The organism is Pseudomonas sp. MPC6 (assembly GCF_006094435.1).
Taxonomy (GTDB): domain Bacteria; phylum Pseudomonadota; class Gammaproteobacteria; order Pseudomonadales; family Pseudomonadaceae; genus Aquipseudomonas.
The window spans coordinates 849,765-962,864 of record NZ_CP034783.1; the positions used below are offsets into that span (position 1 = coordinate 849,765).

At 60.1% G+C, this 113,100-nt stretch carries 106 protein-coding genes, 4 tRNA genes and 1 pseudogene (2 of these 111 running past the window's edge); 63 read left to right on the plus strand and 48 right to left on the minus strand.

Features of this window, described 5'->3' with window-relative positions:
- Positions 1–290 carry the final stretch of a 3'-5' exonuclease gene (locus ELQ88_RS05840; RefSeq protein WP_128874427.1) on the plus strand. The gene continues 322 nt to the left of window position 1, outside the view, so 290 of the gene's 612 nt are visible here — the last part of the coding sequence; its start codon lies off the left edge, out of view; it ends in the stop codon at positions 288–290.
- 124 nt (positions 291–414) lie between these two features.
- Here the strand turns inward: ELQ88_RS05840 and ELQ88_RS05845 are convergent, their stop codons facing one another.
- Entirely contained in the window at positions 415–870 is a 456-nt protein-coding gene (locus ELQ88_RS05845; protein ID WP_138964132.1) for an Lrp/AsnC family transcriptional regulator, read from the minus strand.
- Positions 871–1,033: 163 nt separating this feature from the next.
- Between ELQ88_RS05845 and yedA the strand changes: the two genes are divergently transcribed.
- Both yedA and ELQ88_RS05855 read left to right on the plus strand, forming a co-directional pair.
- Entirely contained in the window at positions 1,034–1,960 is a 927-nt protein-coding gene (gene yedA / locus ELQ88_RS05850; protein ID WP_138964134.1) for a drug/metabolite exporter YedA, read from the plus strand.
- A gap of 65 nt (positions 1,961–2,025) precedes the next feature.
- The gene (locus tag ELQ88_RS05855) at positions 2,026–3,360 is read left to right on the plus strand and encodes a DEAD/DEAH box helicase (protein ID WP_128874430.1); all 1,335 of its coding nucleotides are present in this window, start codon (positions 2,026–2,028) and stop codon (positions 3,358–3,360) included.
- A 66-nt stretch (positions 3,361–3,426) separates the two neighbouring features.
- Here the strand turns inward: ELQ88_RS05855 and ELQ88_RS05860 are convergent, their stop codons facing one another.
- A complete protein-coding gene (locus ELQ88_RS05860) occupies positions 3,427–4,668 on the minus strand; it encodes a TIGR03862 family flavoprotein (protein ID WP_138964136.1) in 1,242 nt (413 codons plus the stop codon).
- 336 nt (positions 4,669–5,004) lie between these two features.
- Here ELQ88_RS05860 and ELQ88_RS05870 point away from each other — a divergent pair, with 336 nt between their 5' ends.
- Positions 5,005–5,967 carry an IS110 family transposase gene (locus tag ELQ88_RS05870; protein WP_138963519.1) on the plus strand — a complete coding sequence of 321 codons (963 nt, stop codon included), beginning with the start codon at positions 5,005–5,007 and terminating at the stop codon, positions 5,965–5,967.
- 149 nt (positions 5,968–6,116) lie between these two features.
- On the opposite strand, the gene ELQ88_RS05875 is transcribed toward ELQ88_RS05870, so the two are convergent.
- Positions 6,117–7,037: a histone deacetylase gene (locus ELQ88_RS05875; RefSeq protein ID WP_128874432.1), complete on the minus strand. Its 921-nt coding sequence runs from the start codon at positions 7,035–7,037 to the stop codon at positions 6,117–6,119.
- Positions 7,038–7,123: 86 nt separating this feature from the next.
- Between ELQ88_RS05875 and ELQ88_RS05880 the strand changes: the two genes are divergently transcribed.
- The 3 genes from ELQ88_RS05880 to ELQ88_RS05890 all read left to right on the plus strand — a co-directional run bounded on the left by ELQ88_RS05880 (position 7,124) and on the right by ELQ88_RS05890 (position 9,257).
- Positions 7,124–7,693, plus strand: a complete 570-nt coding sequence (locus tag ELQ88_RS05880) for a GNAT family N-acetyltransferase (RefSeq protein ID WP_128874433.1) — start codon at positions 7,124–7,126, stop codon at positions 7,691–7,693.
- Between the two features lie 104 nt (positions 7,694–7,797).
- The gene (gene tesB / locus ELQ88_RS05885; RefSeq protein WP_128874434.1) at positions 7,798–8,667 is read left to right on the plus strand and encodes an acyl-CoA thioesterase II; all 870 of its coding nucleotides are present in this window, start codon (positions 7,798–7,800) and stop codon (positions 8,665–8,667) included.
- Positions 8,664–9,257, plus strand: a complete 594-nt coding sequence (locus ELQ88_RS05890; protein WP_138964140.1) for an HAD family hydrolase — start codon at positions 8,664–8,666, stop codon at positions 9,255–9,257. The genes tesB and ELQ88_RS05890 overlap by 4 nt, the downstream gene beginning before the upstream one ends.
- An 85-nt stretch (positions 9,258–9,342) precedes the next feature.
- Here the strand turns inward: ELQ88_RS05890 and ELQ88_RS05895 are convergent, their stop codons facing one another.
- From ELQ88_RS05895 to ELQ88_RS05910, 4 genes are all read right to left on the minus strand, one after another.
- Complete coding sequence (locus tag ELQ88_RS05895) at positions 9,343–10,302, minus strand: alpha/beta hydrolase (RefSeq protein WP_138964142.1); 960 nt, start codon at positions 10,300–10,302, stop codon at positions 9,343–9,345.
- A complete protein-coding gene (locus ELQ88_RS05900) occupies positions 10,302–11,192 on the minus strand; it encodes a neutral zinc metallopeptidase (RefSeq protein ID WP_128874437.1) in 891 nt (296 codons plus the stop codon). The genes ELQ88_RS05895 and ELQ88_RS05900 overlap by 1 nt, the downstream gene beginning before the upstream one ends.
- Before the next feature lie 149 nt (positions 11,193–11,341).
- On the minus strand, positions 11,342–12,208 hold the full coding sequence (locus ELQ88_RS05905; protein ID WP_138964144.1) for a neutral zinc metallopeptidase: 867 nt from the start codon (positions 12,206–12,208) through the stop codon (positions 11,342–11,344).
- 93 nt (positions 12,209–12,301) lie between these two features.
- Positions 12,302–14,050, minus strand: coding sequence for an FAD-dependent oxidoreductase (locus tag ELQ88_RS05910; RefSeq protein ID WP_138964146.1), 1,749 nt, complete (start codon positions 14,048–14,050; stop codon positions 12,302–12,304).
- A gap of 166 nt (positions 14,051–14,216) precedes the next feature.
- Between ELQ88_RS05910 and ELQ88_RS05915 the strand changes: the two genes are divergently transcribed.
- From ELQ88_RS05915 to ELQ88_RS05925, 3 genes are all read left to right on the plus strand, one after another.
- Positions 14,217–14,993, plus strand: coding sequence for an IclR family transcriptional regulator (locus tag ELQ88_RS05915; protein ID WP_138964148.1), 777 nt, complete (start codon positions 14,217–14,219; stop codon positions 14,991–14,993).
- A gap of 297 nt (positions 14,994–15,290) precedes the next feature.
- On the plus strand, positions 15,291–16,106 hold the full coding sequence (locus ELQ88_RS05920; RefSeq protein WP_138964150.1) for a sugar phosphate isomerase/epimerase: 816 nt from the start codon (positions 15,291–15,293) through the stop codon (positions 16,104–16,106).
- A 105-nt stretch (positions 16,107–16,211) separates the two neighbouring features.
- Entirely contained in the window at positions 16,212–17,090 is an 879-nt protein-coding gene (locus ELQ88_RS05925) for a DMT family transporter (protein WP_128874442.1), read from the plus strand.
- A gap of 132 nt (positions 17,091–17,222) precedes the next feature.
- On the opposite strand, the gene ELQ88_RS05935 is transcribed toward ELQ88_RS05925, so the two are convergent.
- Positions 17,223–18,557 (minus strand): MFS transporter, encoded by a 1,335-nt coding sequence (locus ELQ88_RS05935; RefSeq protein ID WP_138964152.1) that lies wholly within the window; start codon positions 18,555–18,557, stop codon positions 17,223–17,225.
- A 571-nt stretch (positions 18,558–19,128) separates the two neighbouring features.
- Here ELQ88_RS05935 and quiC point away from each other — a divergent pair.
- The gene (gene quiC / locus ELQ88_RS05940; protein WP_138964154.1) at positions 19,129–21,030 is read left to right on the plus strand and encodes a 3-dehydroshikimate dehydratase QuiC; all 1,902 of its coding nucleotides are present in this window, start codon (positions 19,129–19,131) and stop codon (positions 21,028–21,030) included.
- Positions 21,031–21,132: 102 nt separating this feature from the next.
- Positions 21,133–21,810 (plus strand): TetR family transcriptional regulator, encoded by a 678-nt coding sequence (locus ELQ88_RS05945; protein WP_128874445.1) that lies wholly within the window; start codon positions 21,133–21,135, stop codon positions 21,808–21,810.
- A gap of 90 nt (positions 21,811–21,900) precedes the next feature.
- Here ELQ88_RS05945 and ELQ88_RS05950 read toward each other — a convergent pair whose 3' ends face one another.
- The 5 genes from ELQ88_RS05950 to ELQ88_RS05970 all read right to left on the minus strand — a co-directional run bounded on the left by ELQ88_RS05950 (position 21,901) and on the right by ELQ88_RS05970 (position 26,961).
- A complete protein-coding gene (locus ELQ88_RS05950) occupies positions 21,901–22,755 on the minus strand; it encodes a shikimate dehydrogenase (RefSeq protein WP_128874446.1) in 855 nt (284 codons plus the stop codon).
- Between the two features lie 5 nt (positions 22,756–22,760).
- Entirely contained in the window at positions 22,761–23,201 is a 441-nt protein-coding gene (gene aroQ, locus ELQ88_RS05955; RefSeq protein WP_064675777.1) for a type II 3-dehydroquinate dehydratase, read from the minus strand.
- A 309-nt stretch (positions 23,202–23,510) separates the two neighbouring features.
- Entirely contained in the window at positions 23,511–24,422 is a 912-nt protein-coding gene (locus ELQ88_RS05960) for a LysR family transcriptional regulator (RefSeq protein ID WP_128874447.1), read from the minus strand.
- A gap of 167 nt (positions 24,423–24,589) precedes the next feature.
- Positions 24,590–25,669 carry a tRNA (uridine(54)-C5)-methyltransferase TrmA gene (gene trmA / locus ELQ88_RS05965; RefSeq protein WP_138964156.1) on the minus strand — a complete coding sequence of 360 codons (1,080 nt, stop codon included), beginning with the start codon at positions 25,667–25,669 and terminating at the stop codon, positions 24,590–24,592.
- Positions 25,666–26,961, minus strand: coding sequence for an NCS2 family permease (locus tag ELQ88_RS05970; protein ID WP_128874449.1), 1,296 nt, complete (start codon positions 26,959–26,961; stop codon positions 25,666–25,668). The genes trmA and ELQ88_RS05970 overlap by 4 nt, the downstream gene beginning before the upstream one ends.
- Positions 26,962–27,182: 221 nt before the next feature.
- Here ELQ88_RS05970 and ELQ88_RS05975 point away from each other — a divergent pair, with 221 nt between their 5' ends.
- Both ELQ88_RS05975 and ELQ88_RS05980 read left to right on the plus strand, forming a co-directional pair.
- Complete coding sequence (locus ELQ88_RS05975) at positions 27,183–27,629, plus strand: DUF4879 domain-containing protein (protein ID WP_128874450.1); 447 nt, start codon at positions 27,183–27,185, stop codon at positions 27,627–27,629.
- A 66-nt stretch (positions 27,630–27,695) separates the two neighbouring features.
- Complete coding sequence (locus tag ELQ88_RS05980; RefSeq protein ID WP_128874451.1) at positions 27,696–28,247, plus strand: DJ-1 family glyoxalase III; 552 nt, start codon at positions 27,696–27,698, stop codon at positions 28,245–28,247.
- 6 nt (positions 28,248–28,253) lie between these two features.
- Here ELQ88_RS05980 and ELQ88_RS05985 read toward each other — a convergent pair whose 3' ends face one another.
- Together ELQ88_RS05985 and ELQ88_RS05990 are read right to left on the minus strand one after the other, a co-directional pair.
- Positions 28,254–28,541 carry a HigA family addiction module antitoxin gene (locus tag ELQ88_RS05985; protein ID WP_128874452.1) on the minus strand — a complete coding sequence of 96 codons (288 nt, stop codon included), beginning with the start codon at positions 28,539–28,541 and terminating at the stop codon, positions 28,254–28,256.
- Between the two features lie 13 nt (positions 28,542–28,554).
- A complete protein-coding gene (locus ELQ88_RS05990; RefSeq protein WP_138969484.1) occupies positions 28,555–28,812 on the minus strand; it encodes a type II toxin-antitoxin system RelE/ParE family toxin in 258 nt (85 codons plus the stop codon).
- A gap of 138 nt (positions 28,813–28,950) precedes the next feature.
- Here ELQ88_RS05990 and ELQ88_RS05995 point away from each other — a divergent pair, with 138 nt between their 5' ends.
- From ELQ88_RS05995 to ELQ88_RS06005, 3 genes are read left to right on the plus strand one after another with little or no spacing between them, the layout of a single operon-like run.
- Entirely contained in the window at positions 28,951–29,484 is a 534-nt protein-coding gene (locus ELQ88_RS05995) for a (2Fe-2S)-binding protein (protein WP_128874453.1), read from the plus strand.
- A complete protein-coding gene (locus ELQ88_RS06000; RefSeq protein WP_128874454.1) occupies positions 29,481–30,473 on the plus strand; it encodes a xanthine dehydrogenase family protein subunit M in 993 nt (330 codons plus the stop codon). Before ELQ88_RS05995 ends, ELQ88_RS06000 begins: the two co-directional genes overlap by 4 nt.
- Positions 30,466–32,667, plus strand: a complete 2,202-nt coding sequence (locus ELQ88_RS06005) for a xanthine dehydrogenase family protein molybdopterin-binding subunit (protein WP_138964158.1) — start codon at positions 30,466–30,468, stop codon at positions 32,665–32,667. Before ELQ88_RS06000 ends, ELQ88_RS06005 begins: the two co-directional genes overlap by 8 nt.
- Here ELQ88_RS06005 and ELQ88_RS06010 read toward each other — a convergent pair.
- Positions 32,664–33,902 (minus strand): MFS transporter, encoded by a 1,239-nt coding sequence (locus ELQ88_RS06010; RefSeq protein WP_128874456.1) that lies wholly within the window; start codon positions 33,900–33,902, stop codon positions 32,664–32,666. The genes ELQ88_RS06005 and ELQ88_RS06010 overlap by 4 nt on opposite strands.
- 410 nt (positions 33,903–34,312) lie before the next feature.
- On the opposite strand from ELQ88_RS06010, the gene ELQ88_RS06015 reads away from it, so the two are divergent.
- Genes ELQ88_RS06015 through ELQ88_RS06025 form a run of 3 tightly spaced genes read left to right on the plus strand, consistent with a single transcriptional unit; the run spans position 34,313 to position 36,989 of the window.
- Complete coding sequence (locus ELQ88_RS06015; RefSeq protein WP_128874457.1) at positions 34,313–35,752, plus strand: cytochrome ubiquinol oxidase subunit I; 1,440 nt, start codon at positions 34,313–34,315, stop codon at positions 35,750–35,752.
- Positions 35,753–35,755: 3 nt separating this feature from the next.
- Positions 35,756–36,763, plus strand: a complete 1,008-nt coding sequence (gene cydB / locus ELQ88_RS06020; protein WP_128874458.1) for a cytochrome d ubiquinol oxidase subunit II — start codon at positions 35,756–35,758, stop codon at positions 36,761–36,763.
- Positions 36,764–36,821: 58 nt separating this feature from the next.
- Positions 36,822–36,989, plus strand: a complete 168-nt coding sequence (locus ELQ88_RS06025; RefSeq protein ID WP_064680606.1) for a DUF2474 domain-containing protein — start codon at positions 36,822–36,824, stop codon at positions 36,987–36,989.
- A gap of 74 nt (positions 36,990–37,063) precedes the next feature.
- Here the strand turns inward: ELQ88_RS06025 and ELQ88_RS06030 are convergent, their stop codons facing one another.
- Positions 37,064–38,188, minus strand: a complete 1,125-nt coding sequence (locus tag ELQ88_RS06030) for a class I SAM-dependent methyltransferase (protein ID WP_138964160.1) — start codon at positions 38,186–38,188, stop codon at positions 37,064–37,066.
- Between the two features lie 179 nt (positions 38,189–38,367).
- A complete protein-coding gene (locus ELQ88_RS06035; protein ID WP_138964162.1) occupies positions 38,368–39,099 on the minus strand; it encodes an autoinducer binding domain-containing protein in 732 nt (243 codons plus the stop codon).
- Between the two features lie 309 nt (positions 39,100–39,408).
- On the opposite strand from ELQ88_RS06035, the gene ELQ88_RS06040 reads away from it, so the two are divergent.
- Complete coding sequence (locus ELQ88_RS06040; protein WP_128874461.1) at positions 39,409–40,185, plus strand: ferredoxin--NADP reductase; 777 nt, start codon at positions 39,409–39,411, stop codon at positions 40,183–40,185.
- A gap of 40 nt (positions 40,186–40,225) precedes the next feature.
- Here the strand turns inward: ELQ88_RS06040 and mscL are convergent, their stop codons facing one another.
- Positions 40,226–40,642 (minus strand): large-conductance mechanosensitive channel protein MscL, encoded by a 417-nt coding sequence (mscL, locus tag ELQ88_RS06045; protein WP_128874462.1) that lies wholly within the window; start codon positions 40,640–40,642, stop codon positions 40,226–40,228.
- A 643-nt stretch (positions 40,643–41,285) separates the two neighbouring features.
- On the opposite strand from mscL, the gene radA reads away from it, so the two are divergent.
- A complete protein-coding gene (gene radA, locus ELQ88_RS06050) occupies positions 41,286–42,653 on the plus strand; it encodes a DNA repair protein RadA (protein WP_064675792.1) in 1,368 nt (455 codons plus the stop codon).
- Positions 42,654–42,783: 130 nt separating this feature from the next.
- Here radA and ELQ88_RS06060 read toward each other — a convergent pair whose 3' ends face one another.
- Positions 42,784–43,149 (minus strand): PilZ domain-containing protein, encoded by a 366-nt coding sequence (locus ELQ88_RS06060; protein WP_128874463.1) that lies wholly within the window; start codon positions 43,147–43,149, stop codon positions 42,784–42,786.
- A 158-nt stretch (positions 43,150–43,307) separates the two neighbouring features.
- Between ELQ88_RS06060 and ELQ88_RS06065 the strand changes: the two genes are divergently transcribed.
- From ELQ88_RS06065 to yjiA, 3 genes are all read left to right on the plus strand, one after another.
- Positions 43,308–45,374: a carbon starvation CstA family protein gene (locus tag ELQ88_RS06065; RefSeq protein ID WP_128874464.1), complete on the plus strand. Its 2,067-nt coding sequence runs from the start codon at positions 43,308–43,310 to the stop codon at positions 45,372–45,374.
- Between the two features lie 15 nt (positions 45,375–45,389).
- Positions 45,390–45,587 (plus strand): YbdD/YjiX family protein, encoded by a 198-nt coding sequence (locus ELQ88_RS06070; RefSeq protein ID WP_054616680.1) that lies wholly within the window; start codon positions 45,390–45,392, stop codon positions 45,585–45,587.
- Positions 45,588–45,707: 120 nt separating this feature from the next.
- Positions 45,708–46,679, plus strand: a complete 972-nt coding sequence (gene yjiA, locus ELQ88_RS06075; protein WP_138964164.1) for a GTPase — start codon at positions 45,708–45,710, stop codon at positions 46,677–46,679.
- Positions 46,680–46,778: 99 nt separating this feature from the next.
- Here the strand turns inward: yjiA and ELQ88_RS06080 are convergent, their stop codons facing one another.
- The 5 genes from ELQ88_RS06080 to ELQ88_RS06105 all read right to left on the minus strand — a co-directional run bounded on the left by ELQ88_RS06080 (position 46,779) and on the right by ELQ88_RS06105 (position 55,104).
- Complete coding sequence (locus ELQ88_RS06080) at positions 46,779–47,489, minus strand: GntR family transcriptional regulator (RefSeq protein ID WP_138964166.1); 711 nt, start codon at positions 47,487–47,489, stop codon at positions 46,779–46,781.
- Between the two features lie 26 nt (positions 47,490–47,515).
- Entirely contained in the window at positions 47,516–48,220 is a 705-nt protein-coding gene (locus ELQ88_RS06085) for a FadR/GntR family transcriptional regulator (RefSeq protein WP_128874466.1), read from the minus strand.
- 67 nt (positions 48,221–48,287) lie between these two features.
- A complete protein-coding gene (locus tag ELQ88_RS06090; protein WP_138964168.1) occupies positions 48,288–49,601 on the minus strand; it encodes a C4-dicarboxylate transporter DctA in 1,314 nt (437 codons plus the stop codon).
- Between the two features lie 258 nt (positions 49,602–49,859).
- Positions 49,860–51,113 (minus strand): serine hydroxymethyltransferase, encoded by a 1,254-nt coding sequence (gene glyA, locus ELQ88_RS06100; protein ID WP_138964170.1) that lies wholly within the window; start codon positions 51,111–51,113, stop codon positions 49,860–49,862.
- Positions 51,114–51,255: 142 nt separating this feature from the next.
- Positions 51,256–55,104, minus strand: coding sequence for a bifunctional diguanylate cyclase/phosphodiesterase (locus tag ELQ88_RS06105; RefSeq protein WP_138964172.1), 3,849 nt, complete (start codon positions 55,102–55,104; stop codon positions 51,256–51,258).
- A 285-nt stretch (positions 55,105–55,389) separates the two neighbouring features.
- Here ELQ88_RS06105 and ettA point away from each other — a divergent pair, with 285 nt between their 5' ends.
- Both ettA and gdhA read left to right on the plus strand, forming a co-directional pair.
- Positions 55,390–57,054, plus strand: coding sequence for an energy-dependent translational throttle protein EttA (gene ettA / locus ELQ88_RS06110; protein WP_128874469.1), 1,665 nt, complete (start codon positions 55,390–55,392; stop codon positions 57,052–57,054).
- Between the two features lie 299 nt (positions 57,055–57,353).
- Positions 57,354–58,691 (plus strand): NADP-specific glutamate dehydrogenase, encoded by a 1,338-nt coding sequence (gdhA, locus tag ELQ88_RS06115; protein ID WP_128874470.1) that lies wholly within the window; start codon positions 57,354–57,356, stop codon positions 58,689–58,691.
- Here gdhA and ELQ88_RS06120 read toward each other — a convergent pair.
- From ELQ88_RS06120 to ELQ88_RS06135, 4 genes are all read right to left on the minus strand, one after another.
- Positions 58,688–59,182, minus strand: coding sequence for a GreA/GreB family elongation factor (locus ELQ88_RS06120; RefSeq protein ID WP_138964174.1), 495 nt, complete (start codon positions 59,180–59,182; stop codon positions 58,688–58,690). The two genes, gdhA and ELQ88_RS06120, sit on opposite strands and share 4 nt — an antisense overlap.
- A 70-nt stretch (positions 59,183–59,252) precedes the next feature.
- On the minus strand, positions 59,253–59,609 hold the full coding sequence (locus ELQ88_RS06125) for a hypothetical protein (protein ID WP_128874472.1): 357 nt from the start codon (positions 59,607–59,609) through the stop codon (positions 59,253–59,255).
- Between the two features lie 192 nt (positions 59,610–59,801).
- Positions 59,802–61,655, minus strand: a complete 1,854-nt coding sequence (locus tag ELQ88_RS06130) for a DUF4105 domain-containing protein (RefSeq protein ID WP_138964176.1) — start codon at positions 61,653–61,655, stop codon at positions 59,802–59,804.
- Between the two features lie 230 nt (positions 61,656–61,885).
- A complete protein-coding gene (locus tag ELQ88_RS06135) occupies positions 61,886–62,374 on the minus strand; it encodes a DUF3015 domain-containing protein (RefSeq protein WP_138964178.1) in 489 nt (162 codons plus the stop codon).
- A 274-nt stretch (positions 62,375–62,648) separates the two neighbouring features.
- Between ELQ88_RS06135 and ELQ88_RS06140 the strand changes: the two genes are divergently transcribed.
- Together ELQ88_RS06140 and ELQ88_RS06150 are read left to right on the plus strand one after the other, a co-directional pair.
- Positions 62,649–65,087: an ATP-binding protein gene (locus ELQ88_RS06140; protein WP_128874475.1), complete on the plus strand. Its 2,439-nt coding sequence runs from the start codon at positions 62,649–62,651 to the stop codon at positions 65,085–65,087.
- A gap of 278 nt (positions 65,088–65,365) precedes the next feature.
- Positions 65,366–65,704, plus strand: coding sequence for a hypothetical protein (locus tag ELQ88_RS06150; RefSeq protein ID WP_128874476.1), 339 nt, complete (start codon positions 65,366–65,368; stop codon positions 65,702–65,704).
- A gap of 5 nt (positions 65,705–65,709) precedes the next feature.
- Here the strand turns inward: ELQ88_RS06150 and ELQ88_RS06155 are convergent, their stop codons facing one another.
- Positions 65,710–67,530: a hypothetical protein gene (locus tag ELQ88_RS06155; protein WP_138964180.1), complete on the minus strand. Its 1,821-nt coding sequence runs from the start codon at positions 67,528–67,530 to the stop codon at positions 65,710–65,712.
- A 160-nt stretch (positions 67,531–67,690) separates the two neighbouring features.
- Here ELQ88_RS06155 and ELQ88_RS06160 point away from each other — a divergent pair, with 160 nt between their 5' ends.
- The 4 genes and pseudogenes from ELQ88_RS06160 (at position 67,691) to ELQ88_RS06175 (ending at position 69,447) form a co-directional block, all read left to right on the plus strand.
- On the plus strand, positions 67,691–68,179 hold the full coding sequence (locus ELQ88_RS06160; protein ID WP_128874478.1) for a TIGR00645 family protein: 489 nt from the start codon (positions 67,691–67,693) through the stop codon (positions 68,177–68,179).
- Between the two features lie 38 nt (positions 68,180–68,217).
- Positions 68,218–68,295: pseudogene (locus ELQ88_RS34555) on the plus strand (outer membrane lipoprotein carrier protein LolA); the annotation flags it as partial.
- A gap of 103 nt (positions 68,296–68,398) precedes the next feature.
- Positions 68,399–68,710, plus strand: a complete 312-nt coding sequence (locus ELQ88_RS06170; protein ID WP_138964182.1) for a DUF6482 family protein — start codon at positions 68,399–68,401, stop codon at positions 68,708–68,710.
- A 119-nt stretch (positions 68,711–68,829) separates the two neighbouring features.
- Complete coding sequence (locus ELQ88_RS06175; protein WP_128874480.1) at positions 68,830–69,447, plus strand: FKBP-type peptidyl-prolyl cis-trans isomerase; 618 nt, start codon at positions 68,830–68,832, stop codon at positions 69,445–69,447.
- Between the two features lie 132 nt (positions 69,448–69,579).
- Here the strand turns inward: ELQ88_RS06175 and ELQ88_RS06180 are convergent, their stop codons facing one another.
- From ELQ88_RS06180 to ELQ88_RS06190, 3 genes are all read right to left on the minus strand, one after another.
- A complete protein-coding gene (locus ELQ88_RS06180) occupies positions 69,580–69,837 on the minus strand; it encodes a hypothetical protein (RefSeq protein WP_138964184.1) in 258 nt (85 codons plus the stop codon).
- Positions 69,838–70,043: 206 nt separating this feature from the next.
- Positions 70,044–70,385 carry a zinc ribbon domain-containing protein YjdM gene (locus ELQ88_RS06185; RefSeq protein ID WP_128874482.1) on the minus strand — a complete coding sequence of 114 codons (342 nt, stop codon included), beginning with the start codon at positions 70,383–70,385 and terminating at the stop codon, positions 70,044–70,046.
- 222 nt (positions 70,386–70,607) lie between these two features.
- Entirely contained in the window at positions 70,608–71,576 is a 969-nt protein-coding gene (locus ELQ88_RS06190) for a polyprenyl synthetase family protein (protein ID WP_128874483.1), read from the minus strand.
- A gap of 240 nt (positions 71,577–71,816) precedes the next feature.
- Here ELQ88_RS06190 and rplU point away from each other — a divergent pair, with 240 nt between their 5' ends.
- The 5 genes from rplU to ELQ88_RS06215 all read left to right on the plus strand — a co-directional run bounded on the left by rplU (position 71,817) and on the right by ELQ88_RS06215 (position 75,591).
- Complete coding sequence (rplU, locus tag ELQ88_RS06195) at positions 71,817–72,131, plus strand: 50S ribosomal protein L21 (RefSeq protein ID WP_003176051.1); 315 nt, start codon at positions 71,817–71,819, stop codon at positions 72,129–72,131.
- A gap of 34 nt (positions 72,132–72,165) precedes the next feature.
- Positions 72,166–72,441 carry a 50S ribosomal protein L27 gene (rpmA, locus tag ELQ88_RS06200; protein ID WP_007943982.1) on the plus strand — a complete coding sequence of 92 codons (276 nt, stop codon included), beginning with the start codon at positions 72,166–72,168 and terminating at the stop codon, positions 72,439–72,441.
- 193 nt (positions 72,442–72,634) lie between these two features.
- The gene (cgtA, locus tag ELQ88_RS06205) at positions 72,635–73,858 is read left to right on the plus strand and encodes an Obg family GTPase CgtA (RefSeq protein WP_128874484.1); all 1,224 of its coding nucleotides are present in this window, start codon (positions 72,635–72,637) and stop codon (positions 73,856–73,858) included.
- 137 nt (positions 73,859–73,995) lie between these two features.
- The gene (gene proB, locus ELQ88_RS06210; RefSeq protein WP_128874491.1) at positions 73,996–75,114 is read left to right on the plus strand and encodes a glutamate 5-kinase; all 1,119 of its coding nucleotides are present in this window, start codon (positions 73,996–73,998) and stop codon (positions 75,112–75,114) included.
- 12 nt (positions 75,115–75,126) lie between these two features.
- Positions 75,127–75,591 (plus strand): CreA family protein, encoded by a 465-nt coding sequence (locus tag ELQ88_RS06215; RefSeq protein WP_138964186.1) that lies wholly within the window; start codon positions 75,127–75,129, stop codon positions 75,589–75,591.
- Positions 75,592–75,777: 186 nt separating this feature from the next.
- Here ELQ88_RS06215 and rpsT read toward each other — a convergent pair whose 3' ends face one another.
- Entirely contained in the window at positions 75,778–76,056 is a 279-nt protein-coding gene (rpsT, locus tag ELQ88_RS06220; protein WP_008154937.1) for a 30S ribosomal protein S20, read from the minus strand.
- A gap of 252 nt (positions 76,057–76,308) precedes the next feature.
- Here rpsT and murJ point away from each other — a divergent pair, with 252 nt between their 5' ends.
- The 6 genes from murJ to ispH all read left to right on the plus strand — a co-directional run bounded on the left by murJ (position 76,309) and on the right by ispH (position 83,849).
- Positions 76,309–77,847 carry a murein biosynthesis integral membrane protein MurJ gene (murJ, locus tag ELQ88_RS06230; protein ID WP_138964188.1) on the plus strand — a complete coding sequence of 513 codons (1,539 nt, stop codon included), beginning with the start codon at positions 76,309–76,311 and terminating at the stop codon, positions 77,845–77,847.
- 129 nt (positions 77,848–77,976) lie between these two features.
- Positions 77,977–78,927 (plus strand): bifunctional riboflavin kinase/FAD synthetase, encoded by a 951-nt coding sequence (gene ribF, locus ELQ88_RS06235; RefSeq protein ID WP_168187340.1) that lies wholly within the window; start codon positions 77,977–77,979, stop codon positions 78,925–78,927.
- Complete coding sequence (gene ileS / locus ELQ88_RS06240) at positions 78,928–81,759, plus strand: isoleucine--tRNA ligase (RefSeq protein ID WP_128870774.1); 2,832 nt, start codon at positions 78,928–78,930, stop codon at positions 81,757–81,759. It abuts the gene before it with no gap.
- The gene (lspA, locus tag ELQ88_RS06245) at positions 81,752–82,264 is read left to right on the plus strand and encodes a signal peptidase II (protein WP_128870775.1); all 513 of its coding nucleotides are present in this window, start codon (positions 81,752–81,754) and stop codon (positions 82,262–82,264) included. The genes ileS and lspA overlap by 8 nt, the downstream gene beginning before the upstream one ends.
- Positions 82,265–82,271: 7 nt before the next feature.
- The gene (gene fkpB, locus ELQ88_RS06250; RefSeq protein ID WP_178084739.1) at positions 82,272–82,709 is read left to right on the plus strand and encodes an FKBP-type peptidyl-prolyl cis-trans isomerase; all 438 of its coding nucleotides are present in this window, start codon (positions 82,272–82,274) and stop codon (positions 82,707–82,709) included.
- Positions 82,710–82,901: 192 nt separating this feature from the next.
- Positions 82,902–83,849, plus strand: a complete 948-nt coding sequence (ispH, locus tag ELQ88_RS06255) for a 4-hydroxy-3-methylbut-2-enyl diphosphate reductase (protein ID WP_128870777.1) — start codon at positions 82,902–82,904, stop codon at positions 83,847–83,849.
- Here ispH and ELQ88_RS06260 read toward each other — a convergent pair.
- Entirely contained in the window at positions 83,826–84,368 is a 543-nt protein-coding gene (locus tag ELQ88_RS06260) for a GspH/FimT family pseudopilin (protein ID WP_138964190.1), read from the minus strand. The genes ispH and ELQ88_RS06260 overlap by 24 nt on opposite strands.
- A 129-nt stretch (positions 84,369–84,497) precedes the next feature.
- Here ELQ88_RS06260 and ELQ88_RS06265 point away from each other — a divergent pair, with 129 nt between their 5' ends.
- Genes ELQ88_RS06265 through thiO form a run of 7 tightly spaced genes read left to right on the plus strand, consistent with a single transcriptional unit; the run spans position 84,498 to position 91,295 of the window.
- A complete protein-coding gene (locus ELQ88_RS06265) occupies positions 84,498–84,971 on the plus strand; it encodes a GspH/FimT family pseudopilin (RefSeq protein ID WP_128870779.1) in 474 nt (157 codons plus the stop codon).
- Positions 84,968–85,417: a type IV pilus modification protein PilV gene (pilV, locus tag ELQ88_RS06270; protein ID WP_138964192.1), complete on the plus strand. Its 450-nt coding sequence runs from the start codon at positions 84,968–84,970 to the stop codon at positions 85,415–85,417. The genes ELQ88_RS06265 and pilV overlap by 4 nt, the downstream gene beginning before the upstream one ends.
- Positions 85,414–86,127 carry a prepilin-type N-terminal cleavage/methylation domain-containing protein gene (locus tag ELQ88_RS06275; protein ID WP_138964194.1) on the plus strand — a complete coding sequence of 238 codons (714 nt, stop codon included), beginning with the start codon at positions 85,414–85,416 and terminating at the stop codon, positions 86,125–86,127. Before pilV ends, ELQ88_RS06275 begins: the two co-directional genes overlap by 4 nt.
- Positions 86,128–86,138: 11 nt before the next feature.
- Positions 86,139–86,621 carry a PilX N-terminal domain-containing pilus assembly protein gene (locus ELQ88_RS06280; protein WP_138964196.1) on the plus strand — a complete coding sequence of 161 codons (483 nt, stop codon included), beginning with the start codon at positions 86,139–86,141 and terminating at the stop codon, positions 86,619–86,621.
- Positions 86,608–89,724, plus strand: a complete 3,117-nt coding sequence (locus tag ELQ88_RS06285; protein ID WP_138964198.1) for a PilC/PilY family type IV pilus protein — start codon at positions 86,608–86,610, stop codon at positions 89,722–89,724. The genes ELQ88_RS06280 and ELQ88_RS06285 overlap by 14 nt, the downstream gene beginning before the upstream one ends.
- A 14-nt stretch (positions 89,725–89,738) precedes the next feature.
- Positions 89,739–90,140 (plus strand): type IV pilin protein, encoded by a 402-nt coding sequence (locus ELQ88_RS06290; protein ID WP_128870783.1) that lies wholly within the window; start codon positions 89,739–89,741, stop codon positions 90,138–90,140.
- 54 nt (positions 90,141–90,194) lie between these two features.
- Entirely contained in the window at positions 90,195–91,295 is a 1,101-nt protein-coding gene (gene thiO, locus ELQ88_RS06295) for a glycine oxidase ThiO (RefSeq protein ID WP_138964200.1), read from the plus strand.
- 131 nt (positions 91,296–91,426) lie between these two features.
- Here the strand turns inward: thiO and ELQ88_RS06300 are convergent, their stop codons facing one another.
- From ELQ88_RS06300 to ELQ88_RS06315, 4 genes are all read right to left on the minus strand, one after another.
- On the minus strand, positions 91,427–92,773 hold the full coding sequence (locus ELQ88_RS06300) for a sigma-54 dependent transcriptional regulator (RefSeq protein ID WP_128870785.1): 1,347 nt from the start codon (positions 92,771–92,773) through the stop codon (positions 91,427–91,429).
- Positions 92,770–94,359: an ATP-binding protein gene (locus ELQ88_RS06305; protein ID WP_138964202.1), complete on the minus strand. Its 1,590-nt coding sequence runs from the start codon at positions 94,357–94,359 to the stop codon at positions 92,770–92,772. The genes ELQ88_RS06300 and ELQ88_RS06305 overlap by 4 nt, the downstream gene beginning before the upstream one ends.
- Entirely contained in the window at positions 94,349–94,582 is a 234-nt protein-coding gene (locus tag ELQ88_RS06310; protein ID WP_128870787.1) for a PP0621 family protein, read from the minus strand. Before ELQ88_RS06310 ends, ELQ88_RS06305 begins: the two co-directional genes overlap by 11 nt.
- 175 nt (positions 94,583–94,757) lie before the next feature.
- Positions 94,758–95,780, minus strand: a complete 1,023-nt coding sequence (locus ELQ88_RS06315) for an outer membrane protein assembly factor BamD (RefSeq protein ID WP_128870788.1) — start codon at positions 95,778–95,780, stop codon at positions 94,758–94,760.
- A 151-nt stretch (positions 95,781–95,931) separates the two neighbouring features.
- Between ELQ88_RS06315 and rluD the strand changes: the two genes are divergently transcribed.
- The 7 genes from rluD (at position 95,932) to ELQ88_RS06355 (ending at position 101,119) form a co-directional block, all read left to right on the plus strand.
- Entirely contained in the window at positions 95,932–96,894 is a 963-nt protein-coding gene (rluD, locus tag ELQ88_RS06320; RefSeq protein ID WP_128870789.1) for a 23S rRNA pseudouridine(1911/1915/1917) synthase RluD, read from the plus strand.
- On the plus strand, positions 96,891–97,616 hold the full coding sequence (pgeF, locus tag ELQ88_RS06325; protein WP_138964204.1) for a peptidoglycan editing factor PgeF: 726 nt from the start codon (positions 96,891–96,893) through the stop codon (positions 97,614–97,616). The genes rluD and pgeF overlap by 4 nt, the downstream gene beginning before the upstream one ends.
- A gap of 130 nt (positions 97,617–97,746) precedes the next feature.
- Positions 97,747–100,311, plus strand: a complete 2,565-nt coding sequence (gene clpB, locus ELQ88_RS06330; RefSeq protein WP_138964206.1) for an ATP-dependent chaperone ClpB — start codon at positions 97,747–97,749, stop codon at positions 100,309–100,311.
- A 392-nt stretch (positions 100,312–100,703) separates the two neighbouring features.
- Positions 100,704–100,779, plus strand: a tRNA-Asn gene (locus tag ELQ88_RS06340).
- Between the two features lie 9 nt (positions 100,780–100,788).
- Positions 100,789–100,865: transfer RNA gene (locus tag ELQ88_RS06345), tRNA-Pro, on the plus strand.
- A gap of 5 nt (positions 100,866–100,870) precedes the next feature.
- Positions 100,871–100,946, plus strand: a tRNA-Lys gene (locus ELQ88_RS06350).
- Positions 100,947–101,042: 96 nt separating this feature from the next.
- Positions 101,043–101,119 (plus strand) — tRNA-Pro (locus ELQ88_RS06355).
- 246 nt (positions 101,120–101,365) lie between these two features.
- Here the strand turns inward: ELQ88_RS06355 and ELQ88_RS06360 are convergent.
- From ELQ88_RS06360 to ELQ88_RS06375, 4 genes are read right to left on the minus strand one after another with little or no spacing between them, the layout of a single operon-like run.
- Positions 101,366–102,664: an NAD(P)/FAD-dependent oxidoreductase gene (locus ELQ88_RS06360; protein WP_138964208.1), complete on the minus strand. Its 1,299-nt coding sequence runs from the start codon at positions 102,662–102,664 to the stop codon at positions 101,366–101,368.
- Between the two features lie 60 nt (positions 102,665–102,724).
- Positions 102,725–102,898, minus strand: a complete 174-nt coding sequence (locus ELQ88_RS06365; protein ID WP_128870793.1) for a DUF3094 domain-containing protein — start codon at positions 102,896–102,898, stop codon at positions 102,725–102,727.
- Between the two features lie 52 nt (positions 102,899–102,950).
- Positions 102,951–103,478, minus strand: a complete 528-nt coding sequence (locus tag ELQ88_RS06370) for an MOSC domain-containing protein (protein WP_138964210.1) — start codon at positions 103,476–103,478, stop codon at positions 102,951–102,953.
- Positions 103,475–104,101: a DUF1780 domain-containing protein gene (locus tag ELQ88_RS06375; RefSeq protein WP_007970534.1), complete on the minus strand. Its 627-nt coding sequence runs from the start codon at positions 104,099–104,101 to the stop codon at positions 103,475–103,477. Before ELQ88_RS06375 ends, ELQ88_RS06370 begins: the two co-directional genes overlap by 4 nt.
- 250 nt (positions 104,102–104,351) lie before the next feature.
- Between ELQ88_RS06375 and ELQ88_RS06380 the strand changes: the two genes are divergently transcribed.
- The 3 genes from ELQ88_RS06380 to ELQ88_RS06390 are packed head-to-tail and all read left to right on the plus strand — an operon-like array spanning position 104,352 to position 108,221.
- Positions 104,352–105,719, plus strand: coding sequence for an aromatic acid/H+ symport family MFS transporter (locus ELQ88_RS06380; protein WP_128870795.1), 1,368 nt, complete (start codon positions 104,352–104,354; stop codon positions 105,717–105,719).
- Positions 105,716–106,936 (plus strand): benzoate/H(+) symporter BenE family transporter, encoded by a 1,221-nt coding sequence (locus ELQ88_RS06385; RefSeq protein ID WP_138964212.1) that lies wholly within the window; start codon positions 105,716–105,718, stop codon positions 106,934–106,936. The genes ELQ88_RS06380 and ELQ88_RS06385 overlap by 4 nt, the downstream gene beginning before the upstream one ends.
- Before the next feature lie 16 nt (positions 106,937–106,952).
- On the plus strand, positions 106,953–108,221 hold the full coding sequence (locus ELQ88_RS06390; protein WP_128870797.1) for an OprD family porin: 1,269 nt from the start codon (positions 106,953–106,955) through the stop codon (positions 108,219–108,221).
- Positions 108,222–108,229: 8 nt separating this feature from the next.
- On the opposite strand, the gene ELQ88_RS06395 is transcribed toward ELQ88_RS06390, so the two are convergent.
- Positions 108,230–108,472 carry a DUF2790 domain-containing protein gene (locus tag ELQ88_RS06395; RefSeq protein ID WP_128870798.1) on the minus strand — a complete coding sequence of 81 codons (243 nt, stop codon included), beginning with the start codon at positions 108,470–108,472 and terminating at the stop codon, positions 108,230–108,232.
- Between the two features lie 121 nt (positions 108,473–108,593).
- On the opposite strand from ELQ88_RS06395, the gene ELQ88_RS06400 reads away from it, so the two are divergent.
- Both ELQ88_RS06400 and ELQ88_RS06405 read left to right on the plus strand, forming a co-directional pair.
- Complete coding sequence (locus ELQ88_RS06400; RefSeq protein ID WP_138964214.1) at positions 108,594–109,526, plus strand: LysR family transcriptional regulator; 933 nt, start codon at positions 108,594–108,596, stop codon at positions 109,524–109,526.
- Positions 109,527–109,602: 76 nt separating this feature from the next.
- Complete coding sequence (locus ELQ88_RS06405) at positions 109,603–110,292, plus strand: energy-coupling factor ABC transporter permease (RefSeq protein ID WP_138964216.1); 690 nt, start codon at positions 109,603–109,605, stop codon at positions 110,290–110,292.
- Between the two features lie 37 nt (positions 110,293–110,329).
- On the opposite strand, the gene yacG is transcribed toward ELQ88_RS06405, so the two are convergent.
- The 4 genes in view from yacG to ELQ88_RS06425 are tightly spaced (at most 1 nt apart) and all read right to left on the minus strand, a layout consistent with a single transcriptional unit that may run on beyond the window.
- Positions 110,330–110,530: a DNA gyrase inhibitor YacG gene (gene yacG, locus ELQ88_RS06410; protein WP_123367803.1), complete on the minus strand. Its 201-nt coding sequence runs from the start codon at positions 110,528–110,530 to the stop codon at positions 110,330–110,332.
- Positions 110,527–111,150, minus strand: a complete 624-nt coding sequence (gene coaE / locus ELQ88_RS06415) for a dephospho-CoA kinase (RefSeq protein ID WP_138964218.1) — start codon at positions 111,148–111,150, stop codon at positions 110,527–110,529. Before coaE ends, yacG begins: the two co-directional genes overlap by 4 nt.
- Positions 111,147–112,019 carry an A24 family peptidase gene (locus ELQ88_RS06420; RefSeq protein WP_138964220.1) on the minus strand — a complete coding sequence of 291 codons (873 nt, stop codon included), beginning with the start codon at positions 112,017–112,019 and terminating at the stop codon, positions 111,147–111,149. The genes coaE and ELQ88_RS06420 overlap by 4 nt, the downstream gene beginning before the upstream one ends.
- A 1-nt stretch (position 112,020) precedes the next feature.
- A protein-coding gene (locus ELQ88_RS06425; RefSeq protein WP_128870806.1) for a type II secretion system F family protein crosses the window boundary here: on the minus strand, positions 112,021–113,100 show its 3' portion. It continues 138 nt past the right edge of the window; 1,080 of the gene's 1,218 nt are visible here — the last part of the coding sequence; its start codon lies off the right edge, out of view — the gene reads right to left on this strand; its stop codon occupies positions 112,021–112,023.

Sequence of the window (113,100 nt, forward strand, 5' to 3'; positions counted from 1 at the left end):
CGCGCCTGCAGAACTTCGCCTGCTCGCTGCTGCTTGCCCGTCGCCTGATGCCCGCTGCGCCGAACCACAAACTCGGGACCCTCACCACCTTCGCCCAACTGCCCCATACCGGCCAGGCTCACCGGGCCATGGCCGATGCCGAAATGGCGGCCAACCTGACCGCGCACCTGGCCCAGGAACTGCGGCAGAAACACGGGTTGCGGGAGTTGTCCCATGATCTGCTGGTCAGCTTGCAGAAAGTGCCGGCGGCGAAGATCAATGAGCACCTCAAGCGCCATCGCGGGTTCTGACTGAAACACCGCAATTCCCCTGTAGGAGCCGGCTTGCTGGCGAAGGCGGTCCATCATTCAAAATTGATCTCGACTGACACGCCGCAATCGCCAGCAAGCCGGCTCCTACAGAGTCCGTGTCGTATCAGACTTTTCCATTCCCCTCGATGTGCCCCAACGGCACGCGCTTCTCGATCGCGCTCGACAACACGATCGACGTCTTGCTGAACCCGAACTTGGCGATCCTGTTGATCAACTCCTCCAGCTCCGGCATCGACCCCACCGCCGCCTGCATGATCACGCACGGATCGCCCGTCACCCGGTGGCACTCCGTCAGTTGCGGGATTTTGATCAGCTCGTCGTAGGCCTTCTGGTTGCCGTGCTGGTTCAGGCGCAGTTCGATCACGCATTGAATCGGCAATCCCAGCTTGGCCATGTCGACTTTCGCCTGATACCCGGTGATCACCCCGCAGGCTTCGAGTTTGGCCACGCGCTCGGCCACGGCGGGGGCGGACAGGTTGACCTTGCGAGCCAGGTCGGCGTAGGACGCACGCCCGTTGTCCAGCAGGGCGCCGAGGAGCATGCGGTCGTATTTATCCATCGTCTGACTCCTGAAAAATACCCAACCTTCGAAAGCACGGTTTATAGCCCTGATCTCCGTGTTTTGAAAAGTGTACCGGCGCTATAAACAGGTTTTGTAACTTATTTTCTGCTGTTGGCCTTTCTAGAATAGCTGTTCACTTGTCTTGCCTGCGAGCCACCCAATGCCTGGCCTACGTCGTTTTCCCTTACCGTTGATCGCCGCCTTTTTTGCGTTGTACGTGATCTGGGGCTCGACTTACCTGGTGATTCGCATCGGCGTGGAGTATTGGCCGCCGTTGCTGCTTGCCGGTATTCGCTTCGTGATCGCCGGTTCGTTGATGTACGCCTTCCTGCGCTGGCGCGGGGCACCGGCGCCGACCTGGGCACAGTGGAAAGCCGCGGGGATCATCGGGATTTTGCTGCTGACGTTCGGCAACGGGGCGGTCAGTGTGGCCGAACATACGGGCGTGGCCTCCGGCGTGGCCGCGCTGGCAGTGGCGACGGTGCCGCTGTTTACCTTGCTCTGCGGCTATTTCTGGGGCGCGCGTAATACCCGTCTCGAATGGGCGGGGATTGCGCTCGGGCTGATCGGCATCGCGATGCTCAACCTCGGTTCGAACCTGCAATCGAGCCCGCTGGGCGCGGGATTGCTGATCTTCGCGGCAGCTTCCTGGGCCTTCGGTTCGGTGTGGAGCAAACACTTGCCGTTGCCCCAGGGCGCGATGGCCAGTGCCGTGGAAATGCTGGTGGGCGGCGTAGCCCTGCTGATCGGCAGTGCGCTGAGCGGTGAGCATCTGCAGGCCATGCCGCCGATCGAAGGTTGGGCAGCCTTGGCCTACCTGACGTTCTTCGGCTCGATCATCGCCTTCAACGCTTACATGTACCTGTTGAAAAACGTGCGTCCGGCGGCGGCCACCAGTTATGCCTACGTCAACCCGGCGGTGGCGGTGTTGCTGGGGATCGTGTTTGTGGGCGAGACCATTGGTATCGAAGAAGCGTTGGCGATGTTGGTGATCATCAGTGCCGTGGTGCTGATCGGTTTGCCGCAGTGGCGCCGGGCTCCCGAACGACCTGCTGCGGTGGTACGGACAGAATCGAGCGTGAATTAGGGTAAACTGCGCGCCATTGCACACACGTTTTGCACAACCGCGCTGAATTTTCCTACGGTAATCCCATGACTTTCGCCTCCCTTGGCCTGATCGAACCCTTGCTGCGCTCTCTCGAGACGCTCGGCTACCAGACCCCGACGCCGGTTCAGGCGCAAGCCATTCCGGCAGTGCTGGACGGTCGCGACCTGATGGCTGCCGCCCAGACCGGCACTGGCAAGACCGCCGGTTTCGCCCTGCCGCTCCTGCAATTGCTGGCCATGGAAGGTCCGAAAGTCACCGCCAATTCGGTGCGTGCCCTGATCCTGGTGCCCACTCGCGAACTGGCTGAACAGGTTCATGAGGCGGTGCGCCAGTACGCCGAGAACCTGCCGTTGAGCACCTATGCGGTGTATGGCGGCGTCAGCATCAACCCGCAAATGATGAAACTGCGCAAAGGCGTCGACCTGTTGGTGGCGACGCCGGGGCGCTTGCTTGACCTGTTCCGGCAGAACGCGCTGAAGTTCAACCAGCTGCAAACCCTGGTGCTGGACGAAGCCGATCGCATGCTCGACCTGGGCTTTTCCGAGGAGCTGGGGAACATTTACCGGGTGTTGCCGAAGAAACGTCAGACGCTGTTGTTCTCCGCGACCTTCTCCGACGCGATCCGCCTGCTGGCCGGGCAAATGCTCAACGATCCACTGAGCATTGAAGTCAGCCCGCGCAACGTAGCGGCCAACACTGTTAAACAGTGGGTGGTCACGGTGGACAAGAAGCGCAAGCCGGAGCTGTTCGTGCACTTGATGCGCAAGGGCAAGTGGAAGCAGGTGCTGGTATTCGCCAAGACCCGTAATGGCGTGGACGCCCTGGTGGAAAAACTCCAGGGCCTGGGCATCAATGCCGATGGCATCCATGGCGACAAACCCCAGGCAACCCGCCAGCGCGCACTGGACCGTTTCAAAGCCAGCGAAGTGCAGATCCTGGTAGCCACCGACGTCGCGGCCCGTGGCCTGGATATCGAAGACTTGCCGTTGGTGGTCAATTTCGACCTGCCGATCGTGGCCGAAGACTATATCCACCGGATCGGCCGTACTGGCCGCGCGGGTGCAACCGGGGAGGCCATTTCCCTGGTGTGCGCCGATGAAGTGAACCTGCTGTCGGCCATCGAGACCTTGACCCGTCAGACGCTGACTCGCCAGATGGAACAGGATTTCGAACCCGAGCATCGGGTGCCGGATACCGATGCCAGCGGTCAGGTGGTCAAGAAACCGAAAAAACCGAAAAAGCCGAAAACCTCGGGCGGCGGCAAGCGCAACCTGGGTAAATGGGTCGAGAGCGGTGATGCGTCGGCGCCGGAACCTTCGATCAAGCCTGTGCGGAAGGTGCCGGTGTTCAACACTGGGCCGCGTAAGCGTAAGCCTTGATTTAATGCGGCATCAGTTAGGCCGCCTTCGCGAGCAAGCTTGCTCGCGAAGGGCGTGGCGCGGTCTTCAGCCCTTGCGCTGCAACCACTCCACCATCCCCAACCCGGCCGCCCGCCCACTGGCGAAACACGCGGTCAGCAGATAGCCGCCCGTCGGCGCTTCCCAATCCAGCATCTCTCCGGCACAGAACACGCCAGGCAACTGCTTGAGCATCAAACGCTCATCCATCGCTTCGAACATCACCCCACCAGCGCTGCTGATGGCCTCGTCCAGTGGACGGGTTTTCACCAACGTCAGTGGCAATGCCTTGATCGATCCGGCCAGCGATGCCGGATCAGCGAAACATTCAGCCGCCGTCACCTCCCGTAGCAACGCCGCTTTCACGCCATCGAGCCCAAGCTGACTGTGCAGGTGTTTGGCCATGGAGCGCGAACCCCGTGGTTTGCTCAGCGCCGCTTCAACCTTATCCACAGGCCTGCCCGGCAACAGGTCGAGATGGATAGTCGCCGAGCCCTGCAGGTTGATGGCTTCGCGGATCGGTGCAGACAGGGCGTAGATCAGGCTGCCTTCTATCCCTGTCGCTGTCATCACACATTCCCCGAGCCTCGGGACGTCGTCATTCAGCCCGATCGCGATATTTTTCAGCGGCGCGCCGGCGAATTTACTCACCATCAACTCGCTCCAGGCCTGCACTTCGAAGCCGCAATTGCTCGGTTGCAACGGCGCCAGTGCCACGCCGCGCTGTTCCAGCGGCAGCATCCAGGCACCGTCCGAACCGAGGCGCGACCAGCTGCCGCCGCCGAGGGCCAACAAGGTTGCGTCGGGTTGAAGGGCTTTTTCGCCATCGGGGCAGGACACTTTCAGGCTGCCATCGCCATTCCAGCCGAGCCAGCGGTGGCGGGTGTGGATAACGACTCCCGTGTCGCGCAGGCGTTTGAGCCAGGCGCGTAACAGGGGCGCGGCTTTCATGTCGGTGGGAAACACCCGGCCGGAGCTGCCGACGAAGGTCTCGATGCCCAGGTCATGGGTCCATTGGCACAGTGCGTCGGCGCCGAATGAGCGCAGCAGCGGCGCAATCTGCGGCGCCCGTTCGGCATAGCGTGAAAGGAACGCCGGATAGGCTTCGGAATGGGTGATGTTCATGCCGCCGACTCCGGCCAGCAGGAATTTGCGCCCGACCGAAGGCATGCCGTCGTACAGGTCGACCTTGATCCCGGCCTGGCTCAACACTTCAGCCGCCATCAGGCCGGCGGGGCCACCGCCGATGATGGCGACGTGAGGGGGGAGGGGAGTCGAGGGCTGAGTCATGGAATGCACTGCGGTTCGGCGAATGAAGCCGGGCATTCTACCGCAGAGATCAAATGTGGGAGCGGGCTTGCTCGCGAAGGCGATTTTTCATTCAGCATTGATTTCGACTGACCCACCGCCTTCGCGAGCAAGCCCGCTTGTATGTTTAGACTTGTAGGGGTGGTGGGACTAAAAGCCAGCATCTGACTCTAGCCAGTACAGACCGTGGGAGACTTCGCCCCACCCCTTCACCAAAGCGCCGATAAGGAATGCATCGGCCATGACCGACGATAGAAGCAAGCCAGCGCAATGGTGAAGCCCCGACAAGCCTTTAAACCCTAACCCGGAGCTTTCTTTGTGGCAATGAGTGTCTCGCGTTCTGTAGTCGGAGTGGATGTCGCCAAGGCCGAAGTGGTGGTCTATCAGGCCGACACGGATCTGCTGTTGGCCGTGTCAAACGATAAACCGTCTCTTACAAAGTGGCTGAAAACGTTACCTGCAAACAGCGCCATCGCTATTGAAGCCACCAATATCTATCACCTGGATACGGTTGAGCTGGCTCATGCAATGGGACATACCGTCTATGTCATCGACGGCTTCCGTTTGAGTAATTACCGCAAAGGAGTGGGTGGCCGCGCCAAAACAGATGCCAGCGACGCCCGTTTACTGGCGCGTTACTTGAAGAACGAAGAGGAAGAGCTACGTCCTTGGAGCCCGCCGCCGAAGGTCTATACCAAGCTTCAAAGCCTGCTTCGAAGACGAGCGACATTGGTCCAGGCGCGTGTCAGTTTGACTCAAAGCTGGAACGACGAACCGCTGCTGAAAGCGGCATTCAAACAACAGATCGCTGCCATGGGCCGATTGGATTTACTCATCCAGAAGAAGCTGTTGGACGTCGTAAAAGAGGCGGGTCTGCTCGAGCAAGTCAAACGCTGCCAGGCCGTAGAGGGGGTCGGTTTTCTTACCGCCACCGCACTGACGATGGCATTTCAACGTGGCGACTTCGCCAGTGGTGACGCCTATATCGCGTTTCTTGGAATGGATTTGAGAGTCTCTGATTCGGGGCAGATGAACGGACGTCGAAAGCTGACCAAGAAAGGTGACTCAGAGATACGGCGCCTGCTGCATAACGCGGCGATGGCTGCCAGTCGCTCAAAGACCTGGAAGCCGTTTTACGAACGCTATCTGGAGCGGGGATTAAAGACGACTCAAGTGCTGGTCATCCTGGCTCGCAAGCTGGCACGGGTGGCATTCGCCCTGATGAAGAACCAGAGCGAATATCAGCCAAATCCAGTTTTTGGGGCTTCCCCCCAAACATAGAATCTCCCACATTTGAACTTTGGTGTATTCAGACGGCTGATCAAAAAACAACCACCGCTCTGAAGCCTATACCCCGCATGGCCTGCAGCCTCTTTCACTCAGGTTATCCACAGGCGGTTCCACAGTCATTGTGGGTAAAGACCCACATCTCAATGACAACCTGATGACTGCCAGACCCTTTGGGCGCTGTGATGCAGGATCCCATGACGACGCGCCAGGGCCTTGCGGTCCTTGCTGTAGCCGCCGCCGATCACCCCCATCACCGGAATATCCCGGCCCAGGCAATGCCGCATCACGCTTTCATCGCGGGCGGCGACGCCTTCGTCCGTCAGTTTCAGGTAGCCGAGTGCGTCATCCTTGTGCACATCGACACCGGCGTCATACAGCACCAGATCAGGCTGGTAGAGCGGCAGCAAGTAGTTGAGCGCATCGTCCACGACCCTCAGGTAGTCCGCATCGCCCATGCCCATTGGCAGGGGAATGTCCCAGTCGCTTTCGGCCTTGCGTGCAGGAAAATTCTTTTCGCAGTGCAGGGAAACGGTGATGGCCTCCGGGGTGTTGTGCAGGATCCGTGCAGTCCCGTCACCCTGATGCACATCGCAGTCGAAGATCAGCACCCGATTCACCCGGCCGCTTTCCAGCAGGAAATGACTGATCACCGCCAGGTCATTGAAGATGCAGAACCCGGCGGGATGGTCGTAGTGCGCATGGTGGGTGCCGCCCGCCAGATGACAGGCCAAACCATGTTCCAGCGCCTGCTCGGCCGCCAGCAGGGAACCGCCAACCGCCCGCACCGTACGCCGGGCCAGGGCTTCGCTCCAGGGCAGGCCGAGACGCCGCTGGTCTTCGCGGGACAACTCGCCGCCCATGTAGCGTTCGATATACGCAGGGTCATGAGCGAGGGCGAGAATCTCTGGCGGGCAGAGGTCCGGGCGCAGCAGGTCGGTGTCTCGGGTCAGTCCGCTGTCCACCAGGTGATCGCGCAGCAGGCGAAACTTGTCCATGGGGAAGCGGTGATCCGCCGGGAACTCGGGGCTGTAGTCTTCGTGGTAGATCAACGGCAGGGGCATGACTGATTTATCGAGGAAGGCATGTAGGAATGAATCAAGGATCCTACCAGCGATCTAGACTTGCGGCATGGGAAAGGGGGAATACGATGGAGCCGATACGTGAACTCGAGAGCGCGCGACTGCTGTTGCGGCAGTGGTGTGACGAGGATTTGCCGGCGTTTGCGGCGATGTGCGCCGATCCGCAGGTGATGCGCTATTTTCCGGCGCCCTTGAGTCGGCTGGACAGTGCTGCGCTGATCGGGCGGATCCGTGGCCACTTTGCCGAGCGTGGCTTCGGTCTCTGGGCGCTGGAGCGCAAGGACACCGGCGCATTCATCGGGTTTACCGGATTGGGTGAGGTCGGCTTCGATGCGCCGTTCACCCCGGCCACCGAAATCGGCTGGCGCCTGGCCCGCGAGCATTGGGGCCTGGGCTACGCCAGTGAGGCGGCGTGGACCGCTCTGCGCTGTGGCTTTGACCGGTTGGCACTGAATGAGGTCGTGTCTTTCACCACCGCCACCAACATGCCTTCGCAGAAAGTCATGCAGGCGATCGGCATGCACCATGATTCAGCCGATGATTTTGACCACCCCAGGCTCGCGATCGGTCATCCCCTGCGTCACCATGTGCTGTACCGCATCACTCGTGAACAATGGCTGCAAACCTTGCATGGATAAGCGGGCACGGACGTTTACAATGGCCCTCATGGGCCCTGGCCGGAAATTGAATCGACCGCCGCAGCCAAGACTGCGCGGCATTGCGTTATGTGAGGAGCGTCTGAATGAGCCAAGTGTTGGATGATCTGGTCGACTTGCTGACCCTGGAGCCGATCGAAGAAAACCTGTTCCGCGGGCGTAGCCAGGACCTGGGTTTTCGTCAGCTGTTCGGTGGCCAGGTGCTCGGTCAGTCCCTGTCCGCAGCCAGCCAGACCGTCGAAGAAGCGCGCCATGTGCATTCGATGCACGGTTATTTCCTGCGTCCGGGCGATGCCGGGTTGCCGGTGGTCTATCAGGTCGACCGGGTTCGGGACGGCGGCAGCTTCAGTACACGTCGGGTGACGGCGATCCAGAAGGGCAACCCGATCTTCACCTGCAGCGCGTCGTTTCAGTACGACGAAGAAGGTTTCCAGCACCAGAGCGTGATGCCGATAGTGGTCGGTCCGGAAAACCTGCCGTCAGAACTGGAACTCACCCAGCAGCGCGCGCACCTGATCCCTGAACACATGCGCGAAAAGTTGCTGTGCCCGAAGCCGATCGAATTCCGGCCGGTCACCGAGGAAGATCCCTACAACCCCGCCCCGTCCGACCCGGTCAAGTACGTCTGGTTTCGCGCCGACGGTGCCTTGGCCGATTCCCCCGCACTGCATAAATACCTGTTGGCCTACGCCTCGGACTTCGGTCTGTTGACCACCTCGATGCAGCCCCATGGCAAATCGGTCTGGCACAAGGACATGCAGGTGGCCAGCCTTGACCACGCCCTGTGGTTCCATGCCGATCTGCGCGCCGATGACTGGTTGCTGTACGCGATGGACAGCCCATGGGCCGGCAATTCCCGTGGCTTCTCCCGCGGCAGCGTGTTCAATCGTGCCGGGCAACTGGTGGCGTCGGCCACTCAGGAAGGCCTGATTCGTCACCGCAAGGATTGGGCATGAGCCTGGCCGAGGTGCGGCACTGGGTGTTCGACATGGACGGCACCCTGACCGTGGCTGTGCATGACTTTGCGGCAATCCGCGTGGCGTTGGCGATCCCTGCCGAAGACGACATCCTGACCCACCTCGCCGCGCTGCCGGCCGATGAAGCGGCGGCCAAGCACGCCTGGTTGCTGGAGCACGAACGCGACCTGGCGCTGGGTTCGACAGCGGCGCCGGGGGCGGTGGCGCTGGTGCGTGAGCTGGCCGGACGGGGTTATCGCCTGGGCATTCTCACGCGCAATGCCCGGGAGTTGGCGCACGTCACGCTGGAGGCGATCGGCCTGGCCGACTGCTTCGCGGTGGAGGATGTGCTGGGCCGTGATGAAGCGCCGCCCAAACCTCATCCGGGCGGTTTGCTGAAACTGGCCGAGGCCTGGAACGTACCGGCGAGCGAGATGGTGATGGTCGGCGATTACCGCTTCGACCTGGATTGCGGTCGCGCGGCCGGTGCGCGGACGGTGTTGGTGAATCTGCCGGATAATCCGTGGCCGGAGTTGACTGACTGGCATGCGGCGGATTGTGGGGAGTTGCGGGATATGTTGTTCGCATGAGGGCCTCTTCGCGGGCAAGCCTCGCTCCTACGAGTGTAGGAGCGAGGCTTGCCCGCGAAGGCGTCAGATCAGACACCACAAAAACTCACTGACCAAACAAAGCCTTCTGCCCCTCAGGCGAATTGAACATCCCGTCCCCATCATGCCCCACCCCTGGCACTTCGATCAGCTGCTGATTCATCCCTTGAGGATACAGCCGCTTCAGATAATCAAAATAATTGCGCCCGCGAGCCAGGCGATTCGCCCCTTGGGCTTTTGCCTCACAGCGTTTATCCAGCGCCGGATGATTCGGGTCGGTGTCCTGCTGCCCCAGCAGGTAAACGATGTCACGCTGGGCGTAGTTGTCCTTCAGCTGCGCGGGCGTTTGGCCCTCGGCATAGGCGGGTAGATCCGTCAGCCCGTACTTCCATCGATTGAAATCCGGGCAACCGGCGTGACTGAATGCCACGGGCCGACGTTCATCGAAGTACGCATAAGAAGACGGATTGGCGACGACGTAACGCAGCTGCACGCCGGCCGCCTTGAGCTCGGGCTGATCGTGACCCAGCATCGCATAGCGCTGAACCACCTGGGCGCCACCGGAGTGACCGGCGATGATGACCTGCTTCACATCGGGAAACTGTCGACGATCGCCGATTCGGGCGACGACTTCGTCGAGTGCCGCATAAGAACTCAGGTTGAACGGAGCGGTGGACACGCCGCCAGCCATCCAGTCATTGCCCTGCCAGCGCAATACGCTGTCAGCCACTGGATGGCGCGCGACGTCGGACTCATTGAGAAATTGCGGCGCAATCACCAGGGTGGTCGCGCTTTGTCCTGCCCGTTCAGCCGCGTGTTCTGCACTCTGGCGATAGGTTTCGGCATTGCGCAGGCGGCCATGGATGATGATCAGCACCCGTTCGATTTTCGTCGGTGCCGGGCCGATGCCCACCGCGATCTCACCCGAGGTCAACAGCAGGCGACCGGGGCTGAGTTCCTTGACCCCCTGCTCGGCAGCCTGGGTGCTTGCGCAGGTGAACAGTAGAGCCAGCAGCCACGTTTTCATCACAGGTTTTTCGCCGCAAAGGTATCGCACTGGCCGACCTGGCCCTGGGCGAATCCGGTTTTGAACCAGCGCACCCTTTGCGCCGACGTACCATGGGTAAACGAGTCCGGCACCACGCGACCCTGGCCTTGCTGTTGCAGGCGGTCGTCGCCAATGGCGTTGGCGGCGTTCAAGGCTTCTTCGATGTCCCCCGGTTCCAGCCAGTTCAGGCGTTGCTGGGCATTATGGGCCCAGACCCCGGCCAGGCAATCGGCCTGGAGTTCCTGGCGCACCAGCAAGCCACCATCACCTTCCATTTGCCGGCCTTGTTGGCGTGCGGTCTGAATTTTCGCCGATACGCCGAGCAAGGTCTGCACGTGATGCCCGACTTCGTGAGCGATCACGTAGGCCTGCGCGAAATCGCCCGCAGCGGAAAAGCGTTGGGACATCTCCTGGAAGAAGCTCGTGTCCAGGTAGACTTTCTGGTCCGCCGGGCAATAGAACGGACCGGTGGCCGACGTCGCCAGGCCGCATGCCGAGTTGACGCGGTTGCTGAACAGCACCAGGGTCGGGTCCTTGTATTGACGGTCGGCCTGCTGGAAAATCTGCCGCCAGGTGTCTTCGGTATCGCCCAGGATCGAGCGCACGAATTCGGCCCCTTCATCATTGGCCGGTGGCGCCTTGCGGGTTTGCGTCGGCGCCGGCGCCGATTGATCGCTCATCTGCCCGGTGAGTTGCCCGAGGATCTGCAAGGGGTCCTGGCCGGTGAGCCAGCCGATCCCGACGATCAGCACGATCGCCGTCAGGCTCAGGCCCTTGCCGCCACCGAAACGCATCCCGCCACCGCCGCCGGCATCATCGCCCCGGGCATCGACCACGTTGTCGCTGCGTCGGCCTTTTTTCCATAGCATGTGGGGGATCCTCTTTTGTTGCTTGATGAAGGCGCTTGGTGGTGAGTGTTGCTGGTGAGTGAAAGCGGCGCCAGTCCGGTCGTCAGACAGCCTGGAGCGGCGCCGGTTCTGTGCAGGCGGTGACTTTGACCTCTTGGTTGACGGATGGGTTAAAGGTCGTCGGCGGCGAAGGTGTCGCAAGCGTCGGTCCGGCCGGTGGCGAAACCGGTTCTGAACCAGTCCGCGCGCTGCTGCGAAGTGCCGTGACTGAACGTCTCTGGCCGGACTGTATGGTTTCGGGAGCGTTGCAGGCTGTCGTCACCGAAGGCGGCCGCGGCCTGCAAGGCGGCCTCGATATCGCCAGGCTCCAGCCAGTCCAGGCGTTCCTGTGCATGGTACGCCCAGACGCCGGCCAGGCAATCGGCCTGCAACTCCGCACGCACCTCCAGGCCGCCATCGCCGGCGACGGGTTGCTGGTCGAGCAAGGCCTTCTCGAAGGGTTCGGAAAGTCCCAGCTCGAGTTGCACGTGATGGCTGACCTCATGAGCGATGATGTAAGCCCGTGCGAAGTCACCGACCACTGAGAACTGCTGCTCCAGTTTGGCGAAGAACGCCAGGTCGAGGTACAGCTGCCGGTCACCCGGGCAGTAGAACGGACCACTGGCGGAGCTGGCGTAGCCGCATCCCGAGACCACGCCATTGTCGAACAGCGTCAGGGTGGGTGGCGGGTAGTGCCGCCCGGTTTGCGCAAAAAGTTGTTTCCAGGTGTCTTCGGTATCGCCCAGTACTGACTGTACAAACTTCAGTTGCAGATCCTCGGTGGCAATTGAAAGAACGACGTCGGGTGGGTTGAGGGTGTTCGAGGAGATGAGGGGCGTCTCGTCCGGTGTCGTCCCCAGTGTCGAATAAAGTCCTGCGCTTGCCAGTGCGACGACAGCCAGTCCGGCGCCCAGCGTTTTCCCTGTGAGTGTGCGGGCATCCTTGCCCTTGCGAGTGTCGTTCACGTTGTCGCTGCGTCTTGCCTTGTTCCATAACATGGTTGCGGTCTCTCTTGGATGATGGGGCGTGTATCGCCGGATCCATGAATAACCGCACTGCCAAAGATATGTGGGTGAAATGTGTAAGGGTTGTTAACGATGTGCTGCATGGTCGATCTCCTGTTCGTCAGCTGTAATGCCTGCGATATGTCGTGCAGCGATGTAGCCGAACGTCAGCGCCGGGCCGAGATTGATGCCGCCGGCGGGGTAGTGCCCGCCCATGATGCTGGCCATATCGCCGCCCGCGGCGTATAGCCCGGTAATGGGCCGTCCTGATGAATCGAGGACCTGGGCGTGTGCGTTGACCTTCAGGCCGGCGAAGGTGCCGAAGCAGCCGGGCTGGACCTTCACGGCATAGAACGGGCCTTGTTCGATCGGTGCGAGGCAAGGATTGGGGTGCTGCAACGCATCCCCCTGCTTGCGGTTGTAGGGTGTCGAACCGCGACCGAACGCGGGATCCTCCCCGTTGCGCGCGTGGTGGTTGTATTGCGCCACGGTGCTGCTCAAGCCATTCGGGTCGATGCCGCAGGCCCGCGCCAATGCCTCCAGGGTCTTGCCGGTTTTCAGATAGCCGCTGCGGATAAAGGGTGACAGAGGCACCGGAAACGGCCGGGAAATTCCGAGGCCATAGCGCCGCTGAAAACCGTGGCTGCAGATCAACCAGGAGGCGACTTCCTCGCCCTGCGGTGCGGCAGCGACCATGGCCGTCACATAGTCGTAGTAGCCGTTGGCTTCGTTGACGAAGCGCTGACCGTTGCTCAACACCCCGATGATCCCCGGTTTACCGCGCTCGATGATGTGCGGGAAGTGGCCGATGCTGCCGTCTTTGTGCGGCACTTGCGAAACCGGTGCCCAGGCCACGGGCGATGCCATGTTGGTGTTGACCCGGGCGCCGGCGCTTTCGCCCAGGCGCAGACCATCGCCACTGACGCTTGAGGGCGGCAATGCCCAATGTTCATGACCTGTGGGTGTGCGCGGGAACAAGGCCTTGCGCCGCTCGATGTCATTGGCGAAACCACCGGCGGCGAGCACCACTGCCTTGCGCGCATGGATGCGGATCTTGCGCTGGGCGGTATTGATCACCGCGCCCCGGACGTGATCGCCCTCTTGCAATAACTCGGTCACCGGCGCCGATTCCCAAAGCAACACGCCAAGGTCTTCGGCGGACTTTGCCAGCCGGGCCACCAGCGCCACGCCGTTGACCAGCTGCATCGCCCGGCCATGAATGGCGAGGTCGAGCAGGTGACAGGTAACGCGCCGGGTCACATGCCAGGCTGCCGACAGCGAGCGTGTAAGGTTGAGAAACGCACCAAGGTCCGCGCCCGCCATGATCGGCATGCCCATGAACGAAGTTTCGCGCATGGTTTTGCGCAGACGCTTGAGCAGCTTGCCGACTTTTCGTCCGTCATAAGGCGCAGCGATCACCGAGCGTCCGCCGGTGCCGGCTCCTGGAGTGTCGCCATGGATGTCGGCAATCGCATTGCCGTCAGCGAACTGCAACGAGGTGTGCTGTTCGAAGAACGCGACCATTCGCGGGCCGGCCTCGAGGAACGCATTTATCATCGTTGGCTCGTAACGCTCGCCCAGTTCATGTTTCAGGTAGGTGCGCGGTTGCTCGACGTCTTCGACGATACCCGCGCGACGGGCCAGGGGATTGCACGGCACCCACGCCCATCCACCGGACCACGCCGTGGCGCCGCCAAACACCGAGTCTTTCTCGACCACAATGACGTTCAGGCCATGCCATGCAGCAGTGACTGCCGCAGACAGTCCGGCTGCACCGGAGCCAATGATCAGCACGTCGCAGTCAATATCCGCAGCGTTGTGTGGTTCGGCAGGCATGTTTGAAACTCATATTTTTAGAATTTGATTCCAGAAAATATACGGGCATGCTCTGATTCGGCAACCATCGACCGCGCAAAACGGGCGGTTATCGGACAGCGGGTTCCAGATTTCGCATTGGGCGGTTTGTCTTTTAGAATCGGACACATTTTGCGGGGAGCCTCTCATGGCCGGCAGTCAGATCGAACGTGTTTTCAGTGTGCTGGAAAGTCTCACCAGCGACCCTCGCGGTCTGCCGATGCAAACGCTGGCAGAGCAACTGGATATCCCCAAAAGCGCGACCCATCGCCTGCTCGCCGAACTGATCCGGCTGGGCTACGTACGGCAGAATCCGGAGAATTTGCGTTATCACCTGTCCACCAAGCTGGTGGCGATGGGGTTCCGTTATCTGTCGAGCAGCGGCGCCGATATCGTGCAGCCGGTGCTCGATCGCCTGGCTCGGGAAACCGGGGAGCTGGTGCGACTTGGGGTGATCGAAGGCGAGCGACAGACCTGGATCGCCAAATCCCAGGGCGCCCGCTCCGGTCTGCGATACGACCCGGATATGGGCCGTGATGCGCCGCTGTTCTATACCGCGTCGGGGCATGCGTGGCTGGCGAGCATGAGCGATGCCGAAGCCCTGTCGCTGGTGGAACGCCAGGGCAGTGACCGCCCGAAAGACCTGGGGCCGAATGCACCGCGCTCCAACATCGAGTTGCTGGAACGGCTGCGACTGGCGCGGGAGCAGGGTTACGCCTGGGTCGAGGAGAGTTCGGCCGTGGGGACTTCGGCGATTGCGGCGGTGGTAAGGCATCCGGGCGATGGCCGGGTGATCGGAGTACTCAGCATCGCCGGCCCGAGCGCGCGGATGCCGGGGGCGAGGTTGCATGAGTTGGCCCCGTTATTGTTGAAGTACACCGAGGAGTTGTCTGCGGCGAGTCAGGCGTCCGAGTTGTTCAGTTAACCTGGACGCGCCGCTAATGCAATGTGATTTCAAACGCCCAAAAATGTGCGTTGTTCGAACACTTTCGATCCTTATCTGTGTAAGAATCTGGAACCGGGTTCTAAATTGTTGAGGTCCAACCTTCCAACAATAATCGCATGAGGACCGCACCTTGATATCGCCCCCTTCCTATCGCCTTGATCTGTGCTGGCAACATGGGCCAGCAGCATCGCCAGCCTTTACAGCCTCTGACGCAAGCGTCCTTGTGCGCAGTCGCCAATCCCGGACCACAATCGGTGGCTCTCTCGAGGGATGCACATGAATGAACGGATTTATTCTCTGGCGAGTCTGACGGTACTGGAGTTGTCGCCGCCAGAAATGGTCGAGGTCGCGGCGCGAGCAGGCTACAGTCATGTCGGACTGCGGCTGGTACCGGCGACACCTGAAGAACATCACTTTGCGCTGGTAGTCGATGATGATTTACGCCGCAGGACTCTGGAGCGTTTGCGCGATACCGGCGTTCGTGTGCTGGACGTGGAAATCCTGCGGCTCAAGCCAGACACGGTCGTCGCTGGTTTCGAGAAGATTCTGGCCGTAGGCGCCGAATTCGGTGCGACTGAATTACTGGTAGCGGGTAACGATTCTGACGAGCAGCGGCTCACCGAAAACTTCGCAAGACTTTGTGATCTGGCGGCTCCCTACGGCCTTCATCCGCACCTGGAATTCATGCCATGGACCGATGCACGCAATCTCGAACAAGCGGTGCGTATCGTCGAAAATGCCGATCGAGCAAACGGCGGGGTGTTGGTGGACGCGTTCCATTTCGATCGTTCGCAGTCGCGGCTGGAAGACTTGGCCAGGGTTGCCCCGTCACGGTTACGGTATGCCCAGTTGTGCGACGTCGCGGGGCCGCGGCCGACGGACATGGCGGAGATTCTGCGCCAGGCACGTAATGAGCGGCGCTTTCCGGGGGACGGTGATTGTGATCTGGCGGGGTTGTTGCAGTGTCTTCCAGCCAGTATTGCGTTGAGCCTGGAGATCCCCGCCGTGCAGTTGCTGGAGCAGGGCGTGAGTGGGTTACAACGGGCGCAGATGGCGCTGGATAAAACCCGTGAACTGATGGCGCGGCTGTAAGCGGTGCTGCGCCGGGCAAGCCTTTTGTAGGAGCGAGCAAGCTCGCTCCTACAATCGGCATTATGGCTTGCCCGCGAAGCTTTTGACTTTAAGTAAGGAAACCCAATGACCCTCAGCACCCCGCTTTCCGGCGTCAATCAGCCCTTCAAGGGGATCATGCTGATCGTTGTCGCGACCTTTCTGTTTTCCAGCCATGACGCGTTGTCGAAATATCTTTCAGGGTTCTACCCGATCATCATGGTGGTCTGGGCCCGATACCTGGTTCACACCTTGTTGATGGCCGGGATTTTTCTGCCGCAATCCGGGCTGAGTGTCCTGCGCACCAGACGGCCGTTACTGCAGTTGCTCAGGTCGTTGTGCCTGCTGGGCACCAGTTTGTTTTTCACCACCGGTCTGCAGTACATCCCGTTGGCCGAAGCCACGGCAGTCAACTTTCTTGCCCCGGTCCTGGTGACCGCGCTGTCGGTGCCGCTGTTGGGCGAGCGCGTCACCCGGGGCCAATGGATCGCGGTGATTTGCGGATTTATCGGCGTAGTGATCATTGTCCACCCCGGCGGCGACCTGTTCACGCCAGCCGTGTTGTTGCCGCTCTGCTCGGCATTGTTTTTCTGCTTCTATCAATTGCTCACCCGCAAACTCAGCAAGATCGACAGCCCGACCACCAGCAACTTCTTCGCCGGCCTGTGCAACACCTTGGTGATGAGCGCGCTGGTGCCGTTCTTCTGGCAAGTTCCCAGCTTTGGGCACGGTTTGATGATGGTGGCACTGGGGGCTTGCGGGATGACGGCGCACCTGTTTTTGACCCAGGCTTTCCGTCACGCCGCACCCGCACTGCTGGCGCCGTTCGGCTATTGTCAGATTGTCTTTGCCGGTTTGCTGGGCTGGTTGCTGTTTGCCCACACGCCGACCCTGACCACTGTGGTCGGGATCGCGGTGATTTGCTGCAGCGGGTTGGCGGCGGCCTGGCAACAAAGCCGTCGATGAAACGGTGAGCGACCTGTGTAGGAGCGAGCTTGCTCGCGATGGACTTGAGAACGCTGCGGGGTGTCAGGCTTGCAGCGTTATCGTTGACGACCATCGCGAGCAAGCTCGCTCCTACAAGGGGGCGTCGGGGTATCAGTCGATGACGGTAGGAATCTTGCGCGGTGCCATGAAGTACATCCAGATCAGCGCGATGAAGTACATCGCCGGAATCAGGGTGAACAGCACCGTGTAATTGTTGTTGGTAACGGTCAGGATGTGGCCGACCAACTGGGTCATGAACATCCCGCCGATGGCGGCGCACATGCCGCCGAAACCGAACACCGTACTCATCATGTGCTTGGGCGTGTAGTCCATCACCAGGCTCCAGATGTTCGCCGTCCAGGCCTGGTGCGCACCGATGGCCAGGGAAATGGCGGCCACGGCAACCCACAGATTGCTCGAACCTGCCGCCATGACCACGCCGATGATGCAGCAGGCGAACAGGAACATGGACAGCAGTCGCGCCTTGATCGCGTTCATTCCGCGGCCGATCAGGAACGAGGACAGGATCCCGCCGCCGACGCTGCCGAAGTCGGCCGTCAGGTAGATGATGATCAGCGGAATACCCATCTGGGTCACGTTGATCCCGAGGTTGTATTGCTGATTGAGGAACGGTGGCAGCCAGTAGAGGTAGAACCAGAACACCGGCGCGGTCAGCGAGTAGGCGAGGGCGAAGGCCCAGGTGCCACGCATGCGCAGGATTGTCGAGAACGGCACGCGGGTCTGCTCCGGTTCGACTTCGTTCTGGATGTAGTCCAGTTCCGATTGTTTAACGCTTGGGTGATCCTCCGGGTTGAAGTACTTCAAGCCCCAGAACAGCAACCAGATCCCGCCCAGTGACGCCATACACAGGAACGCGGCCTGCCAGCCCCACACGTGGAGGATCAGCGGCAGCAGCATCGGCGTGAACATCGCACCGACGTTGGTGCCGGCATTGAAGATGCCGGTGGCCACGGCACGTTCACCGGCCGGGAACCACAACCGCGTGGTTTTCACGCAGGCCGGGTAGTTGGCGGCTTCGGTCAGGCCCAGGATGAAGCGGCAGACCATGAAACCGACCGCCGATGTGGCCAGGCCGTGGGCACCCGTGGCCAGGCTCCAGAGCAATACCGCGCAGAAGAACACGCGTTTCACGCCGACCCGGTCGATCAACCGGCCTTGCAGCACGAAGCCGATGGCGTAGCCGACCTGGAACCAGAAGTTGATGTTGGCGTAGTCCATCGCCGTCCAGCTCATTTCCTTGGCCAGGATCGGCTGCATCACGCCCAGTGCGGCGCGGTCGATGTAGTTCAGGGTGGTGGCGAAAAACACCAGCGCCAGCATGCCCCAACGGGTTTTGCCGACCGCCATGGCGCCGCGGATCTTGTCGCCGATGCCGCCGGCGGTACCGATGGCCGGAGCCATGCGTGAACTCTGAGAAGGAATCATCTGTGCCATCCGTTCAATGACTGACAAGCGAAGCTCGTCGGGACTTCAAGGGCGCGTGATCAATCGGTGGCGATAGACGCGGGGCGATTGATCGGCTGCGGTGCTTTGGTCTTTTGACGAAAGCGCGTTATTCAGCGAGCGGCACGTTTCGGCCTGAGGCACGAGACGTTCGGATGGACGCCAGGCAGGGCGTGTGGGAATTCGAGCGAGGGGGCAAGGCGTTGAATGAGTGCATGAGCGTATACCCGTTTTTTGAAATTTTTATGTGGTGTTCAGGGTCTTTTGATTACTGAGACCGGGTTCATGCCCGGACTCGATGTGATGCCGATGTTGCGCATTGGGCAAAAAATCGTCAATTCGCTAATAGCCATTGTGTTCGATAATCGCACGCAATACTAACTGGGTAGTACACTTTAAATTGCTGTGTGGGATCGTGCAGCCAATAATTCACTGTAGGAGCCCGGCTTGCCGGCGATGGCGGCCGAACGATCGCCATCGCCGGCAAGCCGGGCTCCTACAGAAAGCGAGTGATGCCTCTAACAAAATAGTCTCCACCACCGGGAGTCGAAATATGCAGCGTTCCATTGCCACCGTGTCCTTGAGCGGTACCCTGCCGGAAAAACTCGAAGCCATTGCCGCCGCCGGTTTTGATGGTGTGGAGATTTTCGAGAACGACCTTCTCTACTACGACGGGAGCCCGCGGGAAATCAGGCAGATGTGCGCCGATCTGGGGATCGCCATCACCCTGTTTCAACCCTTCCGGGACTTCGAAGGCTGCCGCCGCGACCGTCTGCCACGTAACCTGGAACGGGCCGAGCGCAAGTTCGACCTGATGCAGGAGCTGGGTACCGACCTGGTGCTGGTGTGCAGCAACGCCTCGGCCGACGCCATCGGTGATGAGCAGATTCTCGTCGACGACTTGCGCCTGCTGGCTGAACACGCGGGCGCCCGTGGCCTGCGGATCGGTTACGAAGCGTTGGCCTGGGGCCGGCATGTGAACACTTGGCAACAAGTGTGGAACATCGTCCGTCAGGCGGATCACCCGAATCTGGGTGTGTTGCTGGACAGCTTTCACACGCTGTCGCTCAAAGGCGATCCGAGCGCCATCGCCGACATTCCCGGCGACAAGATTTTCTTTGTGCAAATGGCCGACGCACCGATCCTGGCCATGGATGTGCTGGAGTGGAGCCGGCATTTCCGGTGTTTCCCGGGCCAGGGCGAATTCGATTTGCCGGGCTTCCTCGCACCGATCATCAAGAGTGGCTACACCGGGCCGTTGTCGCTGGAGATCTTCAACGATGGTTTTCGTGCGGCACCGCCCCGGGCCAACGCCGCCGACGGTCTGCGTTCCTTGCTGTACCTGGAGGAGAAAACCCGCGAGCGTCTGGCGCAGGAAGCCAACCCCCCGGCCAATCTCGATATCCTGTTCGAGACACCCGAGGCCAGCCAATACAACGGCATCGAATTTCTCGAGTTCGCCGTGGACGAAAGCCTTGGCGCCAAGCTATGCCATTGGCTGGAGCGACTCGGTTTCGTCAAGGCCGGGCAACACCGCTCCAAGAGTGTGAGCCTGATGCGCCAGGGTGATATCAACCTGATCCTCAACTCCGAGCCTTATTCGTTCGCCCACAGCTTCTTTGAAGCGCATGGACCCTCGCTGTGCGCCACCGCGGTGCGCGTCAAGGACAGCGCCAGCGCGTTGGCCCGGGCCGTGGCCTACAAAGGTCAGCCGTATCGCGGACTGGTCGGCCCCAATGAACTGGAGCTGGCCGCCGTCCGCGCGCCGGACGGGAGTCTGATTTATCTGGTAGACCAGGATGCCGACGTTTATGGCACCGATTTCAATCTGCAGCCAACAGCCGTGGCCAGTGGCGGTCTCAAGCGCATCGACCACATGGCCATGGCGTTGCCGGCCGACAGCCTCGACAGTTGGGTGCTGTTCTACAAGAGCCTGCTGGATTTCGAAGCGGATGATGAAGTGGTGCTGCCCGACCCGTATGGCCTGGTGAAGAGCCGGGCGTTGCGCAGCCGCTGCAGCTCGATCCGCTTGCCGCTGAATATTTCCGAGAACCGCAATACCGCGATTTCACACGCGCTGTCGAGTTATCGCGGCTCGGGCGTGCATCACATCGCTTTTGATTGCGACGATATCTTTGCCGAGGTCAGTCGTGCGAAGGAGGCAGGCGTACCGCTGCTGGATATCCCGCTCAATTATTACGATGACCTGGCGGCGCGCTTCGATTTCGACGACGAGTTCCTCAGCGAGCTGGCGTATTACAACGTGCTTTACGATCGCGATGCCCAGGGCGGTGAGCTGTTCCATGTGTACACCGAACCGTTTGAAGGACGGTTCTTCTTTGAAATCATCCAGCGCAAGAATGGCTACGCCGGTTACGGTGCGGCCAACGTGGCGGTGCGGCTGGCAGCCATGGCCAAGTCGCGCAGTGGTGCCATCCGTCAGGCAAAGTTGTAGGAAATTCGTAAACTTGCGGTTAAACCGCTGCCGCGCGGCTTCCTTCACTGTGCGGCGCGGCCCATAATCGCCAGCCTGTGCAGTGATGGCCGTGAGCCCGCAATGACAATAACTTCAGAACTCTCAGCAGCGCCCGACGAACCAATTGCAGAGCCTCGCAAGAGTCGCAAGAACAACCCGGAAAAGACCCGCGAGAACATTCTGCAAGAAGCCATTGCAGAGTTCGTCCAGCAGGGGCTTTCCGGCGCTCGCGTCGATGCGATCGCCGAGCGTATCCACACCTCCAAGCGCATGATCTATTACTACTTCGGCAGTAAGGAACAGCTCTACGTCGAGGTGTTGGAGAAACTCTACGGCGATATCCGCAGCACCGAAAGCCGTCTGCACCTGGCTGAACTGGCGCCGGTGGAGGCGATTCGGCGGCTGGTCGAGTTCACTTTCGATCACCATGACCGCAACGTCGATTTCGTGCGTATCGTCTGCATCGAGAACATTCACAACGCCGACTATGTGAAGCGCTCCGATGCGATCAAGGCGATGAACAACACCATCCTCGACTCACTGGGCGAGATCTTGCGTCGCGGGGCCGAGGAAGGCGTGTTCCGTGCAGGGCTCGAGCCGTTGGATGTGCATTTGCTGATCAGTTCGTTCTGCTTCTATCGCGTATCGAACCGCCATACCTTCGGTGAGATTTTTCAGATCGACTTGCCGGACGAAAACATCAAGCAGCGTCATCGGGAGATGATCTGCGAGTCGGTTTTGAGATATCTGCAGGCCTGACGCCTTCGCGGGCAAGTCGGGTCGCCGCATCGCTCGCTCCTACAGGGGCAACATGGAACCTGTAGGAGCGAGGCTTGCCCGCGAAGCTTTTTAGCCATTCATGCTCTGAAAATGCGCGAGCATCCGCTGCGCATCCGGCACGATGCCGCTGAACAGTTCAAACGCCTTCACCGCCTGAAACACCGCCATGTTGCCGCCATCCAGTGTCCGGCAACCCAAGGCGCGGGCGTTGCGCAGCAGTTCGGTTTCCAGCGGAAAATAAACGATCTCCGCCACCCACAGCGCACCTCGCATCATCTCTACAGGCACCGGCGTGCCCGGCAGTTTTTTCATGCCCATGGGCGTGGTGTTCACCAGGCCGTCGGCCTCGGCCAGGGTGCCCTGCAGATCATGCCCGGCGACCGCGCGGCCAGCGCCGAAGTGTTGATTGAGGTTGTTCGCCAGCGACTGCGCGCGGCGGGTATCCACATCAAAAATGCTGAGCAGCTGTACGCCTTCGCTCAATAACGCATGGGCCACCGCTGCGCCTGCGCCCCCTGCGCCCATTTGCACCACGCGTTCAAGGGCTACGCCCTGCAGGCCACGGCGAAAACCTTCGGCAAAACCCAGGCAGTCGGTGTTGTGGCCAATACGTTTACCATCCTTGAGTACCACGGTGTTGACGGCGCCGATGCCGCGGGCTTCCGGCGACAGCTCGTCGAGCAGCGGGATGATGGTCTGTTTGCACGGAAACGTGATGTTCAGACCGGTGAAGTTCATGCGCTCGGCTGCCAACAACAGGTCGGGCAAGGCACTGCTGTCGAGTTTCAGCGGCTCGAGATCGATCAGGCGATAGAGGTAGCGCACACCCTGGGCATCGCCTTCATGCTCGTGCAGTGCCGGGGTGCGGGAAGCCTGGATGCCGGCGCCGATCAGTCCGGCCAGTACGGTAGTGTTCTGGTTCATGGCGTTCACCCCTTCAAACGCAGGCTGAAATGTTCCAGCGCCAGGCGATAACCGTGGCTGCCGAAACCGGCCATGACTGCGGTGGCAATGGCTGAAACGAAGCTGTGGTGGCGGAATGGCTCGCGGGCATGGACGTTGGACAGGTGGACTTCGATCACCGGCAGCTCGCTGGCGACCAGGGCATCGCGGATCGCCACCGAGGTGTGGGTCCAGGCCGCCGGGTTGATGACGATTCCAGCGCAACGGCCGCGGGCGGCGTGAATCCAGTCCAGCAGTTCGCCTTCATGATTGGTCTGGCGAAACTCCACCGCCAGACCGAACTCTTCGGCGGCCCGTGCGCACAATGCCGAAACATCGGCCAGGGTTTCGTGACCGTATGTCGCCGGTTCACGGGTACCGAGCAGGTTCAGGTTGGGGCCGTTGAGCACCAGGACGATAGGGGGCATCGCTTGTCTCCACTTATTATTTTTGGAATCGGCCGAGGGTTCCGGCCTGTGGAGATAAAATGTACTGAATGGTTAATTTGGTCAATTGCAGAGACAGCGACTGCGGTTTTTGTGTGCGGTGATCGAACATTGGAAAGATCGTGGGGTGTTCGGGATTGAAGTCTGGCGCAAAACCTGTAGGAGCTGGCTTGCCAGCGAAAGCGGTGGGTCAGTCAACATATTTATCGCTGAACGGACGCCTTCGCTGGCAAGCCAGCTCCTACAGGAGAACGCATTCCAAATGTGGAGCTGCCGCAGGCTGCGACCTTTTCAGCGCGGAAGATGCTCGACCAGAAAATCGATGAAAGCCCTCAATCGCAGCGGCACATGACGACTTTGCGGATAAAGCAGGGTGAATGGGCGCGAACGTCCGCCATAAGGCTTGAGCACTTCCACCAGCGAACCCTCGGCCAATTCGTTTTCGACGATGAAGCGATAAGTCTGAAACAGCCCCGCCCCATGTTTGGCCAGGGTCACGCCTCCGAGCACGTCGTCGGAACAACTGAGGCTGCCTTCGGCAAGCATCTCGCGCTGCACGCCATTGTCGTTGAACAACCAGGCAATGCGCCGGCCGCTGCTGGGCAGTTCGTACTGAATGCATTCATGCTGCGCAAGGTCGTCCAGGGTTTGCGGAGTGCCGGTACGTTTCAGGTAGTCGGGACTGGCGATCATCACCAACGCTGCATCTTCCAGGTGCCTGGCGATGAGGCCGGAATCCGGAATCGCCCGTACGCGGATGGCCATGTCATAGCCTTCACCAACAAAATCGATATTGCGATTGCTGATGTGCGACTCGACCTTCACCGCCGGAAAGCGCTCCCGAAACGCCGGCAGCAGCGGCAGGATGCGGTGATGGGCATACGTGGTGGGGATACTGATGCGCAAGGTGCCGGAAGGCTCCTGCTGCTGGCCCATGACCTCGCGCTGGGCCTCGACCAGTTGCGCCAGCGCCTGGCGACACTCTTCGTAGTACCGCCGGCCACTGTCGGTCAGTTTTACGCTGCGGGTGGTGCGTGCGAACAGCCGCACGCCCAGGCGTTCTTCCATGCGCGACACCGATCGGCTCACGGCTGCCGGCGTCACGCCGGCCACCAGCGCGGCAGCGGTGAAGCTACCGGCCTCGGCGGCCAGGCAAAACAGCTCGATGCTGCCCAGTTGAAGATCGTCGAATAGTCGCTGCATGATTGATTACACCAGGGATCAAATGGAGTGGCTGATTCTGTATTTATCAAATTCCGCCACACAAATACAGGCGTCTCGACTGGCAGCCCGGCTCGGGCAAATCGGCACTTTGAGCGCCCACAAAAAAGCCGTCGTGACGACGGCTGATTCGTAGGCGGCAACTGCGATCAACGACGGGTCAACAACACCCCGGATTCCATGTGATGGGTCCACGGAAATTGATCGAACATCGCACAGCGAGTGATGCGATGGGTATCGTGCAGTTGGGCGATGTTGGCCGCCAGCGTTTGCGGATTGCAGGAAATGTACAGAATGTTGTCAAAGCGCCGGGTCAGTTCGCAGGTGTCCGGATCCATGCCCGCGCGGGGCGGGTCGACGAAGACGCTACCGAACTCGTAGCTCTTCAGGTCGATGCCGTGCAGGCGACGGAACGGGCGCACTTCGTTCAACGCCTCGGTCAGCTCCTCGGCGGACAGGCGCACCAGGGTGACGTTATCCACCGCGTTATCGCTGAGATTGCTCAGTGCCGCATTGACCGAAGACTTGCTGATTTCGGTGGCCAGCACCTTACGCACACGAGTCGCGAGCGGCAGGGTGAAGTTGCCGTTGCCGCAATACAGCTCCAGCAAATCGTCAGTTCGATCACCCAGCGCGTCATAAGCCCAGTTGAGCATCTTCTGGTTCACCGTGCCGTTGGGCTGGGTAAACGCACCTTCCGGCTGGCGGTAGCTGAACGTGCGGCCACCGACCTCCAGTTTCTCGATCACGTAATCATGACCGATGACTTCGCGCTTGCCCTTGGAGCGGCCGATAACGCTGACATTCAGCTCGGCTGCCAGTTTCGAGGCGGCTGCGTGCCAATGCTCGTCCAGCGGACGGTGGTAGCACAGCGTGATCATTGCATCGCCGGCCAGGGTGGTCAGGAACTCCACCTGGAACAGCTTGTGACTCAGCGCCGTACTGCCTTGCCAGGCCGCTTTGAGCTGCGGCATCAACTGATTGATGCGCAGGCTGGCGATCGGAAATTCTTCGATCAGGATCGGCGTGCGTTTGTCTTCCTGGGAAAACATTGCGTAATGGCGCTCGCCGCCTTCGCGCCACAGGCGAAATTCTGCGCGCAGGCGAAAGTTCTGCAGCGGCGAGTCGAACACGGCAGGTTCTGGCGCATCGAACGGGGCCAGGAGATCACGCAGGCGCATGACCTTTTCTTCGAGCTGAACGGCGTAAGCCTGGGTATCAAAAGTCATGCGTTGAACCAACCCAATTTGATCACGAACAGAATCGACAGGATCACCAGCGCCGAATTCAATTCACGGCCCCGACCGGAGAGCAGCTTGATCGCGGTCCAGGAAATGAAACCGAAGGCGATGCCATTGGCGATGGAATAAGTGAATGGCATGGCCAGGGCGGTGACCACGACCGGTGCAGCAACGGTAATGTCGTCCCAGTCTATTTCGGCCAGGCCGGATGTCATCAGTACCGCGACGAACAGCAGGGCAGGTGCCGTGGCGAACGCCGGAACGCTGGCGGCCAATGGCGAGAAAAACAACGCCAGCAGGAACAGAATCGCAACCACGACAGCGGTCAGGCCGGTGCGGCCACCGGCACTCACGCCAGCGGCGGATTCGATGTAGCTGGTCGTCGTTGAAGTCCCCAGCAAGGAACCGGCCATGGCCGCGGTACTGTCGGCGATCAGGGCGCGGCCCATTTTTGGCATGTGGCCATCCTTGCCCATCAGGCCGGCGCGCTTGGCCACACCGATCAGGGTGCCGGAGTTATCGAACAGATCGACGAACAGGAACGCGAAAATCACACTGACCAGACCGATGTCCAGTGCGCCTTTGATGTCCAGTTGCAGGAAGGTCGGCGCCAGCGACGGTGGCATCGACATGACGCCGCCGAACGGGGTAAAGCCCATCGCAATAGAGGTGATGGTCACCGCCAGGATGCCGATCAGTACGGCGCCGCGAACCTTCAGGGCTTCGAGGGCGACGATCAGGGCAAAGCCCAGGGTGGCGAGGATCGGTGCCGGTTGCTTGAGGTCGCCGAGGCCGAGCATGGTCGCCGGGTTGCTGACGACGATGCCGGCGTTGTGCAGGGCGATCAGCGCCAGGAACAGGCCGATACCGGCGGCAATGGCCGAACGCAGGGGCAACGGGATACTGTTGACGATCCATTCACGGATACGGAAGATCGAGAGTAGGAAGAACATCACCGCCGAGATGAACACCGCACCCAACGCCACTTGCCAGGTGTGCCCCATGTTCAGGACCACGGTATAGGTGAAGAAGGCGTTCAAGCCCATGCCCGGCGCGAGGGCGATCGGGTAGTTGGCGATCAGGCCCATCACGGTGGAACCGAAGGCGGCTGCCAGGCAGGTCGCGACGAACACCGCGCCTTTGTCCATGCCGGTCTCGCCGAGGATGCTCGGGTTGACGAACAGAATGTAGGCCATGGCCAAAAAGGTCGTGAGGCCCGCCAGAATCTCGGTCCGCACGTTGGTGTCATGTGCCTTGAGTTGAAACAGCCTTTCCAGCATGTCTGCTCCCCGTGGCGCGCCAGGCGCCGTGAATGTATCGACTTCAACAGCAAAGCACAGACCACCGCAGGCGCCCGATAATTTGCTGTAGGTCGGAAAAAGCCGCGCATCATACCAGCAGAGTGGGGTTATTACTGCTTATGGCTGCGATCGTCGTCGAAGTTTTGCGTTAAAGCCAAGTGAGCCATACTGCGCGCTGGTTTGGGGGGCTTATGTATTGCATGAGAAAAGGGCTGGTTGTCGGATCCGTACTATTGATGGCCCTGTTTGCGGGGGCGCAAATCGCCTTGGCTGCCTCGGCGCCGCCGTTGAGTCAGGTGAAAGTGCTCAAGGTCGAGTCACCGGGCTGTGGTTTTGAAGACATTGCACAGGGACAGGAGCAGACACGCTGCAATCACAGCGGCGCGAACATCCGGGTCTACGTGCTGGAAGTCGGCTACGGTCGTGGCGCGCATGTCGGGCTGGACGGCTTTGCGGTGAACGGCACCCGGACCCCGATCTGTGCGTTTGATAATGGCAACCTGACCGAATGCACCGTAGGGAAAAAAACGGTCGGCTATTTGTATGTCTTCGATCTGGCAGGCAAACAGGAGGGTACGTTCACCTTCAGCAATACCTCGATCAACGCCCCGGGCAACACCCTGTCGACGCAGCTTTACATCAAGTAGCTCCAAGCTCGAACGAGAGCCGGGAAAGCTGACTACGCTTTAAAGATCATTCAGCGGACTGCACCCATGACCTCAAGAGCACTGATTACCCTCGCCGAGGGCATCGATGACCTGCAAACAGTGACCCTGATCGATGTGCTGCGCCGTGCCAACGTCGAAGTGGTGGTGGCCAGCATCGAGGGGCGGCGCATGCTCACCTGTGCCCGTGGCACCCGAGTGACCTCCGATGCGATGCTGGTGGACTTGCTGGCCCAGCCGTTCGATCTGATCGTGCTCCCGGGTGGGGCCGTGGGAGCGCAACATCTGGCGGCGCATCAACCCTTGCAACAATTGGTCAAGGATCAGGCGGCGGCCGGACGCCTGTTCGCCGGCATCGCCGAGGCCCCGGCGCTCGCACTGCAAACCTTCGGCGTCCTGCGCCAAAGGCGTATGACCTGCCTGCCATCGGCCAGCCATCAACTGTCGGGTTGCAACTTCGTCGACCAGCCAGTGGTGGTCGACGGCAACTGCATCACCGCCCAGGGCTCGGGTGGCGCGCTTGAGTTTGCGCTGACGCTGGTGGAACAACTCTGCGGCAAAGCCACGCGCACGGCGGTGTCGGGGGCGTTGGTGGTCTAGCGGTTGTCAGGCGTGGACGGCAATGGGTTGGATCGCCGGTTGCTCACGATGCTCGGCTTGCCAGAGATCGTAATCGGTTTGGACCCCTAGCCACATGCGCGCCTTGCCAATCCCGGCCCGCTCCAGACGTACGGCCAGATCCGGACTGATCGGCGCGTGGCCATGCAATACCCGTGATAAATGCGGACGCGCAAACCCCAAGTGCCGGGCCAGCTCTGTGACGCTGATGCCCAGCTCGGGCAGTATATCTGTCAATAGTGTTTCGCCAGGGTGTGGCGGGTTGTGCATAGGCATGTCCTGCCTCCTGTCAGTGGTAGTCCAGATAGTCGACCAGCTCGATATCCGAACCTGAAAAACGAAAAATAACGCGCCAGTTTCCTGAAACGCTCAGGGACCAGTATTGCGCTAACTCTCGCCTGAGCGGGTGTAATCGCCATCCGGGCAGGTCGAGATCGCCAGGTGCCTGTGCGCGGTCCATGAATTGCAGCGTTCGAGACAGGCGTTTCGCGTGATTTGAGCGAATGCCACGAGTCGAACCTGTTTCATAATTGCACCTGATCGGCAAATTTGTGCATCGGGTGGTATTCAGGTATTTCCTGCGCCCATCAATTCCCTTGAACACTCTCACCTTCCCCGAAGTCGTACCCCATATGACGGCGGTTTGCGAAAACGCCGCGAACGTACGACCAACCGTGAGGTGTTTATGAGCGCGACCACTCCCGACGCTGCGCAGCCGTCATTCGCCCGTCTCCCGCTGGATCTGACCCTCAATGGTCAACACCGTCAGCTCGAGGTCCTGCCCTGGACCACATTGCTCGACTTGCTGCGTGAGCAACTGGACCTGGTTGGCACAAAAAAAGGCTGCGACCACGGCCAATGTGGCGCCTGCACGGTGCTGTTCAATGGCAAGCGAGTCAACGCCTGCCTGACGCTGGCAGTGATGTGCGATGGTGCCGAGCTGGTCACGGTCGAAGGCCTGGCCGACGGCGATGACCTGCATCCGATGCAGCGCGCCTTCATCAAGCATGATGCCTTTCAATGCGGATATTGCACGCCAGGGCAGATTTGCTCCGCAGTGGGACTGGCTAATGAAGGGCGGGCGCAGACCTGCGAGCAGATCAAGGAAGGGATGAGCGGTAACCTCTGCCGCTGTGGCGCCTACAACAACATCCGCGATGCCATCGAAGAGGCGCTTCCCGCTTGCCGCCAGGGTGTCGGTCAAGGAGGTGGCCTATGAACCCTTTCCACTACAGCAAGCCGGATTCGGTGCAGGATGCCGTGCATCTCGCAGGTCCCGCTTCGCGTTTCATTGCAGGCGGGACCAATCTGCTGGACCTGATGAAGGAAAACGTTACCCGTCCCGAGCGCCTGATCGATATCACTGGCCTGCCCCTGCGTGAAGTCGACGAAACGGCCCAGGGTGGATTGATGATCGGCGCCCTGGTCAGCAACGCCGACCTGGCCTGGCACCCCTTGATCGAGCAGCGTTACCCGCTGTTGTCCCAGGCCATCCTGGCGGGCGCCTCGCCGCAATTGCGCAATATGGCAAGCGCTGGCGGCAATTTGTTGCAACGCACCCGTTGTTATTATTTTTATGACGCCAGCGTGCCGTGCAATAAACGTGAGCCCGGCAGCGGTTGCCCGGCTCGGGACGGTCTGAATCGAATCCACGCCATCTTTGGCGCCAGTGCGCAGTGTGTCGCCACGCATCCATCGGACATGTGCGTGGCCCTGGCTGCGCTGGAGGCGGTGGTCCATGTGCAGGGTCGTGGCGGTGTGCGCAGCATCGAATTTGCCGATTTTCACCGTTTGCCCGGCGAGGCTCCGGAACGTGACAACCAACTGGCCGACGATGAGCTGATCACGGCCATTGAACTGCCCGCTGCCGGTTTCGCCGAGCACAGTCATTACCTGAAGATCCGCGATCGCGCGTCCTATGCCTTTGCACTGGTCTCGGTGGCCGCGGCGCTCGAGATGACCGGGTCCGTCATACATGAAGCGCGGCTGGTCCTGGGTGGCGTGGCGCACAAGCCCTGGCGCGACAAGGCCGTCGAAAGCTGGCTGACGGGCAAGGCGCCCAGCCGTGAAACCTTCACCGTCGCCGCCGATACCCTGCTGCAAAACGCCGAACCGCTCGAACACAACGCGTTTAAAGTCAAACTGGCGCGGCGGGCCATTGTCCGCGCCCTGAGCGATGCCGCGCGGGGAGGGCAGCTTGATGAATAATTTCACACAACCCATGGGCCAGCCGCTGGATCGGGTCGACGGCCAACTGAAAGTGACCGGTCAGGCACGTTATGCCGGCGAGTTTCCCGAGGAAGGCCTGCTTCACGGCAGCGTCGTTTCCAGCACCATCGCCAGGGGGCGGGTAGTGCGGGTTGATGCATCGAAGGCATTGGCGCTGCCTGGTGTCATCGCGGTCATCGATCACACGAACCGGCCGAAAATCGCCAGTTACGACGAGCCCTACGAGGATGCCGACTCGGCCGAAGGGTCGCCGTTCCGCCCCTTGTACAACGACCGGGTGCTGTACAGCAGCCAACCGCTGGCGCTGGTGGTCGCCGATAACCTTGAACTGGCGCGCCACGCCGGTTCACTGGTGGTGATCGAATACGAAACCGAAGCGCATCAGACCGATCTGCTAGAGCTGCAAGGCGAAGCCCGCGAGGCCCCCGCCGAACTGCCCAAACCCCGTGGGCATTTTCAGGAGGAATTTGCCGGCGCGGCCATCAGCCTCGACCTGAACTACAGCACGCCGATCGAACATCACAACCCGATGGAGCCGCACGCCAGCACAGTCCTGTATCAGGCCGATGGCAGTCTGCATATCCACGACAAGACCCAGGGCACGCAAAACTGTCAGTCCTATGTGCAAAAGGTCTTTGGACTGGAGAAACAGCAAGTCAGAATTTTCGCGGCTTATGTCGGTGGCGCGTTCGGCTCGGGCTTGCGTCCGCAATATCAACTGGTACTGGCGGTCATGGCGGCGCTGTCGCTCCAGCGCTCGGTACGTGTGACGCTGACACGGCAGCAGATGTTCACTTTCGGCTACCGCCCCCGCACGTTGCAGCGCCTGCAAATAGGGGCGGCGGCCAATGGTCGTCTGCTGGCGGTCGCCCATACCGCCATCGGCCAGACCTCCAGATTCGAAGATTTCACCGAGCATGTGGTGGAGTGGAGCGGCATGCTCTATCACTGTGACAACGTGCAGCTGACCTACAAACTACTGCCGCTGGATGTGTTCACGCCCTTGGACATGCGCGCCCCGGGAGCGGCGCTGGGGCTGATCGGCCTGGAGTGTGCCATGGATGAATTGGCTTGCGCCCTGGCGATCGATCCCTTGCAATTGCGCCTCATCAACTACGCCGAGCGCAATCAGAACGAAGACAAGCCGTATTCCAGCAAAGAACTGCGCGAGTGTTATGCCCAGGGCGCCAAGCGTTTCGGCTGGGAGCAGCGCAATCCCGAACCCCGCAGCATGCGCCAGGGCCGGCAGCTGGTGGGCTGGGGCATGGCCGGTGGCGTCTGGGAGGCCATGCAACAGAAGGCCAGTGCCAAAGCCAGCCTCGATCACCATGGCAAACTGACAGTCAGCAGCGCAACGACAGACATCGGCACCGGCACCTACACCGTGATGACGCAAATCGCCGCGCAGGCGTCAGGCGTTTCGATGAAGGATGTCACCTTTATCCTTGGCGACTCCTCATTACCCACTGCGCCGTTGCAGGGAGGATCGTTCACAGTCTCGTCAGTGGGCACTGCGGTGCAGCAAGCCTGCGAAGCTTTAAAGGAAAAACTACTCGCCGTCGCCCGGCAGACGTCGGCGGCGTTCGCTGGAGTAACCGCTGAACAGGCCGTTTTCGAAGATGGGCAATTGACCTTCGGCGAGGCGCGGGTGGCATTGGCCGACCTGGCCCGGAACAGCGGGGAAGAGGCGATCGAGGTTCAGGTGGACGCCGAACCCGACAAGAAACGCGAAGCCTATGCCACCGCGACTCACTCGGCGGTGTTCGTCGAGGTACTGGTCGACGAAGACCTGGGCGTCGTCAAGGTCAACCGGGTCGTCAGTGCAATCGCCGCAGGCCGGGTGGTCAATCCGAAAATGGCTCGCAGCCAGATCCTTGGCGGCGTTGTCTGGGGCATCGGCATGGCGTTGCACGAAGAGACACAAACCGACCACGCGCTGGGCCGCCACATGAACCACAGCCTGGCCGAGTATCACATCCCGGTAAACGCCGACATCGGCGACATTGACCTACTGTTTGTCGAAGAACACGACGAGATCGTCAACGCCCTGGGTTCCAAGGGCGTCGGCGAAATCGGCGTCGTCGGGGTGGCGGCAGCCGTGGCCAATGCCATTTATCACGCCACCGGCATACGGGTGCGGGATTTCCCGATCACCCTGGACAAGCTGCTTTAGGCCCGGGCTTCTTCCACCGGCACGTGCATGCGGTCGCGATTGGCCAGGGTCGGGAACAGTTTGATCCAGACCCCGGTCACCACCAGCGTGCCGATGCCGCCCATGACCACCGCCGGCACCGTGCCGAACCAATGGGCGGTCAGGCCGGATTCAAACTCGCCCAACTGGTTCGAGGCCCCGATGAACAGGCCGTTCACGGCGCTGACCCGGCCGCGCATTTCGTCCGGGGTTTCCAGTTGCACGAAGGAGGCACGGATCACCATGCTGATCATGTCCGCTGCGCCCAACACCACCAGGACCGCGAGGGAAAACCAGAAGGAGGTCGACAGGCCGAAGGCAATAGTCGCCACGCCGAACACGCCGACGGCGGTGAACATCACTCGCCCGACCTTGCGATCCACGGAGAACCGCGCCAGCCAGAGCGACATCAGCAACGCCCCCACCGCCGGGGCCGAACGCAACAGGCCCAGGCCCCAAGGGCCCGTCAACAGAATGTCCTTGGCGAACACGGGCAGCAACGCGGTCGCGCCGCCGAGCAGGACCGCAAACAGATCCAGGGAAATCGCCCCGAGGATATCCGGACGGCTACGAATGAAGCGGATGCCTGCCAGCAACGAATCCAGGGTGGCCTTGCCCTTGTTCAGCGGTGTCTGCCGGCCGGGCAGGTTGAGCATCAGCGCACAGGCGATGATGTAGAGGATCACGGTCGGGCCATACACCCAGACACTGCCGAAGGCGTAGAGCAAGCCGCCGAGGGCCGGGGCGACGATGGTCGCCGATTGTTGGGCTGACTGGGCGGCGGCGACGGCGCGCGGGAACAGTGCACTGGGCACGATGCTCGGCAGCAGGGCCTGGGTGGTCGGCATTTCGAAAGAGCGTGCGGCACCCAGCAGGAACGCGAGGATGAAGATCATTTCCCGGGTGACATGGTCGGTCGCACTGCCGATGGCCAGTGACAGGGCTATCAGGGCTTGCAGGGATTGGCAGATCGCCGCGACCTTGCGCCGGTCATAACGGTCCGCGACATGCCCGGTGTGCAGCATGAACAGCACCCGCGGGGCAAATTCCACCAGACCGACCAGGCCCAGGTCGAGCACATTGCCGGTCAACTGATACAGGTTCCAGCCGATGGCCACGGTGAGCATCTGAAAGCCGCTGGCGGTAAAGACCCGAGCCAGCCAGAACGCGATGAAAGGGCGGTGATGACGTAACAGCAAGGGGGCTTGGCTGGGCATCGGAGGGCAAATCTGAACAGAGGGAAGGGTGAGATTATCACCAACCTGTAACCAGAAGTTGCAGCCTTGGGGGATTTAGTTAGCCAGGTACCGATCCAGCAAGGCCCCCTGGCCACAGGACGTCGCACACCCTGCAAATGTGTTGCGGTTCATGACCAACGCTATGAGGCAACCTGTCACGCGGCAAAAGACCACACCGTCCATCGCCGAAAACCGGACTACTCTTTTACCCATGCTTGATCCAGATCAAGACCCTTGTGGAATTGATCCGGTGGCCAGTTGGCCAGACTCCCTACGATGTGATGTTTGCAAAAAAAGAACGAATTCGAATTCGCCACACTCCATATCCGTGGGAGCAGTGGGTGCAGGCCGCAGGCCTTCAGCCGGTATCACCTGACAGAGGAAGACTTATGTTCGGTTTGGAGGCACTCGATCTCGCCCGAATTCAATTCGCGTTCACCATCTCGTTCCACATACTGTTCCCGGCCATCACCATCGGCCTGGCGAGTTACCTGGCGGTGCTCGAAGGGCTGTGGCTGAAGACCAACAACGACACTTACCGCGACCTGTACCATTTCTGGTCGAAGATCTTTGCCGTCAACTTCGGCATGGGCGTGGTCTCGGGGCTGGTCATGGCCTATCAGTTCGGCACCAACTGGAGTCGCTTCTCGGACTTCGCCGGTTCTGTGACCGGGCCGTTGCTGACGTACGAAGTGCTGACGGCGTTCTTCCTCGAAGCCGGTTTCCTCGGGGTCATGCTGTTCGGCTGGAACAAGGTGGGGCGCAATCTGCACTTCTTCGCCACGGTGATGGTCGCCATCGGCACCCTGATCTCGACTTTCTGGATTCTCGCTTCCAACAGCTGGATGCAAACCCCCCAAGGCTACGAAATCGTCAATGGCCAGGTGATTCCGGTGGACTGGCTGGCGGTGATCTTCAACCCGTCGTTCCCGTATCGCCTGTTGCACATGTCGACAGCGGCGTTCGTTGCGACCGCATTCTTCGTCGGCTCCTCGGCGGCCTGGCACTTGCTGCGGGGCAAGGACAATCCGGCGATCCGCACCATGCTCTCGATGGCGATGTGGATGGCCTTGATCGTGGCGCCGATCCAAGCCGTCATCGGTGACTTCCACGGTCTCAATACCCTCAAGCATCAGCCGGCGAAAATCGCCGCGATTGAAGGCCATTGGGAGAACCACGGCGATGAACCGACTCCGTTGATCCTGTTCGGCTGGCCGGACATGAAAGAGGAACGGACCAAATTTGCGGTCGAAATTCCTTACCTGGGCAGCCTGATCCTCACACACTCGCTGGACAAACAGGTGCCGGCGCTCAAGGACTTCCCGCCTGAAGACCGGCCGAATTCGACCATCGTGTTCTGGTCGTTCCGGGTCATGGTGGGGCTGGGCATGCTGATGATCTTTACCGGTCTGTGGAGCCTGTGGCTGCGCAAAAGCGACAAGCTGTACACCTCGCGACCATTCCTGTACCTGGCGTTGTGGATGGGCCCGTCCGGCCTGATCGCGATCCTCGCCGGTTGGTTCACCACCGAAATCGGCCGTCAGCCGTGGGTGGTCTACGGCCTGATGCGCACGGCGGATGCATCCTCCAATCACAGTTTCATGCAGATGAGCATCACGCTGGTCCTGTTCGTCGTGGTGTATTTCGCGCTGTTCGGTGCCGGTCTGGGCTACATGATGCGCCTGGTGCGCAAAGGGCCGAAGATCGACGAAGGCAAGGAAACGCCCGAGGGTGGTCCAGGCAAGAAACGCACACCGGCTCGTCCGCTGTCCGCTGCCGACGATGACGCCGACGCTGATAGCAGCCCCAGCCTGACCAAGGAGATTTGAATCATGGGTATCGATCTTCCGCTGATCTGGGCCGTGATCATCATCTTCGGCATCATGATGTACGTGGTCATGGACGGCTTCGACCTGGGCATCGGCATTCTCTTCCCGTTCATCAAGGGCAAGACCGACCGTGACGTCATGATGAACACCGTCGCGCCGGTCTGGGACGGCAACGAAACCTGGCTGGTACTGGGCGGGGCGGCGTTGTTTGGCGCGTTCCCGCTGGCCTATTCGGTGGTGCTCTCGGCGTTGTACCTGCCGCTGATATTCATGCTGATCGGGTTGATTTTCCGTGGCGTGGCCTTCGAGTTCCGGTTCAAGGCCAAGGACGACAAGCGCCACCTCTGGGACAAGGCATTCATCGGTGGCTCGATTGCCGCCACATTCTTCCAGGGCGTGGCGCTGGGTGCGTTCATTGATGGGTTGCCGGTCGTCAACCGCCAGTTCGCCGGTGGCTCGCTGGACTGGCTGACGCCATTCACCCTGTTCTGTGGCGCGGCGCTGGTGGTGGCTTATGCGCTGCTCGGGTGCACCTGGCTGATCATGAAAACCGAAGGCAAGTTGCAAGAGCAGATGCACGACCTGGCGCGGCCATTAGCCTTTGTGGTGCTGGCAGTGATCGGTATCGTCAGTATCTGGACACCTTTGGCGCACGCCGAGATCGCCGCCCGGTGGTTCACCCTGCCAAACCTGTTCTGGTTCCTGCCGGTGCCGATTCTGGTGCTGGTGACCATGTACGGACTGATTCGCGCCGTGGCCCGCAATGCGCATTACACGCCGTTCCTGCTGACCCTGGTCCTGATTTTCCTCGGCTACAGCGGTCTGGGCATCAGCTTGTGGCCGAACATCGTGCCGCCCTCGATCTCGATCTGGGACGCCGCGGCACCGCCGCAAAGCCAGGGTTTCATGCTGGTAGGGACGTTGTTCATCATCCCGTTCATCCTGGGTTACACCTTCTGGAGCTACTACGTATTCCGCGGCAAGGTCACCCACGAAGATGGCTACCACTAGAGCACACGATAGGGGTGCAGGCACTGATACCTGCGCCGTTTCAGAGGAGATCGCGATGATGGCTGGCAAACATTCCTTGCAGGAAATCGAAGCAGCAGAGAAAAAGCCGCTGTGGCAACGACTGGGCTGGCTGGCGATGATCTGGACCGGCAGCGTGGTGGCGCTGTTCATCGTCGCGAGCCTGATGCGCATGTTCATGAACGCCGCGGGCTTGTCGACCCACTGATTGCGCAACATCCCATCCCGTTGCCTCGCGGCACGGATTTACAACCCTCCTTAGCGGAGGGTTTTTTGCATGAATTATTTTCGGGCCTTGAGGATCACGAACTTGGGCGTGGCGGCCACTTGTTCGACTCCGCGAAACAGGCGCGCGAGCTTGCTGTGATAACCCAGGTGACGGTTGCCGACGATGTACAACGCGCCGCCCACCACCAGCGCTTCACGTGCCTGCTGAAACATCCGCCAGGCCAGGAAGTCGCCGACCACTTGTTGCTGGTGAAACGGCGGGTTGCACAGCACCACGTCCAGAGACTGGGGTTCCTGCCCGGCCAAACCATCGCCGGCACGCACAATGACTGGCCGATCATCCAGCGCCTTGTGCCAGTTTTCGGTCGCCGATTGCACAGCCATGAACGACTCGTCCACCAGCGTGTAAAGGGCTTCAGGATTTTGCAGAGCGCTGGCGATGGCCAGGACACCGTTACCGCAACCGAGGTCGGCAACCCGTGCCGCGCCGAGATTGCTGGGCAAGTGCGGCAGAAATGCCCGAGTGCCGATATCCAGCCCTTCGCGGCAGAATACGTTGGCGTGGTTGAGCAGTTCGATCGCAGGCTCGTCAAGTAGGTAGCGAGTCGGGTAAGGAGAGATAGCCGGAACCTTGGCTTCAGCGTCAGCGATCAACAGCCGGGCTTTCTTCACCGCCAGCGAGGCGCGCACCGGCCCGATGTAACGCTCCAGCAGATCGCCCGCAGCGCGGGGCAGGTGCTTGATCATGGCGCCGGCAATCACTTGGGCGCCCGGTGCCAACTGACCTTGCAGACGGATCAGTTGCTCCTCCAGCAAGGCCAGGGTTTTCGGCACCCGGACCAATACCCGGTCAAACGGCCCCGTCAGCATTTCGCTGGCAGGGACGCTCTGCACCGCATCAAATGCCTGGCCGTTACGGATCAGGTTCTTCTCCAGCCCTTGAAAGGCCAGGAACGAATCGCCGCTGCTGATCACCCGGACCTTGCCCTGCAGGCTGGCGGCCAATGCGCCGAAGCTGTCGTTAAGCACCAACACTTGAGAGTCCGTGCCCGGTTGCTGTTCGGCCAGATAATTGAGCAGGTATTCATCCGCGGCATCAAATGCCTGCAGCGGTTCGTTCTGCTGTTCGGGCTGGCGGATCAGGTCAAGTCGGGCGAAGGGTGTTTCGAGCAAGGGCATGGCGCGGGGACTCTGGGGAAATCGACAGGGACAATCAACAGGTCTCCCGCGGCCTGGGGGCATGGGTTGCGCGCGAGACCATCCGAGCGTACTGCGTCGTGAAGCTTCACACGTCATCACTCAGGAAGGACCGCAAATGGTACGTTTTTTTCTTCTGGATTACTCGCAGGTTTTATCAATCATCGCATCGCATTGCTACTGAGATAGCCTTCCTTGGCTGCGGTGATGACTGCCGCAATCTTGTTGTTGACGCCGAGTTTCACAATCGCGCTCTGCACATGAAAATTGATGGTGCGCGGGCTGAGGTTGAGAATTCTGGCGCTCTCATAGGCGGTCTTGCCATCGGCTGCCAGTTTCAATACGTCGATTTCCCTGGTGGACAAATGCGACGCGGGCGGTGCCGCGGCTTTTTTTGGCAAGGTCTGCGCGATCAAGGCATGCAGATGGCGGCCCATGAAGACTGAGAAGCCAAGATGTTCGTACAGCTCGAACGGGGTGATCGGGCAATGGCTTCTAGCCAGACTCAGAATGCTGCAAAACCCCCGGTCTTCGTCATGAATGGCGTGTGACCAGCCGTGCTGCAGGCCTTGGGTTTCAAGCGCTTCCCATAGTGTTGGTACAGGGGCGAAGAGTTCTTCACTCCAAAGAATAGGCAACACGGAGTGATTGCAATGAGCCACTACCGGGTCAATTGCCCTCATTTGCTTCTGTTCATATTCCTTGTTCCAGGCAGCAGGGTAGTTGTTGAACTTGATAGTTTCGAATTGATCGAGATCCGTTTTATAAGTTGTTGAAAATGCGAAAAATTTGAACCCTATATTTTTCGCGAAGCCAAGTGCGATGCGGTAGGCGGTATCCATCTCCGTTGTGCACGACAGTTGGTTTAATTGTGACTCCATCCACCTTTCCATCATAGGTCTCCATTCTCTTTCCGTTTGGTGCCAAATTGGATCCGAGATCCAGCACGTCCCGAGTGTAGGACTATTCCTACTTCGTTGTGAGAATTTTTAGATTGCCGGGACATTAAAATTTAAATATCCAGTTCTAATACAACACGGAGTTTGAATGTCATGTTTAATATGATTTGCCTGGTCTGGGCAGTTGTGAAAAAAACGTGAAATGAATCAGTCGATGACCCTTGTAAAGGCACTACAAATCGTCGGTGTTAACTTCCCTTGCTTTGCGGGACACTGGACGCTATCCGTTGTATGGAGCGACCCATGACTGCCAGTCTAGAAAAATTCACGCGCCAGACCTTGCTCGACGTTCAGCCGTTGACCCCGAACCTGTTTACCCTGCGGACCACCCGGGATCCGGGGTTTCGCTTTCGAGCGGGGCAATTTGCCCGGTTAGGGGTGACCAAGGCTGATGGCAGCACGGTATGGCGCGCTTACTCCATGGTTTCGTCACCCTATGACGAATTCCTCGAGTTCTTCTCAATCGTGGTGCCGGGGGGGGAATTCACCAGTGAACTGAGCCGGCTGGAAGTCGGCGATACGCTGCTGGTCGACCGTCAGGCCTTCGGTTACCTGACACTGGATCGCTTTATCGACGGGCGTGACCTCTGGCTGTTGTCCACAGGCACCGGCCTGGCACCGTTCCTGTCGATTCTGCAGGACTTCGAGGTCTGGGAAAAATTCGAGCGAATCATCCTGGTCTACAGCGTACGCGAAGCCCGGGAACTGGCTTATCAGGAGCTGATTGCGGGTCTGGCGCAGCGTGACTATTTAGCGGAGCACGCTCACAAGTTGCAGTTCATCGCCACTGTCACGCGCGAGCAGCATCCTGGCGCCTTGAGTGGCCGGATCACCACACTGATAGAAAAGGGTGAGCTGGAGCAAGCGGCCGGCGTGGCGCTGACGCCCGAGCATTCGCGGGTCATGCTCTGCGGCAACCCGCAGATGATCGATGACACGCGAGCATTGCTTAAACAGCGTCACATGCACTTGAGTCTCAGCCGGCGACCTGGACACGTTGCTGTGGAAAATTATTGGTAAAAAACGGCGCCCGAAGACGCCATTTTTTGCCTCCACAACATCACTCAGGCCGATTGTTCTGGGCCTTCAGCAGGTCGCGGATCTCCCCCAGCAGCTCTTCTTCCTTGGTGGGAACCGGCGGCAGGGTTGGCGCAACGGCTTCTTCGCGTTTCAGACGGTTGATGGCTTTGACGCCCATGAAGATCGCGAAGGCGACGATGATGAAGTCGATCAAGCTCTGGATGAATTTGCCATACGCCAGCACCACCGCCGGGACGTCCCCGTTGGCGGCCTTGAGCGTGATGGCCAGGTCGCTGAAATCCACCCCGCCGATCAACAGGCCGATGGGCGGCATGATCACGTCACCGACGGCCGACGAAACGATCTTGCCGAAGGCGGCGCCGATGATGATACCGACGGCCATGTCGACCACATTGCCTTTGACCGCGAAGGCCTTGAACTCACTGATCACGCCCATGGGTTATTTCCTTGTTACAGATGAGGTAGGTGCCAGCAGTGTAATTCAGCAAAATGCTTCTTGCTCGAAACACTGGCTTACGATGCTCGCCTGCTATCGACCGGATCATCAGTAAAAAGTTTACAAATCGCCATCATGTATGCGCGAGCTGAACCCGTGGAGCCGATCCTCCAGGGGTGATGTTCACTATCTGAGCAGTCATTTTTTCGGTCGTTCAACGGCGTCTATCGGTCGCGGTGGAACACTTGATAACACCGGACATACAGGCGGATGTCCGGTAAGTGCCAGAGATGTTCGATCGATGGGTTTGCTTGGTTTAGATAAAGCTCGCCGGAAATATTCATGGGTCGAGGTCAGGGTAACTGTCCTGTGCCGAGTAATGTTCATTAATTCGGCTTGTAGTAGTGAAGTTGTACGTTCAGAAGTCGAGGTGTAAGGGTTTGTATAAGTTTGATCGGTGTTTAATGGATAAGGCCGCTGTTTGTATGAGCGTAAGCGCACGCTGTGTATAAGTATTGCCTTGTTGTAACAAGGTGCCTTTATCCTGGATACCTGCTACTTGGTGTAGAAGAACCGTCAGGCAACTGCCTCGCGCCGATCCGGTCCGACTGAGCTATCATCGCGGTTTTTGCCGGGAGTTCAGATGGCCAAGGCCAAGCGCATGTACGGCTGCACCGAGTGCGGCTCAACCTTTCCCAAGTGGGCCGGCCAGTGTGGTGAGTGCGGTGCCTGGAACACCCTGACGGAAACCATGGTCGAGAGCGGCGGCGCCGCAGCTCCCAGCGGTCGCACCGGCTGGACCGGGCAGCAGGCGCAGATCAGGACCCTGGCCGAAGTCAGTGTCGAAGAGATCCCGCGCTTCTCCACCGCTTCCGGCGAACTTGATCGCGTCCTGGGTGGGGGCTTGGTGGACGGTTCGGTGGTATTGATCGGTGGCGACCCCGGCATCGGTAAATCGACCATTTTGTTGCAGACCTTGTGCAATCTCGCCAAGAGCATGCCCGCCCTGTACGTCACCGGCGAAGAGTCCCAGCAACAAGTGGCCATGCGCGCCCGCCGTCTGGGCTTGCCTCAGGATCAATTGCGGGTCATGACCGAAACCTGCATCGAAACCATCATCGCCACGGCCCGGCAGGAAAAGCCCAAGGTCATGGTGATCGATTCGATTCAGACGATCTTCACGGAACAACTGCAATCGGCGCCGGGTGGTGTTTCCCAGGTTCGCGAGAGCGCAGCGTTGCTGGTGCGTTATGCCAAGCAGAGCGGTACGGCGATTTTCCTGGTCGGCCACGTGACCAAGGAAGGCGCACTGGCCGGGCCGCGGGTGCTGGAACATATGGTCGACACAGTGTTGTATTTCGAAGGCGAGTCCGATGGGCGCTTGCGTCTGCTGCGGGCGGTGAAGAACCGGTTCGGCGCGGTCAACGAGCTGGGGGTGTTCGGCATGACCGACAAGGGCTTGAAAGAAGTGTCCAACCCGTCGGCGATTTTCCTCACCCGTGCTCAGGAAGAAGTGCCCGGCAGTGTGGTCATGGCGACTTGGGAGGGGACCCGGCCGATGCTGGTGGAAGTCCAGGCCCTGGTGGATGACAGCCACCTGGCTAACCCGCGTCGGGTAACGCTGGGGCTGGATCAGAATCGCCTGGCGATGTTGCTGGCGGTGCTGCACCGTCACGGCGGCATTCCGACCCACGACCAGGACGTGTTCCTCAATGTGGTCGGTGGGGTGAAGGTGCTGGAAACGGCCTCCGACCTGGCGCTGATGGCGGCGGTCATGTCCAGTTTGCGCAATCGGCCACTGCCGCATGATTTGCTGGTGTTCGGTGAGGTGGGGCTATCGGGCGAAGTGCGTCCGGTGCCGAGCGGCCAGGAGCGCTTGAAAGAAGCCGCCAAGCACGGCTTCAAGCGTGCCATCGTGCCCAAGGGCAATGCGCCGAAGGAGGCTCCGCCCGGGTTGCAGATCATTGCCGTCACTCGCTTGGAACAGGCCCTCGACGCGTTGTTCGAGTAGCCGGCTGGTTGAACACATTCCCTGTGGGAGCGGGCTTGCTCGCGAAGGCGTCGGATCAGACGACATCAATGTTGAATGGAGGACCGTTTTCGCGAGCACGTCCGCTCCCTCATTGGGATGTCGTAGGCCGTCAGGTTTCGATCAGTGCGCCCAATTCCCGCTCCAGCTCCTGCGGATCACCCAGATTCAACTCGATCAAGCGCCGCAGACGCTCGATGGATTCCAGGCTGATGTGAAGGCAGGCGAAACCGAGCTGGCCGTGATCGTCATGGGTCAGGCGCAGGTCCATGGTGATGTCGATTTCATCGCTCAGATGAATGTCGACGAAAAAATCCTGTTGCCGATTTCCCAGCCACGGCTCGGGTTTTTCGATCAACAGCCCCTTGAGTGACAAGTCGATCAACCTCACCGGCCAGATAAATGCCCCCTGGCCCAGTTCGGTTCTGGCATCGAACGCGATACGTTTGAAGCGGCGGCGATCAGGGTGCTCGCTCATGGCGCGATCCTCTAAATGTTCGCTGACTATAGACCTGTAATGGCAAGGCCTGCGAGCCAGGCAGGCGTCCCGACCACTATCGGGGTATGGCCTTTGTTGTCAGGCGAGCTAAACTCGGGATGGCTGTCTTTCTTGTCCACCTTGGCTGGAATCATAAAATGAAAAATAATAATGGCCTGCTACGCCACCTACCCTGGCTGCTGCTGGCAATCGTGGGCGCGTGTGCGCTCGGCGTCGTGGCATTGCGCCGAGGCGAGCCGATCAACGCCTTGTGGATCGTGGTCGCCGCGGTGGCCATTTATCTGGTTGCGTACCGTTACTACAGTCTGTTCATCGCTACCAATGTGATGCAACTCGATCCGCGCCGGGCCACCCCCGCCGTGCTCAACAATGACGGTCTGGACTACGTGCCGACCAACAAACACATCCTTTTCGGTCACCACTTCGCCGCCATCGCCGGTGCGGGACCGCTGGTGGGGCCGGTCCTGGCGGCACAGATGGGTTACCTGCCCGGTACGCTGTGGCTGATCGCCGGGGTGGTGCTGGCCGGTGCGGTGCAGGACTTCATGGTCCTGTTCATGTCCACCCGCCGCAACGGCCGCTCCCTGGGCGACATGGTCCGTGAAGAAATGGGCCGCATCCCCGGCACCATCGCGCTGTTCGGCTGCTTCCTGATCATGATCATCATCCTTGCGGTGCTGGCGCTGATCGTGGTCAAGGCCCTGGCCGAAAGCCCGTGGGGCATTTTCACAGTGATGGCGACCATCCCGATCGCGATGTTCATGGGCATTTATATGCGCTACATCCGTCCGGGGCGCATCGGTGAAATCTCCGTGGTCGGCGTGTTGCTGCTGCTCGGCTCGATCTGGCTGGGCGGGCAGATTGCCGCCGATCCGGTCTGGGCCAAGGCGTTCAGCTTCACTGGCGTGCAGATTACGTGGATGCTGGTCGGTTACGGTTTCGTGGCCGCCTCGTTACCGGTCTGGCTGATCCTGGCGCCGCGCGACTACCTGTCGACCTTTCTCAAGATCGGTACCATCGTGGCGCTGGCGATCGGCATCCTGGTCACCATGCCCGAGTTGAAAATGCCGGCATTGACCCAGTTCACCGACGGCACCGGGCCGGTGTGGAAGGGCGGTCTGTTCCCGTTCCTGTTCATCACCATCGCCTGTGGCGCGGTTTCCGGTTTCCACGCGTTGATCTCCTCCGGCACCACCCCGAAGTTGCTGGATAACGAGGTCAACTCCCGTTACATCGGTTACGGCGCCATGCTGATGGAATCCTTCGTCGCCATCATGGCGATGGTGGCGGCTTCGGTGATCGAGCCAGGCGTGTACTTCGCCATGAACAGCCCGGCGGCAGTCGTCGGTGGTGACGTGGTGGCTGTGGCGCAGACCGTCAGCAGCTGGGGTTTTGCAATCACCCCGGAAGCGCTGCAAGCGGTGGCCAAGGACATCGGTGAAACCACCATCCTGGCTCGCGCCGGCGGTGCGCCGACCCTGGCGGTCGGTATTGCGCAGATCCTGCACAGTCTCCTGCCGGGTGAAAACACCATGGCGTTCTGGTACCACTTCGCGATCCTGTTCGAAGCGCTGTTCATCCTCACCGCGGTGGACGCCGGTACCCGTGCCGGCCGTTTCATGCTCCAGGACTTGCTGGGTTCCTTCGTGCCGGCGCTGAAACGCACCGAGTCCTGGACCGCCAACCTGATCGCCACCGCCGGTTGCGTGGCCATGTGGGGTTGGTTGCTGTATCAGGGCGTGATCGATCCGCTGGGCGGCATCAACACCTTGTGGCCGCTGTTCGGTATCTCCAACCAGATGCTGGCCGGGATCGCACTGATGCTGGCGACGGTGGTGCTGATCAAGATGAAGCGTCAACGTTACGTCTGGGTCACCATGCTGCCTGCGGTCTGGCTGCTGATCTGTACCACCACCGCCGGCTTCATCAAGCTGTTCGACGCCAACCCGGCGATCGGCTTCCTGTCGCTGGCGAAGAAATACAGCGATGCCCTGGCCAACGGCCAGATCCTCGCCCCGGCCAAGGACATCACCCAAATGCAGCACGTGATCTTCAATGCCTACACCAACGCCACGCTGACGGCGCTGTTCCTGTTCGTGGTGTTCAGCATCCTGTTCTATGCGCTCAAGGTCGGTATTGCCGCCTGGGGCACCAAGGAACGTACGGATAAAGAAGCACCGTTCCAGGCCCTGCCGGATGCTTGATCGAGGATTGCAAACATGTTCAATGACCTGAGTCGCCTCGGTAAATACCTCGGTCAGGCCGCGCGCCTGATGGTCGGCATGCCCGACTACGACAATTACGTGGAGCATATGCAGAACAAACACCCGGACAAACCGGTGATGAGCTACGAGATGTTCTTCCGCGAACGTCAGGAAGCGCGTTACGGTGGCAAGGGTGGGCCCAAGTGTTGCTAATGCAGCACTAGGCAATACAAACCTGTAGGAGCCGGCTTGCTGGCGATAGCGATCTCAAGGACGCCATCGCCGGCAAGCCGGGCTCCTACAGTTTTTTTTAGCGCATGGGAGATTTTTGTTTTGCTCACACCAATCCCGGTCACGATCCTCAGCGGCTTCCTCGGCGCCGGCAAAACCACGCTGCTGCGTCACCTGCTCAAAGCCGAACACGGCCTGAAAATCGCCGTGATCGAGAACGAATTCAGCGATGCCGGCATCGACACCCAACTATTGGGCGATGAACCGGTACAAGTGATGACGCTGTCCAACGGCTGCGTCTGTTGCACCATCCACACCGACCTGACCAAAGCGCTGTACCTGCTGCTGGAGCGCCTGGACAGTGGTGAAATCGCCTTCGACCGCCTGGTGATCGAATGCACTGGCCTGGCCGATCCGGCACCCGTGGCGCAAACCTTCTTCATCGACGAAGAGCTGCGCGAGCGTTACATCCTCGACGGCATCATCACCCTGGTGGACGCGGCGCACGCCGACACGCACCTGACCCAGACCATCGCCCAGGCCCAGATCGGTTTTGCCGACCGCCTGCTGGTGAGCAAGCGGGACCTGGTGGACGAAGCGACCTTCACTGCATTGAGTGAGCGCCTGACCCGGATCAACCGTCGCGCGCCGATCCGCGTAGTCGACCACGGCAAGATCGACCTTGCCGAATTGCTCGATGTGCGCGGTTTCAATCTCAATGCCGACCTCGGTGGCGGGGTGAGTTTGCGGCCCGTCAGCAAGGCGCCTTCCATCGACCGCATTTCCAGCCTGGTGCTGCGTACCGACAAGCCGCTGGATATCGACAGGCTCAGCGCGTTCATGAACGAGTTGCTGGAAGAGCATGGCAAGCAATTGCTGCGCTACAAAGGCGTATTGAATATCCTGGGTGAACCGCGGCGGATGGTGTTTCAGGGGGTATTGAAGTTGTACGGCTTCGACTGGGACACGGAGTGGGCGGACGATGAAGCGCGGGAAAGTGTGATCGTGTTTATTGCCGATGATTTGCCGGAAGAGAAGATTCGTGAGGGGTTTGATCGGGTTGCCGCAACCTGAAGCATTGTCGGCGTCTGCTATGGCCCCATCGCGAGCAAGCTCGCTCCCACATTTTGAAATGCATTTCCCTGTGGGAGCGAGCTTGCTCGCGATAGCGATCTAACCGGCAACACGGTTTTGGCAAGGCTCCGAGTTCAGCAACATATCTTCTATCTGATCCAGATGCCGGTTCATCAAGCCCGTCGCCATCACAGCATCCCCTCGCTCGACCGCATCCACAATCCCAACCTGCTCCCGCCATCCGCAATAAACCTGCGCCGACGCATCAAACTGCGCAATCGCTAACGAAGTGAGCGGCACCAGACTGCCAAGAAAATGCGCCAACGGTGCATTCCCCGCCATATCAGCCAATGCCAGATGAAATTCACCGGCCAACCGGATCGCGGTGCCACGCTGGTCGCGCTCCAGGCACTGGCGTTCGCGCTTGACCAGTTCCTGCAGGCGTTGCACATCGTTCGCTTGAGGTTGCTGGCAGGCAAGCCGTACCAGCGTGAGTTCCGTCAGCCGCCGGGCGTGCAGCGTTTGCCGGGTCTGTTCGGTATTGAGCGCAGCCACGCGGGGCCGATGGTTGGGCCGAAGTACGATGATCTGCTGGTGGGACAGTTGCGTCAGCACGCCCCGAATGTCACTGCGTCGAACACTGAACATCTGCGCCAGGCTTTCTTCGGTAAAGCGACTGCTCGCCTCGATGCGCTGTTCGAGAATGGCATCGAAGACCCGCGAGTAGAGATCAACCACGGGTGGTTTCCCGTTGCTTGTTCGGGGAAAGGGCAGGGCGCCGAGTGTTTGCGGTGAAGCGAAGCTGTTCATGGCCTGTCTCCAGTTCGAAGAGTGGGTCAACTGACGAGATTATCGTCCGGAATATTCAATTCGATGCCCATCCGCTGGCCTTCGCGAAGGATGTGCCGACGCATTTCGGCGCTGGCTTGAGCGCTGTTTTTACTGCGTATGGCCCGCACCACGGCTTCGTTTTCTTCGAGCCGTTCCGCCAGATGCTCCGGAGAATTGCGCAGTACCTCGGCGCTTTGCTTGAGGGCATTACTGGTCTGCTGCACCACGCTCTGGAAGATCGGGTTCGAGGTCAGGGTGAACAGTTCTTCGTGGAACGCGATGTAGGCGTTCACCCCGGCTTCGCTGTCGTTGGCCTCCAGGGCTTCGCGCATATCCATCAGGGTCAGGCGCAGTTGCCCGATTTCCTTGCTGCTGATGGACTGTGCCACCAGGCCGACAATGAAGGGCTCGAGGGTATAACGCAGTTGCAGCACGTCTTCCAGGCTCGCCCCGGCCACCGCGCTGTCGTGACTCTGGCTGTCGCTCAGATTGGCCTCCAGCACGACCACGCCTTTGCCTGGCATGGAACGCACCAGTCCGAGGGTCTCCAGCACGATCACGGCTTCGCGCAGGCTCGGGCGGCTGATGCCCAGTTGTTCGGCCAATTCCCTTTGCCCCGGCAGCATTTCACCGGAGCGCCACTGACCACGGGCCAGAGCGGCCCGAAGTTTTTCTACGACTGAATTCACAACGGTCGACGAGGTGATCACTGTTCGCTCCATGAGTATCCATAACGATTGATGGCCGTGCCTGCCCGCGGGCAGGCACGGCGATTATTCAAAATTCCTGCTGATGCGCCGGGCCTGCTGGCTTCCTGGGCTGGAAGGTATAACCCAGCTGACCGGAAAGTACTTTGTTCGCCCGTTCGATATCGATGTCTTTTTCCCAGCGCGCGATGGCCACTGTAGCGACGCAGTTGCCGATCAGGTTGGTCAGCGCCCGGCCGATACCCATGAACCAGTCCACTGCCAGCACCAGTACCAGGCCCACGACCGGAATGGCCGGGATTGCTGTCAGGGTCGCCGCGAGAATCACCAGCGCCGAGCCGGGAATGCCATGGGCGCCTTTGGAGGTGATCAGCGATACCAGCAGAATCGTCAGCAGGTCGGTCATGGCCAGTGGCGTACCGGTGGCGTTGGCGATGAACACGATAGCCAGGGTCAGATAGATCGAGAAACCGTCCAGGTTGAACGAGTAACCCGTAGGAATCACCAGGCCGACTGTCGAACTGCCGATGCCGAGGTGCTCAAGCTTGCGCATGATTTGTGGCAGCACGGCATCGGACGAGGCGGTGCCCATGACAATCAGCAATTCTTCGCGCAGGTACTTGAGCAATGGCCACATCCGCAGGCCGGACAGGCGCATCACCAGGCCGAGAATCAACGCCACGAACGCCGCGCAAGTCAGGTAAAACAGGCCGACCAGGCTGCCCAGATGCTGCAGCGAGTCCAGGCCATATTTGCTGGTAGTAAAGGCGATCGCACCGAACACGCCGATCGGCGCCAGGCGTACGATCATGCCCATGATGCGGAAGATGACGTGGCTCAGCTCATTGATCAGCCGTGAAATGCCGGAAGCCGCTTCACCCACCAGGTTCAGCGCGCTGCCGAACAATACGGAAAACAGCAGGACCTGCAAAATGTTGTTGTCGGCAAAGGCGCCGATCACCGAGGTCGGGATCAGGTCCATCAGGAACTGCGTGGTGGTGTGCATGTGCTGACCGCGCTGGGCGATATCGCCCATATCGGCGGCGGAGAGCTGATCCAGATGGATGTTCGCGCCGCTGCCAATGCCGGTACTGAAGGCGAAGACCAGGCCGATCACCAGGGCGATGGTGGTCAGGACTTCAAAGTAGATCACTGATTTGAGGCCGATGCGTCCGACCTTCTTCAGGTCGCCGGCACCGCTGATGCCGCTGACCACCACGCAAAACACGATCAGACCGATGAGCATCTTGATCAGTTTGATGAAGCCATCGCCGAGCGGTTTGAGCTGGGCGGAGTATTCAGGAAGGGTCAGTCCGCAGACGATGCCGAGCACCAGTCCGAGAACCACTTGGAGGAAGATTGAACGCGAGCACCATCTGAGCATGGGAGGAATCCTGGTCGGTGTCCTGGCTGCCGACGCTTGAGCGCATCAGATTCAGGACTTAATTATTGTGGTCTTACCGGTATGTCCAGTGCAGGCTCAGTCTACGCTGGGTTTTTCCAGGATTACAAGAGCAGATACAAAAAATTGGCATGACCGGTCTGACCGGTTGTGCCGACAGGGAAACGCGATAAATCGCAGACGAAAAAAAACCGGCCATTCACTGGCCGGTTTTTTCATTGCTGCGGTCTGGCGGGCTGATTAAGCGCCGTACACCGGCAGCTTCTTGCAGATGGCCTTGACCTTCTCGCGAACGGCGTCGATCACCGCTTCGTTGTTCAGGTCCGCCAGGATGTCGCAGATCCAGCCAGCCAGTTCCTTGCACTCTGCTTCCTTGAAGCCACGAGTGGTCACGGCTGGAGTACCGAAGCGCAGGCCGGAGGTGACGAACGGCGAGCGTGGATCGTTTGGCACGGAGTTTTTGTTCACGGTGATGAACGCTTTGCCCAGCGCGGCGTCAGCGTCCTTACCGGAGATTTCCTGCTTGATCAGCGACAGCAGGAACAGGTGGTTTTCAGTACCGCCGGAGACCACGTCGAAACCGCGCTCGATGAACACGCTGGCCATGGTCTGGGCGTTTTTCACCACTTGTTGCTGGTAAGTCTTGAACTCAGGCTGCAGCGCTTCCTTGAAGCAGATCGCCTTGGCGGCGATCACGTGCTCCAGCGGGCCGCCCTGGGCGCCCGGGAACACCGCGGAGTTCAGCTTCTTCTCGATGTCGGCGTTGGCACGAGCCAGGATCAGGCCACCACGTGGACCGCGCAGGGTCTTGTGGGTGGTGGTGGTCACGACGTCAGCGAAAGGCACCGGGTTCGGGTAGACGCCCGCGGCGACCAGACCGGCCACGTGAGCCATGTCAACGAACAGGTAGGCGCCAACCTTGTCGGCGATTTCGCGGAAGCGCGGGAAGTCGAGGATCTGCGAGTAGGCAGAGAAACCGGCCACGATCATTTTCGGCTTGTGCTCGACCGCCAGGCGCTCGACTTCGTCGTAGTCGATCAGGCCGTTGGCATCGATCCCGTACTGCACGGCGTTGTACAGCTTGCCGGAAGACGAAACGCTGGCACCGTGGGTCAGGTGACCGCCGTGGGCCAGGCTCATGCCCAGGATGGTGTCGCCCGCTTGCAGCAGGGCCAGGTACACGGCGCTGTTGGCTTGGGAGCCGGCGTGCGGCTGAACGTTGGCGTAATCGGCGCCGAACAGTTCCTTGGCGCGGTCGATCGCGAGCTGCTCGACCACGTCGACGAACTCGCAACCACCGTAGTAGCGCTTGCCCGGGTAGCCTTCGGCGTACTTGTTGGTCAGTACCGAGCCTTGAGCTTCCATCACCGCAGGGCTGGTGTAGTTTTCCGAAGCGATCAGCTCAATGTGCTCTTCCTGGCGCTGAGCTTCTTGCTCCATGGCGGCAAAGAGATCGGCGTCGTACTTGGCAATAGTCAAATCACGGCTGAACATGGCGGTCCTCAAGGATCGGGGGCAGAAAAGGGGGGCATTCTAACCTAATGGGTTTTAGATGGCATATGAAAGGACATCATGTCGCAGACAAGTGGGCTTCATGACGGGATCAGCGGTGAGGCCATAGCCCCACTGCAAGATTTCAATCGAACATGATCAGCGCATCGTGACTGAGCTGCGCCTCGAACTGCCCGGCCGGCATCGGCCGCCCGAACAGGTACCCCTGAACCTCATCACAGCCATGCTCACGCAGGAACTCGAGCTGTTCATGGGTTTCCACGCCTTCGGCGATCACCGCCAGATTCAGGCTGTGGGCCATGGCGATGATCGCCCGGGCGATCTGCGCATCCTGCTCGCCCGACGGCAGGCCGTCGACGAAGGTGCGGTCGATCTTGAGCACGTCGATCGGGAATTGCTTGAGGTAGTTGAGCGATGAGTAACCGGTGCCGAAATCGTCGACCGCGATGCTCAGGCCCAGGTTTTTCAGCCCGGCGAGAATCTGCATCGCTTCGCTGACTTCGCGCATCAGGATACTTTCGGTCAGTTCCAGCTCCAGGCACGCCGGCGGCAGGCCGGTTTCCTCGAGGATGGCGGCAATGCGCGTGCCGAGCTGGCCATCGGAGAACTGCCGGGCGGAAATGTTCACCGAGACCTTGGGCACCCGAACCCTGGCCTGATGCCAGACCTTGAGCTGGCGGCAGGCCTCGCCGATCACCCAGTCGCCGACATCCACCACCAGCCCCAGCTCTTCGAGCACCGGAATGAAGTCCCCTGGCGGTACCAGGCCGCGACGCGGGTGACGCCAGCGCAGCAGTGCTTCGGCGCCGGTCAGGCGCTTGCCGTCGCCGCTGAACTGCGGTTGGTAATACAAAATGAATTCGTTTTGCTCCAGGGCGTGGCGCAAGTCACTTTCCAGTTCCAGGCGCTCCAGGGCGCTGGCGTTCATCTGTGCCTGATAAAACTGGAAGTTGTTCTTGCCGCGTTCCTTGGCGTGGTACATCGCGGTGTCTGCGTTTTTCATCAGCTGACTGAGCTCGTTGCCATCCTGCGGGCTCAAGGCGATGCCGATACTGGCCGTGACGAAGAACTCGCGGCCTTCGAGGACGAAGGGTTTCACCAGGCTGGCAAGAATCTGTTCCGCCACATGAATCGCCCGGTTCAGCGCGGTTTCGCGATTGACCCGCGGCTGCAGCAGCAAGGTGAATTCATCGCCACCCATGCGCGCCACGGTGTCGTCATCGTCGACGCAATCGAGCAAACGCGTGGCCATGTCCTTGAGCATGCGATCGCCAGCGGCGTGGCCCAGGGAGTCGTTGATCGGCTTGAAGCGGTCCAGGTCGAGGAACATCAGCACCACCCAGGACTTCTGTCGCTCGGCCGATTGCAGGGCCGTGTGCAGGCGGTCCTGGAACAGTGTGCGGTTGGGCAGGTGGGTGAGCGCGTCGTAATAGGCGAGGCGGTGAATCCGCTGTTCACTGGCCTTGCGCTCGCTGATGTCGCTGAAGAAGCACACATAGCTGGCCAGATCGCCTTCGTCGTCCAGCACCGCGGTAATCCCGACCCAGGCGGGGTAGTGTTCGCCATTGCGTCGTTTGAGCCAGACTTCACCTTCCCAGGTGCTGTGCTGGTGCAATTGCTTGAGCACATAGCGCAGATGGGCTTCCTGCTGCTCGTCGACGGTCAGCATGTTCGGCAGCTGATCGAGCACCTGCTCCACGGCATACCCGCTGACGCGAGTGAACGCTTCATTGGCCTGGACGATATAGCCGGCCGGATCGGTAATCAGGATCGCCGAAGTCGAGTGCTCGAATACCGTCGCGGCCATGCGCAGGTCTTTCTCGGCCCGGCGTTGCTGGCTGATGTCGCGCCCGACGCCCAGCACGCCTTCGAACCCACCGAGTTCATCCCAGACCAGCACCAGCCGCAGTTCGATCGGAATCTTGCGCCCGTCGGCCCGCAGGCAATCGAACAGGAACAATTGGTTCTGCACCTGGTTGCGCAACAAGGTCAGTTGCTCGGGGTTGTCCAGCGCCTTGCCGATCCGGTCCATCAGGCTGTAAATGCCGCTCAGCTGTTGCGGGTTGGCCAGGGTCGATTGCCAGCCGTGCTGGAGAATCCAGTCGACGTCGTAACCCAGCACCACCTGTACCGACGGGCTGACGTAATTGAGGGCCAGCTTGCTGTCGGTGGAGAGAATCACGTCGCTGATGCTTTCAGCGAGCATCCGGTAGCGTTGCTCGCTGTCGTGCAGCGATTCGCTGGCTTCGATCTGCTCGGTGATATCCTTGGCGACGCCGATGATTCGGCTGACCTGACCCTGCGTATCCCGCGCCAGGGCCTGCTCGCGAATCTCGAACCGTCGCCATTTGCCGTCCCTGTGGCGGAAGCGCAGTTGGCACTGCAGCAATTGTCTGTAACCTTCCTGACGCTGGGTTTGACGCGAGCGGTGATAGACGTCGGCATCTTCGGCGTGCAGCAGGATCTCCCAGAAGTATTCGCCCATCTGCTGCAATTCGGTACGGTTGTAACCGAGTGTCTGCCCCAGGTGGTGGTTGCTGAAGATCATTCGCTGGCTGATCACGTCCTGGACGTACAGGTGGTCCGGCACGGTGCGCACCACGTCGGACCAGAAACTTTCGCGCTCCAGCAGCGACAGTTCAACGAGCTTGCGGCGGGTGATGTCGGTGATGCTCAGGATCACCGCGTTGCAATCGTCCTGGTCTTCCGGCAGGCACAGCACCAGCCACAGGTGTTGGTCGCGACCCTTGGCGTCCTGGAGCTTGATTTCCAGTTCAAGCTGCTTGTGCTGATTGAGCACGGCTTCGAGCACTTGATTGCCCACGGCATTACCGTCCTGCGGATGGCCGTCGATCAGCAGTTTCCAGGCGTGTTCGGTGGAGTTTACGTCGAGCAGTTGCAGGGCAACCTGATTGACCTCGGTGATACGCAGTTCCCGCAGCAGTTGCTGACGTTGCTGCGGAATCTCCAGCCAGGCCCGCAAGTGTTCGGTGCTGTGCAGCCGGGCCTTGTCGAAGCGGCGCTTGAGTCCGGACACATCCAGTACGCACAGGGCGACCCCGGTGCCTTCGAAGATATTCTGATAGCGTCGGCGGCCTTCATGCAGCTGGCGCTGGCGGCGGCGCATGTTCAGCAGCGCGATCAATGGCAGTAGAGAGAGGGCCAGGCCCAGCAGGCATTTGCCGATGAACGCCGGCAACAGTTGTTCAAGCACGCGTTGCCGGTCGAACAGCCCGCGCAGTTGCCAATCGCTGCTGCTCAGGGGCACCGTCAACACGCTGTTGGCCAGCTCGTCCTGGGTCAACGCGCCTGGCTTGGTCATGGGCAGCGTCTGATCGCGGCTGATGACCTGGTGATTGACGCGGTTTTCCACCAGCCAGAGAGGGCGGATGCCGGCTTCGTTCGGTTTGGTCAGTGCCGCGAAAAACCTCGGCGCCAGGCGCAGGACCCAGTAGCCACGGGAGCTGCCGCTGGCTTGATGCAACAGCAGATTCACCACTGAGCCATCATCGGTATTGCTGAAGTAGTGCGCCTGGGCGCGGCTGCGCCGGACCAGCTCGCTCAGGTAGTCGGCGTCCCGACTGTCGGCGGCAGTGTCGCTGAGGATTTTCCCGGACGGGCTGAGCAATGCCACGCTGCGCAGGTCGGGTAGGGACTTTTGCAGTTTGCGCAGCAAGGCCTGCTGTTCGTCGGCGTTTTGCGGTTGTTCGACGATCGGTAGCAGGTTGAGGGCCATCCGCGCGTTCAGCGCCATGTTCAGGCTGACTTGCGAAGCCAGGTCAGCGGTGTAGTCGATGGTGTATTGACGCTGGTTTTCCCGGGATTCGCGAAGCTGATCCAGCAATTGCCAGAACAGCAGTGCGAGCAGCATTAGAACCAGGGTCGCCAGTGCACCCTTCAGGGTTCCGCGCAGGGGCGATCCGGTCGCAGGATCGAGGGTGCTAACGGACGCTGGCGGGGTGGTATTAGGCAAACTGTAATCCTGCGGTTGGGCTGGACTGACGCGACGCGCACTATAAGCCGGACGCCCGAAGGGCGGCTAGCATGCCTTGGGTTGTGGCAAAGTGCGAGTCCCGCCCGGCTGGACTGCCCTTCGTCATTCAGGTAGCTTTGCCGGTTACGCGGGAGCGTTCCAGCTCCTAGAATCAGACTTTTTCAGCGCGCACCGGTTGGTCGCTATCAATCGGACAACGCGCACAGTCTGGCCGGGCATCGCCTGCGCTCCAATCATTCATCAGTCACTGACCCAAGGTTCTCCATGGCTCAATACGTCTTCACCATGCATCGGCTGGGTAAAGTTGTTCCGCCGAAGCGGGAAATCCTGAAAAACATTTCGCTGTCGTTCTTCCCGGGCGCCAAGATTGGCGTACTCGGCCTTAACGGCTCGGGTAAATCCACGCTGTTGAAAATCATGGCGGGCGTCGATACCGAGTTCGAGGGCGAAGCCCGTCCGATGCCGGAGCTGAACATCGGCTACCTGCCACAGGAACCGATCCTGGACCCGACCAAGACCGTGCGTGAAGTGGTCGAGGAAGCGGTCAGCGTGATCAAGAACGCCCAGGCGCGCCTGGACGAGGTCTACGCGGCTTACGCGGATGAAGATGCCGACTTCGACAAGCTTGCGGCAGAGCAAGCCAAGCTCGAAGCCATCCTGCAAGCCAGCGACGGCCACAACCTGGATCGCCAACTGGAAGTCGCCGCCGATGCGCTGCGCCTGCCGGCGTGGGATGCCAAGGTCGAGTTCCTGTCCGGTGGCGAGAAGCGTCGCGTGGCCCTGTGCCGTCTGCTGCTGTCCGCACCCGACATGCTGCTGCTCGACGAACCGACCAACCACCTGGACGCCGATTCCGTCGCCTGGCTGGAGCACTTCCTGCACGACTTCCCGGGTACCGTGGTCGCGATCACGCACGACCGTTACTTCCTGGACAACGTCGCCGGCTGGATCCTCGAGCTCGACCGCGGCGCCGGTATCCCGTACGAGGGCAACTATTCGGGTTGGCTCGAAGCCAAGTCCAATCGCCTGGCTGCCGAGTCCAAGCAGCAGTCGGCCCACGAAAAAGCCATGAAGGAAGAACTGGAGTGGGTGCGCAAAGGCGCCAAGGCCCGCCAGTCCAAATCCAAGGCTCGTCTGCAACGCTTCGAAGAAATGCAATCGCAGGAATTCCAGAAGCGCAGCGAAACCAACGAGATCTACATCCCGGCCGGTCCACGCCTGGGCGACAAGGTCATCGAGTTCAAGAACGTTTCCAAGGGTTACGGCGATCGCGTGTTGATCGACAACCTGTCGTTCTCCATGCCTAAAGGCGCCATCGTTGGCGTGATCGGCGGTAACGGAGCGGGTAAATCGACCCTGTTCCGCATGCTGATGGGCAAGGAACAACCGGATTCGGGCAGCATCGAAGTCGGCGACACCGTGCAGCTTGCTTGCGTGGATCAGAGCCGCGAAGACCTGGACGGCAGCAAGACGGTGTTCCAGCAAATCTCCGACGGTTCGGATCAGATCCGCATCGGCAACTACGAGATCCCGTCGCGTACCTACGTCGGGCGCTTCAACTTCAAGGGCGGCGATCAGCAGAAGTTCGTCAAGGACCTGTCCGGTGGTGAGCGCGGTCGCTTGCACCTGGCCCTGACCTTGAAGGAGGGCGGTAACGTCCTGCTGCTCGACGAACCGTCCAACGACCTCGACGTTGAAACCCTGCGTTCCCTGGAAGAAGCCTTGCTGGACTTCCCGGGCGCCGCCATTGTGATCTCTCACGATCGGTGGTTCCTTGACCGCGTCGCGACGCACATCCTGGCGTACGAAGACGACTCGCAAGCCGTGTTCTTCGAAGGCAACTACACCGAGTACGAAGCCGATCGTCGCAAGCGCCTTGGCGAAGCGGCTGCCCAGCCACATCGTGTACGGCACAAGAAACTGGCCTGATTGGGGTCGGTTGCATGAAAAGCGGAGCCTTCGGGCTCCGTTTTTTTTCGCATTTTTACAGGCGAACCGAGGTGAATTCATCGCAGGCAAGCCCGCGAAAGCGATCTCCATGACAGTGCGAGTCTCAATCCATACGTCCCTGTTTGGGTGCGGATAAAGTGCTAAATCACCAATAATTTATATCCTGTGCACCATTTAATTTCACATTAGCGACATTTGGCGCTGTCATGGTGCGCAATCAGTTTGTTAAAGTCCGGCCCAATCTCTTCCAACGACAACAAATTTGCCGAGACTTTTCCATGATCGAATCTGTCGAATCCTTCCTTGCCCGCCTGAAAAAGCGCGATCCTGACCAACCTGAATTCCATCAGGCCGTGGAAGAAGTCCTGCGCAGCCTCTGGCCGTTTCTTGAAGCCCATCCGCACTATCTGACTTCCGGAATCCTGGAGCGCATGTGCGAGCCGGAGCGGGCGATTGTGTTCCGGGTGTCCTGGGTCGATGATCAGGGCAAAGTCCGGGTCAATCGCGGTTTCCGTATCCAGATGAACAGCGCCATCGGCCCTTACAAGGGCGGTTTGCGCTTCCATCCTTCAGTGAACCTGGGCGTCTTGAAGTTCCTCGCATTCGAACAGACCTTCAAAAACTCGCTGACCTCGTTGCCCATGGGTGGCGGCAAGGGCGGTTCGGACTTCGACCCGAAAGGCAAAAGCGACGGCGAAGTCATGCGTTTCTGCCAGGCCTTCATGAACGAGTTGTATCGTCACATCGGCGCGGACGTTGACGTTCCCGCCGGTGATATCGGCGTCGGTGCCCGGGAGATCGGTTTCCTGTTCGGCCAGTACAAGCGCCTGAGCAACCAGTTCACCAGCGTGCTGACCGGCAAGGGCCCGAGCTACGGTGGCAGCCTGGTTCGCCCGGAAGCCACGGGTTTTGGCTGTGTGTACTTCGCTGAAGAAATGCTCAAGCGCAGCGGCGAAACCGTGGAAGGCAAGCGTGTCGCCATCTCCGGTTCCGGCAACGTTGCCCAATACGCCGCACGCAAGGTCATGGACCTGGGCGGCAAAGTGATCTCCCTGTCGGACTCCGAAGGCACCTTGTATTGCGAGGCGGGTTTGACCGAAGAGCAATGGCTGGCGTTGCTGGAGTTGAAGAACGTCAAGCGTGGACGGCTCAGCGAGCTGGCCAGCGGTTTTGACCTGGAGTTCCGTGCCGGCCAGTGCCCGTGGGAGTTGCCCTGCGATATCGCGCTGCCGTGCGCCACCCAGAACGAGCTCGACCTCGAGGCCGCCCGTGCGCTGTTGCGCAACGGTTGTGTCTGTGTGGCGGAAGGCGCGAACATGCCGACCACCCTGGAAGCGGTGGATCTGTTCATCGAGGCGGGTATTCTGTTCGCGCCGGGCAAGGCCTCCAACGCCGGTGGGGTTGCGGTGAGCGGACTGGAGATGTCACAAAACGCCATGCGCCTGCTGTGGACCGGTGGTGAAGTGGACAGCAAGCTCCACGCCATCATGCAATCGATCCACCACGCTTGCGTGCATTACGGCGAAGAAAACGGCCGGATCAACTACGTCAAGGGCGCGAATATCGCCGGCTTCGTCAAAGTCGCCGACGCCATGCTCGCCCAAGGCGTGGTCTAAGCCGGTTCGATGCGGATGATCTCGATCAGCTGATCGCCGGCCGGGCGTTGCCACAGCACCTCGTCACCGAGTTGCGCCCCGAGCAACGCCCGGCCCAGCGGCGAGCCCCAGTTGATCAGGCCTGCCGCGGCGTCGGCCTGATCTTCACCGACCAGTTGTACCGTTTGCTCGCTATCGTGTTCATTGGCGAACGTCACTCGGCTGCCGATCTGCACTTTTTCGGTCGAGCGGGCGGCGGTCACCACCTGAGCGCTTTGCAACCGCTGGTTGAAATACCGCAAATCCCGCTCAAGGTCGGCCAGGCGCTGTTTGTCTGCCTGCTCACCATTGTCCGTTTGCTCATTGTGCAGCTGTTGCAGTTCAGCGACTTTCGCCTGCAACTGGGCCAGGCCCGCGGGTGTGACGTAATTGGGCTGATCACTGACCTGCCGTTCGACCGGCTGGTCGGCTTGCGCGGCGGCGTTATCTTCATTGACGAAGGCACGACTCATGGTTTTCTCCCGTTATAGGGTTTGGGCCATGGTCGCAGGCTTTTAGTTTCGACGGATGCCTGTCAGCGACTCATTGCGAGCGATAGGCACGGGCGGCGTCCTGATCTTTTTGCTGCTGCCAGGCTTTTTCCCGCTCATCCCAATGATGGCTGCGATAGTCCTCGCGATCCTCGCTTTCGCGCATGGCCTGGCACTGGCGAAAGCCGTCGCTCCAGCCTTCGGCGTAGGGCTTGTCCTTGAGGTAGCGCGGGACGTTCTTGCGGAACTCGCCGGTGATGGCCCCGGCGGCTTGCCGCCCACTGCTGCAACCGTCATCGAAGCCATCGGCGAATGCCGGCGGGTAACCTTTGGCGATCAGATCTTCATGGGTCGTCTGGCAACCTGCGATCAACAGCAACAAACCCGCCACACCCACGCAACGCCACATCTCGTACTCCCGGGCCGATCAACGGCCTATGAGCAAAGTCTAGGAGGGGATTCGTGAGCAGGGTGTGAAAGAAAGATCAAAAGCTCCTGATTGTAGGAGCCGGCTTGCTGGCGATGGTATCGACGCGGTTGCTCAAATACACCGCGGTGATGCCATCGCCAGCAAGCCGGCTCCTACAGGAGAGGTGTCAGGTCAGTAGTGATACCACTTCAGCTCAAGCATCACTTCGTTCTCGGGTGAGGCCAGGTGGCTGAATTCGCGCTGTGCGCTCAGACGAAGCCCCAGGTTGCGCGACAACGCCCATTGTTGATTCAGACTGACGCTGCGACGCACTTCGCCATTGGTGAAGTAATCACCTTTTGCTTCCAGGCTGAAGTTGCCCAGCGGGTTTTTCCACAGCAAACCGCTGTTGAAGCCTGCCGCCGGAGCAATGAAGCCTGCAAAGTCATTGTTGTGCTCCACGCGCACGGTGCCCAAGGCGAAACCGAGCATGTCGTCGCCCAGTTGCCAGGTTCCACCGCCACCGCCGTTGACGTGGCTGACCAGGGTTTCGTCGTCGTGTTTGCCCGGCACGCGCTCCAGGCCGCCGGTGACTTGCCACGAGAGCGGTTGCAACAGCTCGTTGCGCGGGGTCAGGGAGCGGATGGTCGCCAGGTCCAGTTGCTGCAATTGCCACTGATTGCCTTCGTACTGGCGCAGTTTCATCTGCAGGATTTCAATCTGCGCACCGAGCGGGAAACTCTCGGCGTTGTCGTTGAGGTCGTGATAGGCCATGCGCAGGCCGTATTCGCCGAACGCCTTGTCGCCCCGAGTGCCGATACCCGCCTGCCAGGTGCGGGATTCATGGCCGTCCTCGGGCAGGCCGGGTTGCGGGATGTCCAGCTCCGGTGCCGGATTCCGGTTGATCGCCCGCAGCAGTTCGAAACTGCGCTGTGCCCGTTGCGGGTCGCGTTCCTGGCCATTGGCGCGGTAGCGCTCCAGTCGGTACGCGGCATCGATGATCAGCGCCTGGCGGTCGCGGGCTTGAGCCTTGAACGCCGGGGTTTGCAATTGCTGCTGGTCGGCGCTGACCTTCAACACCCACTGCTGCTCTTCATCGGTCAAGGGTTCGGCGCGGCTGAGCAATTCACGTTCGCGCGACGGACGATACTCTATGGATTCGACCAGCCCGGCCTCTTTCACGGCTTTGACGGTGTCGGTGGGAATCGCAGTCAACGGGAATTGTTCGGTCAGTCGCAGGCTCGGGCGGGCCACCTGCAGCAGTTCCAGCAGGCGATAGGAGCAGTTTTCGTCGAAGAAGAAATAGTCGAACTGGATCTGTTTCAGTTCCCAGACATGCTCGACCATGCGTTCGGTTTCTTGTTGAGTCAGATTCAACCGATATTCCCACAGGTCACGATTTTCGAGACTGCGGTATTCCGAGAGTTTTTCCTGGTAAGGCACCAGCGCAAACAGGCCCGGATAACCGCCCATCAAACCCTTCCAGGCATACAGGATGCTGTTGTCCGAGCCTTCGATGTAGGCACCGAAGTTGATCGCGTAACTGAGCAGGGCGGTTTGATCGCGCTGCACGTCAGCCTGATCGATGCGCAGCAGGGTATGGCCGAACATCGATGAGGGACTGTTCAGATAGGCCGCCGGAAAAATCATCACCGCGCTGTGGGGCGAGACATCCTTGAACCATTGCTTGAATTCGCTGCAGTCCAGCGCCGGCAGATCATTCAGCTCGAGCTGCGCCTTCAGCCAGCGGGTGCGGGCGGGATAGACGCACTGTGCATGCTGTTCGCCGGCACTGGCGGGGGCGTACAGCGCCTGGACCGTCGCTGCCAGTTCACGGTCGGGGTGTTCGTTGCCGTCGGGCGCGAGAAAGAACTTTTTATCACTGACATAGCTGCGCCAGCCACCGAGCTTGGCGGTTTCGTAATGGCCCAGGGATATCCAGAAAGGGTCGTTGGCCAGTTGCTGCAAACGTTGATTGTCGATGTGTGGCGCGGCGGACAGCGGGGCACAGACACAGAGCGCCAGCCAGGCAAGGCGTTTGAGCATATATGGCAACTTAAGTCGAAAAAATACAAAGACCCGACGCGGTTGACCGTTCCACTGTAGGCGCTGGCTTGCCAGCGATGGTCTGAAGGGCGCCGTGGTTAGTCAGGAAACACACGTCATCGTTAACGACCATCGCTGGCAAGCCAGCGCCTACAGTTGATTGGCATCCCAACGAGGGCCAGGTCCAAAAAAATAAAGCCCGCTCCCCAAAAGGTGCGGGCGGGTGGAGCTTAAGCTTGAGTGGCGTACTTGACCAGACGAGGATCGTTTTTCAGCACGGCCAGGGTGTTGGTATGCACGTCTTCAGCGGTCACGTCAGCCTTGCTGAAGATCTGCTGGAAGTGCTCGTGAGTCACGGCGGCGAAGTGCGCACGGTCTTCCGGCGCCACGCCCAGTACCACGGCATAAGTCGTCAGCGCTTCGCCCTGACCTTTAGCCATGTCTTCGGACAGCTCGTTCATCATGCCATTCATGGCCAACCAGGATTTGCCGCCATAGGTCAGCGACGCATTAGTCGAGCAACCGTTGGTACCGGAGGTCATACCGAAAGTTGCGTTGCCGGAAGTGCCGTTGGTGGTGGATGCCAGGAAGTGCGCCGGGGTGCCACGCTGACCTTCGAACAGCATGTTGCCCCAACCGCAATCCGGACCGCCTGGCGCCTGAGCCATGGCGTTGATGGATACAACGGTGAAGAGAGTACCGAGAAGAATCCGTTTCATAGCTGTGTTCTCTTTGTGTGCATACCAATGGACAGGGTCTGGCCCGATCTGGCGCCAGTGGGCCGGTTATTGTTCCAGCCGCGCAGTTTGGAGTTTAGGCACGATCCAAGGGTTCCGTGATTTTTTGCAATACATTCGTTGAAAACATTGATTTAGACCCGACCCGCCGGGAGATGTCGCTTTGACTATGCTTTGGCTTGAGGCGCGCCTTGCAAGTGATGCATGGGCAGCGCCAGAATGCCGCTATCTGCCCCGCCTGATGTAAGGAAGCCCGATGCCTGATCCTGTTGCTGCCAGCTTGCGTCTAGCGCCCGAAGCGCTGACCCGTCCGTTTTCCGCTGAACAGTTCAGCTTCTCTACCACCAATGATCTGGAGCCCTTCCGCGGTGTGCTTGGCCAGGAACGTGCGGTCGAAGCCTTGCAGTTCGGTGTGGCCATGCCACGCCCCGGTTACAACGTATTCGTCATGGGCGAGCCCGGCACTGGCCGGTTTTCGTTCGTCAAACGCTACCTGAAGGCCGAAGGCAAACGCCTGCAGACCCCGGCGGACTGGGTCTACGTCAACAATTTCGAGGATCCTCGCGAGCCTCGCACCCTGGAGTTGCCCGCAGGCACTGCCGGTGCCTTCATCGATGATATCAACGGTCTGATCGATAACCTGTTGGCGACGTTCCCGGCCGTGTTCGAACACCCGTCGTACCAGCAGAAGAAAAGCGCCATCGATCGCGCCTTCAATCAACGTTATGACCGCGCGCTGGATGTGATCGAGCGCCTGGCGCTCGAGAAAGACGTCGCACTGTATCGCGACAGCAGCAACATCGCGTTCACCCCGATGTTTGAAGGCAAGGCCGTGGACGAAGCGGAATTCGCCCAGTTGCCGGAAGCCGATCGCGAGCGCTTCCACGACGACATTGCGTGGCTCGAAGAGCGGCTGAACGAAGAACTCGCCAGCCTGGCGCAGTGGAAGCGCGAGTCGAGCAATCAACTGCGTCAGCTCAACGAAGAAACCATCACCCTGGCCTTGCAGCCACTGCTCGCGCCGCTGTCGGAAAAGTACGCGGAAAACGCCGGTGTTTGCGGCTACCTGCAAGCGATGCAGGTGTACCTGCTCAAAACCGTGGTCGAGCAACTGGTGGATGACAGCAAGCCAGATGCGGTCGCGCGCAAACTGCTGGAAGAGCAATACGCCCCGAGCCTGGTGGTCGGTCATCCGTTCAGCGGCGGTGCGCCAGTGGTCTTTGAGCCGCACCCGACTTACGAAAACCTGTTCGGCCGCATTGAGTACACCACCGATCAGGGCGCGCTTTACACCACGTATCGCCAGTTGCGTCCGGGTGCGCTGCACCGCGCCAACGGTGGCTTCCTGATTCTCGAAGCGGAAAAAATGCTCAGCGAGCCGTTCGTGTGGGATGCGCTCAAACGCGCCCTGCAATCGCGCAAACTGAAAATGGAATCGCCGCTGGGCGAGATGGGCCGTTTCGCCACCGTAACCCTGACGCCGCAACACATTCCGTTGCAGGTCAAAGTGGTCATCATCGGCGCCCGGCAGCTGTACTACACGCTGCAAGACCTCGATCCGGACTTCCAGGAGATGTTCCGCGTCCTGGTGGATTTCGACGAAGACATTCCGATGGTCGACGAAAGCCTGGAGCAGTTCGCCCAGTTGCTGAAGACCCGCACCTCCGAAGAGGGCATGGCGCCGCTGACCGCCGATGCGGTGGCGCGCCTGGCGACTTACAGCGCGCGCCTGGCCGAACACCAGGGGCGTTTGTCGGCACGGATCGGTGATCTGTTCCAACTGGTCAGCGAGGCGGATTTCATTCGCCAACTGGCGGCTGACGAGATGACCGACGCCGGGCACATCGAGCGTGCTCTCAAAGCCAAGGCCACCCGCACCGGGCGCGTTTCGGCGCGGATTCTCGATGACATGCTGGCCGGCATCATCCTCATCGACACGGACGGTGCCGCCGTTGGCAAATGCAACGGGCTGACGGTATTGGAGGTGGGTGACTCGGCCTTCGGGGTGCCGGCGCGGATTTCCGCCACGGTGTATCCGGGTGGCAGCGGCATCGTCGACATCGAGCGCGAGGTCAACCTCGGCCAGCCGATTCACTCCAAGGGCGTGATGATCCTCACCGGGTATCTGGGCAGCCGTTATGCCCAGGAATTCCCCCTGGCGATTTCCGCCAGTATCGCCCTGGAGCAATCCTACGGTTACGTCGATGGCGACAGTGCATCGCTGGGCGAGGCTTGCACCCTGATCTCGGCCCTGTCGAAAACCCCGCTCAAGCAGTGCTTTGCAATCACCGGCTCGATCAACCAGTTCGGTGAGGTGCAGGCGGTGGGCGGGGTCAACGAGAAAATCGAAGGCTTCTTCCGGCTCTGCGAAGCCCGCGGGTTGACCGGTGAGCAGGGCGCGATCATTCCGCAGGCCAACGTTGCCACGCTGATGCTCGACGAGAAGGTGCTGGCCGCGGTGCGCTCGGGGCAGTTCCATGTCTATGCGGTACGCCAGGCCGACGAGGCGCTGAGCCTGTTGGTCGGTGAGCCGGCGGGTGCACCGGATGAGCATGGCGAATTCCCTGAAGGCAGCGTTAACGCGCGGGTGGTGGAGCGTTTGCGCGTGATCGCGGAAATGATCAGCGAGGAAGATCTCAAGGAGGCCGAGAAAGAAGCGGCGCAGGAAGCACTGGTCGAGGCCAAACCGGCCTGACATAGGGCCCCTGTAGGAGCGAGGCTTGCCCGCGAAGAACCATAGCGCGGTTAAACAGGCAAACCTCGTCGCGGCCTTCGCGGGCAAGCCTCGCTCCTACGGGTGCCATCACTCTGACGTCAATATTCACACAATGACCATTCGGCGCCTTTTGGTCTTACTTGACGTGTTAGTCAGACTTTTCTTCTATGATCAGCTCAAGGATATCGACAGTAATCACTGGATCGAGACAGCCTTCCCGTGGGGGCTGAATACCGGATCTACCGAGGGCCGCCGCCATGTCGCGCAACCTCTGCCTCACCCGTCAATGCCTGGGTCTTGTGACCCGTATCGAATGCGCCATCCGCCCATTGGCGGGGGATACGGGCATGTGGACCTTGCTTTTCGCCGCTGGAATGGCCGGCGAACAACCTTCAGCCATCAAAGCCCAGGGCCCGTTTCATGGCCCCTTCGTGGCTGAATCAATCCTCGACACCATTGTTGAAAGCCTGACCCTGCATGGTTACGAGCTGGCTGATGACCCGCAAATCTGGTGCCTGCACCTGCAAGCCCAGCTGCGGGAAATCAATGGTGGCCGTTCGCGCAATCTCGGCTTCGAGTTCCGGCCCGACCGCTGAGAGGACTATTGGGCAAGGTCAGCCTTGTCCAGTTTGACCTCGAAACCGTATTGCACGGTGACGAGGTCAGTGCGCTGGTAGGTTTCCAGTTGGGTGGGCTGGCCGTAGAAGTAATGCACCTCGAATATTGCCGGGCCTTCTGCGCTCGCGTCGTGACTGACCGACAGGATCTCCTTCAGATAATGGCCGCTGGCGTCCCTGGCGAAAAAACGCCAGTCCTGGGCGGGGAACGATTTCGAGTCGACCACCAGTGTGTTGCCTTTGAGCTTCAGTCCTTTGGGCAGTTGCTGGGCGTCGATGGTTTTCTTGTCGACGGTGGCCATGAACAGGGGAAAGGAGCCGACCGCGTAGGCCGGTGTTTCCGGAAACAGGTTCAGGTCATAGGTGATCGTGCCGCGCGGGGGGTCGACCTGATAGGCCTGCGGCGGCAATTCGATCGGTCCATCGCGTTTGCCGCTGGCGTCTTCGGTAAAGAACGTGACCGGGCTATTCCTGGCGTTCAAGGCGGTGCCGAGCAGTTCATCATTGAAGCTTCTGGGATGATCGAACTCAATGCGCGCGGCACTCGGGTCATCGACGGATTGACTGATGCTGACACTCTTTTTCAGTTGTTCCTCGCCCAGCGTGGCTCCCTGGAGCCAGGTCGGGGCCTGGTCGTCGTACACCACCACCGGTAACGTCAGCGGCTGGACGGATTTAGCCGTGGTGTGCCGGTCGAAGCGGCGTACCGGCAAGTTCAGGTTCTTGCGGGTCACCGTGGCAGCCGAAAAATCCAGCACGCTGACTTCCAGCGTCTCGATCGGCCCGTTGAAGTACACCTTGGAGTAATGCTGTTTCTGTTGCTGCTCAAAGGCGCGTTGCTCGTCATCGAGCTGTTTTTCGAATGCCTCGCTCCAGGCCTTCTGCTGTTGCATATTCGCCAATTGCTTTTGATAGAAGGCTATTTGCGCAGCGGTTTCATTGATCGAGCCCGAGCGCGCGAGAAATTGCCCGGTGCTGTCTTTGGCCTGGACGATCAGCGGGTTCAACGCGGTGTCGCTGAGCTCGGCGGCCAGGGGCGCGCTGTTGCTGAATTCGATTTCGGCGTAGTTGCTGTCCAGTTTCAGCAGGGTGACGCTGAGGTTGTCGTTGGTACGGGTCTGACCCACGTCCTTTTGCGTCAGGTCGAAGCTGTAGAGCCGGCGCGGCGCAATGACTTCCACTTTGCCGTGCAGAGTCACCGGTTGTGGCTGGTTCTTGTTTTCGACGTCCAGGCCATCGATGAAAGGGTAAGTGACCGTCAGGTCATCGGGGTTGGTCAGGTTGGAGCTGGAGGGACTGAGCTGAATGCCAGGATCGGTTTCCGACCATTCCGGCTGGAACGGGATGACGCGCTTGTTGCTCAGGGTTACCGACTGCCATTCCACGGCGTGGGGAAAAACAAACGCGGCAGGGCTGTTGAAGTTGAAGGGGAACACCGGCTGCAGATCGGTCAGGTAGTCGGAGCTGGAGTCTTTGTGCAGCACGAACAGACCGTTGATGTAGGTGTCGACCAGATCCTGTGGCGTCGGGTAGTGCTTGAGCACGGCGAGGACGTCTTCGTCGTATTCGGTTTCCACAGGTTTGCTCTCGAGCTTGAGCTGGGCACGTTCGAGCAACAACAGTGAACCACCGAGTTCGGCCACGGCATTCTTGAGTTTCGGATCCTGAATCGCGTCCAGAGACTTCTCGAACTGCGCCGTCTTTTCCTCGAGGCTGACCGGGAGCTTGGCATCACTGGGTGAGCACCCGCTCATCAGCAGGGCCAGGCAGATTCCGGCGCTCGTTAAAGGCAATCGCACATCCATTTTCCCGTTTTCCTGTCCGATGTCGCTGAGCTGTCAATAGTTTGGACACTAGCAGAAAAACCTTGTCACACACGCGCAGGTTACGGATTTTTCGGTTGTTTCTGGGTGTAACAGGTGGCTGGTATACTCGCGTCCATTTCCAGCCCAACTGTGAGATTCAATGGAACGCTTTATCGAAAATGCAATGTATGCCTCCCGCTGGCTGCTGGCGCCGATCTATTTCGGTCTGTCCCTTGGGCTGTTGGCCCTGGCGCTGAAATTCTTTCAGGAAGTGTTTCACGTCATCCCCAACGTGTTCTCGATGGCCGAATCGGACCTGATTCTGGTGCTGCTGTCGCTGATCGATATGGCGCTCGTTGGCGGCTTGCTGGTGATGGTGATGATTTCCGGCTACGAGAACTTCGTGTCTCAACTGGATATCGACGACCACAAAGAAAAGCTCAACTGGCTGGGCACCATGGATTCGTCTTCGTTGAAGATGAAAGTGGCGGCCTCCATCGTGGCGATTTCCTCCATCCATCTGCTGCGGATCTTCATGGATGCCAAGAACGTCGACCCCGAGCATTTGCAGTGGTACGTGATCATTCACATGACCTTCGTGGTCTCGGCTTTTGCCATGGGTTACCTGGATAAGCTGACCAAGCACTGAGATCGCACCCCCCCCCTGTAGGAGCGAGCTTGCTCGCGATGGTCGTCAACGATAACGCTGGAACCCTGACACCCAGCGGCGCCCTCAGGTTTTTCGCGAGCAAGCTCGCTCCTACAGGGGAGGTGAACCAGACGAACGGTATCGTTGGTGGCTTGTGCTTTGGTGCACCGAAGCCTATCCCTGTAAGGATCCTGGCTCCCCACAGTGTGAGGTGTGTTCATGAACCTGCAAGAATTGAGTGCTTATGCCATCGCCGGCAAAGTCGAAGAGCTCAACCTGATCTCGATGGAAGGGGGGATCTATCTGCTGGAAGCGCGCATGCACGGTGCGGCTTATCCCCTGAGCGATGCACGAGGCCAGGCCTTTCACCTGCGTTCGGTCGAGCACGCCCGTGAAGTGCTGCATGCCTTTCCCACCTTGCCGTTCAACCTTGTGCACACCTCAGTGCATGACGAAATGTGCGGGCTCGTTGCCAGTTCGGAAGAAAGCCTGAAGGTACCGATCGCCTTCCGTACCGGGTGGCAGCACTGACCCCCCTGATCAACGCGATGGCATCTGTGCTAGTCTGCTGGCCCTTTTTTGTGAAGGGCTTTTCTGAAAGTGCCATGTGAAAATTGACCTTTCAGGATGCCCCCCAGCGGAGCAGTGTCATGTCCGAAGTAAATCTGTCCACCGACGAAACCCGCGTCAGCTACGGTATTGGCCGTCAGCTGGGCGACCAACTGCGCGACAATCCGCCACCGGGCGTCAACCTGGATGCGATCCTGGCAGGTCTGACCGACGCTTTCGCCGGCAAGCCAAGCCGTGTGGGCCAGGAAGAAATGTCCGCCAGCTTCAAGGTCATCCGCGAAATCATGCAAGCCGAAGCGGCAGCCAAGGCTGAAGCAGCGGCAGGCGAAGGCCTGGCCTTCCTGGCTGAAAACGCCAAGCGCGATGGCATCACTACCCTGGCTTCCGGCCTGCAATTTGAAGTGTTGACCGCAGGTGAAGGCGCCAAGCCATCCCGTGAAGACAGCGTGCGCACTCACTACCACGGCACGCTGATCGACGGCACTGTGTTCGACAGCTCCTACGATCGTGGCCAGCCTGCAGAATTCCCGGTTGGCGGCGTAATCGCTGGCTGGACCGAAGCCCTGCAACTGATGAACGCCGGCAGCAAATGGCGTCTGTACGTGCCGAGCGAATTGGCTTATGGCGCTCAAGGCGTTGGCAGCATTCCACCGCACAGCGTACTGGTATTCGACGTCGAACTGCTCGACGTTCTGTAAGCCTTGCTGATTACCTGTAGGAGCGAGCTTGCTCGCGATGGGCGTCAACGATAACGCGGGCATTCTGAATGAACGCGGTGTTTTTGAGTTTCTCGCGAGCAAGCTCGCTCCTACAGGGGTTTTGGGCGTTTCTCATATTTCGATCTTATGGTTCAGATCGCTGGTCGGGCGCAACGCCCTGGCATAGCAAAACAGAAACAGATTGCGCACCAGCTCCTTGAGCACCACCGGCTCACTGGAACTCAAGCCGTCGACGTCCAGGTCACCCTGATCCTGCAGCTCGTTCAAGGCTTCCTCTTCAAGCACGGCACACACTTCCCCGGTTTCCCGATGCAGAATCCTGAGGTAAGGGTGCGGGCGGTCCAGCCAGGCGTCGATCAAATAAGTCATGGTTCTCATCTCGTTTGAAGGTTTCAATGAGAATAATTCTTATTCGTAAAATAGCAAGCGCCTATTGGCCGTTTGTGCTTTTTTCCAGATGAAGATTGCGTCAGGTCAAAACGGCTGGCGTTTGGCTATTGCGAGGCAATAAAGGGTGAGGCGGCTGAGGGAGAAGCACCATCCCGCGCAGGGCGCGGGACGGTAATACAGCAGGATCAGACTTTTCTGACGAACTCGGATTTGAGTTTCATCGGGCCGATGCCGTCGATCTTGCAGTCGATGTCGTGATCGCCATCGCACAGGCGGATGTTCTTGACCTTGGTGCCGACCTTGACCACCAGCGATGTGCCCTTGACCTTGAGGTCCTTGATCACGGTGATGGTGTCGCCATCCTGCAGGACGTTACCGACCGAATCCTTTTTCACGGTGTCATCGGACGCTGCTTCCACTTCGCCGCCGGCGGACCACTCGTGGGCGCACTCGGGGCAGATCAGCTGTGCGCCGTCTTCGTAGGTGTATTCGGAATTGCATTTCGGGCAGGGTGGCAACGTGCTCACTAAAGCTCCTTGGATTGAGGACCGCTAAAAGTCGCACATTATATAGGGTTTTAGGCGTCGTAGGAGCCGGCTTGCTGGCGAATGCATACACCACGGTGTTTCAGGAGCATCGGCGTGATGCATTCGCTGTAGGAGCCGGCTTGCTGGCGATGCAGACGCCACGGTGTTTCAGAAGTACCGTGGTGATGCATTCGCCAGCAAGCCGGCTCCTACGAAGGGCGGTCAGTGCGTGCGGGCTACTGCAAATTCACTTAGCTCGACCAGCGCATCCCGGTACTCGCTGGCAGGCAGCGCGTCGAGGCATTTGATCGCACGGGTCACGTAGTCGCGGGCTAGCTGCGCGGTGTACTCGAGGGAGCCGGACGCTTCAACGGCCTCGCGGATGCTTTCCAGGTCTTCGATGCCACCTTTCTGGATCGCCTTGCGCACCAGGGCGGCCTGTTCCGGCGTCCCTTCGCGCATGGTGTAGATCAGCGGCAGGGTCGGCTTGCCTTCGGCCAGATCGTCACCGACGTTCTTGCCGAGGGTCTCTGCGTCCCCTTTGTAGTCCAGCAGGTCATCGACCAGCTGGAAGGCGACACCCAGGTGATCGCCGAAGGTGCGCAGCGCTTCACTCTGCTCCGGTGTGGCTCCGGCCAGGGCCGCGGCACTGTGGGTCGAGGCTTCGAAGAGCATCGCCGTCTTGCCGCGGATGACTTCCATGTAGGTTTCTTCGGTGGTGCTGGCGTCACGGACCTTCGACAGCTGCAACACTTCGCCTTCGGCGATGATCCGCGTGGCTTGCGAAAGGATCTTCATCACCGGCATGGAGCCCAGTTCGACCATCATTTCGAAGGAGCGCGAATACAGGAAGTCGCCGACCAGCACGCTCGGAGCGTTGCCCCACATGGCGTTGGCGGTCGAGCGGCCTCGGCGCATGCCGGACATGTCGACCACGTCGTCATGCAGCAGGGTAGCGGTGTGCAGGAACTCGATAGTCGCGGCCAGCAGGCGCATGTCATCGCCTTCGCGACCCAGGGCCTTGCCACACAGCAGCACCAATAACGGGCGCAGGCGCTTACCGCCGGCCGAGGTAATGTAATCGCCGATTTTCGACACCAGCGGCACTCGGGACGTCAGCTGCTTCTTGATGATGCCGTCGACGGCTTTGAAATCGTCCGCCACCGCGCGGTAGAAAGCTTGGGGTTGCATCAGAGACAGTTGCTCCAGAAGGGTTGCGCGGCATGCTAGGACCCACGTCGGCGGGTGTCAAGGCGCGATGGACGGCCTCTTGCATCGCCCAGTCAGCTTGCGTACAATCGCGCACCCTGAACTTCCTGGGCAGCACCTGCCTTACGCAATTGCAAACAGGCCTTCCAGCCTTATGCAGCCATGCCAGCCAATACCTCTTCTTATAAAGAGCTGGGTGAGCAGGATTATCGGAGAAATACCATGTCGTACGCAGTAATTGTTACTGGTGGCAAGCAATACAAGGTCGCCCCAGGTGAATACCTGAAGATCGAAAAACTGGAAATCGCTACCGGCGAATCCGTTACTTTTGATCGCGTTCTGTTGGTCGCCAATGGCGATGACGTGAACATCGGCGCTCCAGTTGTTGCTGGCGCTACCGTTGTGGCTGAAGTGATCTCCCAAGGTCGTCACGATAAAGTCCGCATCATCAAGTTCCGTCGTCGTAAGCACCACATGAAGCGTATGGGCCACCGCCAGTGGTACACCGAGATCAAAATCACCGGTATTCAGGCTTAATTTCAGCCTAATTCCTCACTAGGAGAATTGACTCATGGCACACAAAAAAGCTGGTGGTAGTACCCGTAACGGTCGCGACTCAGAAGCCAAACGCCTTGGCGTGAAGATGTATGGCGGCCAGGTTATCATTCCGGGCAACATCATCGTGCGTCAGCGCGGCACCCAATTCCACGCCGGTTACGGTGTTGGCATGGGTAAAGATCACACTCTGTTCGCTAAAATCGACGGCGTGATCAAGTTTGAAGTAAAAGGCGCTTTCAATCGCCGTTACGTAAGCATTGTCCCGAAGACTGACGTCGTCGCGGCATAATTACGTGGTTGCTGGAAAAGCCCTGTCTTGCGACGGGGCTTTTTCGTTTGTGGGGTGAGTCTCTTGCAAAGCTGTTTGTAATGGGCTCCAGCGCTGGCTTTGCGGTCGTTGATTGAGGTCGCTGCGCTCATTTTTGCAAGAGTCTTATGTCTAGATTTTTTCGGCTCGTCCGTATGGCGAGAGGCGTTTTGTTATGAAGTTTGTTGATGAAGTATCGATTCGAGTAAAGGCCGGTGACGGCGGCAACGGTTGCATGAGCTTCCGTCGCGAGAAATTCATTGAAAATGGCGGCCCGAACGGCGGCGACGGTGGTGATGGCGGCTCGGTCTACATGATCGCCGACGAAAACCTCAACACCCTGGTGGACTACCGTTACACCCGGCACTTCGATGCCGAGCGTGGTTCCAACGGCGGCAGCACCGACTGCACCGGCAAGAAAGGTGAAGAGCTGGTGCTGCGTGTACCGGTCGGCACCACTGTTATCGACGCGGGCACCCAGGAAGTGATCGGCGACCTGACCAAGGCTGGTCAGAAGCTGCTGGTGGCTCATGGCGGCTGGCACGGTCTGGGCAACACCCGTTTCAAGTCCAGTACCAACCGCGCTCCGCGTCAGACCACTCCGGGCAAGCCGGGTGAGGCGCGTGACCTCAAGCTGGAAATGAAGGTGTTGGCTGACGTCGGCCTGCTGGGCTTGCCGAATGCTGGCAAAAGTACCTTCATTCGGTCGGTGTCGGCTGCCAAGCCGAAAGTCGCCGACTACCCGTTCACCACGCTGGTGCCGAACCTTGGCGTGGTCAGCGTCGATCGCTGGAAGAGCTTCGTGGTCGCGGATATTCCGGGTCTGATCGAAGGCGCTTCCGATGGCGCGGGCCTGGGGATTCGCTTCCTCAAGCACTTGTCGCGTACCCGTTTGCTGCTGCACCTCGTCGACATGGCGCCACTGGATGACGCCAGTGCCCCGGATGCGGCCGAAGTGATCGTCAGCGAGCTGACCAAGTTCAGCCCGTCCCTGGCCGAGCGCGACCGTTGGCTGGTGCTGAACAAGTGCGACCAGATCCTTGAAGAAGAGCACGACGCTCGCGTCAAGGAAATCGTCGACCGCCTGGAGTGGACGGGTCCGGTCTACGTGATCTCGGCCATCTCCAAGCTGGGTACCGAGCGTCTGTGCCACGACATCATGCGCTACATGGAAGATCGTGCCGATCGCCTGGCTAACGACCCCGTCTACAAGGAAGAGCTGGCCGATCTCGATCAGCGCATCGAAGACGAGGCCCGTGCCCAGTTGCAGGCCCTGGATGACCAGCGCGCCCTGCGCCGCAGCGGTGTGAAGTCGGTCCATGACATCGGCGACGATGATTGGGATGAAGAAGATGTGGATGACGAAGACGGTCCGGAAATCATTTACGTGCGTGACTGATTCGTTGCGATAAACTTAAGCGCCGCTCACTGGAGCGGCGTTTTAGTATCTGGAAATCGATCGTTGGTCACGAATAACCACGATTAACGTCACGGGCAGTGCCAGGTCGCGCTGTCCTCAAGCTAAGGTTGAAGATGATGCGGAGCAAGGTGGCAGGTGCGCAGCGTTGGGTCGTGAAAATCGGCAGCGCTTTGCTGACGGCGGACGGCAAGGGCCTGGATCGCGCGGCAATGGGGGTCTGGGTCGAGCAGATGGTGGCGTTGCATGAGGCTGGCGTCGAGCTGGTGCTGGTGTCTTCCGGGGCGGTAGCGGCGGGCATGAGCCGCCTGGGCTGGACCGTGCGACCCAGTGCGATGCACGAGTTGCAGGCGGCTGCCGCCATCGGCCAGATGGGCCTGGTGCAGGCCTGGGAGTCGAGCTTTGCCGAGCATGGCCGGCATACCGCGCAGATTCTCCTGACGCACGATGACCTGTCTGACCGCAAACGCTACCTGAACGCCCGCAGCACCTTGCGTGCGCTGGTCGAACTCAAGGTTATCCCGGTCATCAACGAGAACGATACCGTGGTCACCGATGAGATTCGATTCGGCGACAATGACACTCTTGCGGCGCTGGTGGCCAATCTGGTCGAAGCTGACTTGCTGGTGATCCTCACCGATCGCGATGGCATGTTCGATGCCGACCCGCGTAACAATCCCGATGCCAGCCTGATTTACGAAGCCCGTGCCGATGACCCGGCGCTGGATGCGGTGGCCGGCAGTACCGGTGGTGCGCTGGGGCGCGGTGGCATGCAGACCAAATTGCGCGCTGCGCGACTGGCGGCGCGCTCCGGTGCGCACACGATCATTGTGGGCGGGCGCCTGGAGCGGGTGCTGGATCGCCTCAAGGCGGGCGAGCGCATCGGCACCTTGCTGTCGCCTGAGCGCGGCCTGCTGGCGGCGCGCAAGCAATGGCTGGCCGGGCACCTGCAGACCCGCGGCACGCTGGTGCTGGATGCTGGCGCGGTGACGGCGTTGTCCCAGGGCAACAAAAGTTTGCTGCCGGTGGGCGTCAAGCTGGTCCAGGGTAGCTTCCGACGTGGTGAAATGGTGGTCTGCGTTGCGCCGGACGGTCGTGAAATCGCCCGTGGCCTGGCCAACTACAGCGCGCTGGAGGCACAAAAAATCATCGGTCAATCGTCTGAGGCGATTGTCGGTCTGTTGGGTTACATGGCAGAGCCGGAACTGGTTCACCGCGATAACCTGATCCTGGTCTGAAGGAATACCTGAATGCGCGTGGCAAAAGGATGGTTGGGCCTGCTGTTGGCGATGCCGCTGCTGGCCTCGGCCGAGGAAATCGGTCAGGTGTCGACGGTGTTCAAGTTTGTCGGCCCGAACGACCGTATAGTCGTCGAGGCATTCGACGACCCGAAGGTGGAAGGCGTGACCTGCTACCTGTCGCGCGCCAAGACGGGCGGGGTGAAGGGCGGTCTGGGGCTGGCCGAAGATCGCGCCGAGGCGTCGATTGCTTGCCGTCAGGTCGGGCCGATCAGCTTCAAGGGTGAGCTGAAGGATGGCGACGAGGTGTTCAAGGAGCGCACGTCGCTGGTGTTCAAGACCATGCAGGTGGTGCGCTTCCTCGACAAGAAACGCAATACCCTGGTGTATCTGGTGTACAGCGATCGCTTGATTGAAGGCAGTCCGCAGAATGCGGTCACTGCAATCCCGATCTTGCCGTGGGCGCACGTTCAATAAGCTGGCGAAGATCCAAATTGTGGGCGCGGGCTTGCTCGCGAATGCGGTGTGTCAGGCGACATTTTTGCTGGCTGATACACCGCATTCGCGAGCAAGCCCGCTCCCACATTTTTTTTGCGCGGGGCTTGTTAAATCGCAGGCAATAAAAAACCGACCCGGAGGTCGGTTTTTCAACAAGCTTATCGCTTATGCGGCTACAGCAAGGTTCAGAGCCTTGACGTGACCGTTCAGGCGGCTCTTATGACGAGCGGCCTTGTTCTTGTGGATGATGCCTTTATCGGCCATACGGTCGATAACTGGCACGGCCAGAACGTAAGCAGCTTGGGCTTTTTCAGCGTCTTTTGCGTCAATGGCCTTAACTACATTCTTGATGTAGGTACGAACCATGGAACGCAGGCTGGCGTTGTGGCTGCGACGCTTCTCAGCCTGTTTTGCACGTTTTTTGGCGGAAGGTGTGTTGGCCACCGTCGAGCTCCTCGAAAGACTTTTTAGGAAATAGCAAACAAAATAGGCCGCGAATCATGCCGATGAGTTGATGTCTTGTCAAGGGCGGTTGAGACGTTCCGCTAAGTGGTAGGTATAAAGAGGCGGGATATTTATTTCCGGCGCTTGACCTGTAAACTCGCGAGCTTTGGCTCTGTGCTGCTGCGGCGCGGAGTATCGCATAAGTGGGCGCTTTGTTCGCCTGCTGTTTATCGACAGGCACAAACTCTTTCAATGAATCTGCTCAAATCGTTGGCCGCCGTCAGCTCTATCACGATGATTTCCCGGGTTCTGGGGTTCGTCAGGGACACTCTAATCGCACGGGCATTTGGTGCCGGGATGGCGACCGACGCCTTCTTTATCGCCTTCAAACTGCCCAATCTACTGCGGAGGATCTTCGCCGAGGGGGCATTTTCCCAAGCCTTCGTGCCGATTCTGGCCGAATACAAAAACCAGCAGGGCGAGGAGGCGACGCGGACCTTTGTCGCCTATGTCTGCGGCCTGCTGACGCTGGTGCTGGCGCTGGTGACCGTGCTGGGCATGGTTGCCGCGCCGTGGGTCATCTGGGCGACTGCGCCGGGTTTCACCGATACCCCGGAAAAGTTCGAGCTGACCGTGAGTCTGCTGCGGGTGACTTTTCCATACATATTGCTGATCTCCCTGTCTTCATTGGCCGGTGCGATCCTCAATACCTATAACCGCTTTTCGGTGCCGGCCTTTGTGCCAACGCTACTCAACGTCAGCATGATCATCTTTGCGGTATTCCTGACACCGTACTTCGATCCGCCGGTCATGGCCCTGGGTTGGGCGGTACTGGTCGGTGGCCTGGCGCAATTGCTCTATCAATTGCCGCACCTGAAGAAGATCGGCATGTTGGTACTGCCGCGCCTGAACCTGCGCGACAGCGGGGTCTGGCGGGTGTTGAAGCAGATGGCACCGGCGATTCTCGGTGTTTCGGTGAGCCAGATTTCGCTGATCATCAACACCATCTTCGCCTCCTTTCTGGTCGCCGGTTCCGTGTCCTGGATGTATTACGCCGACCGCTTGATGGAATTGCCGTCCGGTGTGCTGGGCGTGGCGTTGGGCACGATCTTGCTGCCGACCCTGGCCAAGTCCTACGCCAGCAAGGATCGCCAGGAATATTCGCGAATCCTCGACTGGGGTCTGCGCCTGTGCTTCATACTGGTGTTGCCGTGCTCGCTGGCACTGGGGATTCTGGCGGAGCCGCTGACGGTGTCACTGTTCCAGTACGGGCAGTTCAGTGCATTTGATGCGGCCATGACTCAGCGTGCACTGGTCGCCTATTCGGTCGGTCTGCTGGGGATTATCGTCATCAAAGTGTTGGCTCCGGGCTTTTATGCGCAACAAAACATCCGTACCCCGGTAAAAATCGCGATTTTCACTTTGGTCGTTACTCAGCTGTTCAACCTGGTGCTGATCGGCCCGCTGGCCCATGCTGGCCTGGCCCTGGCCATCAGCGCCGGTGCCTGCCTCAACGCCGGCCTGCTGTTCTATCAACTGCGCAAGCAGCAGATGTACCAGCCGCAGCCCGGCTGGGCGAAGTTCGGGGTTAAACTGGTGGTTGCGGTGCTGGTGATGTCCGCGGTATTGCTGGGCGCGATGCATTTCATGCCGGCCTGGGATCAGGGGCACATGCTCGAACGATTCCTGCGTCTGGGCGCGCTGGTGATCGCTGGCGTGGTGGCATATTTCGGTATGTTGCTGTTGATGGGCTTCCGTTTGCGCGACTTCAATCGCAAGGCGCTGAGCTGAGGTTACGACCTCGATAAACACGGGCGGGCCGGCAGTTTTGTCGGTTCGATCACTTTGGGTTACGGTGTTGCCTGTCGTCGGCCGCCGTGTGTGGTTATAATCGACCACTTTATGAGCAAGAAGCGCGTTATGCAGCTGGTTCGAGGCCTCCACAACCTGCGCCCCCAGCATCGGGGCTGTGTCGCCACTATTGGCAACTTTGACGGTGTTCACCGTGGTCACCAGGCAATCCTGGCGAGGCTGCGTGAGCGTGCGCTCGAGTTGGGCGTGCCCAGCTGCGTGGTGATTTTCGAGCCGCAGCCCCGAGAATTCTTCGCCCCGGATACGGCTCCCGCCCGTCTGGCCCGCCTGCGAGACAAATTGCAGCTGCTGGCCGTCGAAGGTGTCGACCGGGTGTTGTGCCTGGCGTTCAACCAGCGTCTGAGCAAGCTCAGCGCCAGCGAATTCGTCGATACCATCCTGGTGGACGGTCTTGGCGTGCAGCATCTGGAGGTCGGTGATGACTTCCGGTTCGGTTGTGACCGGGTAGGGGACTTCGTTTTCCTGCAGCAGGCCGGCGTCCTGCAAGGCTTTACCGTCGAAGCCGCGCAGACGGTCGAGCTGGACGGCATACGCGTCAGCAGCACCCAGGTCCGCAATGCCCTGGCCGCTGCCGATTTTGTCTTGGCCGAGCAGTTGCTCGGTCGCCCGTTCCGGATTGCCGGACGGGTCTTGCACGGCCAGAAGCTGGCCCGCCAGTTGGGTACGCCCACGGCCAACATACAACTCAAGCGTCGTCGCGTACCGTTGACCGGGGTTTACCTGGTCAATGTCGACATCGACGGCAAGACCTGGCCAGGCGTCGCCAATATCGGCGTGCGGCCAACGGTCCAAGGGGATGGCAAAGCCCACCTCGAAGTGCATCTTTTAGATTTTGCCGGCGATCTGTATGACCGGCGTTTGACGGTGGTTTTCCACCACAAGCTGCGTGAAGAGCAGCGTTTCGCCTCTCTGGAGGCGCTTAAGACGGCGATCAATGCGGATGTTGCCGCCGCCCGTGCCCTGTCGCACCTAGCGCCAATCGCTAATGAAGAGCCTTAAATGACCGACTATAAAGCCACGCTAAACCTTCCGGACACCGCCTTCCCTATGAAGGCCGGCCTGCCTCAGCGCGAACCGCAGATTCTGCAGCGCTGGGACAGCATTGGCCTGTACGGTAAGTTGCGCGAAATTGGCAAGGATCGTCCGAAGTTCGTCCTGCACGACGGTCCTCCGTACGCCAACGGCACGATTCACATCGGTCATGCACTGAACAAGATTCTCAAGGACATGATCATCCGTTCGAAAACCCTGTCGGGTTTCGACGCGCCTTATATCCCGGGCTGGGATTGCCATGGCCTGCCGATCGAACACAAGGTCGAAGTGACCCACGGCAAGAACCTGGGCGCGGACAAGACCCGCGAACTGTGCCGTGCCTACGCCACCGAGCAGATCGAAGGCCAGAAGTCCGAATTCATCCGTCTGGGCGTGTTGGGCGACTTTGCCAACCCGTACAAGACCATGGATTTCAAGAACGAGGCCGGTGAAATCCGCGCCTTGGCCGAAATCGTCAAGGGCGGCTTCGTGTTCAAGGGCCTCAAGCCTGTGAACTGGTGCTTCGACTGCGGTTCGGCCCTGGCTGAAGCGGAAGTCGAGTACGAGAACAAGAAGTCTTCGACCATCGACGTTGCCTTCCCGATTGCCGATGAAGCCAAACTGGCTGCCGCTTTCGGTCTGCCGTCGCTGGGCAAGCCCGCTTCGATCGTGATCTGGACCACCACCCCGTGGACCATCCCGGCCAACCAGGCGTTGAACGTCCATCCGGAATTCAACTACGCGCTGGTCGACGTCGGCGACAAGCTGCTGGTGCTGGCGGAAGAGCTGGTCGAGTCGTGCCTGGCCCGTTACAGCCTGGAAGGCTCGGTCATCGCGACCACCACAGGTAAAGAACTGGAACTGATCAACTTCCGTCACCCGTTCTACGATCGCCTGTCGCCCGTTTACCTGGCTGAGTACGTTGAACTGGGCGCTGGCACCGGCGTGGTTCACTCCGCACCGGCCTACGGCGTAGACGACTTCGTGACCTGCAAGAAATACGGCATGGTCAACGACGACATCCTCAATCCGGTGCAAAGCAACGGCGTTTACGCGACCTCGCTGGAGTTCTTCGGCGGCCAGTTCATCTGGAAGGCCAATCCGGCCATCGTCGACAAACTGACCGAAGTCGGTGCGTTGCTGCACACCAGCATCATCGAACACAGCTACATGCACTGCTGGCGTCACAAGACCCCGCTGATCTACCGCGCCACCGCGCAGTGGTTCATCGGCATGGACAAAGAGCCTGTGACCGGCGATACCCTGCGCAAGCGGGCGATCAAAGCCATCGAAGAAACCAAGTTCGTTCCAGCCTGGGGCCAGGCGCGCCTGCACTCGATGATTGCCAATCGTCCGGACTGGTGCATCTCCCGTCAGCGCAACTGGGGTGTGCCGATCCCGTTCTTCCTGAACAAGGAAAGCGGCGAACTGCACCCGCGCACCGCCGAGCTGATGGAAGAAGTCGCCAAGCGCGTCGAAGTCGAAGGCATCGAAGCCTGGTTCAAGATGGACGCCGCCGAATTGCTCGGTGACGAAGCGCCGCTGTACGACAAGATCAGCGACACCCTGGACGTCTGGTTCGATTCGGGCACCACGCACTGGCACGTCCTGCGCGGTTCGCACCCGATGGGCCACGAGACCGGTCCACGCGCCGACCTGTACCTGGAAGGCTCCGACCAACACCGCGGCTGGTTCCACTCGTCGCTGCTGACCGGTTGCGCCATCGACAATCACGCGCCGTACCGCGAACTGTTGACTCACGGCTTCACCGTCGACGAGTCCGGTCGCAAGATGTCCAAGTCGTTGGGCAACGTGATCGCGCCGCAAAAAGTCAACGACACCCTGGGCGCCGACATCATGCGCCTGTGGGTGGCGTCTACCGATTACTCGGGCGAAATGGCGGTTTCCGAGCAGATTCTGCAACGCAGTGCGGACGCCTACCGGCGTATCCGTAACACCGCGCGCTTCCTGCTCTCGAACCTGACCGGCTTCAACCCGGCCACCGACATCCTGCCGGCCGAAGAAATGCTGGCGCTGGACCGTTGGGCCGTGGACCGCACCCTGCTGCTGCAACGCGAGTTGCAAGAGCACTACGGCGAATACCGCTTCTGGAACGTCTACTCCAAGATCCACAACTTCTGCGTGCAGGAGCTGGGCGGTTTCTACCTGGACATCATCAAGGACCGTCAGTACACCACTGGCGCCAACAGCAAGGCCCGCCGTTCGGCGCAAACCGCGCTGTATCACATCTCCGAGGCGCTGGTGCGCTGGATCGCGCCGATCCTCGCGTTCACCGCTGATGAACTGTGGCAATACCTGCCGGGCGAGCGCAACGAGTCCGTGATGCTCAACACCTGGTACGAAGGCCTGAGCGAGCTGCCGGAAGGTATCGAGCTGGACCGCGCCTACTGGGAGCGGATCATGGCGGTGAAGGTCGCGGTCAACAAGGAAATGGAAATCCAGCGTGCGGCCAAGGCCGTCGGTGGCAACCTGCAAGCCGAAGTGACGCTGTTCGCCGAAGAGGCGCTGAGCGCCGACCTGGCCAAGCTGAGCAACGAGCTGCGCTTTGTACTGATTACCTCGACAGCTACCGTCGCGCCGTTCGTGCAGGCGCCTGCCGATGCCGTGGTCACCGAAGTCACCGGTTTGAAGCTGCAAGTGGTCAAGTCGAGCCACGCCAAGTGCGCCCGTTGCTGGCACTGCCGTGAAGACGTTGGCGTGAACCCGGAACATCCGGAAATCTGCGGTCGTTGCGTCGACAATATCAGCGGCGCCGGCGAGGTTCGTCACTATGCCTAATGGCGTTGGTCGTTTCGGACGGCTGAGCTGGCTCTGGTTGAGTCTGCTGGTCCTGGTCATTGACCAGGCCAGCAAGTTCTACTTCGAAGGCAGGCTCGAAATGTTCCAGCAGATCGTGGTGATCCCCGATCTGTTCAGCTGGACACTGGCCTACAACACCGGTGCGGCGTTCAGCTTCCTGGCCGACAGCTCCGGCTGGCAGCGCTGGCTGTTCGCATTGATCGCGGTCGTGGTCAGTGTGGTGCTGGTCGTTTGGCTCAAGCGTCTTGGGCGCAACGAAACCTGGCTGGCGGTCGCTTTGGCGCTGGTGCTGGGTGGCGCGTTGGGCAATCTGTATGACCGCATTGCCTATGGCCATGTGATCGATTTCATCCTGGTGCATTGGCAGAACCGCTGGTATTTCCCTGCGTTCAACTTTGCCGACAGTGCAATTACTGTCGGTGCCGTGATGCTGGCGCTGGATATGTTCAAAACCAAGAAAACCGGAGAAGCCGTTCATGACTGAACAGGTATTGGCTGAGCAACGCATCCGCCAGAACACGGAAGTCACCTTGCACTTTGCATTGCGCCTGGACAATGGCGACACCGTCGACAGCACCTTCGACAAAGCCCCGGCGACCTTCAAGGTCGGCGACGGTAACCTGTTGCCAGGTTTCGAAGCAGCGCTGTTCGGCTTCAAGGCGGGTGACAAGCGTACGCTGACGATTGCGCCGGAAAACGCTTTTGGCCAGCCGAACCCGCAGAACGTGCAGATCATCCCGCGCTCTCAGTTCAAGGACATGGAACTGTCATCGGGTTTGCTGGTGATCTTCAACGATGCGGCCAATACTGAGTTGCCGGGCGTGGTAAAGGAGTTCGATGACGAGCAAGTGACCATCGACTTCAACCATCCGTTGGCTGGCAAGACATTGACCTTTGACGTCGAAATCATCGACGTCAAATCGCTGTAACGGACCGAACACGGCTCGCGATAACATACGTTCTTTCTGAATCTACGCGGTGTCCTGTAGGAGCGAGCTTGCTCGCGATGATCGTTAACGATAGCGCGTTCGTTCTGAATTAACGCGGTGTCCTGAAGTCCATCGTCGGAACGCCGCCCGGAGCAAGCTCGCTCCTACACAGGGCAAGACACGAGGCACAGCATGCAAATCAAACTCGCCAATCCCCGTGGCTTCTGCGCCGGTGTGGACCGGGCGATCGAAATCGTCAACCGCGCCCTGGAAGTCTTCGGGCCGCCGATCTATGTGCGTCACGAAGTGGTCCACAACAAATTCGTCGTCGAAGACCTGCGTGCTCGCGGCGCGATTTTCGTTGAAGAACTGGATCAGGTGCCGGACGACGTCATCGTGATCTTCAGTGCCCACGGTGTGTCCCAGGCTGTACGTACCGAAGCGGCCGGCCGCGGCCTGAAGGTATTCGACGCGACCTGTCCGCTGGTGACCAAGGTGCATATCGAGGTCGCGCGCTATAGCCGCGACGGCCGTGAATGCATCCTTATCGGCCACGCCGGTCACCCGGAAGTCGAAGGCACCATGGGCCAGTACGATGGCAGCAACGGTGGCGCGATTTACCTGGTCGAAGACGAAAAAGACGTTGCTGCGTTGCAAGTGACCAATCCCGAAAAACTGGCGTTCGTGACCCAGACCACGCTGTCCATGGATGACACCAGTCGCGTCATCGATGCCCTGCGCGCGCGTTTCCCTTCGATCGGCGGGCCGCGCAAGGACGACATCTGCTACGCCACGCAAAACCGTCAGGACGCGGTCAAGCAACTGGCCGACGAATGCGACGTGGTGTTGGTGGTCGGCAGCCCGAACAGCTCCAACTCCAATCGCCTGCGTGAGCTTGCCGAACGCATGGCGACTCCGGCTTACCTGATCGACGGCGCCGAAGATCTGCGCAAGAGCTGGTTCGAAGGTGTCGAGCGCATCGGCATCACCGCTGGCGCTTCGGCACCGGAAGTCCTGGTGCGTGGCGTGATCCAGCAGTTGCAGGCGTGGGGCGCTACCGGGGCCGATGAACTGGCGGGCCGCGAGGAGAACATCACGTTCTCCATGCCTAAAGAATTAAGAGTCCGCTCTTTGCTCTGAGTCTTTTCCTCCCGCGCACAATGCCTGCACGGTTTTTTGACTGCGCAGGCTGACACGACCGTTCGAAGCCAGCACCACCTGGTGTTGGCTGATCGGCTCGCGGACCGCGCAAACATGCAGCGTTCCTGCTTGAAAGCCATTGTGCAGCGGTTCGCCCAGATTGCTGAAGCGTATGGACGTCCTGACATATTGATTGCCGAAAATCGGCACCCGGGTGCCACTCCGGCGTTCGACCAGCAACGGATTGCTGCTGTCCTCGTGTCCCTTGCCATTAACATCCACAATGATCCGCCAGCCTTGGCTCCAGTCGCCGTCGATGGCGTGAATCATGACGGTCTGGCTGCGCGTGATCGCTTCGCTCCTGGCGCTGCGCAGGCCAGCGACCAGCGAGTTCGCCGCTTCCTCGCGATGGTTCGCCTCGATGAGTGCCGCTAAAGCCGGACTGACCAATGACAGAACAATCCCGGTAATTGTCAGTCCCATGAGCAGTTCGATCAGGCTGAAACCTTGCTGACGCATGACAACTCCCTCCCTGGAGTGGTACCCCGCGCGATCCATGCGCAGGTAATGGCAAATCAACCGTACATCAGCCGGTCGAATGTTCTAGCGTGTAGAAGCAGGTATAGCCGACGGCTACGGAGGGCAACGATGGATCATCGTACAAAAGGTTTCACGCTGATCGAGTTGCTGGTCGCGCTCGCGGTTTTTCTGATCCTGATCACGATAGCTGTTCCGGCATTTACCCGTTCGGTGCAAAGTACCAAGGCCGACACCGAAATGGGCGATCTGCAGCGCGCTCTGAATTTCGCCCGACTGGAAGCCATCGACCGGGGCATTACCACCCAGCTTCGTCCGACAGAAACAGGCAAAGTCTGGACCGGTGAGCTGGCTGTTTACGACGCTAGTGTCAAACCGCCCATTGTATTGCGGGTTGTTCCGGCCATGAGCAGCGGTGCGAGTCTGACGCTAACCTCAGGCGTGACCGCGATCGATTTCAACAATCTGGGCGGGTTGGCGGCACCCTCTGCGCCGGTGGTGATCAGCTACGTATTGGGGGCGCAAAGCAGGACGCTGAATGTGTGTTTGAATGGACGAATTCTATTGGGTGGAAGTTGCGGATGAGGGGATGGAGCAAGCGTGCACAGGAGGGCATGACGCTGATCGAGGTTTTGGTGGCGTTGTTGATACTGAGCGTCGGTCTGTTGGGGGCGGCGGCGATTCAGCTCAACGCGCTGAAATACACGGACAGCTCGCGGATGACCAGCCAGGCCAGTTTTATCGCCTACGACCTGATGGACCGCATTCGCGCCAACTCCGCTGCCGATTACACCGTCACGCCACCGACCTCGGGCAACCTGAGCGTCGCCCGGGATCAGGATTTGTATGATTTCACCTCCAACATCGTCAACGCCCTCGGCGCCACTGCGACAGGCAGCGTCACGCGCAATCAGCGGGTATACACCATCACCATCACCTGGGACGATTCGCGGGCTGCCAATATCGCCGATTCGCGGCGCAGCTACGTGCTGAGCAGTCGCGCCACCGTCGACCCGATGTCGACGCCATGAAGAACGCCAGCAAAGGTTTCGGCCTGATCGAATTATTGATCGCCCTGGCGTTGAGCCTGATCGTGGTGCTGGGCGTCGCGCAGGTTTTCATTGCCGCCAAGAACACTTACGTCAGCCAGAACGCCGCGGCCAACATGCAGGAAGACGCACGATTCGTGCTGAGCAAGCTGATTCAGGAAATCCGCATGGTCGGCATGTTCGGTTGCCTGGGGACGATCACCGACGCCAGTTCGGCGGGCGATTTCAACGCCAGTCAGGCCACACCGATCAGTTGGGACAATGCCAACCTCAAACTGACGCTGGTGACCGCCGATGTTGGAGGCAGTGGCGGGACGCCCGTGTGGACGGTGGTTTCGGACTGTAGAAACACGGCGACGGCTTATACCGGCGTGCGAGCGCCGGTATCGGGACAACTGGCGTTTCCGATCCGACGGCTGATCTACAGCTTTAAAAATAACCAATTGACGCTGGGGAGCGGCCCCGGGACGCCGACTCAGGTGGTGCTGGTCGACAATGTCAGTGCTTTCAACGTGAGCTTCGGCCTCGCCAGTTCGGCCACCGATGTGGCCGCTTCCAGCTACAGCAGCAACCCGTCGGACCCCGCGCGAATCCGCAGCGTCCGTCTGACGTTGACCCTCAGAGATCCGAACGCTCGGGTGCGCGATCAAACCTTCAACGTGGTTGCCGCTCTGCGCAACCGGTTGCCATGAGGGAGGGGACGATGAAGCGTTCTCCGATGACCTCTCGGGCCCAGCGCGGCATGGCTCTGCTGGTCAGCCTGGTGTTTCTCTTGCTGCTGACATTGATTGGCCTTTCATCTATGCAGAACGCCACCTTGCAGGAAAAAATGGCCGGCAGTGTGACCCTGCGCAATCAATCGTTCCAGGCCGCCGAAGCCGCGTTGCGTATCGGCGAAAGTGCCGTGCAGCTGGACACCTATTCGTTGCCGGTCTGCAGCGGTACCAGCCAATGCGCGCCGCCGGGGGAGTCTTCAACGATCACCGGTGCCGGATTCAACTCCACCTCGGGGGTGACCTGGATCGCCGCCGGTGGTGGTTTCTACGGGGTGCAAAACATCGGAACCACCTTGAACGCCGTGAATATACCCAGCAACACCTCGACAACGCTGTACCGGGTGACCGCCGTGGCCATCGCAGGCAACAACGTTCGTACCGTGGTGGAGAGCATTTATGCGAAGTACTGAGCGGCGCGCCGGACTGTGGAGGCTGTTTTGCGGCGCCGTGCTGGGTATGTATTTGTCGGCCCCGGTGTATGCGTTCACTCCCTCGGACTCACCGCTGTTGAGTGCCGCCGCCGTCCCGCCCAACGTGATGTTGCTGATCGATGACTCGGGAAGCATGAACAACATCATCTGGGCGCCAGGGTTCGATCCAACGGTCAACCGCGCGCAGATCGCCATTTGCAGTTCCAACACCTCATGCTTCAGCGGGCAGAATCTGGACATGAGCAATACCAACATCCTCCTGTCCAGCCTCAACCGGGGAGGCTGCTCGACCAGCGGCAATTGGTACGGTTTCTATCGCGGCTTTCTGGGGCTGTCCTCCATATGCCTGAAGCTGCCCGACCCGGTGGGCAACGAAAACACTCGCTACACCGCCGACTACTTGTCTTATCTGGTGGGCCTGGCCAATGGTTCCAACAGAGATTTCACCAGCGGCACCGGCGCGATCCCCAACGATTACCGGATGAGCGTGGCACAGGATGTGTCGACAAACCTGGTCAGCAGCAATCGCGCGCTGCGTATCGGCCTGGCGACTTTTAACCCGCCCGCCAGCAGCAACTCCGGCCCCGGCGGTTTTATTGCCCGTCCGGTCAGTGACCTGTCTCCCGTCAGCGGCAGCGTCACCCAGGCCCAGGCGAACACCAACTACAGCGCCCTGATCGCCTCGATCAGTGGCTTGAGCGCCATAGCCAATACCCCGTTGGCGGAATCCTATTACGAGATAACCCGGTACATGCGCGGCATGGCGCCGTACTACAACGCCGCACCGACCACCTACACCAGTCCGATCCAGTATCGCTGCCAAAAGAACTACGGCGTGGTAATCACCGATGGCCTGCCCACCTTCGACCGGACTTTCCCCACCAATGACCCGCTCGGCGGCAGCCGTTTACCGAACTGGGACGGCATCAGCACCAACGATGGCGACAACCTGTTCGGTGACGCAGAGGGCGATACCCTGTACCTGGACGACATTGCCAAGTTCGCCTTTGACATCGACATGCGCACCACCGGTACCGACGCCGCGGGCAAAAACTGGAGCGCGGCGGACTTCCCCAAGCAGAACATGAACACCTACACCGTCGGTTTCACCGCCGCGAACCAGATGTTGTCGGACGCCGCCAGATACGGGCAGGGCAAGTACTACCAGGCGACGGACAGTGCCGGCCTCAATACGGCATTGTCATCGGCCTTGAGCGACATCACGTCCAAGGCCGGTTCCGGAGGCAGCGGCATCACCAGCAGCTCGATCGTCGGCGTCGGCTCCTCCTATTACCAGACCAGCTATGACCCCAAGGACTGGCGCGGCACGATCAAGTCCTATGGCTTCAGCTCCAACGGCGAGGTCAATACCGCCTCGGTACTCTGGACGACCGACACGGCCATCGTGCCCGGCGCCACGGCACCGACCTATCAGTCCTGGAATACTCTGACCAACGCGCCCGTGACCCTGGCCTATGCCAACTTCTCGCCGGCGCAGCAGACGATCCTCGGTCAGGGTTTGCCTACCGGCATAACCGCAAGCGACTTGGTGGAGTGGAGCAAGGGCATCAACAAAACCGGGTTGAAAGTGCGCAGCGCATTACTCGGCGACATCATCAATTCACCCCTGGTACTGGCGTCGCCTTCGGACAAGACCGCCGCCGACCTGGTGGGCGATACCAGCTACAGCACCTACCTCGCCACCAAAGCCACGAACATGAGCGCCAGTCTGGTGGTAAACGCCAATGACGGCTTTGTAAACGTCATCAACCCGGCCAACGGCACCCGGCGTTACGCCTACATGCCGTCGAGTGTGCTGCCCTCCCTGCGCACTATCGCCGACACCGCCTACCTCAACGGGGTCGGTCACGAGTTTCTGGTCGATGGGCAGCTCGGCGTGTTCGATGCCCAGCTCAACAGTGCCTGGAAAACCCTCGCCCTGGGCGGTACCGGCGCGGGCGGCAAGACGTTTTACGCCGTGCAACTGTACGACGCAGCGGTGGGTAACGTGACCAAGGCGTTGTGGGAGATCAGTGCGCCGACCACGGCCAATACCGCGAACGTGTTCAATGACCTGGGTTATGCCTACGCCCGTCCGGAAGTGGCACGCTTGGCCGATGGGCGTTGGGCGGCGTTCATCTCCAACGGCTATGGCAGCAGTTCAGGGGTGGCGGCGTTATACGTGGTGGACATTCGTGATGGGTCGCTGATAAAGAAGATCGTCATCGACAGCAGCGAAACCACCAACGGCCTGTCCTCGGTGAAACTCAAGGTCAATTCGCAGAACGTGGTGCAGGCCGCCTACGGCGGTGACCTGAAAGGACGGTTGTGGAAGTTTGACCTGAGTGGCGCTACCACAGACACCTGGGGCGTAGCGTTCTCCGGCAAGCCGTTGTTTACCACCGCCGGGGGCGCCACTCAGCCGATCACGGCGCAACCGCTGCTGGCGGACAACACCCTGGGCGGCAAGGTGGTATTTTTCGGCAGCGGAAAATTCAACGAGACGGCCGACAAGACCAACAAGGATCTACAGGCGTTCTATGCGGTGTGGGACGCCAACGGTGGCAGCGGGCAGATCACCACCTCCAGTTTGCAGGCCCAGGCGGTGACGGGCGTGTTTTCGGGAAGCTCGGGGCAGTTCATCACCACCAGCCAGAACGAAGTGACCTACCCGGCCAAGAAGGGCTGGTACCTGCCGCTGGTCTACAACAGCGTGTTGAACGGGGAGCGGGTGATCAACCAGGCGGCTTTGATTCTGGGACGAATCGTCTTTACCACCGCCAGCGTCGACACTACGGACCCTTGTGCCAGTTTCGGCACCGGCAAACTGATCGAACTGGATGCATTCAGCGGTAAAATGTTCAACTACGCGGTGCTCGATACCAATGGCGATAACGTGGTCGACAGCAGCGACACGATTTCCAGCGGGGTGATATTCACTGGCGGGATGCCGGTGTTGAACGCCATCGTCAACGGCGGCACCGCCAAGATCGTGGGCGATTCCAGTGCGACGGTGACCCGGCTGACGGAAAAGGGCGGCAACGGTGACAGTCGTCGCATCATGTGGCGACAAATACAGTAAGTGAGAGTTGAGGCATGCGCAGAACCAACCGAGGTTTTACCCTGATTGAAATCATGATCGTGATTGCGATCATCGGGATCGTCATCACCATTGGCTACCCGAGCCTCACCGAGTACGTGAAGAAAGGCCGCCGGACTGAGGTGGCGGGTTTGCTCTCGGAGCAGGCGCAGATTCTCGAACGGTTTTATTCGAAGTCGAATGTCTACACCGGCGCCACCGGCTTGAGTGCGGGCAATGATTTCTACACGATTACTCCGGCCTTGACCGATCAGGCTTTCAAGTTGACGGCTGTGCGCAAGGCCGGCAGCGCCATGGCGACGGACAAGTGTGGGGATTTCACCATCACCAACACCGGCGTCAGGAGCATGGAGAATGCAGCAGCCGGCCTGGCCACCAAGGATTGCTGGGGTCGCTGAATTCTTTTTCGGGCGCCTTTTCGCCCTCTGTCTATTTAACGGTTGGATCAGAACATGACCAGGCAACAGCAAGTGGTGATTGTCGGTGGCGGCGTAATAGGTTTGCTGACCGCATTCAATCTCGCGTCCGAAGTGCAGAGCGTTGTATTGCTGGATCGCGCGAATGTCGGCCAGGAGTCCTCCTGGGCCGGTGGCGGAATCGTCTCGCCGCTCTATCCATGGCGCTACAACCCGGCGGTCACCGCTTTGGCGCATTGGTCCCAGGATTTTTATCCGCAGCTGGGCGAGCGGTTGTTCGCGGCGACCGGGATTGATCCTGAAGTGCACACCACCGGGTTGTACTGGCTGGATCTCGATGACGAAGCCGAAGCGCTTGCCTGGGCCGAGCGTGAAAACCGGCCGTTGCGGGCTGTGGATATCCCGGCGGCCCACGATGCGGTGCCGGTGCTCGGTGCCGGTTTTTCTCGGGCGATCTACATGGCCGATGTGGCCAATGTGCGCAATCCGCGGTTGGTGAAATCCCTCAAGGCTGCGTTGCTGGCGCTGCCGAACGTGACGATTCATGAGCACTGCGAAGTCAGCGGGTTCATCCGTGAAGGCGCTGCTGTGGTCGGGGTGCAAACCTCGGCGGGCGCCATTCGTGGCGATCAGGTGGTGCTGACGGCTGGCGCCTGGAGTGGTGATCTGCTCAAGAGCCTGGGTCTGGACCTGCCGGTGGAACCGGTCAAGGGACAGATGATTCTTTACAAGTGCGCGGCGGACTTTCTGCCGAGCATTGTCCTGGCCAAGGGGCGTTATGCGATTCCTCGGCGCGACGGGCACATTCTGATTGGCAGTACCTTGGAGCATGAAGGGTTCGACAAGACACCGACCGAGTCCGCCCTGGACAGCCTGAAGGCATCGGCGGTGGAGTTGATTCCGGCATTGGCGGAGGCCGAAGTGGTCGGGCATTGGGCCGGATTGCGGCCGGGTTCGCCGGAGGGCATTCCTTACATTGGCCGGGTGCCCGGTTTTGAGGGCCTGTGGCTCAACTGCGGGCATTACCGCAATGGACTGGTGTTGGCGCCGGCGTCGTGTCAGTTGTTTGCGGATGTGATGGTGGGGCGTGAGCCGATTATCGATCCGGCGCCGTATGCGCCAGAAGGGCGGATCTAGACGCGGGGTTTTCAGCGCCTGTCAGATCGCCTTCGCGAGCAAGCCCGCTCCCACATTAGACCTCCAGTGGACATATTATTTATGAACCGCAGAGATTAAATGTGGGAGCGGGCTTGCTCGCGAAGGGGCCCTTAATCCAAACCGAGCTTCTTGAGCCGATAACGCATCGACCGAAACGAAAGATTCAACCGCTGAGCCGCCGCCGTACGGTTCCAGCGGGTTTCCTCCAGCGCCTGGAGGATCAGTTTGCGCTCGACGTTTTCCAGATAATCCTCCAGGTTGTCGATCTGCGTCAGGTCCGGCACACCGCCCTCCGCGGCACAGTTGCCTTCGGCCAATCGCAGGTCGCCGGCTTCGATCTGTTGGTTGTCACACAGCGTGTGAGCCCGTTCGAGCATGTTCTCCAGTTCCCGCACATTGCCGGGAAAACGATAGCTTTTCAGCGCGTCGAGGGCGTGTGGGTGGAGTCTGGTGGCGGGCTGGCCGCTGCCGGCTGCCAGGCGTTTGAGAACATGGATGGCCAGGGTCTCTATATCGTCGCGACGTTCGCGCAAGGACGGAACCCGCAGCTCGATCACGTTCAGCCGGTAGTACAAATCCTGGCGGAAGCGCTCGGCGGCGACTTCAGCGTCGAGGTCTTTGTGGGTGGCGCAGAGGATGCGCACATCGACCACGGTTTCCTGCTGGCCACCGACACTGCGCACGGCTTTTTCCTGAATCGCCCGCAGGAGTTTGACCTGCATCGCCAGTGGCAAGTCAGCCACTTCGTCGAGGAACAGCGTACCGCCATGGGCCGCCTGGAACAGGCCGGGCTTGTCCTCGATGGCGCCACTGAAACTGCCTTTGCGGTGGCCGAAAAACTCGCTTTCCATCAATTCCGAGGGGATCGCCCCGCAGTTCACCGGGATAAAGGGTCGGTTGGCCCGCGGCCCCTGCTCGTGGATCAGCCGCGCGACCAGTTCCTTGCCGCTGCCAGACTCGCCGCTGATGTACACCGGGGCCTGACTGCGGGCCAGTTTGTCGATGTGTTTGCGCAGGTTGCGCATGGGCAATGAGTCACCCAGCAACTGCCGATCGACGGTGCTGCGGGCGCCGTCCGGCGCGGTCAGGCGCAGGGCGCTGGTGACCAGTTCCCGCAGCCGGGAAAGGTCCACCGGTTTGGTCAGGAAATCGAAGGCCCCGGCCTTGAGTGCGTTGATCGCTGTTTCAAGGCTGCCATAGGCCGTAATCATTGCCACCGGAACCTGTGTATGGCGTTGCTGGATGTAATGCACCAGCTCCAGGCCGGTGCCGTCCGGCAGGCGCATGTCGGTCAGGCACAGGTCGAAGGTCTCGCGCGTCAGCAGCGCCTGGGCTGCGCCTACGTTGCGGGCACTGAAAGTGTCGAGATTCATCCGTCCCAGGGTGATTTCCAGGAGTTCGCGGATGTCCGGCTCGTCGTCGACGATCAGGACTTTTTGCCGTGGGCTTGTGTTCAACTTTGTTTCCGTCCGTGAGCAAAGGTGATACGAAAGCAGCCGCCGCCTTGGCGTGGTTTGAAGTCTAGGCGGGCCTGGTTGCTTTCGCACAGCTCACGGGACAGATAAAGTCCAAGCCCCGTTCCTTGGGTGCTGGTGGTGAAGAACGGTTCGAACAGCTGCGCCTGATGGTCCGGTGCCACGCCGGTTCCATCGTCCCGGACTTCGAGAATCGGCAGCTGGCTGTCGCGGTCGACAAACAATTCGAGCCAGACCTGCGCCTGGTCGTGGACCTGGATGCTATGGCGCCAGCCGTTGCGCACCAGATTGTCGAGTATCTGGGTCAACTGGTTCGGGTCCATCAGGGTTTTGAAGTCGCCCGACCCTATGTGCAGGTGAATCTGCTGACGCGTGGTCGCGCGCTCGCGGGTTTCGGCGACGAACTGTTCCAGCCACGGCTTCAGGTCAAGCCGATGCGCCACGGTTTGTTGGCGACGGGACAGTTGCAGGACGTTTTCGATTACCCGATTCATTCGCTGAGAGTGGTCTTGAATAATCTGGGTCAGACGTCGATCCGCGCCATTGAGTTCCTCTGATTCGTGTAATAGCTGCGCGGCGTGACTGATGGCACCCAATGGATTGCGTATTTCATGGGCAATGCCGGCTGTCAGGCGGCCGAGGGCGGCGAGTTTCAATTGTTGGGCCTGTTGGGCGATCTGGGCGAGGTCTTCGAGAAACACCAGAATCTGGTAATGGGGGCTTTGGTCCAGGGCGATAAAGCTCGGTTGCAGCTCCAGGCCACTACCGTCGACTTTAATGCTCTGGGGCCGCAGCGTCGGATTGTTGCGCCACAGTTGCAGGCGTTCGACCAGGGTGGGCGAGTAATCATCGATCAGATGGCCTTCAAGCCCGTCCTGCCCCAGCAGTGTCAGCGCGCCGTGGTTGGCCAGTTGCACCCGTCGCTGGTCGTCGAGTACCAGGATGCCGGTGCGCATGCGTTGCAGGATCAGCGCATTGAGGGCTTCGAGGCCGACCACTTCGCTGGCCCGTTGCTCGGCCAGGCTTTCACTGACTTCCAGGCGCCGCATCAGGCCTTGTACCAACAATGCTGCGGCGAAGCACAGGGCCCCCAGCGTGCCGACTTGCAGGTAGTCGTTGGGGCTGGTCGGGTGGCTGAAGCTTATCAGCAGGCTCAGCCCGACGATGCCGAGCGCGCCGACAGCGGCAATCAGCAAGCCGATATGCCGGCGCAACAAGGTGTTGCTGATCGCCACCGACACGATCAGCAGATTGCCAATGGCGCTGGCCACGCCGCCACCGGCGTAGAACAGGCCGCACAGCAGCAGCACGTCGGTCAGCGCGAGACTGAACAATTGCGCCGGGCGACGGGTGTTCTCAAGAAACACCACCAGCAAAATATTGAGTATCAGGTACAGCCAGCTGCCAGTGCGCAACAAGTCGTCATTGGCGAACTTCAGCAACTGGTTGTCCATGTTGCTGGAGATCAGCAACACCAGGGTGAGGCCGACGCTTAAACGGTAAAGATGATAGAGACGCAGCAGTCGCTGGGCCTGTTTGCTGCCGGGACTGGACGTCTCAGCGGTCACTTGAACCCGGGCCTTGCTCAAGGTGAGCCTGGCTGCAATACCACTGTTGTTGGAGGTTGAGTGCGCGGTCGCGGGGCAGGTGGACGCCGCAATGTGCGCAGCGGACCATCGGTGCTGCTTCCAGCTCGGCGGAGGACTTGGGGGCGGAGGAAGAAGCCTTGAACTTGCGCCAGAACCATACCGCAGCGGCTATCAGGGCGATCCAGAACAATAAACGAAGCATGGCGAGCTGCTTTATTAGCTAATGATCAGCCAGTTTAGCAAGGACATGACCTGCGCACAGCCACTAGGAGCGAGCTTGCTCGCGAAAAATCTTTAGATGACGCGTTTACTCAGAAGAAACGCGTCATCGTTGACGTCCATCGCGAGCAAGCTCGCTCCTACAGAGTCGCCGTATATCAGTCGAACACGCCGAAGGTCATGTAGCTGAACCACGAGCGGTCGCTGTTGTTGGCTTCGGACTCGTGTTCCTCTTCTTCGATCACGTCGCCATCTGCATCTTTAGGCTTGAGATCGCTTGGAATCGCGTCCTTGGCTTCCTGGAACTGCTTCTGTACGTCCTGGTTGGCGCGGGTTTCGCCCGGCGGCAGCGGCGGACGGGATTCGATCAGGCCCAGGGTGGCCTTGCTCAACCACGAACGGTTGTCGGCTTCGTCGACCGACGGCGTGAACTGACCGTCGACCAGGCTTGGATGGTTCGGGTAGTTGAGCTTCAGGGTTTCGAGGCTGGTGTTGGCCAGTTCGTCCAGGTGCAGACGCTGGTAGGCCTCGGTCATCACCGCCAGGCCGTCACCGACCGCTGGGGTTTCCTGAAAGTTTTCCACCACGTAGCGACCACGGTTCGCGGCGGCGACATAGGCCTGACGGGTCAGGTAATAGTCGGCAACGTGAATCTCGTAAGCGGCCAGCAGGTTGCGCAGGTAGATCATGCGCTGCTTGGCGTCCGGCGAGTAGCGGCTGTTCGGGAAGCGGCTGGTCAGCTGGGCGAACTCGTTGTAGGAGTCGCGAGCGGCACCCGGGTCACGCTTGGTCATGTCCAGCGGCAGGAAGCGCGACAGCAGGCCGACGTCCTGGTCGAAAGAAGTCAGACCTTTGAGGTAATACGCGTAATCGACGTTCGGATGCTGTGGGTGCAGACGAATGAAACGCTCGGCGGCGGACTTCGCAGCCTCTGGCTCGGTGTTCTTGTAGTTGGCATAGATGAGCTCGAGTTGAGCCTGATCAGCGTAGCGACCGAACGGATAACGCGACTCCAGGGCCTTCAGCTTGGCTGTGGCGCTGGTGTAGTTGCTATTGTCCAGATCGTGCTGAGCCTGCTGGTACAGCTCGACTTCGCTCAGGTTTTCATCTACGACTTCCTTCGATGAGCAAGCAGCGGTCAATGCGAGGATGGCGATCAGCAGCAGGTGTTTCACTTGCATGGCGGCTTGCGTCCCTATGACGGCCGCTGTCTTGGGCGGGGCCGTCCTGTTATGATGAGCGCCCCGTTGAATAGCTTCGGGGCAAAAGACGCCGTATTTAACCACAAGCGCGCAGCCGAAACCAAAAGCTGTGCCGACGCCTAGTCTGAGCATGTCCGATAAAATTGAACTTAGCGCAGAGGTGCCGTCCGAATTGGGCGGCCAACGCCTCGATCAAGTCGCCGCACAATTATTCGCTGAGCACTCGCGCTCGCGCCTTTCCGCCTGGATCAAAGACGGCCGCCTGACTGTGGATGGGGCGGTTATCCGCCCGCGAGACATCGTTCACGGTGGCGCCATTCTTGAACTGACTGCCGAGCAGGAAGCTCAGGGCGAATGGATCGCTCAAGACATCGAGCTGGACATTGTCTATGAAGACGACGACATCCTGGTGATCAACAAGCCTGCGGGCCTGGTGGTGCATCCGGCTGCCGGTCATGCTGATGGCACCTTGCTCAACGCCTTGCTGCACCATGTGCCGGACATTATCAATGTGCCCCGCGCCGGTATCGTGCATCGCCTGGACAAGGACACCACCGGTCTGATGGTGGTGGCCAAGACTATTCAGGCGCAGACCCAACTGGTCACGCAACTGCAAAGTCGCAGCGTCAGCCGGATCTACGAATGCATCGTGATCGGTGTGGTCACCGCCGGCGGCAAGATCAACGCGCCGATCGGTCGTCATGGCCAGCAACGCCAGCGCATGGCCGTCATGGAAGGTGGCAAACAGGCCGTCAGCCATTACCGCGTGCTCGAGCGTTTCCGCTCCCACACTCACGTGCGGGTCAAGCTGGAAACCGGTCGTACGCACCAGATTCGGGTCCACATGGCCCACATCAACTTCCCGTTGGTCGGAGATCCTGCCTACGGCGGTCGTTTCCGCATCCCGCCGGCAGCCAGTGTGACCATGATCGAATCGTTGAAGGCTTTTCCGCGTCAGGCACTGCACGCGCGGTTCCTGGAGCTGGATCATCCGACCACCGGTAAACGCATGAGTTGGGAATCGCCACTGCCGGACGACTTCGTCTGGTTGCTGACACTGCTCAAGCAAGACCGCGAGGCGTTCATCGGATGAGTGACTGGCTGATTCCCGACTGGCCCGCGCCGGCCGGGGTGAAAGCCTGTGTGACCACCCGTGCGGGCGGCGTCAGTCTGGCGCCGTTCGACAGCCTCAACCTGGGCGATCACGTCGACGACAGCCCCGAAGCCGTTGCCGAAAACCGCCGTCGCCTCACCGCTCGGTTCTCTATTCAACCGGCCTGGTTGCAGCAGGTTCACGGCATTGCCGTGGCTCATGCCGACCCGGGCCTGGTGGCGACTGCCGACGCCAGCTGGACGGCAACGCCCGGTATCGCTTGCACGGCGATGACCGCCGATTGTCTGCCAGTACTCTTCTGCGACCGTGCCGGCACTCGTGTGGCGGCGGCCCATGCCGGTTGGCGCGGGCTGGCGGCGGGCGTGCTGGAAGCCACCCTCGACAGCCTGGCCGTGCCACCTGCCGAAGTGCTGGCGTGGCTCGGCCCGGCCATAGGCTCGCAAGCCTTTGAAGTCGGCCCGGAAGTACGCGAAACCTTCGTCCGGCAACTGCCTGAAGCCGCCGAGGCCTTTGTGCCGAGCGCAAATGCTGGCAAATTCATGGCTGATATCTATCAACTGGCGCGTTTGCGCCTGGCTGCCCGCGGTGTCACAGCCGTCTATGGCGGTGGTTTCTGCACCGTGACCGATCCGCGCTTCTTTTCTTACCGCCGCGCCCCTCGCACTGGTCGGTTTGCCTCCCTGATCTGGCTCGAACGCTAGACTTGTCTGACCTGCATCAACATCAAGACGCTTGAATCTCCCAGAATCGACCACATCTAATGAGGTATCTGGCAGGTTTCTTCATTCAGGATGTTTTATCGGTCCGGCCTGCTCAAAAGGAAGGTGACCCATGCGTATAGATCGTTTAACCAGTAAGTTGCAGTTAGCCTTGTCCGACGCCCAATCCCTGGCCGTCGGCCTCGATCATCCGGCTATTGAGCCGGCGCATTTGATGCAAGCCATGCTTGAACAGCAGGGTGGATCGATCAAACCGCTGCTGATGCAGGTGGGCTTCGACGTCAACAGCCTGCGTAAAGCGCTGACCAAAGAGCTCGATCAGCTGCCGAAAATCCAGAACCCGACCGGCGACGTCAATATGTCGCAGGATCTGGCGCGCCTGCTCAACCAGGCCGATCGCCTGGCCCAGCAGAAGGGCGACCAGTTCATTTCCAGTGAACTGGTGCTGCTCGCCGCCATGGACGAGAACAGCAAGCTTGGCAAGTTGTTGCTCGGCCAGGGCGTGAGCAAAAAAGCCCTGGAAAACGCGATCACCAACCTGCGTGGCGGTGAGGCCGTCAATGACGCCAACCACGAGGAGTCGCGCCAGGCCCTGGACAAATACACCGTCGACCTGACCAGGCGCGCCGAAGAAGGCAAGCTCGATCCGGTGATCGGCCGTGACGATGAAATTCGCCGGACCATCCAGGTGCTGCAACGTCGCACCAAGAACAACCCGGTGCTGATCGGTGAACCTGGCGTGGGTAAAACCGCGATCGCAGAAGGCCTGGCCCAGCGCATCATCAACGGTGAAGTGCCCGATGGCCTGAAAGGCAAGCGCCTGCTGTCCCTGGACATGGGGTCGCTGATTGCCGGTGCCAAATATCGCGGCGAGTTCGAGGAGCGCCTCAAATCCCTGCTCAACGAGCTGTCGAAGCAGGAAGGGCAGATCATCCTGTTCATCGACGAGCTGCATACCATGGTCGGCGCCGGCAAGGGCGAAGGCTCGATGGATGCCGGCAACATGCTCAAGCCGGCACTGGCTCGCGGTGAGCTGCATTGCGTCGGCGCAACCACGCTCAACGAGTACCGCCAATATATAGAGAAGGATGCCGCCCTCGAACGGCGCTTCCAGAAAGTCCTGGTGGATGAGCCGAGCGAAGAAGACACCATCGCTATCCTGCGTGGCCTGAAAGAGCGCTACGAGGTTCACCACAAGGTGGCGATCACCGACGGCGCGATCATTGCCGCCGCCAAGCTCAGCCATCGCTACATCACCGATCGTCAGTTGCCGGACAAGGCCATCGACCTGATCGACGAAGCCGCCAGCCGCATCCGCATGGAAATCGACTCCAAGCCGGAAGTGCTGGACCGTCTGGAGCGGCGCCTGATTCAGCTGAAGGTCGAATCCCAGGCGCTGAAGAAAGAAAGCGACGACGCGGCGAAGAAACGCCTGGAAAAACTCCAGGAAGAAATCGCCCGGCTCGAACGTGAGTACTCGGACCTGGAAGAAATCTGGAATGCGGAAAAGGCCGAAGTCCAGGGCTCGGCGCAGATCCAGCAGAAAATCGAACAGTCCCGTCAGGAACTGGAAGCGGCGCGCCGCAAAGGCGACCTGAACCGCATGGCCGAGCTGCAATACGGGGTGATCCCGGACCTGGAGCGCAGCCTGCAGATGGTCGACCAGCACGGCAAAAGCGAAAACCAGTTGCTGCGCAGCAAGGTGACTGAAGAAGAGATCGCCGAAGTCGTGTCGAAGTGGACCGGCATTCCGGTGTCGAAAATGCTCGAAGGCGAGCGCGACAAGCTGATGAAGATGGAAAGCCTGTTGCACCAGCGTGTGATCGGCCAGGACGAAGCGGTGGTTGCCGTGTCCAACGCGGTACGGCGTTCGCGGGCCGGATTGTCCGACCCGAATCGCCCGAGCGGCTCGTTCATGTTCCTCGGCCCGACCGGGGTCGGTAAAACCGAGTTGTGCAAGGCGCTGGCCGAGTTCCTCTTTGATACCGAAGAGGCGATGGTGCGCATCGACATGTCCGAATTCATGGAGAAACATTCCGTGTCGCGACTGATCGGTGCGCCACCAGGCTACGTAGGCTATGAAGAAGGCGGTTACCTGACCGAGGCGGTGCGTCGCAAGCCTTATTCGGTGATCCTCCTGGACGAGGTCGAGAAGGCCCACCCGGACGTCTTCAACATCTTGCTGCAAGTGCTTGAAGATGGCCGCCTGACCGACAGCCATGGCCGCACGGTGGATTTCAAGAATACCGTGATTGTCATGACGTCCAACCTGGGGTCGGTGCAGATCCAGGAACTGGTCGGTGATCGTGAAGCGCAACGCGCGGCGGTGATGGATGCGATTTCCACGCACTTCCGGCCGGAGTTCATCAACCGGGTCGACGAAGTGGTGATCTTCGAGCCGCTGGCGCGGGATCAGATCGCAGGCATTACCGAGATCCAGTTGGGGCGTCTGCGTGCTCGTCTGACCGAACGGGAACTGAAGCTGGAACTCAGCCCGGAGGCGATGGACAAGCTGATCGCAGTCGGCTACGACCCGGTATACGGTGCACGACCGCTCAAGCGAGCGATCCAGCGCTGGATCGAGAACCCATTGGCGCAGCTGATTCTGTCGGGACGTTTCATGCCCGGCGATACCGCCAAGGGTGTCGTGGAAAACGACGAAATCGTCTTCGCCTGATCCGCTGCAACTAGTGTAGGAGCGAGTTCGCTCGCGATGGACGTCAACGATAACGCGCGCTGTCTGGATGAGCGTGTTGTTCTGAAGTTTTTCGCGAGCAAGCTCGCTCCTGCAAGATGTCTCGCATCGCGAGGCCTTTTTTTCGCCAGGCTGTTGAACTCTAAGGAAAAGGCTTGTAAAGTGCGCCCCGCAGTAAGTCGCTCCGAAGGGTTTCCGCTCCCCAAGCAGGAATCCAAAATAAGTTGCAAATCATTAACTTGAAAGCAATTTAGGGGGTTGACAGAGGTGCTGAAGATTGTAGAATAGCGCGCCTCAGACACACGAACGCAGCGATGCGAACGAGTCGAAGAGAACGCGATAAAGCTTCAAAGTTGTAAATTGAAATATGTAGTTCCGTGATAGCTCAGTCGGTAGAGCAAATGACTGTTAATCATTGGGTCCCAGGTTCGAGTCCTGGTCACGGAGCCAATTTCAAACCGGGGTATAGCGCAGTCCGGTAGCGCGCCTGCTTTGGGAGCAGGATGTCAGGAGTTCGAATCCCCTTACCCCGACCATTTTTGGGTCGTTAGCTCAGTTGGTAGAGCAGTTGGCTTTTAACCAATTGGTCGTAGGTTCGAATCCCACACGACCCACCATTTTTGAAACCAGTTAACGCTGGGATCAGATCTTAAGATCAGAGGCCAAAAGCGCTGATCGAAGAAGGCGACTTGTAAAGGTCGCCTTTTTTTTACCGGGGTATAGCGCAGTCCGGTAGCGCGCCTGCTTTGGGAGCAGGATGTCAGGAGTTCGAATCCCCTTACCCCGACCATATTAAAAATCCTCGTATCGAAAGATACGGGGATTTTTTTTGTCTGCTGCAAACGCAAAAAAGCCCCGGATCTTGGGAAAAGAAGCGGGGCGGGCGCTATGGAGGTGTCCGCAGGTTAGACCGAGGCGTCGGCATCGCGGGCAAGCCCGCTCCCACAGGTCAAGTGTCGGACCGAATTCAAAGGTCGACACATAACCTGTGGGCGCGTGGCTTGCCCGCGATGAGGTATTAACAGACGTCGAATATTTAGTGCAGTTTGAGCCGAGGCTCAGTCCCGCGCCCGATCTTGCTGCCCAACATCAGCATCGCCGTGCGGAACGCGCCATACAGGGCCATCTGGTGCATGCGGTACAGCGACACATAAAACATCCGTGCCAGCCAACCTTCGAGCATCACGCTGCCAGTCAGGTTGCCCATCAAGTTACCCACAGCCGAAAAACGCGACAGCGAGATCAACGAGCCGTAGTCGGTGTACTTGTACTCGGGCAGTGCCTTGCCTTCGATCCGCAATTTCAGCGATTTGGCCAGCAACGACGCCTGCTGATGCGCAGCCTGGGCCCGTGGCGGCACGTTGCGATCGGTGCCCGGCTGCGGGCAGGCCGCGCAGTCGCCGAAGGCGAAGATGTTTTCGTCGCGGGTGGTTTGCAGGGTCGGCAGCACTTGCAATTGATTGATGCGGTTGGTCTCCAGGCCATCGATGTCCTTGAGAAAGCCCGGTGCGCGAATCCCGGCCGCCCAGACTTTCAGGCTGGCATTGATCACTTTGCCGTCGGCGGTGATCAGGCTGTCGGCGGTCACTTCGCTGACGGCGGCATTGGTCATGACATTGACCCCTAGTTTCTCCAGGGTCTTATGCACCGGCCCGCCGATCCGTTCCGGCAGCGCAGGCAGCACCCGTGGCCCGGCTTCGATCAGGGTGATGTGCATGTTTTCCGGCTTGATCCGGTCCAGGCCATAGGCCGCCAGTTCATGGGCGGCGTTGTGCAGCTCGGCGGCCAGTTCGACCCCGGTGGCACCGGCGCCGACGATGGCGACGCTGATCTGCTCGACCGTGTCGGTTTGCCCGGCGTGGGCGCGCAGGTAATGGTTGAGCAATTGCTGATGGAAGCGCTCGGCCTGCTTGCGGGTGTCGAGGAACAGGCAATGCTGCGCCGCGCCCTGGGTGCCGAAATCGTTGGTGGTGCTGCCAACGGCAATGACCAGCGAGTCGTAGCCCAGTTCCCGGGCCGGGACCAGCTCCACGCCGGCTTCGTCATAGGTCGCGGCCAGCTGGATTTTCTTCCGGGCGCGATCAAGCCCGCTCATGCGCCCCAACTGGAACCCGAAGTGGTTCCATTTTGCCTGGGCAACATAGTTGAGTTCGTCTTCGGAAGAGTTCAGGGAACCGGCCGCCACTTCGTGCAACAGCGGTTTCCAGATGTGGGTCAGGTTCGCGTCGACCAGCATCACGCTGGCCGTGCCACGCTTGCCCAGAGTCTTACCCAGACGGGTAGCCAACTCCAGGCCGCCGGCGCCGCCGCCAACGATGACAATACGATGAGTCATGGGGATATCTCGCAAGGCTAAAAGAAATCGGTGCGATTACCCGAGCGAGCGCAAGGCAGCTCATAGCGTCAGGTAACTGATAAATCGGCTCAACAGGCCCAGGCCAATGGTCACTGCCAATACCACCACCAGGAGCATCCACGGCCGAAAAGGCCGGCGCTCGACTCGGTGCTGGGACAAGTGCAGGTACTCTTCGACATGCTTCTGGTCTTCGGGTTTCAGGCGGCTGGTCATTTTCGGGCCTCGTCAGGTAGACGTTGCTGAATGTCTGGAAGCTACAGGCGGGTTACCCCACGTTGAACGGAGCATAGCCGCTGTCGGGGACAGGCTCGACGCGCACCGTATCGTCCAGGCGAATGATTCCACTTTGTAACACCCGGGCGGTGATTCCGCCATGTCCGCGCACGGCCTGAAAGGTCCCGGGGCCGAGGTTGGTTTGCAGGCGGGCACAGGGCTGACACCAGCCGGTGGTTTCGAAAATCGCCTGGCCGATCCTGAAGCGTCGGCCTTTGAGGCTGAACAGATTGATGCCGCTGACGACTATATTGCGCCGCAGGTCCTTAGGTCGCACCGGGTGGTCATCCGCGCGGCCCATCAGCGAACTGATCACCGCCAGATGTTCCCACTGAATCAGCGTCACCTGGCGCGCATTGCGTATGCCCGGGCGGGCGCGATCACCGGTCAAGCCAGCCTCGAGACGTGCTTCCACGGCATCGAGCTCGATCATTGGCGCATGACGCTCCGGTCGCACGCCGATCCAGCGAACGCGACCCTGTTGTGGCACTTCGGCGATCAACGCCTGCAATGGACTCACAGACTGATCCCGACGTCGAACACAATGCTGCGACCCAGGTTGCTGCGCAGGAAATCCGGCGCATCCGGGTGCGCGAACAGCACCCGTGCGAAGGTCGGGCCGACCAGTGACAACGAACGCCAGCCCTGGCGCAGGTACTCGGTAGGCGGCGGGAAATGACTGTTGAGGTCCAGCACTTCGCGCTTGAGGCTGGCGAAGGCGATGATGTCCAGCTCCCCCAGGTCCATGCCGCGTTCTTTGTAGTTATGCGCTTTTTTGCGCAAGGTCGGTGCCAGTCTCAGCAAGAACTCGTTGGCCGGAATGCGCCGGGGCTTGGCCTCGCGGCGCACCAGCTGGCTCAGGGAGAATGCGCTGCGTCGGCGTTGCAGTTCATCGCGCCACTCGTCGTTGAGGCGCCGGCCTTCGTCGAGGACGAAGAACACCTCGAAACTGGCGTCACGGAACAGCACGTCCGGCGGCTCTCCGGCCGGTGCGAACTCGTCGGCGCGGTAGGGAATGTTCAGCCCCTGCAACAGGCGCTGGCACACCCAACGCTCACGCTCCCATTTGCGGGCATTGGAGAGAAACGCGTTGGCTTGCTCGGCCGCAATGGTCAGCAGGCGTAAGTAATCTGAATCATCCATAAGCCCAAGCTTAGCGTTCAAATGCGATCGCAAAGAAGACAGTTTATCGCAGCGGGTCAAAAATCTGCCGAATCTGCCGCGCGTCATCCTCGCAACACCTGCATCCCGCGCCCGGTTCGGGCATTGCACAAAACGGATAGTGATCTGCGCAAAGCGGATATTGGTGCGTGCCTGGCAGCTTTACCCTCGGCTTTACGGGACGTTAGCCGCGTTAACGACGCTCTTAAAACAACAACAAGAGACAGATGCCATGCGCAAGATCGACGTACATGAGGTGATCGACAACGCACGATTCAACCGTTTTCACTGGATGGTGCTGTTCTGGTGTGCCCTGATCATCATCTTCGATGGTTACGATCTGGTGATCTACGGCGTCGTGCTGCCGATGCTGATGAAAGAATGGGGGCTCAGTCCCCTGCAAGCGGGCGCACTGGGCAGTTATGCACTGTTTGGAATGATGTTTGGCGCGCTGTTCTTCGGCCCGCTGTCGGACAGGATCGGCCGCAAGAAAGCCATCACGATCTGTGTGATGCTCTTCAGCGGTTTTACCGTGCTCAACGGATTTGCCCGCAACCCCACCGAGTTCGGTGTGTGCCGATTTATTGCCGGGCTTGGCATCGGCGGGGTTATGCCCAATGTCGTGGCACTGATGAACGAGTACGCGCCGAAGAAAATCCGCAGCACGCTGGTGGCGATCATGTTCAGCGGCTACTCGGTGGGCGGCATGCTGTCGGCGGGGCTCGGTATCGTGCTGATCCCCAGTTTTGGCTGGCAGTCGGTGTTCTACGTGGCGGTGCTGCCATTGCTGCTGTTGCCGTTGATCATGTACTTCCTGCCCGAGTCGGTGGGTTTCATGCTGCGCCAGGGGCGCAATGCCGAGGCGCGCGCCATCCTGCAGCGGATTGATCCGGCTTACGTCGAGCAAGCCGGCGATCAACTGCACATGAACGACGTGAAAGGGACTGGCACTCCGGTGCTGCAATTGTTCCGCGACGGCCGGGCGCTGCGTACGCTGATGCTGTGGCTGGCGTTTTTCTGCTGCCTGCTGATGGTCTACGCCTTGAGTTCCTGGCTGCCGAAACTGATGGCCAACGCCGGTTACAGCCTGGGCTCGAGCCTGTCGTTCCTGCTGGTACTCAACTTCGGTGCCATTTTCGGCGCGGTTGGCGGTGGTGTACTGGGTGACAAGCTCAACTTGCCGCGGGTGTTGGCGGTGTTCTTCGCCGGTGCAGCGGTTTCGATCACCTTGTTGGGGTTCAACAGCCCGATGCCGGTGTTGTACCTGCTGATCGCCATTGCTGGCGCGACCACCATCGGCTCGCAGATCCTGTTGTACGCCTGCGCCGCGCAGTTCTACTCCATGACCATTCGCTCCACCGGTCTGGGCTGGGCATCGGGCATCGGGCGCAACGGCGCCATCGTCGGACCGCTGCTGGGCGGTGCCTTGCTCGGGATCAACCTGCCGCTGCAACTGAACTTCATGGCCTTTGCCTTGCCCGGTGCAGTGGCCGCGATCGCCATGACCGTGTTCGCCATCAGCAGTCGGCGCAGTGCCCGGCAACCGCTACCGGGCACGCAACAAGGATCACCTGACAGGGCTGTCGGCGAGGTTTCATGAAAGCGTTATTCCACGACTTTTCCCTGTCGGCGGCTGTCGCCGGATTTATCGCCACGGTAATTTCCTACGCCGGCCCGTTGGTGATCATCTTCCAGGCGGCCGAGACGGCGCACCTCTCGCGAGAAGTGTTGTCGTCCTGGGTCTGGGCGATTTCCATCGGCAGCGCCGTGCTCGGCATTGGTCTGAGCCTGCGTTACCGGGTACCGGTGATCATCGCGTGGTCGGCGCCGGGTTCGGCGTTGCTGGTGGCGCTGTTGCCCGGGATCTCCATGCCGGAGGCGGTGGGGGCTTACCTGGTCAGCAGCCTGATTATCTTTCTGGTCGGGATATCCGGGGCGTTTGACCGGATCATCGGCAAACTGCCCGCGGCCATTGCGGCAGCGATGCTGGCGGGGATTCTGTTCAGCTTCGGCACCGGATTGTTCGTCTCTTTGCAGGGCAAGCCGTTGCTGGTGCTGGCGATGTTCGCCACTTACCTGATCTGCAAACGGCTGATGCCGCGTTATGCGGTGTTGATGGTGCTGCTGGTGGGGTGTTCGCTCGCCTTTGTTGGCGGTGATCTGCACCTTGAAGCGCTGGTGATCGGTTTTGCCACGCCGGTGTGGATCACCCCGACGTTCAGCCTGAGCGCGACCCTGAACATTGCCTTGCCACTGGTGATGGTGGCGTTGACCGGCCAGTTTGTTCCCGGCATGGCAGTGCTGCGCGCCAGCGGTTACTCGACGCCGGCCGGCCCGATCATCGCCAGCAGCGCGTTGGGCACGGCGCTGTTGGCACCGTTCGGTTGTCACGGGCTGAATCTGGCGGCGATCACCGCGGCCATTTGCACCGGCCGCGAGGCCCATGAAAACCCCGGCAAACGCTATGTGGCCGGCGTCGCCGGTGGCCTGTGTTACCTGGTGCTGGGGATCTTCGGCGCCACCCTGGTTTCACTGTTTTCGGCATTCCCCAAAGAACTGATCGCCGCCCTGGCCGGGCTGGCGCTGTTCGCCGCGATTGCCGGGTCGTTGGCCGGCGCCATGGCCGTGCCGAGGGATCGCGAAGCGGCGCTGGTGACCTTTCTCACCACTGCGTCGGGTATGTCGTTGTTGGGATTGTCCGCTGCATTTTGGGGACTGATTTTCGGCATGGTCACCCACTTGCTGTTAAACGCCCGTCGTCCTGTTCCTCGTAGCGAAACCGCTGCGGCTGAAGCACTTCAACCTGTCGATCAATAAAAACAAGAGAACAACGATGAAACAGATTCTTCCAGCAACCGGTACCGTGTTGTCCATGGCTGTCGTCTCGGGTTTCTCCGCCGGTGCGATGGCCGCCGAGGGCGGCTTCATCGAAGACACCACGGCGACCTTGCAAGCGCGCAATTACTACTTCAGCCGGGACTTTTCCGACATCGTCGGCGCCAACCGGCAATCGAAGGCCGAGGAGTGGGCGCAGGGCTTCATCCTCAACGTCAAGTCCGGTTACACCCAAGGCCCGGTCGGTTTTGGTGTGGATGTCATCGGCCTGCTCGGCCTCAAGCTCGACAGCAGCCCGGACCGGGTCAATACCGGTTTGCTGCCGGTACAGGATGACGGCCGTGCGGCGAACGATTACAGCCGACTGGAAGGCGCATTGAAGGTGCGCTACTCCAAGACCGAACTGAAGGTGGGTGAGTTGCAACCCAACGTGCCGGTGCTGGCCTTCAGCGATATCCGTCTGCTGCCGCCCAGCTATCAGGGCGCAAGCATCAGCTCGAACGAGATCAATGGCCTGACCTTGCAAGGCGGGCACTTGAAATCAACCAGCCTGCGCAACGAGGCCGGCGACGAAAAGATGCAAGCGATGCTCGGTCATGTACCGCAGCGCCAGGTCAGCAGTGATGGCTTCAACTTCGCCGGTGCCGATTACGCCTTCAATGAAAAGCGCACTTCGGTCAGCGCCTGGTTCGGCCAACTGGAAGATATCTACAACCAGCGCTTTATCGGCCTCAAGCACAGCCAGCCGCTGGGCAACTGGACCCTGGGCGCCAACCTTGGTTATTACGATTCGCGCGAAGACGGCAAACAGCTGCTGGGCAATATCGACAACCAGGCGTTCTTCTCCCTGCTGTCGGCCAAGCGCGGCGGCCATACGTTTTATCTGGGGTATCAGGGCATGTTCGGCGACAGCGCCTTCCCGCGGGTCTTTGCCAATATCAGTCCGCTGGGCAACGAAGTGCCGACCTACGAGTTCGCCTACACCGATGAGCGCTCCTGGCAGGCGCGTTACGACTACGATTTCGCGGCCCTCGGCGTGCCGGGGCTGACCAGCACCGTGCGGTACATCACCGGCAATAATGTCGACACCGGCCTGGGTTTTGAAGGCAAGGATCGCGAACGTGATCTCGATCTCGGCTATGTGCTGCAGAGCGGCAGCCTCAAGGGGCTCGGTATCCGCGTGCGCAATGTGATGGCGCGTTCCAACTACCGCAGTGACATCGATGAGAACCGTTTGATCCTCAGCTATACGTGGACGTTGCTATGAAGCGGTGATCACAGATTGCTCATGCAGTTGCCCATCACCTGATACGTCACGCGATGGGTCTGGCCCTGATGATCGATGTAGACCATAGTCGCTGGCACAACGTCGCAGGCGGTTGCGGTGTCGGACACTGAAACCACTTCGGCGATGTCCAGTGGCTGCGCCGGGTTGTACGGGGTGGCTGGCGACTCGTTGCCGGCGGCCATGGCCGAGGTGGCGACAAGGGTCAGAAACAGGCTGATCAGGGTTTTCATTTTTCCGTGCTCCGTGTTGATTCCGATAGTTTGATTCTAGTCTTTGCCCCGGCCTGATAAAGAGGCCTGCGCCTGATGCAGCCTTACAGGAAACGTAACAATTATTGCCCTTGGAGGGCCCATGGACCTGCTCAATAACTTGCGGGTGTTCGTCCGCGTGGTGGACTGCGCAAGTTTTACCGCCGCCGCCGATGCGCTGGACCTGTCGACCGCGCAAGTGTCGCGACTGGTGGCGGATCTGGAGCAGCATGTACAGGCGCGCTTGCTGCAACGCACCACGCGGCGGTTGAGCCTGACCGAGGCCGGTGAGCGCTTCCTGTTGCGCAGTCGGCAAATTCTTGAAGAAATGGAAGAGGCCACGGCAGAGGCGCGCGGTGCCCATCTCAAGCCGAGCGGACGGCTGCGGGTGCACAGCATGAATGGCCTGGGCGTATTGATCACGCCATTGATCGCCCGTTACAGCGAGCTTTACCCCGATGTGGTGTTCGAACTGACCCTGTCGCAGCGTAATCCCGATCCGCTGGAAGAAGGGCACGACGTGGTGATTTCGATCGCCCATGAACTGGCCGATTCGCAATTGGTCGCCCAGGTGATCGGGCAGGTCTACAGCGTGCCCTGCGCCTCCCCGGCGTACCTGCAACGGCGTGGCGTGCCCCATACGCCGCTGGCGCTGAACGAGCATCAGTGCCTGCGCATGCTTGACCCGTTGTACGGCGATGAGTGGGTCTTCCAGGACGAGCATGGCGAGCAGGCGGTCAGCCCGGCGAAGACCTTTCAGTGCAACGTCGCCGAGTCGATGGTCAAGGCGTCGGAGGCCGGCATGGGGGTCAGCCTGATTCCGTTCTATATCGCATCGCGACCCTTGAGCGATGGCACCTTGTTGCGGTTGCTGCCCGCCTGGCGCCCCCGGCAACGCAAGGTGTATGCGCTGTACCCGTCACGGCGTTTTCTCGATGCCAAGGTCCGGACCTGGGTGGACTTTCTCAAGGCCGAATTACCCAAGCTGTTCGCCGAGCACGAGGCGGTGATGGACGATCCGCGGCATTGGGCCTGAAGTCGAAGGACGCGCGAAGGGCGGTGTAGACTGAGGACCTGTTCTCTTTCGCCAAGCCAAGGGAGTGTGCCCAGCCATGATTGGCGCCGAGTTACTGTCACCCGAAACCCTCACGGTGGGGTGGTTGATCTATGCGCCGGTGCTGATCTGGGCGGTTGCGCGAGCGCCGTGGGTCGAGCTGTTCAGCGATAGCCGCCGCCAGCATCTGTTGTTCGGTACGGTATTTGCGCTGTTCATGCTGTGGCTGGTGCGACGGGACTTCGACACCGGCGTGTCCTACCACTTCATCGGCATGACCGCCGTGACCCTGTTGCTTGACTGGCCGTTGGCGATCGTCGGCGGGTTGGTCGCGCATGCGGGATTGGTGCTGCTCGGCCGCCAGGATCTGGCGGCGATGGGGGTCAATGGCGCGCTGCTGATTCTGCTGCCAGTGCTGATCACCGAGTGTTGCGCGATCCTGGTGGAGCGAGCGCAGCCGCGAAATCCGTTTGTGTATATCTTCGTGTCCGGTTTTTTTGCGGCGGCGCTCTCGGCGTTGCTGTGTCTGCTGCTGGCGCTGTGGTTGCTGTGGTTCGACGAACGTTTTGCCATGCCATATTGGCTGGAAGACTTTGTCGGCTACCTGTGGCTGATCATTTTTCCCGAGGCCTTTATCAACGGCATGGTGGTCAGCGCGCTGGTGGTGTTCTGTCCCGAGTGGCTGGAGACCTTCAACCGCACGCGCTACCTTTCTGCGCCGTGGAAAGACGACGATCCCAAGTCCTGAGCCCTCTCAAGCCTGGCATCGTCGAGCCCTGCGCAGGTCAGTGACGCGGCTCGAAATCTTCGCTGAACAGGTCGTCTTCGGCATCCGGGCTCACCGGAATCTTGTGTTCTTCCGACGCCCAGGCGCCCAGGTCGATCAGTTTGCAACGATCCGAACAGAACGGCCGGAATTTGCTTTCGGGGCTCCATTCCACAGGGGCGCCGCAGGTTGGGCAATCGACGGTTGGGGTTTGGCTCATGACTGGCCTCCACGCAAAGTAAGGTAAAAGTGATGCATGCGTTCGACCTCGCTGTGCAGCCAGGCGAGGTCGCGGTCGTTGACCACCACATCGTCGGCATGGCTCAGGCGATCCTGGCGGCTGGACTGGGCCTTGAGGATTGCCTGGACCTGTTGTTCGCTGGTCTGGTCACGCTGCAGGGTGCGTTCGATCTGTAGCTGTTCGGGTGCATCGATCACCAGCACCCGTTGGGTCATGGCGTACTGACCCGACTCGATCAGCAGCGGCGAAACCAGAATCGCGTAAGGCGATTGTGCCTGGCCCAGATGATCAGCGATTTCCTTGGCGATCAGCGGATGCAACAGTGCTTCGAGCCAGAGCCGATGTTCCGGTACCTCGAAGATCAGTTTGCGCAACGCTGCGCGATCCAGTTGCCCGTCAGGTTGCAGTACGCCGGGGCCGAAGTGTTCGGCGATCTTCGCCAGCGCCGGGCGCCCCGGTTCCACCACCCAACGCGCCGCGTGGTCGGCATCCACCAGGTGCACGCCCAGGTCGATGAAGTGCTGGGCCGCCGCGCTTTTGCCGCTGCCGATGCCGCCGGTCAGGCCGAGAATCCAGGGTTTTTCCACAAGGGTATTCATTTCAAACCGACAAACTGCCAATAGAAGTCGGTTATTTGACCACCCCAGAGCAAGGCAATCCAGCCGGCAATCGCCAGATAGGGGCCAAAAGGGATCGGCGTCGAGGTTTTCGCGTTGCGCATGCGCAGCAAGATCACGCCGATAACGGCGCCCACCACGGACGACAACAGGATGGTCAGAGGCAGGATCTGCCAGCCTCCCCAGGCCCCGAGCATTGCCAACAACTTGAAATCTCCGTGGCCGATGCCGTCCTTGCCGGTGATCAGTTTGAACAGCCAGAACACCGACCACAGCGCCATGTAGCCGGCTATTGCGCCCCACAGCGCGTCCTGCAACGGCACGAACAGGCCGAAACTGTTGACGATCAATCCGAGCCACATCAGTGGTAGCACCAGCACATCCGGTAATAGCTGGTGCTCGGCGTCGATCAGGCTCATGGCCAACAGGCCCCAGGTCAGGACCAGTGTCATGCACGCAGGCCAACCGAACCCGAAGTGCCAGGCGATGAACGCCGACAGCAGGCCGCAGGCCAGTTCGGTCAACGGGTAGCGTGTGCTGATCGACGTCTTGCAGCTTGAGCAGCGCCCTCGCAGCAACGCAAAGCTGAGCACTGGAATGTTTTCCCAGGCTCGGATCCGGTGGCCACAGTGCGGGCACTGAGAGGAAGGCAGTAGCAGGTTGTAAACCGGCAGGGGCGTTTCCTCGGGCAACCCCAGAATGTCATGGGCCTGCCCTCGCCACTCACGCTCGAGCATTTTGGGCAGGCGCCAGATGACTACATTGAGAAAGCTGCCGACAAGCAGGCCGACCACTGCGGCAATGACGATGAAGGCCAGCGGGTAGGCCGTGAGAATTTCGTTCAAGGGCATGTCAGATCGCAGCGCCGAGTTGGAAGATGGGCAGGTACATCGCAACCACCAGGCCACCGACGACGACCCCCAGTACCACCATGATGAACGGTTCCATCAGGCTGGTGAGGTTATCGACCATGTTGTCCACTTCGTCCTCGTAGAAGCTCGCGACCTTGTCGAGCATGTCGTCCAGTGCCCCGGACTCTTCGCCAATGGCCGTCATCTGGATCGCCATGTTCGGAAAGATGCCGGAGGTGCGCATGGAAAAATTCAGCTGCATGCCGGTCGACACGTCCTGTCTGATGCGCAGCACCGCACGCTTGAACACGACGTTGCCGGTCGCCCCCGCCACTGACTCCAGTGCCTCGACCAACGGCACGCCGGCGGCGAAGGTGGTCGACAGCGTACGGGCATAACGGGCCACGGCGGACTTGTACATCAACGTGCCAACCAACGGCAGTTTCAGCAGCCAGGTATCCGTCCGGTCGCGAAAGGCTTGCGAGGTCTTGAACGCGTGTCGCAGGCCGAAGACCGCTGCGATCAGTACGCCGAGCATCATCCACCACCAGTCCTGCATGAATTCCGACAGGCCGATGACCATGACGGTGAAGGCCGGCAGTTCGGCGCCAAATCCCTTGAACACCGACTCGAACTGCGGGACCACCTTGACCAGCAGAATCCCGGTCACGACGATCGCGACGAACACCACGGCGAGCGGATAGGTCATGGCTTTCTTGATCTTGGCCTTGAGGCTTTCGCTCTTCTCCTTGTAGGTCGCGACCCGTTCCAACAGGGTGTCCAGGGCGCCGGCCTGTTCGCCGGCATCGACCAGATTGCAGTAGAGCTCATCGAAATACTGCGGCTTTTTGCGCAACGCCGCGGCGAAGCTGTTCCCCGCCGCGACTTCCTGTTTCACCTCGTCCACCAGTTTGCGCATGGCCGGGTTATCGAAGCCTTCGCCGATGATGTCGAATGATTGCAGCAGCGGCACGCCGGCTTTCATCATGGTCGCCATCTGCCGGGTGAACAGGGCAATCTCCTGGGCCTTGATGCGCTGGCCAAGATTGAAGATCGAGGCGGATTTCTTGCGCACCTTGCC

Coding starts and splice junctions, on each gene's coding strand:
- pgeF (WP_138964204.1), top strand. CDS start 96,891: ATGAGTGACTGGCTGATTCCCGACTGGCCCGCGCCGGCCGGGGTGAAA.
- ELQ88_RS06060 (WP_128874463.1), bottom strand. CDS start 43,149: ATGAGCGAGCACCCTGATCGCCGCCGCTTCAAACGTATCGCGTTCGAT.
- ELQ88_RS06140 (WP_128874475.1), top strand. CDS start 62,649: ATGCCTGATCCTGTTGCTGCCAGCTTGCGTCTAGCGCCCGAAGCGCTG.
- pilV (WP_138964192.1), top strand. CDS start 84,968: ATGAGGGGATGGAGCAAGCGTGCACAGGAGGGCATGACGCTGATCGAG.
- rplU (WP_003176051.1), top strand. CDS start 71,817: ATGTCGTACGCAGTAATTGTTACTGGTGGCAAGCAATACAAGGTCGCC.
- ELQ88_RS06275 (WP_138964194.1), top strand. CDS start 85,414: ATGAAGAACGCCAGCAAAGGTTTCGGCCTGATCGAATTATTGATCGCC.
- ELQ88_RS05995 (WP_128874453.1), top strand. CDS start 28,951: ATGAGCGCGACCACTCCCGACGCTGCGCAGCCGTCATTCGCCCGTCTC.
- ELQ88_RS05950 (WP_128874446.1), bottom strand. CDS start 22,755: ATGAACCAGAACACTACCGTACTGGCCGGACTGATCGGCGCCGGCATC.
- ELQ88_RS05845 (WP_138964132.1), bottom strand. CDS start 870: ATGGATAAATACGACCGCATGCTCCTCGGCGCCCTGCTGGACAACGGG.
- ELQ88_RS05895 (WP_138964142.1), bottom strand. CDS start 10,302: ATGAAAACGTGGCTGCTGGCTCTACTGTTCACCTGCGCAAGCACCCAG.
- ELQ88_RS06390 (WP_128870797.1), top strand. CDS start 106,953: ATGAAACAGATTCTTCCAGCAACCGGTACCGTGTTGTCCATGGCTGTC.
- ELQ88_RS06365 (WP_128870793.1), bottom strand. CDS start 102,898: ATGACCAGCCGCCTGAAACCCGAAGACCAGAAGCATGTCGAAGAGTAC.
- ELQ88_RS06395 (WP_128870798.1), bottom strand. CDS start 108,472: ATGAAAACCCTGATCAGCCTGTTTCTGACCCTTGTCGCCACCTCGGCC.
- ELQ88_RS06125 (WP_128874472.1), bottom strand. CDS start 59,609: ATGTGGCGTTGCGTGGGTGTGGCGGGTTTGTTGCTGTTGATCGCAGGT.
- cgtA (WP_128874484.1), top strand. CDS start 72,635: ATGAAGTTTGTTGATGAAGTATCGATTCGAGTAAAGGCCGGTGACGGC.
- rpmA (WP_007943982.1), top strand. CDS start 72,166: ATGGCACACAAAAAAGCTGGTGGTAGTACCCGTAACGGTCGCGACTCA.
- ELQ88_RS06285 (WP_138964198.1), top strand. CDS start 86,608: ATGCGAAGTACTGAGCGGCGCGCCGGACTGTGGAGGCTGTTTTGCGGC.
- ELQ88_RS05875 (WP_128874432.1), bottom strand. CDS start 7,037: ATGCCCCTGCCGTTGATCTACCACGAAGACTACAGCCCCGAGTTCCCG.
- gdhA (WP_128874470.1), top strand. CDS start 57,354: ATGATCGAATCTGTCGAATCCTTCCTTGCCCGCCTGAAAAAGCGCGAT.
- ribF (WP_168187340.1), top strand. CDS start 77,977: ATGCAGCTGGTTCGAGGCCTCCACAACCTGCGCCCCCAGCATCGGGGC.
- quiC (WP_138964154.1), top strand. CDS start 19,129: ATGCAGCGTTCCATTGCCACCGTGTCCTTGAGCGGTACCCTGCCGGAA.
- cydB (WP_128874458.1), top strand. CDS start 35,756: ATGGGTATCGATCTTCCGCTGATCTGGGCCGTGATCATCATCTTCGGC.
- ELQ88_RS06280 (WP_138964196.1), top strand. CDS start 86,139: ATGAAGCGTTCTCCGATGACCTCTCGGGCCCAGCGCGGCATGGCTCTG.
- ELQ88_RS05985 (WP_128874452.1), bottom strand. CDS start 28,541: ATGCCTATGCACAACCCGCCACACCCTGGCGAAACACTATTGACAGAT.
- clpB (WP_138964206.1), top strand. CDS start 97,747: ATGCGTATAGATCGTTTAACCAGTAAGTTGCAGTTAGCCTTGTCCGAC.
- ELQ88_RS06180 (WP_138964184.1), bottom strand. CDS start 69,837: ATGACTTATTTGATCGACGCCTGGCTGGACCGCCCGCACCCTTACCTC.
- ELQ88_RS06315 (WP_128870788.1), bottom strand. CDS start 95,780: ATGCAAGTGAAACACCTGCTGCTGATCGCCATCCTCGCATTGACCGCT.
- ELQ88_RS05890 (WP_138964140.1), top strand. CDS start 8,664: ATGAGCCTGGCCGAGGTGCGGCACTGGGTGTTCGACATGGACGGCACC.
- ELQ88_RS05905 (WP_138964144.1), bottom strand. CDS start 12,208: ATGTTATGGAACAAGGCAAGACGCAGCGACAACGTGAACGACACTCGC.
- ELQ88_RS06135 (WP_138964178.1), bottom strand. CDS start 62,374: ATGAAACGGATTCTTCTCGGTACTCTCTTCACCGTTGTATCCATCAAC.
- ELQ88_RS06420 (WP_138964220.1), bottom strand. CDS start 112,019: ATGCCCTTGAACGAAATTCTCACGGCCTACCCGCTGGCCTTCATCGTC.
- glyA (WP_138964170.1), bottom strand. CDS start 51,113: ATGTTCAGCCGTGATTTGACTATTGCCAAGTACGACGCCGATCTCTTT.
- yedA (WP_138964134.1), top strand. CDS start 1,034: ATGCCTGGCCTACGTCGTTTTCCCTTACCGTTGATCGCCGCCTTTTTT.
- ELQ88_RS05855 (WP_128874430.1), top strand. CDS start 2,026: ATGACTTTCGCCTCCCTTGGCCTGATCGAACCCTTGCTGCGCTCTCTC.
- ELQ88_RS05900 (WP_128874437.1), bottom strand. CDS start 11,192: ATGCTATGGAAAAAAGGCCGACGCAGCGACAACGTGGTCGATGCCCGG.
- thiO (WP_138964200.1), top strand. CDS start 90,195: ATGACCAGGCAACAGCAAGTGGTGATTGTCGGTGGCGGCGTAATAGGT.
- ELQ88_RS06025 (WP_064680606.1), top strand. CDS start 36,822: ATGGCTGGCAAACATTCCTTGCAGGAAATCGAAGCAGCAGAGAAAAAG.
- ELQ88_RS05920 (WP_138964150.1), top strand. CDS start 15,291: ATGAATGAACGGATTTATTCTCTGGCGAGTCTGACGGTACTGGAGTTG.
- ELQ88_RS06000 (WP_128874454.1), top strand. CDS start 29,481: ATGAACCCTTTCCACTACAGCAAGCCGGATTCGGTGCAGGATGCCGTG.
- ileS (WP_128870774.1), top strand. CDS start 78,928: ATGACCGACTATAAAGCCACGCTAAACCTTCCGGACACCGCCTTCCCT.
- coaE (WP_138964218.1), bottom strand. CDS start 111,150: ATGAATACCCTTGTGGAAAAACCCTGGATTCTCGGCCTGACCGGCGGC.
- ELQ88_RS05970 (WP_128874449.1), bottom strand. CDS start 26,961: ATGCTGGAAAGGCTGTTTCAACTCAAGGCACATGACACCAACGTGCGG.
- mscL (WP_128874462.1), bottom strand. CDS start 40,642: ATGGGCGTGATCAGTGAGTTCAAGGCCTTCGCGGTCAAAGGCAATGTG.
- rluD (WP_128870789.1), top strand. CDS start 95,932: ATGTCCGATAAAATTGAACTTAGCGCAGAGGTGCCGTCCGAATTGGGC.
- ELQ88_RS06290 (WP_128870783.1), top strand. CDS start 89,739: ATGCGCAGAACCAACCGAGGTTTTACCCTGATTGAAATCATGATCGTG.
- ELQ88_RS06030 (WP_138964160.1), bottom strand. CDS start 38,188: ATGCCCTTGCTCGAAACACCCTTCGCCCGACTTGACCTGATCCGCCAG.
- ELQ88_RS06175 (WP_128874480.1), top strand. CDS start 68,830: ATGTCCGAAGTAAATCTGTCCACCGACGAAACCCGCGTCAGCTACGGT.
- ELQ88_RS06155 (WP_138964180.1), bottom strand. CDS start 67,530: ATGGATGTGCGATTGCCTTTAACGAGCGCCGGAATCTGCCTGGCCCTG.
- ELQ88_RS05880 (WP_128874433.1), top strand. CDS start 7,124: ATGGAGCCGATACGTGAACTCGAGAGCGCGCGACTGCTGTTGCGGCAG.
- ELQ88_RS06190 (WP_128874483.1), bottom strand. CDS start 71,576: ATGCAACCCCAAGCTTTCTACCGCGCGGTGGCGGACGATTTCAAAGCC.
- tesB (WP_128874434.1), top strand. CDS start 7,798: ATGAGCCAAGTGTTGGATGATCTGGTCGACTTGCTGACCCTGGAGCCG.
- aroQ (WP_064675777.1), bottom strand. CDS start 23,201: ATGCCCCCTATCGTCCTGGTGCTCAACGGCCCCAACCTGAACCTGCTC.
- ELQ88_RS06170 (WP_138964182.1), top strand. CDS start 68,399: ATGAACCTGCAAGAATTGAGTGCTTATGCCATCGCCGGCAAAGTCGAA.
- radA (WP_064675792.1), top strand. CDS start 41,286: ATGGCCAAGGCCAAGCGCATGTACGGCTGCACCGAGTGCGGCTCAACC.
- ELQ88_RS06375 (WP_007970534.1), bottom strand. CDS start 104,101: ATGGATGATTCAGATTACTTACGCCTGCTGACCATTGCGGCCGAGCAA.
- ettA (WP_128874469.1), top strand. CDS start 55,390: ATGGCTCAATACGTCTTCACCATGCATCGGCTGGGTAAAGTTGTTCCG.
- ELQ88_RS06065 (WP_128874464.1), top strand. CDS start 43,308: ATGAAAAATAATAATGGCCTGCTACGCCACCTACCCTGGCTGCTGCTG.
- trmA (WP_138964156.1), bottom strand. CDS start 25,669: ATGACTTTTGATACCCAGGCTTACGCCGTTCAGCTCGAAGAAAAGGTC.
- ELQ88_RS06010 (WP_128874456.1), bottom strand. CDS start 33,902: ATGCCCAGCCAAGCCCCCTTGCTGTTACGTCATCACCGCCCTTTCATC.
- proB (WP_128874491.1), top strand. CDS start 73,996: ATGCGGAGCAAGGTGGCAGGTGCGCAGCGTTGGGTCGTGAAAATCGGC.
- ELQ88_RS06385 (WP_138964212.1), top strand. CDS start 105,716: ATGAAAGCGTTATTCCACGACTTTTCCCTGTCGGCGGCTGTCGCCGGA.
- ELQ88_RS05980 (WP_128874451.1), top strand. CDS start 27,696: ATGACCTCAAGAGCACTGATTACCCTCGCCGAGGGCATCGATGACCTG.
- ELQ88_RS05860 (WP_138964136.1), bottom strand. CDS start 4,668: ATGACTCAGCCCTCGACTCCCCTCCCCCCTCACGTCGCCATCATCGGC.
- ELQ88_RS06160 (WP_128874478.1), top strand. CDS start 67,691: ATGGAACGCTTTATCGAAAATGCAATGTATGCCTCCCGCTGGCTGCTG.
- ELQ88_RS06310 (WP_128870787.1), bottom strand. CDS start 94,582: ATGCTTCGTTTATTGTTCTGGATCGCCCTGATAGCCGCTGCGGTATGG.
- murJ (WP_138964188.1), top strand. CDS start 76,309: ATGAATCTGCTCAAATCGTTGGCCGCCGTCAGCTCTATCACGATGATT.
- ELQ88_RS06090 (WP_138964168.1), bottom strand. CDS start 49,601: ATGCTCAGATGGTGCTCGCGTTCAATCTTCCTCCAAGTGGTTCTCGGA.
- ELQ88_RS05960 (WP_128874447.1), bottom strand. CDS start 24,422: ATGCAGCGACTATTCGACGATCTTCAACTGGGCAGCATCGAGCTGTTT.
- ispH (WP_128870777.1), top strand. CDS start 82,902: ATGCAAATCAAACTCGCCAATCCCCGTGGCTTCTGCGCCGGTGTGGAC.
- ELQ88_RS05935 (WP_138964152.1), bottom strand. CDS start 18,557: ATGATTCCTTCTCAGAGTTCACGCATGGCTCCGGCCATCGGTACCGCC.
- ELQ88_RS05925 (WP_128874442.1), top strand. CDS start 16,212: ATGACCCTCAGCACCCCGCTTTCCGGCGTCAATCAGCCCTTCAAGGGG.
- ELQ88_RS06360 (WP_138964208.1), bottom strand. CDS start 102,664: ATGACTCATCGTATTGTCATCGTTGGCGGCGGCGCCGGCGGCCTGGAG.
- ELQ88_RS06260 (WP_138964190.1), bottom strand. CDS start 84,368: ATGCGTCAGCAAGGTTTCAGCCTGATCGAACTGCTCATGGGACTGACA.
- ELQ88_RS06400 (WP_138964214.1), top strand. CDS start 108,594: ATGGACCTGCTCAATAACTTGCGGGTGTTCGTCCGCGTGGTGGACTGC.
- ELQ88_RS06265 (WP_128870779.1), top strand. CDS start 84,498: ATGGATCATCGTACAAAAGGTTTCACGCTGATCGAGTTGCTGGTCGCG.
- ELQ88_RS06035 (WP_138964162.1), bottom strand. CDS start 39,099: ATGGAAAGGTGGATGGAGTCACAATTAAACCAACTGTCGTGCACAACG.
- ELQ88_RS06040 (WP_128874461.1), top strand. CDS start 39,409: ATGACTGCCAGTCTAGAAAAATTCACGCGCCAGACCTTGCTCGACGTT.
- ELQ88_RS06130 (WP_138964176.1), bottom strand. CDS start 61,655: ATGCTCAAACGCCTTGCCTGGCTGGCGCTCTGTGTCTGTGCCCCGCTG.
- ELQ88_RS06005 (WP_138964158.1), top strand. CDS start 30,466: ATGAATAATTTCACACAACCCATGGGCCAGCCGCTGGATCGGGTCGAC.
- ELQ88_RS05975 (WP_128874450.1), top strand. CDS start 27,183: ATGAGAAAAGGGCTGGTTGTCGGATCCGTACTATTGATGGCCCTGTTT.
- ELQ88_RS05910 (WP_138964146.1), bottom strand. CDS start 14,050: ATGCCTGCCGAACCACACAACGCTGCGGATATTGACTGCGACGTGCTG.
- ELQ88_RS06015 (WP_128874457.1), top strand. CDS start 34,313: ATGTTCGGTTTGGAGGCACTCGATCTCGCCCGAATTCAATTCGCGTTC.
- yacG (WP_123367803.1), bottom strand. CDS start 110,530: ATGAGCCAAACCCCAACCGTCGATTGCCCAACCTGCGGCGCCCCTGTG.
- ELQ88_RS06215 (WP_138964186.1), top strand. CDS start 75,127: ATGCGCGTGGCAAAAGGATGGTTGGGCCTGCTGTTGGCGATGCCGCTG.
- ELQ88_RS05915 (WP_138964148.1), top strand. CDS start 14,217: ATGGCCGGCAGTCAGATCGAACGTGTTTTCAGTGTGCTGGAAAGTCTC.
- lspA (WP_128870775.1), top strand. CDS start 81,752: ATGCCTAATGGCGTTGGTCGTTTCGGACGGCTGAGCTGGCTCTGGTTG.
- ELQ88_RS06380 (WP_128870795.1), top strand. CDS start 104,352: ATGCGCAAGATCGACGTACATGAGGTGATCGACAACGCACGATTCAAC.
- ELQ88_RS06070 (WP_054616680.1), top strand. CDS start 45,390: ATGTTCAATGACCTGAGTCGCCTCGGTAAATACCTCGGTCAGGCCGCG.
- ELQ88_RS06150 (WP_128874476.1), top strand. CDS start 65,366: ATGTCGCGCAACCTCTGCCTCACCCGTCAATGCCTGGGTCTTGTGACC.
- ELQ88_RS05945 (WP_128874445.1), top strand. CDS start 21,133: ATGACAATAACTTCAGAACTCTCAGCAGCGCCCGACGAACCAATTGCA.
- ELQ88_RS06405 (WP_138964216.1), top strand. CDS start 109,603: ATGATTGGCGCCGAGTTACTGTCACCCGAAACCCTCACGGTGGGGTGG.
- ELQ88_RS06080 (WP_138964166.1), bottom strand. CDS start 47,489: ATGAACAGCTTCGCTTCACCGCAAACACTCGGCGCCCTGCCCTTTCCC.
- ELQ88_RS06120 (WP_138964174.1), bottom strand. CDS start 59,182: ATGAGTCGTGCCTTCGTCAATGAAGATAACGCCGCCGCGCAAGCCGAC.